The 115,343-nt window shown below is 55.1% G+C and carries 104 protein-coding genes, 1 tRNA gene, 2 rRNA genes and 1 riboswitch (2 of these 108 cut by a window edge); of the genes, 38 read left to right on the top strand and 69 right to left on the bottom strand.

Annotation, left to right across the window (positions count from 1 at the left end):
• The 5 genes from SCU88_RS00780 to btuB form a co-directional block, all read right to left on the bottom strand.
• Positions 1-1,676 (bottom strand): 23S ribosomal RNA (locus SCU88_RS00780); it reaches 1,230 nt to the left of the window's first position.
• Between the two features lie 180 nt (positions 1,677-1,856).
• A tRNA-Glu gene (locus tag SCU88_RS00775) sits at positions 1,857-1,931 on the bottom strand.
• Positions 1,932-2,019: 88 nt separating this feature from the next.
• Positions 2,020-3,561: ribosomal RNA gene (locus SCU88_RS00770) — 16S ribosomal RNA — on the bottom strand.
• The 16S and 23S rRNA genes sit together here with 1 tRNA gene alongside, the layout of an rRNA operon.
• Before the next feature lie 356 nt (positions 3,562-3,917).
• Entirely contained in the window at positions 3,918-4,769 is an 852-nt protein-coding gene (gene murI / locus SCU88_RS00765; RefSeq protein WP_138095208.1) for a glutamate racemase, read from the bottom strand.
• Entirely contained in the window at positions 4,714-6,582 is a 1,869-nt protein-coding gene (gene btuB, locus SCU88_RS00760; RefSeq protein WP_175341247.1) for a TonB-dependent vitamin B12 receptor BtuB, read from the bottom strand. Before btuB ends, murI begins: the two co-directional genes overlap by 56 nt.
• 69 nt (positions 6,583-6,651) lie before the next feature.
• Positions 6,652-6,854, bottom strand: a riboswitch (cobalamin riboswitch).
• 82 nt (positions 6,855-6,936) lie between these two features.
• On the opposite strand from btuB, the gene trmA reads away from it, so the two are divergent.
• Positions 6,937-8,037 (top strand): tRNA (uridine(54)-C5)-methyltransferase TrmA, encoded by a 1,101-nt coding sequence (trmA, locus tag SCU88_RS00755; protein ID WP_138095206.1) that lies wholly within the window; start codon positions 6,937-6,939, stop codon positions 8,035-8,037.
• Between the two features lie 48 nt (positions 8,038-8,085).
• Here trmA and SCU88_RS00750 read toward each other — a convergent pair whose 3' ends face one another.
• Positions 8,086-8,439 carry a YijD family membrane protein gene (locus tag SCU88_RS00750; protein ID WP_138095205.1) on the bottom strand — a complete coding sequence of 118 codons (354 nt, stop codon included), beginning with the start codon at positions 8,437-8,439 and terminating at the stop codon, positions 8,086-8,088.
• On the bottom strand, positions 8,439-9,095 hold the full coding sequence (gene fabR, locus SCU88_RS00745; protein WP_138099128.1) for an HTH-type transcriptional repressor FabR: 657 nt from the start codon (positions 9,093-9,095) through the stop codon (positions 8,439-8,441). Before fabR ends, SCU88_RS00750 begins: the two co-directional genes overlap by 1 nt.
• A gap of 198 nt (positions 9,096-9,293) precedes the next feature.
• Here fabR and sthA point away from each other — a divergent pair, with 198 nt between their 5' ends.
• Complete coding sequence (gene sthA / locus SCU88_RS00740; protein WP_175341248.1) at positions 9,294-10,694, top strand: Si-specific NAD(P)(+) transhydrogenase; 1,401 nt, start codon at positions 9,294-9,296, stop codon at positions 10,692-10,694.
• On the opposite strand, the gene oxyR is transcribed toward sthA, so the two are convergent.
• From oxyR to argC, 5 genes are all read right to left on the bottom strand, one after another.
• Complete coding sequence (oxyR, locus tag SCU88_RS00735) at positions 10,677-11,594, bottom strand: DNA-binding transcriptional regulator OxyR (protein ID WP_138095203.1); 918 nt, start codon at positions 11,592-11,594, stop codon at positions 10,677-10,679. The genes sthA and oxyR overlap by 18 nt on opposite strands.
• 312 nt (positions 11,595-11,906) lie before the next feature.
• Entirely contained in the window at positions 11,907-13,280 is a 1,374-nt protein-coding gene (gene argH, locus SCU88_RS00730; protein ID WP_175341249.1) for an argininosuccinate lyase, read from the bottom strand.
• Positions 13,281-13,367: 87 nt separating this feature from the next.
• The gene (locus SCU88_RS00725) at positions 13,368-14,591 is read right to left on the bottom strand and encodes an argininosuccinate synthase (protein WP_175341250.1); all 1,224 of its coding nucleotides are present in this window, start codon (positions 14,589-14,591) and stop codon (positions 13,368-13,370) included.
• A gap of 28 nt (positions 14,592-14,619) precedes the next feature.
• Positions 14,620-15,396 carry an acetylglutamate kinase gene (gene argB / locus SCU88_RS00720; RefSeq protein ID WP_138095200.1) on the bottom strand — a complete coding sequence of 259 codons (777 nt, stop codon included), beginning with the start codon at positions 15,394-15,396 and terminating at the stop codon, positions 14,620-14,622.
• A gap of 16 nt (positions 15,397-15,412) precedes the next feature.
• Positions 15,413-16,417, bottom strand: coding sequence for an N-acetyl-gamma-glutamyl-phosphate reductase (gene argC / locus SCU88_RS00715; RefSeq protein ID WP_175341251.1), 1,005 nt, complete (start codon positions 16,415-16,417; stop codon positions 15,413-15,415).
• Between the two features lie 180 nt (positions 16,418-16,597).
• On the opposite strand from argC, the gene argE reads away from it, so the two are divergent.
• Together argE and ppc are read left to right on the top strand one after the other, a co-directional pair.
• On the top strand, positions 16,598-17,749 hold the full coding sequence (gene argE / locus SCU88_RS00710; RefSeq protein WP_138095198.1) for an acetylornithine deacetylase: 1,152 nt from the start codon (positions 16,598-16,600) through the stop codon (positions 17,747-17,749).
• Positions 17,750-18,000: 251 nt separating this feature from the next.
• On the top strand, positions 18,001-20,652 hold the full coding sequence (gene ppc, locus SCU88_RS00705; protein ID WP_175341252.1) for a phosphoenolpyruvate carboxylase: 2,652 nt from the start codon (positions 18,001-18,003) through the stop codon (positions 20,650-20,652).
• A 46-nt stretch (positions 20,653-20,698) separates the two neighbouring features.
• Here ppc and SCU88_RS00700 read toward each other — a convergent pair whose 3' ends face one another.
• On the bottom strand, positions 20,699-21,478 hold the full coding sequence (locus SCU88_RS00700) for an aminoglycoside adenylyltransferase family protein (RefSeq protein ID WP_175341253.1): 780 nt from the start codon (positions 21,476-21,478) through the stop codon (positions 20,699-20,701).
• Between the two features lie 191 nt (positions 21,479-21,669).
• On the opposite strand from SCU88_RS00700, the gene SCU88_RS00695 reads away from it, so the two are divergent.
• The gene (locus SCU88_RS00695; RefSeq protein ID WP_175341254.1) at positions 21,670-23,400 is read left to right on the top strand and encodes a phosphoethanolamine transferase CptA; all 1,731 of its coding nucleotides are present in this window, start codon (positions 21,670-21,672) and stop codon (positions 23,398-23,400) included.
• 64 nt (positions 23,401-23,464) lie between these two features.
• Here the strand turns inward: SCU88_RS00695 and metF are convergent, their stop codons facing one another.
• The 3 genes from metF to metB all read right to left on the bottom strand — a co-directional run bounded on the left by metF (position 23,465) and on the right by metB (position 28,157).
• Positions 23,465-24,358, bottom strand: coding sequence for a methylenetetrahydrofolate reductase (metF, locus tag SCU88_RS00690; RefSeq protein WP_175341255.1), 894 nt, complete (start codon positions 24,356-24,358; stop codon positions 23,465-23,467).
• 203 nt (positions 24,359-24,561) lie between these two features.
• Positions 24,562-26,994 carry a bifunctional aspartate kinase/homoserine dehydrogenase II gene (locus tag SCU88_RS00685; RefSeq protein ID WP_175341256.1) on the bottom strand — a complete coding sequence of 811 codons (2,433 nt, stop codon included), beginning with the start codon at positions 26,992-26,994 and terminating at the stop codon, positions 24,562-24,564.
• Between the two features lie 2 nt (positions 26,995-26,996).
• Positions 26,997-28,157 carry a cystathionine gamma-synthase gene (metB, locus tag SCU88_RS00680; RefSeq protein WP_138095185.1) on the bottom strand — a complete coding sequence of 387 codons (1,161 nt, stop codon included), beginning with the start codon at positions 28,155-28,157 and terminating at the stop codon, positions 26,997-26,999.
• A 253-nt stretch (positions 28,158-28,410) separates the two neighbouring features.
• Between metB and metJ the strand changes: the two genes are divergently transcribed.
• Positions 28,411-28,728 (top strand): met regulon transcriptional regulator MetJ, encoded by a 318-nt coding sequence (gene metJ / locus SCU88_RS00675; protein WP_138095184.1) that lies wholly within the window; start codon positions 28,411-28,413, stop codon positions 28,726-28,728.
• Positions 28,729-28,777: 49 nt separating this feature from the next.
• Here metJ and rpmE read toward each other — a convergent pair whose 3' ends face one another.
• Positions 28,778-28,990, bottom strand: coding sequence for a 50S ribosomal protein L31 (gene rpmE / locus SCU88_RS00670; RefSeq protein WP_138095183.1), 213 nt, complete (start codon positions 28,988-28,990; stop codon positions 28,778-28,780).
• 210 nt (positions 28,991-29,200) lie between these two features.
• Here rpmE and priA point away from each other — a divergent pair, with 210 nt between their 5' ends.
• From priA to rraA, 7 genes are all read left to right on the top strand, one after another.
• A complete protein-coding gene (gene priA / locus SCU88_RS00665) occupies positions 29,201-31,396 on the top strand; it encodes a primosomal protein N' (protein ID WP_175341257.1) in 2,196 nt (731 codons plus the stop codon).
• 153 nt (positions 31,397-31,549) lie between these two features.
• Positions 31,550-32,572, top strand: coding sequence for a DNA-binding transcriptional regulator CytR (cytR, locus tag SCU88_RS00660; protein ID WP_138095181.1), 1,023 nt, complete (start codon positions 31,550-31,552; stop codon positions 32,570-32,572).
• A gap of 97 nt (positions 32,573-32,669) precedes the next feature.
• Positions 32,670-33,581: a cell division protein FtsN gene (gene ftsN / locus SCU88_RS00655; protein ID WP_138095180.1), complete on the top strand. Its 912-nt coding sequence runs from the start codon at positions 32,670-32,672 to the stop codon at positions 33,579-33,581.
• Between the two features lie 91 nt (positions 33,582-33,672).
• Positions 33,673-34,206, top strand: a complete 534-nt coding sequence (gene hslV / locus SCU88_RS00650; protein ID WP_138095179.1) for an ATP-dependent protease subunit HslV — start codon at positions 33,673-33,675, stop codon at positions 34,204-34,206.
• 9 nt (positions 34,207-34,215) lie between these two features.
• A complete protein-coding gene (hslU, locus tag SCU88_RS00645; protein WP_138095178.1) occupies positions 34,216-35,547 on the top strand; it encodes an HslU--HslV peptidase ATPase subunit in 1,332 nt (443 codons plus the stop codon).
• 73 nt (positions 35,548-35,620) lie between these two features.
• On the top strand, positions 35,621-36,556 hold the full coding sequence (gene menA / locus SCU88_RS00640) for a 1,4-dihydroxy-2-naphthoate polyprenyltransferase (protein ID WP_175341258.1): 936 nt from the start codon (positions 35,621-35,623) through the stop codon (positions 36,554-36,556).
• A 69-nt stretch (positions 36,557-36,625) separates the two neighbouring features.
• Positions 36,626-37,111: a ribonuclease E activity regulator RraA gene (gene rraA / locus SCU88_RS00635; RefSeq protein ID WP_138095176.1), complete on the top strand. Its 486-nt coding sequence runs from the start codon at positions 36,626-36,628 to the stop codon at positions 37,109-37,111.
• 45 nt (positions 37,112-37,156) lie between these two features.
• Here rraA and zapB read toward each other — a convergent pair whose 3' ends face one another.
• Entirely contained in the window at positions 37,157-37,405 is a 249-nt protein-coding gene (gene zapB / locus SCU88_RS00630) for a septal ring assembly protein ZapB (RefSeq protein WP_168198769.1), read from the bottom strand.
• Positions 37,406-37,840: 435 nt separating this feature from the next.
• Between zapB and SCU88_RS00625 the strand changes: the two genes are divergently transcribed.
• From SCU88_RS00625 to fpr, 4 genes are all read left to right on the top strand, one after another.
• On the top strand, positions 37,841-38,692 hold the full coding sequence (locus SCU88_RS00625; RefSeq protein ID WP_138095174.1) for an MIP/aquaporin family protein: 852 nt from the start codon (positions 37,841-37,843) through the stop codon (positions 38,690-38,692).
• Between the two features lie 21 nt (positions 38,693-38,713).
• Complete coding sequence (glpK, locus tag SCU88_RS00620) at positions 38,714-40,222, top strand: glycerol kinase GlpK (RefSeq protein ID WP_138095173.1); 1,509 nt, start codon at positions 38,714-38,716, stop codon at positions 40,220-40,222.
• A gap of 103 nt (positions 40,223-40,325) precedes the next feature.
• A complete protein-coding gene (glpX, locus tag SCU88_RS00615; RefSeq protein WP_138095172.1) occupies positions 40,326-41,336 on the top strand; it encodes a class II fructose-bisphosphatase in 1,011 nt (336 codons plus the stop codon).
• A 103-nt stretch (positions 41,337-41,439) separates the two neighbouring features.
• Positions 41,440-42,186, top strand: coding sequence for a ferredoxin--NADP(+) reductase (gene fpr / locus SCU88_RS00610; RefSeq protein WP_175341259.1), 747 nt, complete (start codon positions 41,440-41,442; stop codon positions 42,184-42,186).
• A gap of 2 nt (positions 42,187-42,188) precedes the next feature.
• Here the strand turns inward: fpr and SCU88_RS00605 are convergent, their stop codons facing one another.
• A complete protein-coding gene (locus SCU88_RS00605) occupies positions 42,189-42,608 on the bottom strand; it encodes a DUF805 domain-containing protein (RefSeq protein WP_175341359.1) in 420 nt (139 codons plus the stop codon).
• Positions 42,609-42,716: 108 nt separating this feature from the next.
• Between SCU88_RS00605 and SCU88_RS00600 the strand changes: the two genes are divergently transcribed.
• Together SCU88_RS00600 and tpiA are read left to right on the top strand one after the other, a co-directional pair.
• Positions 42,717-43,310, top strand: coding sequence for a DUF1454 family protein (locus SCU88_RS00600; RefSeq protein WP_431810074.1), 594 nt, complete (start codon positions 42,717-42,719; stop codon positions 43,308-43,310).
• Positions 43,311-43,413: 103 nt separating this feature from the next.
• Positions 43,414-44,181 carry a triose-phosphate isomerase gene (tpiA, locus tag SCU88_RS00595; RefSeq protein WP_175341260.1) on the top strand — a complete coding sequence of 256 codons (768 nt, stop codon included), beginning with the start codon at positions 43,414-43,416 and terminating at the stop codon, positions 44,179-44,181.
• Between the two features lie 45 nt (positions 44,182-44,226).
• Here the strand turns inward: tpiA and SCU88_RS00590 are convergent, their stop codons facing one another.
• The 10 genes from SCU88_RS00590 to cpxP form a co-directional block, all read right to left on the bottom strand.
• Positions 44,227-45,531, bottom strand: a complete 1,305-nt coding sequence (locus tag SCU88_RS00590; RefSeq protein WP_175341261.1) for an SLC13 family permease — start codon at positions 45,529-45,531, stop codon at positions 44,227-44,229.
• A gap of 39 nt (positions 45,532-45,570) precedes the next feature.
• Positions 45,571-46,293, bottom strand: coding sequence for a GntR family transcriptional regulator (locus SCU88_RS00585; RefSeq protein ID WP_138095167.1), 723 nt, complete (start codon positions 46,291-46,293; stop codon positions 45,571-45,573).
• A 62-nt stretch (positions 46,294-46,355) separates the two neighbouring features.
• On the bottom strand, positions 46,356-47,396 hold the full coding sequence (locus SCU88_RS00580) for an ADP-ribosylglycohydrolase family protein (RefSeq protein ID WP_138095166.1): 1,041 nt from the start codon (positions 47,394-47,396) through the stop codon (positions 46,356-46,358).
• 23 nt (positions 47,397-47,419) lie between these two features.
• Entirely contained in the window at positions 47,420-48,346 is a 927-nt protein-coding gene (locus tag SCU88_RS00575) for an aminoimidazole riboside kinase (RefSeq protein WP_175341262.1), read from the bottom strand.
• A 9-nt stretch (positions 48,347-48,355) separates the two neighbouring features.
• Complete coding sequence (locus tag SCU88_RS00570) at positions 48,356-49,690, bottom strand: glycoside-pentoside-hexuronide (GPH):cation symporter (RefSeq protein ID WP_175341361.1); 1,335 nt, start codon at positions 49,688-49,690, stop codon at positions 48,356-48,358.
• A gap of 222 nt (positions 49,691-49,912) precedes the next feature.
• Positions 49,913-50,656, bottom strand: a complete 744-nt coding sequence (locus SCU88_RS00565) for a CDP-diacylglycerol diphosphatase (RefSeq protein WP_175341263.1) — start codon at positions 50,654-50,656, stop codon at positions 49,913-49,915.
• 77 nt (positions 50,657-50,733) lie between these two features.
• Positions 50,734-51,723, bottom strand: coding sequence for a sulfate ABC transporter substrate-binding protein (locus SCU88_RS00560; protein WP_175341362.1), 990 nt, complete (start codon positions 51,721-51,723; stop codon positions 50,734-50,736).
• 148 nt (positions 51,724-51,871) lie between these two features.
• Complete coding sequence (pfkA, locus tag SCU88_RS00555) at positions 51,872-52,834, bottom strand: 6-phosphofructokinase (protein WP_138095163.1); 963 nt, start codon at positions 52,832-52,834, stop codon at positions 51,872-51,874.
• Between the two features lie 173 nt (positions 52,835-53,007).
• Positions 53,008-53,901 (bottom strand): CDF family cation-efflux transporter FieF, encoded by an 894-nt coding sequence (gene fieF, locus SCU88_RS00550; RefSeq protein ID WP_175341264.1) that lies wholly within the window; start codon positions 53,899-53,901, stop codon positions 53,008-53,010.
• 283 nt (positions 53,902-54,184) lie between these two features.
• Positions 54,185-54,694: a cell-envelope stress modulator CpxP gene (gene cpxP / locus SCU88_RS00545; protein WP_138095161.1), complete on the bottom strand. Its 510-nt coding sequence runs from the start codon at positions 54,692-54,694 to the stop codon at positions 54,185-54,187.
• A 146-nt stretch (positions 54,695-54,840) separates the two neighbouring features.
• Here cpxP and cpxR point away from each other — a divergent pair, with 146 nt between their 5' ends.
• The 3 genes from cpxR (at position 54,841) to trmL (ending at position 57,469) form a co-directional block, all read left to right on the top strand.
• On the top strand, positions 54,841-55,539 hold the full coding sequence (gene cpxR, locus SCU88_RS00540; RefSeq protein WP_138095160.1) for an envelope stress response regulator transcription factor CpxR: 699 nt from the start codon (positions 54,841-54,843) through the stop codon (positions 55,537-55,539).
• The gene (cpxA, locus tag SCU88_RS00535; protein WP_175341265.1) at positions 55,536-56,909 is read left to right on the top strand and encodes an envelope stress sensor histidine kinase CpxA; all 1,374 of its coding nucleotides are present in this window, start codon (positions 55,536-55,538) and stop codon (positions 56,907-56,909) included. Before cpxR ends, cpxA begins: the two co-directional genes overlap by 4 nt.
• 80 nt (positions 56,910-56,989) lie before the next feature.
• Positions 56,990-57,469, top strand: a complete 480-nt coding sequence (gene trmL, locus SCU88_RS00530) for a tRNA (uridine(34)/cytosine(34)/5-carboxymethylaminomethyluridine(34)-2'-O)-methyltransferase TrmL (RefSeq protein WP_175341266.1) — start codon at positions 56,990-56,992, stop codon at positions 57,467-57,469.
• Between the two features lie 19 nt (positions 57,470-57,488).
• Here the strand turns inward: trmL and cysE are convergent, their stop codons facing one another.
• The 5 genes from cysE to SCU88_RS00505 all read right to left on the bottom strand — a co-directional run bounded on the left by cysE (position 57,489) and on the right by SCU88_RS00505 (position 60,710).
• On the bottom strand, positions 57,489-58,310 hold the full coding sequence (gene cysE, locus SCU88_RS00525; RefSeq protein ID WP_175341267.1) for a serine O-acetyltransferase: 822 nt from the start codon (positions 58,308-58,310) through the stop codon (positions 57,489-57,491).
• Positions 58,311-58,390: 80 nt separating this feature from the next.
• Positions 58,391-59,404, bottom strand: a complete 1,014-nt coding sequence (gene gpsA / locus SCU88_RS00520; protein ID WP_138095156.1) for an NAD(P)H-dependent glycerol-3-phosphate dehydrogenase — start codon at positions 59,402-59,404, stop codon at positions 58,391-58,393.
• Entirely contained in the window at positions 59,404-59,874 is a 471-nt protein-coding gene (gene secB, locus SCU88_RS00515; RefSeq protein WP_175341268.1) for a protein-export chaperone SecB, read from the bottom strand. Before secB ends, gpsA begins: the two co-directional genes overlap by 1 nt.
• 124 nt (positions 59,875-59,998) lie before the next feature.
• Complete coding sequence (gene grxC, locus SCU88_RS00510; protein WP_138095154.1) at positions 59,999-60,250, bottom strand: glutaredoxin 3; 252 nt, start codon at positions 60,248-60,250, stop codon at positions 59,999-60,001.
• Positions 60,251-60,272: 22 nt separating this feature from the next.
• Positions 60,273-60,710 (bottom strand): rhodanese-like domain-containing protein, encoded by a 438-nt coding sequence (locus tag SCU88_RS00505; protein ID WP_138095153.1) that lies wholly within the window; start codon positions 60,708-60,710, stop codon positions 60,273-60,275.
• 251 nt (positions 60,711-60,961) lie between these two features.
• Between SCU88_RS00505 and gpmM the strand changes: the two genes are divergently transcribed.
• Genes gpmM through SCU88_RS00490 form a run of 3 tightly spaced genes read left to right on the top strand, consistent with a single transcriptional unit; the run spans position 60,962 to position 64,795 of the window.
• Complete coding sequence (gpmM, locus tag SCU88_RS00500; protein WP_138095152.1) at positions 60,962-62,509, top strand: 2,3-bisphosphoglycerate-independent phosphoglycerate mutase; 1,548 nt, start codon at positions 60,962-60,964, stop codon at positions 62,507-62,509.
• Positions 62,510-62,518: 9 nt separating this feature from the next.
• Entirely contained in the window at positions 62,519-63,805 is a 1,287-nt protein-coding gene (envC, locus tag SCU88_RS00495) for a murein hydrolase activator EnvC (RefSeq protein WP_138095151.1), read from the top strand.
• A gap of 3 nt (positions 63,806-63,808) precedes the next feature.
• On the top strand, positions 63,809-64,795 hold the full coding sequence (locus SCU88_RS00490; protein ID WP_175341269.1) for a divergent polysaccharide deacetylase family protein: 987 nt from the start codon (positions 63,809-63,811) through the stop codon (positions 64,793-64,795).
• Here SCU88_RS00490 and SCU88_RS00485 read toward each other — a convergent pair.
• The 3 genes from SCU88_RS00485 to kbl all read right to left on the bottom strand — a co-directional run bounded on the left by SCU88_RS00485 (position 64,778) and on the right by kbl (position 68,320).
• Positions 64,778-65,815 carry a glycosyltransferase gene (locus tag SCU88_RS00485; RefSeq protein ID WP_175341270.1) on the bottom strand — a complete coding sequence of 346 codons (1,038 nt, stop codon included), beginning with the start codon at positions 65,813-65,815 and terminating at the stop codon, positions 64,778-64,780. The two genes, SCU88_RS00490 and SCU88_RS00485, sit on opposite strands and share 18 nt — an antisense overlap.
• Before the next feature lie 266 nt (positions 65,816-66,081).
• A complete protein-coding gene (gene tdh / locus SCU88_RS00480) occupies positions 66,082-67,107 on the bottom strand; it encodes an L-threonine 3-dehydrogenase (RefSeq protein WP_175341271.1) in 1,026 nt (341 codons plus the stop codon).
• A 16-nt stretch (positions 67,108-67,123) separates the two neighbouring features.
• Positions 67,124-68,320, bottom strand: a complete 1,197-nt coding sequence (gene kbl / locus SCU88_RS00475; RefSeq protein ID WP_175341272.1) for a glycine C-acetyltransferase — start codon at positions 68,318-68,320, stop codon at positions 67,124-67,126.
• A gap of 229 nt (positions 68,321-68,549) precedes the next feature.
• Between kbl and rfaD the strand changes: the two genes are divergently transcribed.
• The 4 genes from rfaD (at position 68,550) to SCU88_RS00455 (ending at position 72,818) form a co-directional block, all read left to right on the top strand.
• Entirely contained in the window at positions 68,550-69,482 is a 933-nt protein-coding gene (rfaD, locus tag SCU88_RS00470) for an ADP-glyceromanno-heptose 6-epimerase (RefSeq protein WP_138095146.1), read from the top strand.
• A 15-nt stretch (positions 69,483-69,497) separates the two neighbouring features.
• Positions 69,498-70,544: an ADP-heptose--LPS heptosyltransferase RfaF gene (rfaF, locus tag SCU88_RS00465; protein ID WP_175341273.1), complete on the top strand. Its 1,047-nt coding sequence runs from the start codon at positions 69,498-69,500 to the stop codon at positions 70,542-70,544.
• A 3-nt stretch (positions 70,545-70,547) separates the two neighbouring features.
• On the top strand, positions 70,548-71,513 hold the full coding sequence (rfaC, locus tag SCU88_RS00460) for a lipopolysaccharide heptosyltransferase RfaC (RefSeq protein WP_175341274.1): 966 nt from the start codon (positions 70,548-70,550) through the stop codon (positions 71,511-71,513).
• A 141-nt stretch (positions 71,514-71,654) separates the two neighbouring features.
• Positions 71,655-72,818 (top strand): O-antigen ligase family protein, encoded by a 1,164-nt coding sequence (locus tag SCU88_RS00455; RefSeq protein WP_175341275.1) that lies wholly within the window; start codon positions 71,655-71,657, stop codon positions 72,816-72,818.
• Positions 72,819-72,830: 12 nt separating this feature from the next.
• Here the strand turns inward: SCU88_RS00455 and SCU88_RS00450 are convergent, their stop codons facing one another.
• From SCU88_RS00450 to rfaQ, 9 genes are all read right to left on the bottom strand, one after another.
• Complete coding sequence (locus SCU88_RS00450; protein WP_175341276.1) at positions 72,831-73,922, bottom strand: glycosyltransferase family 9 protein; 1,092 nt, start codon at positions 73,920-73,922, stop codon at positions 72,831-72,833.
• A 158-nt stretch (positions 73,923-74,080) separates the two neighbouring features.
• Positions 74,081-74,932 carry a 3-deoxy-D-manno-oct-2-ulosonate III transferase WaaZ gene (waaZ, locus tag SCU88_RS00445; protein WP_175341277.1) on the bottom strand — a complete coding sequence of 284 codons (852 nt, stop codon included), beginning with the start codon at positions 74,930-74,932 and terminating at the stop codon, positions 74,081-74,083.
• A 117-nt stretch (positions 74,933-75,049) separates the two neighbouring features.
• Positions 75,050-75,748 carry a lipopolysaccharide core heptose(II) kinase RfaY gene (gene rfaY, locus SCU88_RS00440; RefSeq protein ID WP_175341278.1) on the bottom strand — a complete coding sequence of 233 codons (699 nt, stop codon included), beginning with the start codon at positions 75,746-75,748 and terminating at the stop codon, positions 75,050-75,052.
• 25 nt (positions 75,749-75,773) lie between these two features.
• A complete protein-coding gene (locus SCU88_RS00435) occupies positions 75,774-76,784 on the bottom strand; it encodes a glycosyltransferase (protein ID WP_175341279.1) in 1,011 nt (336 codons plus the stop codon).
• 24 nt (positions 76,785-76,808) lie between these two features.
• Entirely contained in the window at positions 76,809-77,819 is a 1,011-nt protein-coding gene (gene waaO, locus SCU88_RS00430; RefSeq protein ID WP_175341280.1) for a lipopolysaccharide 3-alpha-galactosyltransferase, read from the bottom strand.
• Positions 77,819-78,907: a lipopolysaccharide 1,6-galactosyltransferase gene (waaB, locus tag SCU88_RS00425; RefSeq protein ID WP_175341281.1), complete on the bottom strand. Its 1,089-nt coding sequence runs from the start codon at positions 78,905-78,907 to the stop codon at positions 77,819-77,821. The genes waaO and waaB overlap by 1 nt, the downstream gene beginning before the upstream one ends.
• 28 nt (positions 78,908-78,935) lie before the next feature.
• Entirely contained in the window at positions 78,936-79,733 is a 798-nt protein-coding gene (gene rfaP, locus SCU88_RS00420) for a lipopolysaccharide core heptose(I) kinase RfaP (protein WP_175341282.1), read from the bottom strand.
• Positions 79,726-80,847 (bottom strand): glycosyltransferase, encoded by a 1,122-nt coding sequence (locus tag SCU88_RS00415; protein WP_175341283.1) that lies wholly within the window; start codon positions 80,845-80,847, stop codon positions 79,726-79,728. Before SCU88_RS00415 ends, rfaP begins: the two co-directional genes overlap by 8 nt.
• Complete coding sequence (rfaQ, locus tag SCU88_RS00410; protein ID WP_175341284.1) at positions 80,844-81,902, bottom strand: lipopolysaccharide core heptosyltransferase RfaQ; 1,059 nt, start codon at positions 81,900-81,902, stop codon at positions 80,844-80,846. Before rfaQ ends, SCU88_RS00415 begins: the two co-directional genes overlap by 4 nt.
• Before the next feature lie 410 nt (positions 81,903-82,312).
• Between rfaQ and waaA the strand changes: the two genes are divergently transcribed.
• Both waaA and coaD read left to right on the top strand, forming a co-directional pair.
• Positions 82,313-83,590, top strand: coding sequence for a lipid IV(A) 3-deoxy-D-manno-octulosonic acid transferase (waaA, locus tag SCU88_RS00405; RefSeq protein ID WP_175341285.1), 1,278 nt, complete (start codon positions 82,313-82,315; stop codon positions 83,588-83,590).
• Positions 83,591-83,599: 9 nt separating this feature from the next.
• Positions 83,600-84,082, top strand: a complete 483-nt coding sequence (gene coaD / locus SCU88_RS00400; protein WP_175341286.1) for a pantetheine-phosphate adenylyltransferase — start codon at positions 83,600-83,602, stop codon at positions 84,080-84,082.
• Here coaD and mutM read toward each other — a convergent pair.
• From mutM to radC, 4 genes are all read right to left on the bottom strand, one after another.
• A complete protein-coding gene (gene mutM, locus SCU88_RS00395) occupies positions 84,079-84,888 on the bottom strand; it encodes a bifunctional DNA-formamidopyrimidine glycosylase/DNA-(apurinic or apyrimidinic site) lyase (protein ID WP_175341287.1) in 810 nt (269 codons plus the stop codon). The two genes, coaD and mutM, sit on opposite strands and share 4 nt — an antisense overlap.
• Before the next feature lie 68 nt (positions 84,889-84,956).
• Entirely contained in the window at positions 84,957-85,124 is a 168-nt protein-coding gene (gene rpmG, locus SCU88_RS00390; RefSeq protein WP_013094893.1) for a 50S ribosomal protein L33, read from the bottom strand.
• A 13-nt stretch (positions 85,125-85,137) separates the two neighbouring features.
• Complete coding sequence (gene rpmB / locus SCU88_RS00385; RefSeq protein ID WP_000091955.1) at positions 85,138-85,374, bottom strand: 50S ribosomal protein L28; 237 nt, start codon at positions 85,372-85,374, stop codon at positions 85,138-85,140.
• A 217-nt stretch (positions 85,375-85,591) separates the two neighbouring features.
• On the bottom strand, positions 85,592-86,257 hold the full coding sequence (gene radC / locus SCU88_RS00380; RefSeq protein ID WP_175341288.1) for a RadC family protein: 666 nt from the start codon (positions 86,255-86,257) through the stop codon (positions 85,592-85,594).
• Positions 86,258-86,442: 185 nt separating this feature from the next.
• On the opposite strand from radC, the gene coaBC reads away from it, so the two are divergent.
• The 4 genes from coaBC to SCU88_RS00360 all read left to right on the top strand — a co-directional run bounded on the left by coaBC (position 86,443) and on the right by SCU88_RS00360 (position 89,972).
• The gene (gene coaBC, locus SCU88_RS00375) at positions 86,443-87,654 is read left to right on the top strand and encodes a bifunctional phosphopantothenoylcysteine decarboxylase/phosphopantothenate--cysteine ligase CoaBC (protein ID WP_175341363.1); all 1,212 of its coding nucleotides are present in this window, start codon (positions 86,443-86,445) and stop codon (positions 87,652-87,654) included.
• Complete coding sequence (gene dut, locus SCU88_RS00370) at positions 87,632-88,090, top strand: dUTP diphosphatase (RefSeq protein ID WP_168198766.1); 459 nt, start codon at positions 87,632-87,634, stop codon at positions 88,088-88,090. Before coaBC ends, dut begins: the two co-directional genes overlap by 23 nt.
• Before the next feature lie 116 nt (positions 88,091-88,206).
• Positions 88,207-88,803, top strand: a complete 597-nt coding sequence (gene slmA, locus SCU88_RS00365) for a nucleoid occlusion factor SlmA (RefSeq protein ID WP_175341289.1) — start codon at positions 88,207-88,209, stop codon at positions 88,801-88,803.
• Between the two features lie 152 nt (positions 88,804-88,955).
• A complete protein-coding gene (locus tag SCU88_RS00360) occupies positions 88,956-89,972 on the top strand; it encodes an SMP-30/gluconolactonase/LRE family protein (protein WP_175341290.1) in 1,017 nt (338 codons plus the stop codon).
• Positions 89,973-89,975: 3 nt separating this feature from the next.
• Here SCU88_RS00360 and SCU88_RS00355 read toward each other — a convergent pair whose 3' ends face one another.
• The gene (locus SCU88_RS00355; RefSeq protein WP_175341291.1) at positions 89,976-90,317 is read right to left on the bottom strand and encodes a winged helix-turn-helix transcriptional regulator; all 342 of its coding nucleotides are present in this window, start codon (positions 90,315-90,317) and stop codon (positions 89,976-89,978) included.
• 120 nt (positions 90,318-90,437) lie between these two features.
• On the opposite strand from SCU88_RS00355, the gene SCU88_RS00350 reads away from it, so the two are divergent.
• Entirely contained in the window at positions 90,438-91,424 is a 987-nt protein-coding gene (locus tag SCU88_RS00350; protein WP_175341292.1) for a zinc-binding dehydrogenase, read from the top strand.
• Positions 91,425-91,440: 16 nt separating this feature from the next.
• Here the strand turns inward: SCU88_RS00350 and pyrE are convergent, their stop codons facing one another.
• A complete protein-coding gene (gene pyrE, locus SCU88_RS00345; protein ID WP_138095127.1) occupies positions 91,441-92,082 on the bottom strand; it encodes an orotate phosphoribosyltransferase in 642 nt (213 codons plus the stop codon).
• A 93-nt stretch (positions 92,083-92,175) separates the two neighbouring features.
• Positions 92,176-92,892: a ribonuclease PH gene (gene rph, locus SCU88_RS00340; RefSeq protein ID WP_175341293.1), complete on the bottom strand. Its 717-nt coding sequence runs from the start codon at positions 92,890-92,892 to the stop codon at positions 92,176-92,178.
• A gap of 124 nt (positions 92,893-93,016) precedes the next feature.
• On the opposite strand from rph, the gene SCU88_RS00335 reads away from it, so the two are divergent.
• Positions 93,017-93,880 carry a YicC/YloC family endoribonuclease gene (locus SCU88_RS00335; RefSeq protein ID WP_175341294.1) on the top strand — a complete coding sequence of 288 codons (864 nt, stop codon included), beginning with the start codon at positions 93,017-93,019 and terminating at the stop codon, positions 93,878-93,880.
• Between the two features lie 263 nt (positions 93,881-94,143).
• On the top strand, positions 94,144-95,706 hold the full coding sequence (locus tag SCU88_RS00330) for an ATP-binding cassette domain-containing protein (protein ID WP_175341295.1): 1,563 nt from the start codon (positions 94,144-94,146) through the stop codon (positions 95,704-95,706).
• A gap of 12 nt (positions 95,707-95,718) precedes the next feature.
• Here SCU88_RS00330 and SCU88_RS00325 read toward each other — a convergent pair whose 3' ends face one another.
• From SCU88_RS00325 to tssE, 16 genes are all read right to left on the bottom strand, one after another.
• Positions 95,719-96,111, bottom strand: a complete 393-nt coding sequence (locus tag SCU88_RS00325) for a DUF4150 domain-containing protein (RefSeq protein WP_138095123.1) — start codon at positions 96,109-96,111, stop codon at positions 95,719-95,721.
• A 9-nt stretch (positions 96,112-96,120) separates the two neighbouring features.
• Positions 96,121-96,726, bottom strand: a complete 606-nt coding sequence (locus SCU88_RS00320; RefSeq protein ID WP_138095122.1) for a DUF3540 domain-containing protein — start codon at positions 96,724-96,726, stop codon at positions 96,121-96,123.
• A 10-nt stretch (positions 96,727-96,736) separates the two neighbouring features.
• Complete coding sequence (locus SCU88_RS00315; RefSeq protein ID WP_175341296.1) at positions 96,737-97,807, bottom strand: pentapeptide repeat-containing protein; 1,071 nt, start codon at positions 97,805-97,807, stop codon at positions 96,737-96,739.
• Entirely contained in the window at positions 97,804-100,344 is a 2,541-nt protein-coding gene (locus SCU88_RS00310) for a DUF2169 domain-containing protein (RefSeq protein WP_175341297.1), read from the bottom strand. Before SCU88_RS00310 ends, SCU88_RS00315 begins: the two co-directional genes overlap by 4 nt.
• A gap of 152 nt (positions 100,345-100,496) precedes the next feature.
• Complete coding sequence (locus tag SCU88_RS00305) at positions 100,497-100,883, bottom strand: DUF3592 domain-containing protein (RefSeq protein WP_175341298.1); 387 nt, start codon at positions 100,881-100,883, stop codon at positions 100,497-100,499.
• Positions 100,884-100,897: 14 nt separating this feature from the next.
• Complete coding sequence (locus SCU88_RS00300; protein ID WP_175341299.1) at positions 100,898-103,159, bottom strand: type VI secretion system tip protein TssI/VgrG; 2,262 nt, start codon at positions 103,157-103,159, stop codon at positions 100,898-100,900.
• 193 nt (positions 103,160-103,352) lie between these two features.
• Positions 103,353-103,613 carry a hypothetical protein gene (locus SCU88_RS00295; RefSeq protein ID WP_175341300.1) on the bottom strand — a complete coding sequence of 87 codons (261 nt, stop codon included), beginning with the start codon at positions 103,611-103,613 and terminating at the stop codon, positions 103,353-103,355.
• A 9-nt stretch (positions 103,614-103,622) separates the two neighbouring features.
• Complete coding sequence (locus tag SCU88_RS00290; protein WP_175341301.1) at positions 103,623-104,009, bottom strand: immunity protein Tsi6 family protein; 387 nt, start codon at positions 104,007-104,009, stop codon at positions 103,623-103,625.
• On the bottom strand, positions 104,002-105,258 hold the full coding sequence (locus tag SCU88_RS00285; RefSeq protein WP_175341302.1) for a polymorphic toxin type 46 domain-containing protein: 1,257 nt from the start codon (positions 105,256-105,258) through the stop codon (positions 104,002-104,004). Before SCU88_RS00285 ends, SCU88_RS00290 begins: the two co-directional genes overlap by 8 nt.
• 3 nt (positions 105,259-105,261) lie before the next feature.
• Entirely contained in the window at positions 105,262-106,059 is a 798-nt protein-coding gene (locus SCU88_RS00280; protein ID WP_175341303.1) for a DcrB-related protein, read from the bottom strand.
• Positions 106,060-106,064: 5 nt separating this feature from the next.
• Positions 106,065-108,002, bottom strand: a complete 1,938-nt coding sequence (locus tag SCU88_RS00275; RefSeq protein WP_175341304.1) for a type VI secretion system tip protein TssI/VgrG — start codon at positions 108,000-108,002, stop codon at positions 106,065-106,067.
• A gap of 57 nt (positions 108,003-108,059) precedes the next feature.
• Positions 108,060-109,454, bottom strand: coding sequence for a protein kinase domain-containing protein (locus SCU88_RS00270; protein WP_175341305.1), 1,395 nt, complete (start codon positions 109,452-109,454; stop codon positions 108,060-108,062).
• 27 nt (positions 109,455-109,481) lie between these two features.
• Complete coding sequence (tssH, locus tag SCU88_RS00265; RefSeq protein WP_175341306.1) at positions 109,482-112,100, bottom strand: type VI secretion system ATPase TssH; 2,619 nt, start codon at positions 112,098-112,100, stop codon at positions 109,482-109,484.
• Positions 112,101-112,160: 60 nt separating this feature from the next.
• Entirely contained in the window at positions 112,161-113,216 is a 1,056-nt protein-coding gene (gene tssG, locus SCU88_RS00260; RefSeq protein WP_175341307.1) for a type VI secretion system baseplate subunit TssG, read from the bottom strand.
• Positions 113,213-115,084: a type VI secretion system baseplate subunit TssF gene (gene tssF, locus SCU88_RS00255; RefSeq protein ID WP_175341308.1), complete on the bottom strand. Its 1,872-nt coding sequence runs from the start codon at positions 115,082-115,084 to the stop codon at positions 113,213-113,215. Before tssF ends, tssG begins: the two co-directional genes overlap by 4 nt.
• Before the next feature lie 2 nt (positions 115,085-115,086).
• Positions 115,087-115,343, bottom strand: partial view of a type VI secretion system baseplate subunit TssE gene (tssE, locus tag SCU88_RS00250; RefSeq protein WP_138095110.1) — the end only. The gene runs 313 nt beyond the window's last position; 257 of the gene's 570 nt are visible here — the last part of the coding sequence; its start codon lies off the right edge, out of view; its stop codon occupies positions 115,087-115,089.

Below are 115,343 nucleotides of genomic sequence, written 5' to 3'. Positions count from 1 at the left end.
GCCTAGTTCCTTCACCCGGGTTCTCTCAAGCGCCTTGGTATTCTCTACCTGACCACCTGTGTCGGTTTCGGGTACGATTCGTTGTTACCTGAAGCTTAGAGGCTTTTCCTGGAAGCAGGGCATTTGTCACTTCAGCACCGTAGTGCCTCGTCATCACGCCTCAGCCTTAACTTTCCGGATTTGCCTGGAAAGTCAGCCTACACGCTTAAACCGGGACGACCGTCGCCCGGATGACATAGCCTTCTCCGTTCCCCCATCGCAGTAACACCGAGTACGGGAATATTAACCCGTTTCCCATCGACTACGCCTTTCGGCCTCGCCTTAGGGGTCGACTCACCCTGCCCCGATTAACGTTGGACAGGAACCCTTGGTCTTCCGGCGAGCGGGCTTTTCACCCGCTTTATCGTTACTCATGTCAGCATTCGCACTTCTGATACCTCCAGCATGCCTCACAGCACACCTTCGCAGGCTTACAGAACGCTCCCCTACCCAACAACACTTAAGTGTCGCTGCCGCAGCTTCGGTGCATGGTTTAGCCCCGTTACATCTTCCGCGCAGGCCGACTCGACCAGTGAGCTATTACGCTTTCTTTAAATGATGGCTGCTTCTAAGCCAACATCCTGGCTGTCTGGGCCTTCCCACATCGTTTCCCACTTAACCATGACTTTGGGACCTTAGCTGGCGGTCTGGGTTGTTTCCCTCTTCACGACGGACGTTAGCACCCGCCGTGTGTCTCCCGTGATAACATTCTCCGGTATTCGTAGTTTGCATCGGGTTGGTAAGCCGGGATGGCCCCCTAGCCGAAACAGTGCTCTACCCCCGGAGATGAATTCACGAGGCGCTACCTAAATAGCTTTCGGGGAGAACCAGCTATCTCCCGGTTTGATTGGCCTTTCACCCCCAGCCACAGGTCATCCGCTAATTTTTCAACATTAGTCGGTTCGGTCCTCCAGTTAGTGTTACCCAACCTTCAACCTGCCCATGGCTAGATCACCGGGTTTCGGGTCTATACCCTGCAACTTAACGCCCGGTTAAGACTCGGTTTCCCTTCGGCTCCCCTATTCGGTTAACCTTGCTACAGAATATAAGTCGCTGACCCATTATACAAAAGGTACGCAGTCACACCCATAAAGAGTGCTCCCACTGCTTGTACGTACACGGTTTCAGGTTCTGTTTCACTCCCCTCGCCGGGGTTCTTTTCGCCTTTCCCTCACGGTACTGGTTCACTATCGGTCAGTCAGGAGTATTTAGCCTTGGAGGATGGTCCCCCCATATTCAGACAGGATAACACGTGTCCCGCCCTACTCATCGAGCTCACAGCATGTGCATTTTCGTGTACGGGGCTGTCACCCTGTATCGCCGGACTTTCCAGACCGTTCCACTAACACACACGCTGATTCAGACTCTGGGCTCTTCCCCGTTCGCTCGCCGCTACTCAGGGAATCTCGGTTGATTTCTTTTCCTCGGGGTACTTAGATGTTTCAGTTCTCCCGGTTCGCCTCATTAACCTATGGATTCAGTTAATGATAGTGTGACGAATCACACTGGGTTTCCCCATTCGGACATCGTCGGTTATAACGCCTCATATCAGCTTACCGACGCTTTTCGCAGATTAGCACGTCCTTCATCGCCTCTGACTGCCAGGGCATCCACCGTGTACGCTTATTCGCTTAACCTCACAACCCGAAGATGTCTTCGTGTTGCAAGCTTGAGAGACCCATTAAACGGTTGTCCCGTTTATGGATTATCAATTTTCAGCTTGTTCCGGATTGTTAAAGAGCAAATATCTCAAACATGACTCACTGAGCCAGTTTTGAGATATCGGGGGTAACATCTTTCACCTGTCACCGAGCAAGTGGCGTCCCCTAGGGGATTCGAACCCCTGTTGCCGCCGTGAAAGGGCGGAGTCCTAACCGCTAGACGAAGGGGACACGAAAAGTGTCACGACTTCGTAGCCGTCTTGCTTCTTTACTTTCATCAGACAATCTGTGTGGACACTGCGAATACTGTATCCAAAGGTAAGGAGGTGATCCAACCGCAGGTTCCCCTACGGTTACCTTGTTACGACTTCACCCCAGTCATGAATCACAAAGTGGTAAGCGCCCTCCCGAAGGTTAAGCTACCTACTTCTTTTGCAACCCACTCCCATGGTGTGACGGGCGGTGTGTACAAGGCCCGGGAACGTATTCACCGTGACATTCTGATTCACGATTACTAGCGATTCCGACTTCATGGAGTCGAGTTGCAGACTCCAATCCGGACTACGACGCACTTTATGAGGTCCGCTTGCTCTCGCGAGGTCGCTTCTCTTTGTATGCGCCATTGTAGCACGTGTGTAGCCCTGGTCGTAAGGGCCATGATGACTTGACGTCATCCCCACCTTCCTCCGGTTTATCACCGGCAGTCTCCTTTGAGTTCCCGACCGAATCGCTGGCAACAAAGGATAAGGGTTGCGCTCGTTGCGGGACTTAACCCAACATTTCACAACACGAGCTGACGACAGCCATGCAGCACCTGTCTCACGGTTCCCGAAGGCACAGTCTCATCTCTGAGACCTTCCGTGGATGTCAAGACCAGGTAAGGTTCTTCGCGTTGCATCGAATTAAACCACATGCTCCACCGCTTGTGCGGGCCCCCGTCAATTCATTTGAGTTTTAACCTTGCGGCCGTACTCCCCAGGCGGTCGACTTAACGCGTTAGCTCCGGAAGCCACGAGTCAAGCTCACAGCCTCCAAGTCGACATCGTTTACGGCGTGGACTACCAGGGTATCTAATCCTGTTTGCTCCCCACGCTTTCGCACCTGAGCGTCAGTCTTCGTCCAGGAGGCCGCCTTCGCCACCGGTATTCCTCCAGATCTCTACGCATTTCACCGCTACACCTGGAATTCTACCTCCCTCTACGAGACTCCAGCTGGCCAGTTTCAAATGCAGTTCCCGGGTTGAGCCCGGGGATTTCACATCTGACTTAACCAACCGCCTGCGTGCGCTTTACGCCCAGTAATTCCGATTAACGCTTGCACCCTCCGTATTACCGCGGCTGCTGGCACGGAGTTAGCCGGTGCTTCTTCTGTCAGTAACGTCAATGCATGAGCGTATTAAGCTCACACCCTTCCTCCTGACTGAAAGTACTTTACAACCCGAAGGCCTTCTTCATACACGCGGCATGGCTGCATCAGGCTTGCGCCCATTGTGCAATATTCCCCACTGCTGCCTCCCGTAGGAGTCTGGACCGTGTCTCAGTTCCAGTGTGGCTGGTCATCCTCTCAGACCAGCTAGGGATCGTCGCTTTGGTGAGCCGTTACCTCACCAACTGGCTAATCCCATCTGGGTTCATCTGATGGCGTGAGGCCCGAAGGTCCCCCACTTTGCTCTTTCGAGATTATGCGGTATTAGCCACCGTTTCCAGTGGTTATCCCCCTCCATCAGGCAGATCCCCAGACATTACTCACCCGTCCGCCGCTCGCCGGCAAGGAAGCAAGCTTCCTTCCGCTGCCGCTCGACTTGCATGTGTTAGGCCTGCCGCCAGCGTTCAATCTGAGCCATGATCAAACTCTTCAATTAAAGTTTGATGCTCAAAGAATTAAACTTCGTAATGAATTACGTGTTCACTCTTGAGACTTGATATTCATTTAGCGTCTTTCGACGTTCAGGATATCAGTGCTTTCGAGTGCCCACACAGATTGTCTGATAAATTGTTAAAGAGCAGTGCGCGCTGTTTTGTCAGCGGCGCGGGCTGCGTATATTACGCTTTCCCGCTTGAGAGTCAAGCGTTTATTTTCGCTTTCGTCCCGCTGACCCGGTGTGCCGTAAGGCGTTGTTCCGTGTCAGTGGTGGCGCATTATAGGGCCTGAATTCGTGCTGGCAAGACCCATTCCTAAAAAAAATTCCCAACCGTCTCTTTTTTGCACAAATGCCGTTTAAATCGTCAGTTTTTCCAGTGAGTTAAAGCCATAACGTTGTAAAACCGGCGTAAGTCGTAATGCTTCCGGCGTCAGCGCCATACAAAATGCTTTATTCTGTCCGGCTGAGCCCACCTGAGGAGATTCATGCTCAAGTAACCACGCCGTACGCCTGGCAATCGCAGCCCCGGAATCCACCAGCCGGGTACCGGACGGCAGAATCTGCATCAGTTCATCTTTCAACAGCGGAAAGTGAGTACAGCCCAGAACAACGGTATCCGGCGGTTCCGGCATACGCAGCCAGGGGCGCAAAATTTTGCGCAGTGCCTCCAGCGGAATCGCATCGCCATGCAATTTGGCTTCCGCCAACTCGACCAGCTCCGCGGATCCGATCATTTCGATACGACACTCATTAGCAAAGCGCGAAATAAGCTCCAGGGTATAAGGACGACGTACCGTCGCCCTGGTTGCCAGCAGACCAACAATCCCATTCGCGGTCAGCCGTGCCGCTGGCTTAATGGCGGGAACGACACCAACAACAGGAAACTGGAATTTCTCACGTAGCGCAGGTAGGGAAACCGTGCTCGCGGTGTTACAGGCAATAACCGCCATCGATAACGGGTAACGGGCCTGCACGGCGGTCACAATCTCAACCACTCGCTGCACGATAAACGCCTCTTCTTTCTCTCCATAAGGAAAAGCGACGTTATCGAAAGCATAGATATAGTGAAGGTCAGGCAGAAGTTTGCGGAGCTCATCGTAAACAGAAAGCCCACCGACACCGGAATCGAACACCAGTACGGTGGGCCTGATGTCAGAAGGAGTAGCTGCCAGACAAGGTGTATTCTCGTCCTGCAGTGTGGTAACCATATACTGTCTCGTAATCTTTATCGAACAGGTTGGCTATTCTACCACGAACGGTTAACTGAGAGGTGAGCGGATACGACAGTGCGACATCCCACAGACTGACACCGCCCATTTTTACCAGCTGATTGCCGGTAGCATTATAGTTCCGGTCATAGCGCTCGCCCAGATAACGATAGGTCACTGACCAGCCCAGCGTTTCAACCTGGCCGCTAAGCTCGTATTTCACCTGCTGCTTTGCACGTCGTAACAACACTTCATCCGTCCGGGCATTGCGCGGATCAACGTAGTCGTAAGCAATCTGGTGACTCACCGGACCCGTATCGAAAGAGGCCGTAGCTTCCACCCCTTTGATCCTCGCCTTACCAATGTTGTAGTAACGGTACGTCACCGGGTCTGAATCGATCAGATTGTCGATGTCGTTACGATACCCGGAAACGCGCCAGCTTACCGGCCCGGTCAACCCTTCAATGCCAGCTTCCCACTGCTTGCTCTCTTCAGGATTCAACCGGGTATTGCCATAAAAGTCGCTATAAAGCTGGCCCAGGTTAGGCGCCTTAAAAGCGGTTCCATAAGATCCAATCAATCGATATCCATCGATAAACTCCCAGGCTGCGCTGGTTTGCCAGGTAGTATGCCAGCCAAACTCAGAGTGATCGTCACCGCGAATAGCGCCTTCCAGCGTCACCGGTCCAATAAGCTGCTGAACCGTCGCGTAGACGCCGGTATTGCGCATTTCATGGCCCTGGCTGAGATATGCCGTACCCGGCTCAGTGGTCTGCTTCTGCCAGTCCACTCCGGCACTAACCGTCCCCTGCCCGACCTGCAGCGTATTGCCCCATTGCAGGTTGTACTGTTTTGTATCATCGAGCGTCGCGCTGGCGTCGTAACGTCCTTTATGCGGATCGTAGTTATAGTCCTTACTGCGGCTGTAACCTGCCACTAACTGCGACGCATAATCGCCTTCACGAAAGCGCAACCCGGCATCCCATCCCTGACTGTAGAGCTGACGGGTATCCGGCAGCCCGGCCACATTATAATTGTCGTCATAAGCCAGCATGCCGTCGTAGTCGGTACGGTTGTCATAGCCATAGCCACGCACAAAACCGGAGACCCGATCGTTAAACTGGTGGTCGACGGCGCCATACAGCGACTTACTCATAAAACCGTCGTGGTCGGGTTGTCGGGGATCGCCATAGTTGTCTGGAAGGTTAGCTACGACATCAAACCCTTTGGTATAGGTGTAGTTACCCGCAAACGTCACCCTGGTCGCTCCAAACTGCTGCTGAGTAGAGGCGTCGTAGTTCTGATAGCCGTGGGACCCCATCCCCGCGCTCAGGGTGGTTCCCGGTTTATCCCGACCAGTGATGATATTCACCACACCGCCAATGGCGTCGGAACCATAAACCGCAGAGCGCGGCCCGCGGATATATTCAATACGCTGAATCAGCGATAGCGGGATCTGGCTGAGATCGGAACTCCCGCTGATCCCAGCGCCGTTCATGCGAATACCATCAATCAACAGAAGAACATGACGGCTTTCCGTGCCGCGAATAAATAGCGAATTGATCTGCCCCAGGCCGCCGTTTTGCGCGATATCCACGCCGGGAAGACGCGACAGAATGTCGGCAACGCTTGTCGCCTGCCATCTGTTGATATCTTCCCGGGTGACCACCGAGGTAGGGGCCAGCACTGAAGAAACAGGTTGAGGGAAACGACTGGCGCTAACCACCAGTGTATCGTCGGTATTACCCTGCGCGCAGACGGAAAAAGCCGTGACGGGTAACACCGTTAACAGCGATATTTTTCTTATCATCATTGTAAATTAAGCATCCAGCTCCAAATCAGGATGCCGCAGGCGCCATCGATAGAACGCGATGATAGCGCCGGAGGCGACGTGTTACCGGCAGGTCTTCGGGCTTGGTGGCGTATCTGGATGAGGACTTCCCACTTTCAGTGAAAGCAGTGTTTGCTTGATGCGTTCATCCCGCCATTCTATACCGCTGCGCGTCAGCTCCAGATTCACACTGGATTCCCTTTTAACTCGGGAGAGGCCGGCCTGCGCATGCTACCGTCGTGACATATAGATGTCCAGACTTCCATAACAACGCTGGACATCATGTGGCTATCCCCTACAATCCCCCGCGTGATTTTGACCCAACTGGAGCGAACCATGACGCCCGAACATCTCCCTACCGATCAGTACGACGTGCAGCTGGCCGAAAAGGTGGTACGTCTGCAAAGTATGATGGCCCCATTTTGTACACTGGTGCCGGAGGTGTTCCGTTCGCCCCTTAGCCACTACCGTATGCGTGCGGAGTTCCGCATCTGGCATGACGGAGACGATCTCTACCACATCATCTTCGAAAGGCAGACCCGCCAGCGGATCCGGGTTGATAGCTTCCCGGCCGCCAGCGATCTGATCAACCAGCTGATGCCGGAGATCCTGAACGGCGTGCGCGACAATCCGGTCCTGCGCAGAAAGCTGTTCCAGGTGGATTATCTGACCACCCTGAGCAATCAGGCGGTGGTTTCCCTGCTCTATCACCGCCCGCTGGATGATGAGTGGAAGCAGCAGGCCATCGCCCTGCGCGACGCGCTGCGCGCCCGCGGCTTTAACCTGCATCTGATCGGTCGGGCCACCAAAACCAAGATCGCTCTGGACCAGGACTATGTCGATGAGCGGATGCCGGTAGGTGGCCGGGAGATGATCTCCCGCCAGGTGGAGAATAGCTTTACTCAGCCGAACGCGGCGATGAATATTCAGATGCTGGAGTGGGCGCTGGAGGTCACCGAAGGGTCACGTGGCGATCTGCTGGAGCTATACTGCGGTAACGGTAACTTTTCCCTGGCGCTGGCTCGTAATTTCCGCCGTGTGCTGGCCACCGAAATAGCCAAGCCGTCGGTTGCCGCGGCACAGTACAATATCGCCGCCAACCATATCGATAACGTGCAGATTATCCGTATGTCTGCAGAAGAATTCACCCAGGCGATGACCGGCGTCCGCGCCTTTAATCGTCTGAAAGGCATCGATTTACAGAGTTACCAGTGCGAGACGATTTTTGTCGATCCACCACGCAGTGGTCTGGATCCGGAAACGGAGAAAATGGTGCAGGGCTATCCACGCATTCTCTATATCTCATGTAATCCGGAAACCCTGTGCAAAAATCTGGAAACGCTGTCGCAGACGCATCAGGTTGAACGGCTGGCCCTGTTCGATCAGTTCCCTTATACCCACCATATGGAGTGCGGCGTGCTGCTGACCCGTCGCTAATAAAAAAGCCGCATAATGCGGCTTTTTTATTTACGCCAGGCGCATGACTTAATGCAATTGCTGGCGCAGACGAAGCTTATAGCCAATCCAGAACAGCAGGATTACCGACAGTACTGAAGGCAGGAAGTTGGAGCCCAAATCGGGATATTCCGCACGCACTACCGAACTGTATATCAACACCCCCAGCACAAAACAGGCGGCGGCAATGCCGGGCAACCCCACTGGCATAGTACGATTCTGGTAGCGCTGATGCAGGCAGTAAACCGTCAGCCCCAGCGTCAGGATGGGGAAAATTGAAAAGGGCACCACGGAGCTGAACAGGGCGGAGCAGGTGCCGTTAATCGACAGCCCGGCCACCAGCGCCAGCAGCAGCGTGCCTTTTTCCTGAATCGACTCTTTCATCACTCTTCCTTCACTTGTAAAGCATGTTGTGCAGCAATCACCGTTTTTTCTTGCTCACGGCGATACCAGTAATAAGCTCCTTTTGAGATCATACGCAGTTGCAGCACCAGTCGCTCTTCGAGCTGAAGGCGCTGCTCTGCGTCGACGTCCAGTGCCTCCGCACCAGCGTTAAAGACAATAGTGACCATCGCTTCCGCCTGGGCTTCCGTGAAGCTGCGCGGCATACGATTTTCCAGCTCCAGATAGTCGGCCAGTTCTGCAATAAAATGCTGAATTTCACGGGCGACGGCGGCACGAAATGCCGCCGAGGTGCCGGAACGTTCACGTAGCAGCAGCCGAAAGGCATTGGGATTATTACCAATAAATTCCATAAAGGTGGCGACCGACGTCCGGATAACGCTCCCCCCTTTGGCGATACGCTGGCGCGCCTGACGCATCAGTTGACGCAGCATCAGACCGCTTTCGTCCACCATGGTTAGCCCCAGTTCATCCACGTCACGAAAATGCCGGTAAAAAGAGGTAGGCGCGATTCCGGCCTCACGGGCAACCTCACGCAGACTGAGGCTGGCAAAACTCCGCTCGGCACTTAACTGGCTGAACGCGGCCTCAATCAATGAACGCCGGGTTCTCTCTTTCTGTTGCGCTCTTACACCCATCACGATGCCTGAATCCTTCCAACTTATTACGGGCACTATATCAGAGTTTAAAACTACCCGGTCTATAAAGGATTGTGAATGATTGTTTACGCGAGCAACATCAGGTAAGACAGGAAAACGCACAATTAGAATTGGGGCATTTACCCGTTGATGTTACCATTCTGTTGATTTTATGTATAAGAACAGGTGAATCTTACCATGCCACATTCCTGGGATTATGACGCAATAGTAATAGGTTCCGGCCCGGGCGGCGAAGGCGCCGCGATGGGGCTGGTGAAACAGGGAGCCCGAGTCGCCGTCATAGAGCGCTATCATAACGTCGGCGGCGGCTGTACCCACTGGGGCACCATCCCCTCTAAAGCACTGCGTCAGGCCGTTAGCCGGATTATCGAATTTAACCAGAACCCTCTTTACAGCGACCACACCCGACTCCTCCGTTCCTCTTTTGCCGACATTCTTCGCCACACCGAAAGCGTTATCAGTCAGCAGACCAACCTGCGTCAGGGCTTTTACGAGCGTAACCACTGCGAGATCCTGCAGGGCAATGCCCGCTTTACCGATGAGCACACCATTGCACTGGAGTGCCCGGACGGCAGCGTGGAAACCATTACCGCCGAGAAATTTGTTATCGCCTGCGGTTCACGCCCCTACCGTCCGACGGACGTCGATTTTAACCACCCGCGTATTTACGACAGCGACTCCATTCTCAGCCTGCATCATGAACCGCGCCACGTTATTATCTACGGCGCCGGGGTTATTGGCTGTGAATATGCGTCTATCTTCCGGGGAATGAGTGTCAAAGTTGACCTTATCAACACCCGCGATCGCCTGCTGGCCTTCCTGGATCAGGAGATGTCCGATTCGCTCTCATACCACTTCTGGAACAGCGGCGTGGTCATTCGTCACCACGAAGAGTATGAGCAGATCGAAGGGGTTGAGGATGGGGTCATCGTCCATCTGAAATCCGGTAAGAAAGTGAAGGCCGACTGTCTGCTGTATGCCAACGGCCGTACCGGTAATACGGACAGCCTGGATCTGGATAAGATTGGGCTGAAGGCGGACAGCCGCGGCCAGCTGAAGGTCAACAGCATGTATCAGACAGCGCTGCCGCACATCTGGGCCGTGGGCGACGTGATCGGCTACCCAAGCCTGGCCTCCGCCGCCTACGATCAGGGACGTATCGCTGCTCAGGCGATGGCTAAGGGCGAAGCGGCTGCCCATCTGGTGGATGATATCCCGACCGGAATCTACACCATTCCGGAAATCAGCTCTGTCGGCAAAACCGAACAACAGCTTACGGCAATGAAAGTGCCGTACGAGGTGGGTCGCGCCCAGTTTAAACACCTGGCGCGGGCGCAGATCGTCGGTATGAACGTGGGCACACTCAAGATCCTGTTCCATCGCGAAACCAAAGAGATCCTGGGCATCCACTGCTTTGGCGAGCGGGCAGCCGAGATTATCCACATCGGCCAGGCGATCATGGAGCAGAAAGGTGGCGGTAACAACATCGAGTACTTCGTTAACACCACCTTCAACTACCCGACCATGGCGGAAGCCTATCGGGTAGCGGCGCTGAACGGCTTAAACCGCCTTTTTTAAGGCGTTGTCGAAGTGGCCATCCATCTGAGTACGGATGGCCTCAGCCAGTTGCTCATAGCGGCTGCGCAGCGGTGAGCCCGGACGATACACCAGACCTATAGTGCGTTTGGGCTCAGGTTTGTAGCACGGCAGATAAACCACACCATCACGCTTACGCTCCTGAGGCACTGCCAGCGCCGGCAACAGCGTAATACCGCTCCCCGCAGCCACCATATTGCGCAGCGTCTCCAGGCTGGTAGCACGAAAATGAGTGTCTTCATCGGCGCCCGCTTCAAAGCAAAAACCCATGGCCTGATCGCGCAGGCAGTGGCCGTCTTCCAGCATTAGCAGTTTCTCGCCGGACAGGTCGGACATCGGCACCCGATCGCGTCCCACCCACGGGTGATCCTCGTACACCGCCAGCAGCATCGGCTCATCGAACAGCGGCACCTCAATAAAGGACTCACTCTCTTTTACCAGCGCCAGAATCGCACAGTCGAGCTTACCGCTGTCGAGCTGGGCCAGCAGCTGATGGGTCTGAGCTTCGTGCAGGTACATCTCCAGCTTAGGAAATTCCTGATGCAACTGCGGCACAATATGCGGCAACAGGTAAGGCCCGACCGTGGGGATCAGCCCGATATGCAGCGGGCCGGACATGGTCTCGCCCTGCTGGCTCGCCATTTCGCGCAGCACCTTAACTTCACGCAGCACCGTACGCGCCTGATCTACCAGCAGCAGGCCGGCCTGGGTGAAGAGCACCTTGCGGCTGGTTCGTTCCAGCAGCATGACGCCCAGTTCGTCCTCCAGCTTGCGAATCTGCCCGCTGAGGGTCGGTTGGCTAACGTGGCAGGAATCTGCCGCACGACGAAAATGGCGATGCTCGGCTAACGCCACCAGGTATTCAAGATCACGAATATTCATTATTCATCCTCCGCCACCATGATAGTCCATGGCGATAGATAGCATAGCAACCAACGATTATCCCTATCAAGTATTCTGGTGAATAATCATATCCAACAAAGGGAGACTTTCCGCACTTCCGGAATTTCCCTCTGTAGAGAACCCTCTCTGACCTGTCTGATGACAGCGCCTGGTCTTCAGGGCTTATCCCCCCTGAATCCAGGCATCACAGCCAACGTGAACTTTGACGTTTTTTAGCGGACGCCACGTCCGCTTTTTTTTTGCATAAAAAACCCGGCGCGATGGCCGGGTCTGTGATGGCATCAGAGGTGGCTAACCAAGGCGCTTGTCCGCAGCTTCCAGCGCCAGAGCGACCTGCTGGGGCGATACCCCCCCTTTCGCGGCACGCTTATCCAGGCAGGATTGCAGACTCAGAATCTCATAGACATCCTCATCAATCGTGGCGCTGAATTTCTGAAGGTCAGCCAGAGCCAGATCTTCCAGAGGCTTGCTTTGATGGATAGCTTCGACCACCGCTTCACCCACGATATGGTGCGCTTCACGGAACGGAACGCCTTTAGCGACCAGATAGTCCGCCAGCTCGGTGGCATTGGCATACCCCTGCTGGGCGGCCTCCTGGCAGCGTGGGCGCTTCACCTGAATGCCGTCCAGCACCAGCGTCGCCATATGCAGGCTATCCAGCCAGGTATCGAGCGCGTCGAACAACCCTTCTTTGTCTTCCTGCATATCTTTGTTGTAGGCCAGCGGTAGCCCTTTCAGGGTCATCATCATGCCGGTCAGGGCTCCCTGAACCCGGCCGCACTTACCGCGCAGCAGTTCCAGGGCATCAGGGTTCTTCTTCTGCGGCATCAGCGAAGAGCCCGAAGTCACACGATCGGAAAGTTCGATAAAGCCCGCTTCGCCGGAGTTAAAGAAGATCAGGTCTTCGGCATAGCGCGACAGATGCACCATGCCGATAGCCGCCGCAGAGAGCAGTTCCAGCACATGATCGCGATCGGATACGCTGTCCAGACTGTTACGGGTGGCAGAGGCAAAACCCAGCCAGCCCGCCAGTTGTTCACGATCGATCTCATAGGCGGTGCCCGCCAGCGCCCCGCTGCCCAGCGGGCTGACATCCAGCCGCTTCAGGGCATCTTCCAGTCGGCTTTCATCACGGGCCAGCATCTCAACATAGGCCAGGCACCAGTGAGCGAAAGTCACCGGTTGGGCGCGTTGCAGGTGGGTATAACCCGGCATCACCGCATCCTGATTGTCCCGGGCAGTGGCGACCAGCGCCTTCTGGAATTCACGATTCGCTTCCAGCAGTGCCGCTACCTGAGCCTTGCACCACAGTTTCAGATCGGTGGCGACCTGATCATTACGGCTACGCCCGGTGTGCAGCTTTTTACCCAACTGCCCGACTTTGTCGATCAGTTTCCCTTCCACCCAGCTATGAATATCTTCGGCATCGCTGGTCAGAATCTGCTGCGGGTCGGCCTGAACCTCTTTGAGCAGGGTATTCAGCGCCGCTTCGAGCTGTTGTTGCTCTTCCCCGGTCAGAACCCCCACCGTCACCAGCGCTTTGGACCAGGCGACGGAGCCGACAATGTCCTGCTCTGCCAGACGGTAATCGAAGCGCAGAGAATCATTAAACTGTTTGAACCGCTGGTCCGCCGCCTGAGAAAAACGCCCGCCCCAAAGTGCCATAGTTATACTCCGTATCTTATCTGTCTGTTGCCATCAGTCGTTGTTATACAGGCACCGGGGAAAAATCCGCCCGGTGCCTCAGGGTTATCAGCCCTGCTGTTTCTTTTCGTTCAGCGCACGGATCCTTGAAGAGAGCGAGAACAGGCGGATAAAGCCGCCAGCGTGGCTGTGGTCGTAGACTTCGTCTTCGCCAAAGGTGGCGAACTCTTCGCTGTACAGGCTGTTCGGCGAACGTTTCTGCAGCGCAGTCACCTGACCTTTGTAAAGCCGCAGTACCACTTCGCCGTTCACCTCTTCCGCCAGAGATTCCGCAGCGGCCTGCAGGGACTGACGCAGCGGTGCGAACCAGCGTCCGTCATACACCACGTAGGACATTTCCAGACCTACCTGCTGACGCCACTTGTAGCTGTCGCGATCCAGAACCAATTGCTCAACGCCACGCAGCGCCGCCATCATGATGGTGCCCCCGGGAGTTTCATAGCAGCCGCGGGACTTGATACCCACCAGACGGTTTTCCACGATGTCTACCCGGCCCACGCCGTGTTTCGCACCCAGGGCATTCAGTTTCTCAAGGCACTGGAAGGGGCTCAGCGCTTCACCATTAACGGCAACAACTTTGCCTTTTTCCACGCTGATGGTCACCAGCTCCGGTTTATCCGGGGCTTCCAGCGGATCCACCGTCCAGACCCAGCAGTCTTTATTCGGCGCGTTCCACGGGCTTTCCAGCACGCCACCTTCGGTGGAGATGTGCCAGGCGTTCTCATCACGGCTGTAGATTTTCTCAAGCGTGGCTGTGGTTGGAATATCACGCTCTTTCAGGTAAGCCAGCAGCGCTTCACGGGAACGCAGGTTCCACTCACGCCACGGGGCGATAACTTTCAGTTCCGGCGCCAGAGCCGCCCAGGCGGACTCAAAACGCACCTGATCGTTACCTTTACCGGTAGCACCATGGCACAGCGCATCCGCGCCCACTTTTTTCGCCACATCGACCAGCGCTTTCGCAATCAGCGGACGCGCCATGGAAGTCCCCAGTAAATAGGTCTCTTCATACAGCGCGCCAGTCTGCAGCACCGGATAGACATAATCACGGATGAACTCTTCACGCAGATCCACCACATGACACTCAATGGCGCCTGAACGCAGCGCTTTCTGCTCTACGCCCTGCAGATCGTCACGATCCTGGCCGATATCCACCACGCAGGCGACCACTTCGCACCCTTCATAGGTTTCTTTCAGCCAGGGAATAATCGCTGAGGTATCCAGTCCGCCGGAGTAGGCGAGAACCACTTTTTTGATGCCGTGATTTTGCATTGTTTTTTTCCTTCAAGAACGCTGTAACTTACGCAATGATCCGGGTGCCAATGGCCACGCCGCTAAATAAAGAGGGAAGCTGTTCCGCATGACGCCATGAGGCGATATCCACCGGGCGACGCAGAGTACGGGCCGCGTCCAGCGCGGCATTGACCTTCACCACCATGCCGTCGGTAATAATGCCCTGCGCGATCAGCTCATCGGCGCGGGCGGCGGTCATTTCATTAATGCGCTGCCCTTTGCCGTCCAGAATGCCGCTCACGTCCGACAGCAGAACCAGGTCCGCTCCCAGGGTAGCCGCCAGCGCTGTGGCGGCCTGATCGGCATTCACATTCATTAACTGTCCGTCTTCAGTCACGCCGATGGAGCTCACCACCGGCAGGAACCCGGCGTCGAACAGGCCGGAAATCAGTCTGGCAGAGCCGGGCTGTGCCTTACCAACATGCCCCAGTTCTTCATCAAGCTGGGTCACTTTCACGCTGTCACCGTCTCCCAGACACAGGCCAACCGCGTCTATCTGGCTGCGCTTCGCCCAGGCCAGCAGCGTCTTATTTGCGGTTCCCGCCAGGGCGCCGGTAATAATGCCAATTTGATCGGCAGGGGTGACCCGCAAACCATTTTTCTTCACCACCGGCAGGGAGAGCTGCTTCATCAGCTCATCCACCAGGCAGCCGCCACCGTGCACAATGGCAATCGGGCGGTGACTCGCCTGACGATACTCCGCAAGGGCGCTAAACAGGCGCGCCATCGCCTCTTCGCTATCCAGTAATACGCCGCCTAACTTAATAATTAACGGATTCATCATCGCCCCTGACAGTCGGTTAAATAAGGGATTCGGTTTCATTAAAGCCAAAACGGATATTGGCGCACTGTACGGCCTGCGCCGCCGCCCCCTTCAGCAGGTTATCTTCGGCGGCCACCACAATCAGATGCTCCCCCTGAACGGCAAAGCCAATATCGCAGAACGGCAGGCCAACCACGTTTTTCAACGCCGGTACGCCATTTTCATAGAGCCGCACCAGCGGTTTATCGCCATACGCCTGCGCATAACATTCAGCCACCTGGGTCTGACTCACGCCAGGGCGCAGACGACAGGTAATGGTTTCCAGAATGCCCCGCGGGAAATTGCCCAGGTGCGGGGTAAAGATCACCTCGGCCCCCAGATGGGTGGCAATTTCCGGACGATGGCGATGAGTAAAGACGCCATAGGGTTGCAGACTCACTTCGCAGAAACTGTTAGCGAGACCCGCCTTACGCCCGGCGCCGCTCACGCCGCTGGTCGCGTTGATCACCGGCCACTGGTTAAGATCCAGCAGCCCGCCGTCGATCAGCGGTTTAAGAGACAACTGGGCTGCCGTAGGGTAACAACCCGGCACCGCCACCAGTTTCGCCTCTTTCAGTTTGTCGCCCTGCCACTCAGCCAGACCGTAAACCGCCTGTTCCAGCAAAGCCGGGTACTGATGAGTAAAACCGTAATACTGTTGATAAAAGTCAGGATCGTTAACCCGCCAGGCGCCGGAAAGGTCGAACACCACGCAACCCGCGTCCAGAAACTGAGGCGCCAGGTCATGACTCACCTCATGGGCAGTCGCCAGAAACACCACATCCACGCCTTTGGCGAATGCGCTGATGTCATCCATCGGCTGTAACGGGAGATCGACCCGCCCCTTCAGCTGTGGGTGCAGATCGGAAATCAACTTTCCGGCATCCGCACTTTGCGCCGAAACCGTCAAAGCGGTTATGGTCATGTGTGGATGGCGATGGATGTAGGCCGCAAGCTCTGCGCCGGTATACCCACTGGCTCCGACAATCAGCGTATTCAACATCGGGGCTAAAACCTTCTTATCACGTCATTTAATCCCAGGACACCGGTCATCCGGAATGCCCGCGAGGCGAGTGCAGGAACCACCACAGTACGGCAAGGTTCATTCACACATGCAATAATGGATTTTTATTCATTATTACTGCATGATTATCTATACTCTTGAGACCTGAGGCTGTCAACCGTGAAGACGAAATTACCGCCCTTTATTGAGATTTATCGTGAGCTGATCGCTACCCCCTCCATCAGTGCAACCGAAGCGGCGCTGGACCAAAGTAATGAGGCTTTAATCAATTTGCTGGCAGGCTGGCTGGAAACGATCGGTTTCCAGGTAGAAATCCAACCCGTTCCTGAAACACGCAATAAATTCAACCTGTTGGCAACGGCTGGACAGGGTGAAGGCGGTCTGATGCTGGCCGGACATACCGATACGGTGCCTTTCGACGACGGGCGCTGGACCCGGGATCCCTTCACGCTGACGGAGCATGACAACAAGCTCTACGGGCTGGGTACCGCCGATATGAAAGGCTTCTTTGCCTTTATCGTCGATGCGCTACGTGACATGGATGTGAAAACGCTTAAAAAACCGCTTTATATTCTGGCTACCGCCGATGAAGAGACTTCCATGGCGGGGGCGCGCTATTTTTCCCAAAGCAGTACCCTGCGCCCCGACTGTGCCATTATCGGCGAGCCGACCTCCCTGCAACCGGTACGCGCCCATAAGGGCCATATGTCCGATGCGATACGTATTCTGGGCCAGTCCGGTCATTCCAGCGATCCGGCGCGCGGTGTGAATGCTATTGAGCTGATGCATGAAGCCATTGGTCATATTCTGACGCTGCGTGACGAGCTGAAAGAGCGCTACCACCATGATGCCTTCACCATCCCTTATCCCACGCTGAACCTGGGTCACATTCACGGCGGCGATGCCTCCAACCGCATCTGCGCCTGCTGCGAAATGCATATGGACATCCGCCCTCTGCCCGGCATGACGCTGGGCGATCTCAACGGCCTGCTGAATGACGCGCTGGCGCCCGTAAGCGAACGCTGGCCGGGGCGACTGACGATTTCTGAACTGCATCCACCGATTCCGGGTTACGAATGTCCACCGGACCACCGACTGGTAACAGTGGTGGAAAAGCTGCTCGGTACCCGAGCGGATGTGGTGAACTACTGCACCGAAGCTCCTTTCATCCAGGAACTGTGCCCGACACTGGTACTCGGTCCCGGCTCCATCAATCAGGCCCACCAGCCGGACGAGTATCTGGAAACGCGTTTTATTAAGCCTACCCGCGAACTCATCACTCAGGTAGTCCAGCACTTCTGCCAGCTCTGAGCAACGCCATTACGTGCGCGCGCCGCCCCTCTCACCGATGAAATTATCGACGAAGAGAGGTGGCGGCTTTATAAGTGAAACTTATGTCGCATCCGGTGAGTTAAGTCGTGCGAATTTTTCCCGATATCACGTTGGCTGAACCGATTTCGCTACATTTGACGAACGGGATCTTACGTGGCTTTATAAAAGACGGTGTTGAGCCCGCAAGGGCGAAAATTGACTAAAAAATCAAGATGGGTGTCTGGGATCATATGAACGAACAATATTCTGCTTTGCGAAGCAATGTCAGTATGCTCGGCAAACTGCTTGGGGATACTATCCGGGATGCGCTGGGAGAGAACATCCTTGACCGGGTGGAAACCATCCGCAAATTATCAAAGTCATCCCGGGCAGGTAATGAAGCCGACCGCCAGGAGTTGCTCAGCACGTTGCAGAATCTCTCTAACGATGAGTTACTCCCCGTTGCCCGCGCATTCAGTCAGTTCCTGAATCTGGCCAACACCGCGGAGCAGTTCCACAGCATCTCCGCCAGAGGTGAGGACGCCAGTAACCCGGAAATACTGGCCCGAACCCTGCGTAAGCTGAAATCCCAGCCCGAACTGAACGACGCCGGTATCAAGCGCGCCATTGAAAGCCTTTCCCTGGAGCTGGTACTGACCGCCCACCCCACCGAAATCACACGCCGTACCCTGATTCACAAAATGGTTGAGGTTAACAACTGCCTCAAGCAGCTCGATCATAAAGATCTGGCCGACTACGAGCGCAACCAGATTATGCGCCGTCTCCGCCAGTTGATTGCCCAGTCCTGGCATACCGATGAGATCCGCAAACATCGTCCTACCCCGGTGGATGAAGCCAAATGGGGCTTCGCGGTGGTGGAAAACAGCCTGTGGGAAGGGGTGCCAAACTACCTGCGCGAGCTGAACGAACAGTTGGAAACCCACTTCGACTACCAGCTTCCGGTCGACTGTGTGCCGGTTCGCTTCACCTCCTGGATGGGCGGCGATCGCGACGGCAACCCGAACGTCACCGCGGATATCACCCGCCACGTCCTGTTACTGAGCCGCTGGAAGGCCACCGACCTGTTCCTTAAAGATATTCAGGTGCTGGTCTCAGAGCTTTCGATGGTGGAGTGCACCGATGAGCTGCGCGCCCTTGCCGGCGCCGAAGGCGAACAGGAGCCGTATCGCTTTATCATGAAGGGACTGCGCTCGCGCCTGATGGCGACCCAGGCCTGGCTGGAAGCGCGCCTGAAGGGACAAAAGCTGCCGAAACCTGAAGGGCTGCTGACTCATAATGCCGAGTTGTGGGAACCGCTCTACGCCTGCTACCAGTCGCTGGTCGCCTGCGGCATGGGCATTATCGCTAACGGCGATCTGCTCGATACCCTGCGTCGTGTAAAAACGTTCGGCGTGCCGCTGGTTCGCATCGATATTCGCCAGGAGAGCACCCGTCATACCGAAGCGCTGGGTGAAATGACCCGCTATCTGGGCATCGGCGACTACGAAAGCTGGTCAGAAGCCGACAAACAGGCCTTCCTGATCCGCGAACTGAATTCCAAGCGTCCTCTGCTGCCGCACCAGTGGGATCCAAGCCCGGAAACCCGTGAAGTGCTGGATACCTGCAAAGTGATCGCCGAAGCGCCCCAGGGATCGATCGCCGCTTACGTGATCTCCATGGCCAAAACGCCGTCCGACGTACTGGCGGTCCATCTGCTGCTGAAAGAGGCGGGTATTGGCTTTGCGCTGCCGGTGGCACCGCTGTTCGAAACTCTGGAAGATCTGAATAACGCCAACGACGTGATGACCCAGTTGCTGAATATCGACTGGTATCGCGGCTTTATTCAGGGCAAGCAGATGGTGATGATCGGCTATTCCGACTCGGCGAAGGATGCCGGGGTAATGGCCGCCTCTTGGGCTCAGTACCAGGCGCAGGATGCATTAATCAAAACCTGTGAAAAAGCGGGCATTGAGCTGACGCTGTTCCACGGTCGCGGTGGCTCCATCGGTCGCGGCGGCGCCCCTGCGCACGCAGCGTTGCTTTCCCAACCGCCGGGCAGCCTGAAGGGCGGCCTGCGCGTGACCGAACAAGGCGAAATGATCCGCTTTAAATATGGCCTGCCGGAAATCACTATCAGCAGCCTGTCGCTCTATACCGGGGCGATTCTGGAAGCCAACCTGCTGCCGCCACCGGAGCCGAAACAGGCCTGGCGTCATATCATGGATGAGCTGTCGGTACTTTCGTGCAACATGTATCGCGGCTATGTGCGTGAAAATCAGGACTTCGTGCCCTATTTCCGCTCCGCTACCCCGGAAGTGGAACTGGGCAAACTGCCGCTGGGCTCGCGCCCGGCCAAACGTCGCCCCACCGGTGGTGTGGAGTCGCTACGCGCTATTCCGTGGATTTTCGCCTGGACCCAGAACCGCCTGATGCTGCCGGCCTGGCTTGGCGCCGGCGCCGCACTACAGAAAGTGGTGGATGACGGAAAGCAGAGCGAACTGGAAGTGATGTGCCGCAACTGGCCGTTCTTCTCCACCCGTCTGGGTATGCTGGAGATGGTGTTCTCCAAAGCAGACCTGTGGCTGGCGGAATATTACGACCAGCGTCTGGTGGATTCGTCGCTGTGGCCGCTGGGTAAGGAATTGCGTAAGCAACTGGCGGCGGATATTGAACTGGTGCTGGCTATCGCCAACGATTCTCATCTGATGGCGGATCAGCCGTGGATTGCCGAATCCATCGCGCTGCGTAATATCTACACCGATCCGCTGAACGTACTGCAGGCCGAACTTCTGCACCGTTCCCGCGAAGCGGAAACCCAGGATAAAGAGCCGGATCCGCGCGTCGAACTGGCTCTGATGGTCACCATCGCCGGTATCGCCGCCGGGATGCGTAACACCGGCTAAACGCCCCTGTTGATAATAATCGCCCCGCTATATGCGGGGCGATTTTTTATGTCAGGCAGGCCACGATTTTATCGCTCAGCAGACGTACCAGCGTCGCTACCTGCGAGTCATTATTTCGCCAGTTGTCCTGTACCTCGCCAAGATAACCAAGGCGGGCCAGTGCCAATAAATCCCCCTGCTCCGGCGTCAGCCGCTGTACCGCCCAGGCGGCAGCAACATCCTTAGGCGCAATCTCCCCGGTATCCAGCGTCAGCCACATCCGCGCCAGGGTAAGCAGTACGTTACGCTCGTCGCCTTCGACACCCGCCAGTAATGTGGGAAGCGCATCGCCAATCGCGCGCCGCATATCGCTCAGAGGAACGGGGGGAATTACCCAATCGGCATTATCCCCCCACAGCGTCAGGCTACACTGCCTGATCTGATGCAGCACAATCGCCAGGTCAGGCTCGGCCGCTGGCCCGGCGATTGTGCCCCGCAAAAAATCCTGCCTCAGCCACTCGCCGTAAACCAGTTCGCTCACGGGCGGATAACGCCAGGGTATCAGGTTAGCGCGCTGTACTATCGTCAGTTCCAGGGGGCGCAGCCCCTGGTCATTGCCCGGCTCGCCTGACAGAGTCAGTAGTCTGGCAACAATGGCCCGCCGCGCCTCTTCGCTAAGGGGCTCATCAACCACCACCAGCACATCCACATCGCTATCCGGCCTTAAGCCGCCATTCACCGCCGATCCGAACAGCCAACCCGCGCTCGCCCCTTCAGCCAGAAGTTGCACAAGCCGCCCGGCCTCACGGGCTATCTCTGGCACAATAACGCCTCTTTTTAGCTCCACGGACCCTCCCTCTTCGCTTGTGGTGATACCTTCATTCTGGACCAGCTACCGAATATGTTGTTCAGGGGTTATCTGAAAGTGAAAATTCGGAAATTACCGCCAGGCGATCCGCCACCCGACTAATTAAGGTTAGATTAAGGTTAAACCGATAGCGTACACCTGCATTTTTGTTTTTTTGACGGACAAAATATATGGTTTCCTCGCATAAACCCGCTACCGGCTCTTTTAGCTGGCGAGCACTGCTGTGGGTTCTGGTCTTTTTCTGGTTTTTCTCCAGTGTATTACAGATTGTTATTTTATATTCCGGCTATAGCGGCACTAACGGGCTGCGCGACTCACTGCTCTACAGCTCGTTATGGCTGGTTCCGGTATTTCTTTTTCCGGGTAAAACACGGCTTGTTGCCGGTATTATTGGCCTTGTTCTTTGGCTTGCATCGGTGTGCGCTCTGGCTTATTACGTCATATATGGCCAGGAATTCTCGCAAAGTGTTTTATTTGTGATGTTTGAATCCAATGCTAATGAAGCCAGTGAATTTTTCAGTCAGTATTTTAGTCTGAAATTATTAGCTGTCGTATTAATTTACACCGCCGTGGCTCTTTTTTTATGGACCCGCCTGCGCCCGGTATGGATACCCACACCCTGGCGTTATGGCGTTGCCCTGGCCATTTTCTACGGATTAATTCTCCATCCATTGGTCAGCGATATGGTCTTTAAAGGGAAAAATGCGGAATCGGCATTTAACCGGCTCTCTTCGCGCATGGAGCCTGCGGCCCCCTGGCAGTTACTGATTAGCTATACGGAGTATCGCGATCAACTGGGCAATCTGGAAAAGCTACTATCAAAAAACCACGCCCTGCCGCCGCTGAAAAATATGAAGGACAGTTCTGGCGATCAACCCCGCACCCTGGTTCTGGTGATTGGCGAGTCTACCCAACGCGACCGGATGAGTCTGTACGGTTATCCGCGCAAAACCACACCAGAGTTGGATGCCCTGCGTGCCAGCGATCCAAACCTGACCGTTTTTAATGACGTAGTAACTTCACGTCCTTACACCATCGAAATCCTGCAACAGGCGCTGACCTTCGCCGACGAGAAGAATCCGGATCTTTATCTGACCAAACCTTCGCTGATGAACATGATGAAACAGGCGGGCTATAAGACGTTCTGGATCACCAACCAGCAGACCATGACCGAACGTAACACCATGCTCACGGTCTTCTCGCGTCAGACGGATAAACAGTTCTATATGAACCAGCAGCGTACCCAGAGCGCCCGCGAATACGATACCAACGTACTGGCACCGTTTAAGCAGGTACTGGACGACCCCGCACCGAAGAAGTTTATTGTGGTGCATCTGCTGGGTACCCATATCAAATACAAGTACCGCTATCCTGACAACTGGGGCAAATTCGACGGCGATACCCAAAACGTACCGCCGGGACTCTCTTCCGACCGTCTGGAGTCTTATAACGATTACGACAATGCCAACCTCTATAATGACCATGTGCTGGCCAGCCTGATCAACGACTATAAAGCGACGGATCCTAACGGTTTCCTGCTTTATTTCTCCGATCACGGCGAAGAGGTTTACGATACGCCGCCGCACAATATTCAGGGGCGCAACGAATCACAACCGACCCGCCATATGTATAACGTGCCCTTTATTCTCTGGCGTTCTGAAAAATGGCAGGCCGCGCACCCCCGGGACTTGAGCGGAGACGTTAATCGCAAGTACAGCAGTTCTGAACTCATTCATACCTGGTCCGATCTGGCCGGTCTGAGTTACGAAGGTTACGATCCGACCCGTTCCCTGGTCAGCCCACAGTTCGTTCCCACCACTCGCTGGATAGGCAACCCCTACCAGAAAGACGGACTGCATGACTACGATAAACTGCCATACGGGAAAACAGCGGCGCAGTAGTAACCAAGCTAAAAATGCAAAAAGGAGGCATCAGCCTCCTTTTTTGTTGCCTGATAATGGGATATCAGGCCGCTACGGGACGCACGCCCAGCGTGTGGCAGATGGCGTAACTCATTTCAGCGCGATTCAGAGTATAGAAGTGAAAATCTTTCACACCTTCACGGCTCAGGATCTTCACCATATCCATTGCAATATTAGCGCCTACCAGCTTGCGGGTTTCGGGATCGTTATCCAGCCCGTCAAACATGCTGTCCATCCACTTCGGCACTCGTACGTTGGTCATAGTGGCAAATTTCTGTAGCTGCTTGTAGTTACTGACCGGCAGAATCCCTGGCACAATCTCCACATCAATGCCCGTCGCGACGCAGCGGTCACGAAAACGCAGGTAGCTTTCAACGTCAAAAAAGAACTGGGTAATCGCGCGGCTAGCGCCTGCGTCAATTTTGCGCTTCAGGTTAATCAGATCGGCCTGGGCGCTCTTCGCTTCCGGATGCACTTCTGGATAAGCAGCAACAGAAATATCAAAGTCCGCCACCTCTTTCAGCAGCGCCACCAGGTCGGAGGCATACATCTCCGGTCGGCCACTGCCTTCCGGCAGGTCACCGCGCAGCGCCACAATATGACGAATCCCGTTTTCCCAGTAATCCCGGGCAATGGTGCGCAATTCGTCGCGACTGGCATCGATGCAGGTCAGGTGCGGCACCGCTTCAAGACCAGTACGATCTTTAATGCCTTTGATAATACTATGCGTACGATCGCGCTCACCGGAGTTAGCGCCATAGGTGACGGAGACAAACTTAGGCTTCAGGCTGCTCAGACGATCGATGGAGTTCCACAGGGTCTGCTCCATTTCACTGGTACGCGGCGGGAAAAATTCAAAAGAAACATTAATCTGCCCGTGGAGCTCCGCCAGGCTCTGATTCAGGGCTTCCCGCTGGTTGGCGTGAAAAAAGCTCATACCTTACCTCATCAATCGTATGTATTGTTGTGTTTGTTTACTTCTATACGTTTAGACGTCCAGATGTAAAAATGAAGGAAAAGCCGGATGGCGTCAACTGAAAAATCACCACTGACAGGGAGTTCTTTTCAGGTCAGATGAAAAACATTCACGTTGGGAGGGGGAATAGCAAAAACCCTCCCCGAACGGGGAGGGCCTGAGGATTACAGCAACTGTGCCAGGCGGTTGATATCGGACTGAATCGCTCCTGCGGTAACGTCACGTCCGGCGCCAGGGCCGCGAATCACCAGCGGGTTATCGCGATACCAGCGGCTTTCAATAGCAAAGACGTTGTCGCAGGGCAGTAGCGAAGCCAGCGGATGTTCCGGGCGAACCGCTTCCACCCCAACCCTGGCCTTGCCGTTGGCGTCAAAACGTGCCACATAGCGCAGCACCAACCCCATCTCACGGGCCGCCTCCAGTCGCTGCACCATCTGGGCATTCAGCTCATCGCCGTTTTCAAAGAAGTGATCTACCGAACCCGACTCACAGCCTTCCGGCACCAGCGACTCCACGCGCACCTGATCGGGTTCAATGTCGTAACCGGCTTCGCGGGCCAGTATCACCAGTTTGCGCATTACGTCCTTACCCGACAGGTCAACCCGCGGATCTGGCTCGGTCAGCCCCTGCTGCCAGGCCTGGTCCACCAGCTCGGTAAAGGGTACCGAGCCGTCAAACTGCAGGAACAGCCAGGAAAGCGTACCAGAGAAAATCCCGCTAATAGAGAGGATGCTGTCGCCGCTCTCACGCAGATCGCGCACCGTGTGATTCACCGGCAGCCCGGCACCAACCGTGGCGTTATAGAGCCAGTGACGACCGGTTTTAGCAAAGGCGTCACGCACCTGGCGATAGCTGTTGCTGCAGGAAGCACCTGCCACCTTGTTTGCGCTAATAACGTGGAAACCGTAGCTGGCAAAATCCAGATACTGCGCGGCCAGGCCCTCACTGGCGGTCACATCCAGCACCACAAGATCGTCCCACGGATGAGAACGCATCCACAGGAACAGCGACTCTTCATCCTGCTCCTGCGCTTCATCATTAAAGAAGGCCAGCGCCCGGCTGGCATCCAGACCATCGTAACTCAGCAGGCTGCGACGACTGTCCACTACCCCTGCCAGCACAAACTCAAACCCGGTGCGGGCAGAAAGCGTCTCCTTTTCGCGGGCGAACAGCTCCAGCCAGCGTGAGCCGATATTGCCTTTGCCGAACAGAATCAAACCGATGCGTTTCTCAGCCCGGAACAGCGTCTGGTGCAGGCCCTGGATCAAACTTTCCGTCGGCCCCACCCGCAGCACCGCCACCAGGCTGATACCCTCTTCAGACTGCCAGATAAACTCTACCGGCTGATCTTTTAACTGCTGCCAAAAACGGTGGCTGTGCAGCGGGTTACGACACACGCCAGCTCCCACCATCGCCACCAGCGCCAGTCCCTCGCGCAGGCGCAACTCGCCCGGCAGCCCCGCTTCTTCCAACAGATCAAGCGCACTGCTCACCACTTCCTGGGTGTAACAGAGCTGAATCAGATTGCGATCGGGATGAATACCCATCGCCAGCGGCCGTAACTGGGCGCGCTTAAGTAACTGATCGATATCAAGCCGGGCCTGACGGAAATCCTGCTGTGGCGCTATGCGCAATTCAATCAGGCAGACGTCATCATGGCTGGTCACAATACGCGCGCCAGTGCCGGAAGCCAGCACCCGCTCAATGCGGGTGGAGCCCTGCTCCGGGTTGTAGCTACAGCGTAATTGCAGATCGATATCGCTGGCGGAGACTGGCTGAAGGGTACGAGCGTGCAGTACCGGCGCCGCCAGACGGGCCAGCTCGCTGGCTTCATCCAGCCGCAGCAGCGGCAGCAGACAGGCATCCTTCACCTTACGAGGGTCCGCGCTGTACACCCCGGCCACATCGCTCCAGATGGTGACCCGGGAAACACCGGCCAGCGCCCCGATCTGGGTGGCGGAATAGTCGGAGCCGTTGCGTCCCAACAGCACCGTTTCCCCCGCGCCATTGCGCGAGATAAAGCCAGTGACCACCAGGCGCTTACCTGGGTACCGGGCCAGCAACGTCTGCAACTGCGGATAAGAGAGCGCCTCGTCGACCTGAGGCTGTGCGGCACGCTCGGCGCGCAAAAATTCCCGGGCATCCAGCGCTACCGCATCGATATCCTGAAGGTTAAGTAGCGCGGCCATCAGTCGTGCCGACCAAATCTCCCCGTGCCCCACCACTTCGGCATAGACCGCGTCGGTGACTTTATCGTCCAGTAGCGCCGCCAACCGTTCCAGATCCTGGATAAATTCGGCCGTCAGGCCGTCAGCCTGTTCCGGCGGCAGCAGATCGCTGATTAATTCACTCTGATAACGGCGCAGCGACTGCTGTACCTGATGCGCGGCAAGACGATCGCTCTGGCTCAATTTTAGCCAGTTTATCAACTGGTTGGTGGTACTGCCCGCAGCGGAAACCACCATCATATCTCCGGGCCGGGAATAGTCGGTTATGATCCCGGCGACGCGCAAATAACACTTCGAATCAGCCAGGCTACTGCCGCCAAATTTATGCAATTGACGTTCTGCCGTCCCTACCGGCACTGAAACACTCATGGTTACCCCTCGGCGGCGATCCGGAAGCCATTTTCCAGATCGGCGATTAAATCTTCACTATCTTCAATGCCCGTTGAGATACGCAGCAGCGTATCCGAAATACCGGCGGCAGTGCGTGCTTCCGGCGCCATGCCCGCATGAGTCATAGTGGCAGCGTGAGAGATCAGGCTTTCCACCCCGCCCAGCGACTCCGCCAGCGTAAACAGCGACAGGCCGCTCAGGAAGCGCCGTAATTGTGCTTCATCTCCAGCCAGTTCAAAACTGAGCATGGCGCCCGGCCCTTTCTGCTGTCGGACGGCAATCTCATAGCCCTGGTTTTCCGGCAGCGAGGGATGATACAGCTTTTTCACCAGCGGCTGGGTCTTCAGATACTCAACTATCGCCAGCGCATTGCGTTGCGCGGCTTCCATACGCGGCGCCAGCGTCCGCAGACCGCGCAGCAACAGGTAACTGTCGAAGGCGCTACCGGTAACGCCAATATTATTCGCCCACCAGGCCAGCTCGGTGACCGTTTCCGGCTCCCGGGCGATGACCGCTCCCGCCACGACATCGGAGTGGCCATTCAGATATTTGGTGCAGGAGTGGAGCACCAGATCGGCGCCCAACGCCAGCGGGCTCTGCAGCGCGGGGCTCATAAAAGTGTTATCCACCACGCTGACTGCGCCTGCTTCCCGCGCCAGCTGGCAAATCTTCTCAATGTCTACCACTCTCAGTAGCGGATTGCTGGGGCTTTCCACCAGCACCAGTTTCGGTTTCTGCGCCAGTGCAGCGCGTAGCGCCGCCTCATCGCCCTGATCGACAAATTCAACACGGTAGCAGCCACGTTTCGCCAGGCTATCAAACAGGCGGTAACTGCCGCCGTAGCAGTCATGAGGCGCCACCAGCAGATCCCCGGGCTTCAGGAAGACGGTAGTCACCAGATGAATAGCCGACATTCCGGTATTGGTCATCACAGCGCCCGCCCCGCCTTCCAGCTCGGCCAGCGCTCGCTGTACCACGTCGCGCGTCGGGTTGCCGCGTCGCGAATAGTCATGGGCGCGTGGTTCATTGAAGCCGGTAAAATTGTAGGTACTGGAGAGATGAATAGGCGGGACAACGCAGCCGTACTGCTCGTCGTCATTCAAACCGCTACGTACTGCGATGGTGGCCTGTTTACGCGTCATAGTGTCGGTCCTGGCTTGCGAATAAAAGTCAGCCACAGGGTAAACACTGCGGCAATGGACGTCAATACATCTGGACATCTAAACTTCTTTGCGTATAGATTGAGCAAAAGCATAATTGCCGCTAAAATTATGGGTTTTAGCGAACAGCCACAGTAATCTGCCGGAAAGAACGGTATATTATACAAAGGCAAAAAAGGTCGGGCGACGGTTCCGGCGTTGATTACACAGATTTGAGAGGATTAAAAGGTATCCCATGGCTGAATGGAGCGGCGAATATATCAGCCCCTACGCTGAGCACGGTAAGAAGAGTGAGCAAGTAAAGAAAATTACGGTATCCATTCCTCTGAAGGTGTTAAAAATCCTCACTGACGAACGCACGCGTCGTCAGGTGAATAACCTGCGTCACGCCACCAACAGCGAACTGCTGTGCGAAGCGTTCCTGCATGCATTTACCGGCCAGCCCCTGCCGAATGATGAAGACCTGCGTAAAGAGCGCGGTGATGAGATCCCGGAAGCGGCCAAAGAGATTATGCGTGAACTGGGTATCGATCCGGATACGTGGGAATACTAGCAACAAAAAAGCCGCCAGAAAGGCGGCTTTTTTTCGTTCCGAACCGGACTTATTTGCTGCCCGGAATGCTGAAACGCTTGTTGAAGCGATCTACGCGGCCGCCGGTCGCAACTTCACGCTGCTTACCAGTGTAGAACGGGTGGCATTTGCCACATACGTCCAGGTTCAGATCGTGGCCCGCGGTGGAACCAATTTTGATCACGTTACCGCAAGAACAGGTTGCAGTAATTTCGCCGTAATTCGGGTGAATACCTTTTTTCATGGGAAACCTCAGTCTAAGGCCGCGTCGCTCTTCCGGCCCCAACGCCAGACACCACGCGATGTTAATAAAATAGGTTCTTTCGAAGACGTAATTCACGCTTCAAAGGCGGCGAATCATACAGAATCGCATCAGGCAATGCAATTCTTATCCTCACAATGAACAGCACACAGTGTACACTATCCCGTCATTTTCCTCAGCCTGGATGCTCGCATGCTCGTTGCACATATCGCTCTGCCGGTACCGCTGGCCCGCACCTTTGACTATCTCATTCCCGATGGCATGACGATAGCTGCGGGGTGTCGCGCCAGTGTCCCGTTCGGCAGACGCCAGATGGTGGGAATAGTCCTTGCCGTTAGCGAACACAGCGAACTCCCCCATAACGAGCTGAAGAGCGTCAGCGAAGCGCTGGACAGTCAGCCGCTGTTCCCGGCGCCGCTATGGCGCCTGCTGCTCTGGGCTAAAGACTATTACCACCATCCGGTGGGCGAGGTGCTCTTTCATGCCCTGCCCGTGCTGTTGCGCCAGGGTAAGCCGGATCATCCGGCGCCGCTCTGGTACTGGCGCGCCAGCGAAGAAGGTCATTCCATTGATATTAACAGCCTGAAGCGGGCGGCGAAGCAGCAGCAGGCACTGGCGATGCTGCGTCAGCGTGATATCTGGCGTCACCAGGTGCCAGAGCTGGAAATTAGCGAGACGGCATTACAGGCGCTGCGTAAGAAAGGGCTGTGCGATATTCACAGCCAGCTGCCTGAAATCACCGACTGGCGCCCCGGCTTTACGGTCAGCGGCGATCGCCTGCGCCTGAATACCGAACAGGCGACGGCGGTGGGCGCAATCCACGGAGAGTCCGGGCAGTTCGCCGCCTGGCTGCTGGCGGGGATTACCGGCTCCGGCAAGACAGAGGTTTATCTGAGCGTTCTGGAAAACGTACTGGCTCAGGGTCGCCAGGCTCTGGTGCTGGTACCGGAGATCGGGCTAACGCCCCAGACTATCGCCCGTTTTCGCGAACGTTTTAATGCGCCGGTGGAAGTGCTGCACTCGGCCCTGAACGACAGCGAACGGCTGAGCGCCTGGCTCAAGGCGCGCAGCGGTGAGGCGGCTATCGTAATCGGTACCCGCTCCGCGCTGTTTACGCCGTTTAAAGATCTGGGTGTCATCGTGATCGACGAAGAGCACGACAGCTCTTATAAACAGCAGGAAGGCTGGCGCTACCATGCCCGGGATCTGGCGGTATTTCGCGCTCATGCCGAAAATATCCCCATCATTCTGGGTTCGGCGACACCGGCGCTGGAAACGCTGCACAACGTGCGGATCGGCAAATATCGCCAGCTTAAACTGACCCGCCGGGCCGGTAATGCCCGCCCCGCCACCCAGCACGTACTGGATCTGAAAGGCCAGGCGCTCCAGGCGGGACTGGCGCCCCAGCTTATCGCCCGTATGCGTCAACATCTACAGGCCGATAATCAGGTGATTCTGTTCCTGAACCGACGCGGTTTCGCCCCTGCACTTTTGTGCCACGACTGCGGCTGGATTGCCGAATGCCCGCGCTGCGATCACTACTACACACTGCATCAGGCCCAGCGCCATCTACGCTGCCACCACTGCGATAGCCAGCGCCCGCTACCGCCCCAGTGCCCCCAGTGCGGCTCCACGCATATGGTTCCGGTCGGTCTGGGGACAGAGCAGCTCGAACAGTTGCTGGCACCACTATTTCCGGGGGTACCGATCTCACGTATTGACCGCGATACCACCAGCCGTAAGGGCGCCCTGGAACAGCAACTGGCAGATGTGCACCGCGGCGGCGCCCGTGTCCTGATCGGTACCCAGATGTTGGCCAAAGGGCACCACTTCCCGGATGTGACTCTGGTGTCGTTACTGGACGTTGACGGCGCGCTCTTTTCCGCCGATTTCCGGGCTGCCGAGCGTTTCGCCCAGTTGTATACCCAGGTTTCCGGCCGGGCCGGGCGCGCTGGTAAGCAGGGAGAAGTGGTGCTGCAGACCCATCACCCCGATCATCCGCTGCTGCAGACCCTACTGCATCAGGGCTATGACGCCTTTGCCGACCAGGCGCTGGCGGAACGCCAGACTATGATGCTACCTCCCTGGAGCAGCCATATCCTGATTCGTGCCGAAGATCACAATAACCAGCAGGCGCCGGTGTTTCTTCAGCAGTTTCGCAATCTTCTGCAAAGCAGCCCGCTGGCGGATCAGCAGCTCTGGCTGATAGGCCCGGTTCCCGCGCTTCAACCCAAACGCGGCGGACGTTTCCGCTGGCAGTTGCTACTACAGCACGGCTCACGCGCCCGTCTGCAGCGACTGCTCAGCGACAGCCTGAAACTGGTGAATACCCTTCCGGAAGCGCGACGGGTGAAATGGGTGCTGGATGTCGACCCCATCGAGAGCTAGTAAGGGAATGCGAGGCGGATCTAAGAATTTAACTTCAGTCACAATTCGGATGAAATTTTTGTAACAGCTGTCTCTGATAATCTGTTAAGAATGTGGAATCCGACAGCTAACCGGATGTTGCTGTCCCGGCGGAAGCGCATGAGGTAGAAGAAGTTGAAGACCAGGAAGCAGGTTGCAGGTGCAACCATGAAAGATGTCGCCCGTCAGGCACAGGTCTCCACGGCGACGGTATCCAGGGCCCTGACCAATCCGGAGAAGGTCTCCCAGACTACCCGCAGCCGGGTGGAACAGGCCGCCATCGAGGTGGGCTACCTGCCCCACACACTGGGGCGCAGCATCCGACGCAGCGACTCACGTACCATTATGGTTATCGTCCCCGATATCTGCGATCCCTTCTTCAGTGAAATTATTCGCGGCATTGAAGTGACCGCCGCCAGCCACGGCTACCTGGTTTTGATAGGCGACTGCGCTCACCAGAATCAGCAGGAAAAAACGCTGATCGACTTAGTCATTCCCCGCCAGATCGACGGTATGTTGCTGCTGGGTTCACGCCTGCCGTTCGATGCCGGCAAAGAAGAACAACGTAATCTGCCGCCCATGGTGATGGCGAACGAATTCGCCGCCGAGCTGGAGTTGCCCACAGTTCATATAGACAACCTGACCTCCGCCTTTAATGCCGTGAACTATCTTCACGAACTGGGGCACCGTCGTATCGCCTGCATCGCCGGGCCTGAAGAGATGCCTCAGTGCCACTACCGCCTGCAGGGCTATATTCAGGCGCTGCGCCGCAACGGCCTGAACGTGGATCCCCACTACATCACCCGTGGAGATTTCAGCTACGAGGCCGGCGCGCGGGCGATGGGACAACTGCTGGATCTGCCTCAGCCGCCGGAAGCGGTGTTCTGCCACAGCGACATCATGGCGCTGGGCGCGCTTTCACTGATTAAACGCCGCCATCTGCGCGTACCTCAGGATATCTCCCTGATCGGGTTTGACGATATCGCCCTGACCCAATATTGCGATCCGCCGCTAACCACCGTGGCTCAGCCGCGCTTCGAGATCGGCCAACAGTCGATGTTACTGTTACTTGAGCAATTACAAGGACATAGCGTTAATAACGGTTCCCGGTTGCTGGACTGTCAGCTGGTGGTACGCGAATCCACCCGGGCGCGTTAAGCCTTCAATGCTGGCTTTCAGATTTACAAACTGGTCAAAGAGCCATCCCTTAAGTAACATGGCGGACTAAATCACGAATGAAAACAGCGAAACGATAGTGGCACAACGAGATTATGTTCGTCGCGGACAACCCTCTTCTGCGCGGCGTAAAAAAGGGAACTCCCGTAAGAAACAGCGTAACAGCATGCCCGCCGTCTCCCCGATGATGGTGGCGATTGCCGCTGCCGTTCTGGTGGCCTTTATCGGCGGGCTGTGGTTCATTACTCACCATAAGAAAGAAGAATCAGAGACCATGCCGGGTCAGAAAGTCACCGGTAACGGTCTGCCGCCCAAGCCGGAAGAGCGCTGGCGCTATATCAAAGAGCTGGAGAGCCGCCAACCGCAAATCACCCAACCCACCGAGCCTTCGGCGGGTGGCCAGCCTCTGAATAAAAACCAGCTGACCAATGAGCAACGCCAGTTGCTGGAGCAGATGCAGGCCGACATGCGCCAGCAGCCAACTCAGCTTAACGAAGTACCGTGGGACGAGCAGACACCGGCGCAGCGCCAGCAAACGCTACAGCGCCAGCAGCAGCAGCGCTATCTGCAGGAACAGCAACAGCAGATGCGGAGTCAGCAGCAGGCCACCCAGCAGCGCCAGCAACAGCAGCAGCGTGCGGTTCAAAGCCAGACCCAGCCTTATCAGGAGCCGGCCCGCCCCCAAACGCAGGCGCCTAAACAGCAGAGCGCGCCGGTGACCAATGAAACTCAGGCGCCTAAGCAAACCGCAGCCAGCGGTGATTCGCGTCAGTGGATGGTACAGTGCGGCTCGTTCCGCGGCGCCGAGCAGGCGGAAAGTGTCCGTGCCCAGCTGGCGTTTGAAGGCTTTGCTTCCCACATCACCACTAATAACGGCTGGAACCGGGTAGTTATCGGCCCGATTAAAGGCAAACAGAGCGTGGACAACACCCTCAGCCGCCTGAAGTCGGCCGGTCACGCAAACTGCATTCGTCTCGCCGTCAGGGGTTGAAACCCCTGAAATCCCCCCCATCTATAGTTCATTCGACCCTGTACGCCAGCGTGCAGGGTCCCCTATTCAGCTCTAAAAAAGGGGTCTGCTCGTGACAACAATAGTAAGTGTGCGCCGCAACGGCCAGGTGGTAATTGGTGGCGATGGTCAGGCCACGTTAGGCAACACCGTAATGAAAGGCAACGTGAAGAAAGTGCGCCGCCTGTATAACGATCAGGTCATCGCAGGCTTCGCGGGCGGAACCGCGGATGCCTTTACGCTGTTTGAACTTTTCGAGCGCAAACTGGAAATGCACCAGGGGCATCTGGTTAAAGCCGCAGTCGAGCTGGCCAAAGACTGGCGTACCGACCGCATGCTGCGACGTCTGGAAGCCCTGCTGGCGGTAGCAGACGAAAATGCTTCGCTGATCATCACCGGTAACGGTGATGTGGTTCAGCCGGAAAACGATCTGATCGCCATTGGCTCCGGCGGCCCCTACGCTCAGTCTGCCGCCCGCGCGCTGCTGGAAAATACCGAACTGAGCGCCCGTGAAATTGTGGAAAAGTCGTTGGGGATCGCCGGTGATATCTGCATCTACACCAACCACTTCCTGACCATCGAAGAACTCCCGTCTAAAGAAGCGTAAGGATCTCCCATGTCTGAAATGACCCCACGCGAAATCGTCAGCGAACTGAACAAACATATTATCGGCCAGGACGCCGCCAAGCGTTCCGTCGCTATTGCGCTGCGTAACCGCTGGCGCCGCATGCAGCTTGATGAAGAGCTGCGTCATGAAGTCACACCGAAAAATATTCTGATGATCGGCCCGACCGGTGTCGGTAAAACTGAAATTGCTCGTCGTCTGGCGAAGCTGGCTAATGCGCCGTTCATCAAGGTTGAAGCGACAAAATTCACTGAAGTTGGCTATGTCGGTAAGGAAGTGGACTCAATTATCCGCGATCTGACCGATTCAGCGATGAAACTGGTACGCATGCAGTCCATCGAAAAAAATCGCTATCGCGCCGAAGAGCTGGCCGAAGAGCGCATTCTCGATGTACTGATTCCGCCGGCGAAGAATAACTGGGGCCAGGCAGAAGCTGCTCAGGAGCCCTCCGCTGCGCGCCAGTCGTTCCGCAAAAAACTGCGCGAAGGCCAGTTGGACGACAAAGAGATCGAGATCGAACTTTCCGCTTCATCCATGGGCGTAGAGATTATGGCTCCCCCTGGAATGGAGGAGATGACCAGCCAGCTACAGTCTATGTTCCAGAACCTGGGCGGTCAGAAGCAGAAACCGCGCAAGCTGAAAATCAAAGATGCAATGAAGCTGCTGATTGAAGAAGAAGCCGCCAAACTGGTGAATCCGGAAGAGCTGAAGCAGCAGGCTATCGACGCCGTTGAACAACACGGCATCGTGTTTGTCGATGAGATCGATAAAATCTGTAAGCGCGGCAACGCTTCCGGCCCGGATGTCTCCCGTGAAGGGGTACAGCGCGACCTGCTACCGCTGGTGGAAGGCTGCACCGTTTCGACCAAGCACGGTATGGTGAAAACCGACCACATCCTGTTCATCGCCTCCGGCGCTTTCCAGGTCGCCAGTCCTTCCGATCTGATTCCGGAACTTCAGGGCCGTCTGCCGATTCGCGTTGAACTGCAGGCGCTGACCACCGATGACTTCGAGCGCATTCTGACCGAACCAAGTGCCTCAATTACCGTGCAGTACAAGGCGCTGATGGAGACCGAAGGGGTGAATATCGAATTTACCGAAGATGGCATCCGCCATATTGCGAAGGCCGCCTGGCAGGTTAACGAGAGCGCGGAAAACATCGGCGCCCGTCGCCTGCATACAGTACTGGAACGCCTGGTGGAGGATATCTCCTTTGAAGCCAGCGATCTCAACGGTCAGACTATCACCATCGATGCGGAATATGTCAGCAAACACCTCGATGAGTTGGTGGCAGATGAAGATCTGAGCCGTTTTATCCTATAATCCCGCTCAGAGCATTTTCATCACACTTGATGGGGGCTATATCAGCCCCCATTTTTTATTGCCGACGAGAATCATGACCGAACCTCAACCGATAAGCCGTACCCGCGCCTGGCTGGAAAGTCTGCGCCCGCGCACTCTTCCCCTGGCCTTCGCCTCTATTGTCGTGGGCGCCTCCCTGGCCTGGTGGCAGGGCGTTTTCGATCCTGCCGTGACCCTGCTGGCGCTACTGACCGCAGGGCTGCTGCAGATCCTTTCCAACCTTGCTAACGATTATGGCGACGCGGAAAAAGGCAGCGACAAACCGGATCGTATCGGGCCGCTGCGCGGTATGCAAAAAGGCGTTATCACCCAGCAGCAGATGAAAGTCGCGCTAATCATTACCGTAGTGCTGATCTGTCTGTCAGGTCTGGCGCTGGTAAGCGTGGCCTGCCACAGTCTGGCGGACGTGCTGGGCTTCCTGTTGTTGGGTCTGTTGTCGATTATCGCCGCCATTACCTACACTGTAGGCACCCGACCCTATGGCTATATGGGGCTGGGCGATATTTCGGTGCTGATTTTCTTTGGCTGGCTGAGCGTAGTGGGAAGCTGGTATCTGCAGTCCCACTCGCTGACCTTCTCTGTCTTCCTGCCCGCCACAGCCAGCGGCCTGTTGGCAACCGCGGTGCTCAATATCAATAATCTGCGCGATATCGACAGCGATCGGGAAAATGGTAAGAACACCCTGGCCGTCAGGCTGGGGCCGGTACTGGCGCGTCGTTACCACGCCGGGCTACTGATGGGCGCCCTGCTCTGCCTGGCGCTGTTCAATCTGCTGTGGCTGCACAGCCTGTGGGGCTGGCTGTTCGTGCTGGCGGCGCCGCTACTTATCCGTCAGGCGCGCTATGTTATCCGCGAGCGGGATCCGGTGGCTATTCGCCCGATGCTGGAGCGCACGGTGAAAGGTGCGCTGTTAACAAATCTGCTGTTTGCGCTTGGTGTGGTACTGAGCCAGGTCCCGGCTCTCCATTGATGATTTTGCCAACAGTGAACGTTAAGGGATATACTGACAACTCCGCCAGCAACGAAAAATAGTCAGCCTATGAAATACGATACTTCCGAGCTTTGCGACATCTACCAGGAAGATGTCAACGTCGTTGAACCCCTGTTCTCCAATTTTGGTGGGCGGGCGTCGTTTGGCGGACAGATCATCACGGTAAAATGTTTTGAAGACAATGGGCTGCTGTACGACCTGCTCGAAGAAAACGGTCGTGGCCGCGTGCTGGTTATTGACGGCGGCGGCTCAGTACGTCGTGCGCTGATTGATGCCGATCTGGCGCGTCTGGCGGTTCAAAACGAGTGGGAAGGTATTGTTTGCTACGGCGCGGTACGCCAGGTAGACGATCTGGAAGAGCTGGATATCGGTATCCAGGCCATGGCGGCTATTCCGGTCGGCGCCGCAGGTGAAGGCACTGGCGAAAGCGATCTGCGCGTCAATTTTGGCGGAGTAACCTTCTTTTCTGGCGACCACCTCTATGCCGATAACACCGGCATCATCCTTTCGGAAGATCCGCTGGATATCGAATAAGCCAGCGGTCACGCAGAAGCGCCCTGACGGGCGCTACCTGTTCTCTCAGTTCACTTCTTCCATTTTGCCCAGCAGCGACTGCAGGCGGTCCTGCCAGACGGTCTGCTGTTCTTTCAGCTGCGCGTTTTCCTGTTCCAGCGCTTCACGGTTGCCCTGAGCCTGCTGAACTTCCTGAGAAAGGCTGCTGTTTTTCTCTTTCAGCTCTTCGATTTCCATTTGCAGCAGGGTGATGGTATCAATCGCCTGCTGAACCTTCGCTTCCAGTTTCTCAAACACTTCAAATGACATCGTCAAATCTCTCCTGAATTTGCAAGGCGTTGATGGATAGCCATATCCGCTCCCGAATACCGGCGACGCCTTAATTAACACGTGCGCACTACGCGATAGTCCGATTGTATGGAGCGCGGCAGGCGGTGTCCAGCAGCGCGCCATGCAGTTTACGCTTTGCGACACTTTTCAGTTTATGCCGAAAGCCTTCGCGGCTCCGCCAGGGTAGTTTGTTAACAAATATGGACGGTGTTTTGCGCACATCTGCTTCGTGAAGGCGCGTTTTTATCCACAAAATGGCGCGTAAACGCTCATTTTTTTGACGCAACACACATATTTCAATTTCGAAATTTCTCGTTTCTGTTCGTTAACGATAAATTAACAGTACGAGAGGCGTACTGACGGAGCAGACGCGCTTCTGACGATAACAAGTATCTTCTCTTTGTCTTCAGGACCCTGCTTATGAGTCAAACATCTACCTTAAAAGGCCAGTGCATCGCGGAGTTTCTGGGCACCGGGCTGCTTATCTTCTTCGGCGTAGGCTGCGTCGCCGGGCTTAAAATCGCCGGCGCCAGCTTCGGCCAGTGGGAAATCAGCATCATCTGGGGTCTGGGCGTGGCGATGGCCATCTACCTGACCGCCGGCGTTTCCGGTGCCCATCTGAACCCTGCGGTCACTATTGCCCTGTGTCTGTTCGCCGGTTTCGACAGCCGTAAGGTTGTCCCCTACATTATTGCCCAGTTCCTCGGCGCATTCTGTGCCGCCGCCCTGGTTTACGGGCTCTACTACAACCTGTTTTTCGATTACGAGCAGACGCACCAAATGGTGCGCGGCAGTGTCCAGAGTCTGGAACTGGCCGGTATTTTCTCGACATACCCGAACTCCCATATTAACTTCTGGCAGGCCTTCGCCGTAGAGGTGACCATTACCGCCGTGTTGATGGGGCTGATTCTGGCGCTGAATGACGATGACAACGGTCTGCCGCGCGGCCCGCTGGCGCCGTTATTAATTGGCCTGTTGATCGCCCTACTCGGCGCCTCGATGGGGCCGCTGACCGGCTTCGCCATGAACCCGGCCCGTGATATCGGTCCAAAGGCGCTGGCCTGGCTGGCAGGCTGGGGTGACGTCGCCTTTACCGGCGGGTTGTCCATCCCCTACTTCCTGGTGCCGCTTTTAGCGCCTGTGGTTGGGGCACTGCTGGGCGCATTTGTCTATCGTAAAGGTGTGGCAAACTATCTGCCGGCGAATATGAAGCCCCAGACCGGGACCAAACGCGCCGCGGACGTCACTAAGCACCACAATGCACCGCTGTAACTTGATTTTCAGGACCGCACTATGACTAAAAAATATATCGTTGCCCTTGACCAGGGGACCACCAGCTCACGGACCGTTATCCTGGATCACGATGCCAATATCATCAGCGCGTCCCAGCGCGAGTTCCAGCAAATCTACCCCAAAGCAGGCTGGGTGGAGCACGACCCGATGGAGATCTGGGCCAGCCAGAGCTCCACGCTGACCGAAGCACTCTCCCGGGCGGATATCAATTCTGACCAGATAGCCGCCATCGGCATCACCAACCAGCGCGAAACCGTGGTGGTCTGGGATAGGGAAACCGGCAAGCCCATCTATAACGCTATCGTCTGGCAGTGCCGCCGCACCGCGGAAATCTGCGAGCAGCTTAAGCGTGATGGTATGGCAGAATACGTACGCCACACCACGGGTCTTATCATCGACCCTTACTTTTCCGGCACCAAGGTGAAGTGGATCCTCGATCATGTGGAAGGCGCCCGTGACCGCGCCCGCCGTGGCGAGCTGCTATTCGGCACCATTGATACCTGGCTTATCTGGAAGATGACCCAGGGGCGGGTCCACGTCACGGATTACACCAACGCTTCCCGCACCATGATGTTCAACATCCACGAGCTGGACTGGGACGATCGCATGCTGGAAGCGCTGGATATTCCGCGCGCCATGCTGCCCCAGGTACGTAAATCTTCGGAAGTCTATGGTCAGACCAACATCGGCGGTAAAGGCGGTACCCGTATTCCTATCGCCGGCATCGCCGGAGACCAGCAGGCCGCGCTGTTCGGTCAACTGTGTGTGAAAAGCGGTATGGCGAAGAACACCTACGGCACTGGCTGCTTTATGCTGATGAATACCGGCGAGCAGGCCGTTACCTCTGAGCACGGATTGCTGACCACCATCGCCTGCGGACCAAAGGGCGAGGTCAACTACGCACTGGAAGGAGCTGTCTTTATGGCTGGCGCCTCCATTCAGTGGCTGCGCGACGAAATGAAGCTGATTGGCGACGCCGCCGATTCCGAATATTTCGCCACCAAGGTCGACGACACCAACGGCGTCTATGTGGTGCCGGCCTTTACCGGTCTGGGCGCCCCTTACTGGGACCCTTACGCCCGTGGCGCCATCCTGGGGCTGACCCGCGGTGTTAACGCCAACCACATTATCCGCGCCACTCTGGAGTCCATCGCCTTCCAGACCCGGGACGTGCTGGAAGCGATGCAGGCCGACGCGGGTACCCGTCTGCGCTCGCTGCGTGTCGACGGCGGCGCGGTGGCCAACAACTTCCTGATGCAGTTCCAGGCCGATATTCTGGGTACCCCGGTAGAGCGCCCGGAAGTGCGCGAGGTGACCGCCCTGGGCGCTGCCTACCTGGCCGGGCTGGCTGTGGGCTACTGGCAGAATCTGGATGAACTGCATGAAAAAGCCACCATAGAGCGCGAATTCCGCCCCGGCCTGGAAACCGTAGAGCGTAACTACCACTATGCAGGCTGGAAGAAGGCCGTACAGCGCTCGCTGGACTGGGAAGACCACGAGAAACGCTAACCCCCTGCCGGGCGGAGGCTTCCGCCCGGTTAATCTCCCTCAATAACGCCCCTCTCCCCCCTGTGCTAAACTCGAGCGCACCTAAACCCGTTATGAGTCAGCAATGAGACGAGAACTTGCCATCGAATTTTCCCGCGTGACCGAAGCCGCCGCTCTGGCCGGCTACAAGTGGCTGGGTCGCGGCGATAAAAACACCGCGGACGGCGCAGCGGTCAATGCCATGCGCATTATGCTCAACCAGGTCAATATCAACGGCACTATCGTGATCGGCGAAGGCGAGATCGATGAAGCCCCCATGCTCTACATCGGCGAGCAGGTCGGTACCGGTCAGGGCGATGCGGTGGATATCGCCGTGGATCCTATCGAAGGCACCCGCATGACCGCTATGGGGCAGGCTAACGCGCTGGCCGTACTGGCGGTAGGCGACGAAGGCTGCTTCCTGAACGCGCCGGATATGTACATGGAAAAGCTGATCGTCGGACCGGGGGCCCACGGCGCCATCGATCTGAATCTGCCGCTGACGGAAAACCTGAAGCGTATCGCCGCCGCTCTCGATAAACCGCTGTCGGAACTGACCGTCACTATTCTAGCCAAACCGCGCCATGACGCGGCCATCAAAGCATTACAGGAACTGGGTGTGCGGGTCTTCGCGATTCCGGACGGCGACGTGGCGGCCTCTATTCTGACCTGTATGCCGGATAGCGAAGTGGACGTGCTTTACGGCATTGGCGGCGCGCCGGAAGGGGTGGTTTCCGCTGCCGTGATCCGAGCGCTGGATGGCGATATGCAGGGACGCCTGCTGGCCCGTCATGAGGTCAAAGGCGACAGCGAAGAGAACCGCCGTATCGGCGAACAGGAAATAGCCCGCTGTCAGCAAATGGGCATTACGCCCGGTAAAGTGCTGAAGCTGGATGAAATGGCACGCAGCGATAACGTCATCTTCTCCGCCACCGGCATTACCAAAGGCGATCTGCTGGACGGCATCACCCGCAAGGGCAATATGGCCACCACAGAAACCCTGCTGATCCGCGGTAAATCCCGCACCATTCGCCGCATAAAATCCATCCACTATCTGGACCGCAAAGACCCCGGCGTGCAGGAACATATCCTGTAATGGCCGCGTTTGTCCGATAGAGCTTTCCAGCCCCCACGGGCTGGAAAAGCGTTATCGATCCCTGCGAAGATAACCACAGCAGAATCAGTAACAGGAGCGCACAATGGCAGATTGGATTACCGGTAAGGTCACAAAAATCCAGCACTGGACGGACGCGCTTTTCAGCCTGACCGTCCATGCCCCCATCGCCCCCTTTACCGCGGGGCAGTTCACCAAGCTGGGACTGGAAATTGACGGCGAGCGGGTGCAGCGCGCCTACTCATACGTGAATGCGCCCGCCAGCCCGGATCTGGAATTTTACCTGGTGGAAGTGCCGGAAGGTAAGCTGAGCCCACGCCTGCACGCGATGAAGCCCGGCGATGAGATCCTGCTGGTGAAGGACGGCGCGGGATTCTTCGTGCTGGAGGAGGTGCCCGACTGTCAAACCCTGTGGATGCTCTCAACGGGCACCGCTATCGGCCCCTATCTTTCCATTCTGCAACAGGGCGACAATCTGGCGCGCTTCCAGGAGATCGTGCTGGTACACGCCGTGCGTTACGAGGACGATCTCAGCTATCTGCCACTGATGCAGGAACTGGAGGCGCGCTATGAAGGCAAACTGCGTATCCAGACGGTCGTCAGCCGCGAAACCGTCCCCGGGGCCCTCCACGGCCGTATTCCAGCATTGATTGATAGCGGCGAGCTGGAAGCCAGCGTTAGCCTTAGCATGACGCCTGAGACCAGCCACGTCATGCTGTGCGGAAACCCGCAAATGGTGCGCGACACCACCCAGCTTCTGAAAGAGACGCGCCAGATGACCAAACATCTGCGTCGCCGTCCCGGCCATATCACCGCCGAACTCTACTGGTAGCCTTAGCGAAACTTTACCGGGCGGGCTTCATCGCCGTACTTATTCTCGCCCGGTTTTCCCACAAATGCCCCCAGTTCGATAAGCATCATTACCATAATCAGCGTAGGCATAAAGCGCCCCAGCGCCCACTGCCAGATACCGGCCAGCATCTCCCAGTTCCCGGCCATCAGCATCCAGGACAGAATCAGCAGCAGCGCCCAGGCGCCGGATTTCCCGCGATCGTGCAAACGTTTCACCACCACGGCAGCAGTAGGCCACAGCAGACAAACCAGAATAAAGGCGGCACTCTGCAGGCTGAGCCAGTCGCTGCCTGCCAGCGTAAACAGCAGCGCCATGGCGCACAGCCATATCGCCATCCAGATCCAGAACTCCCGGCGCCCAATACGCCCCTTAACAGAAAACAGCCACTGCTGTATGGTCATCATCACTTCCCAGGTCATTGCTTCAGCCGTTAGTTTAACCTGTAATGGCTTTTGACAAGATGCTCCGATACCGATTTAATCCCGGTAATGGGACAAGATAAAAACAATATGATGAACATCCGTACCTTCACCTTTCTGCTTATAGCCCTGCTTCCGGCCGTCAGCCTGGCTGACGAGCCTGCGGCTTCTCCCGGACCGGTCGCCCCTTATCTACTGCCGGGCGCCCCCGCGTTCGAACTGAATATCACCCAGTTCCGGGAAAAATTTAATCAGGAAAACCCCTCGCTTAAGATCAACGAGTTCCGCGCTATCGACAGCGCGCCAGATGCCGCCCGGGTGACCCGGGCCGCCAGTAAGATCAACGAAAATCTCTATGCCTCCAGCGCCCTGGAGCGAGGTACCCTGAAAATCAAAAGTATGCAGATTACCTGGCTACCCATTCAGGGCCCCGAACAAAAGGCAGCAAAAGAGAAGGCAAAGGTCTGGATGAGCGCGGTGTTGCGGGTCTTTACCCCTGGTATTACTCCACAGCAGAGCCGGGCTCGTCTGGACAGGCTGCTCAAAGAAGGGAAAGACAAAATCTACTATGCATGGAGTGAAGGCGCCGTGCGCTATGTTGTCGCGGACAACGGCGAAAAAGGGCTAACTTTCGCCGTTGAACCGATTAAGCTTACGCTATCCGGTGAGACAATCGCGCAATAATGATAAAAAGCCAGGCCTTTCCGGCCCAGAGTCTCTATACTGTTTCTCAACCTGGGCTGCCTGCCCGGCAGCCTGTCTTATCTTTATTACCTGGAGAATAAAAATGCGACATCCATTAGTGATGGGTAACTGGAAACTGAACGGCAGCCGCCACATGGTTAACGAGCTGATCACCAACCTGCGCAAAGAGCTGTCGGCCGTAGACGGTTGCGGCGTTGCCATCGCGCCGCCGGATCTGTATCTGGATATGGCCCGCAATGTCGCTGGCGGCAGCCACATTCAGCTCGGCGCCCAGAACGTCGACGTTAACCTCTCCGGCGCCTTCACCGGTGAAACCTCCGCCGAAATGCTGAAAGATGTCGGCGCGAAGTACATCATTATCGGCCACTCCGAGCGTCGTACTTATCACAAAGAATCCGATGAGTTTATCGCCAAAAAATTTGCGGTACTGAAAGAACAGGGTCTGACCCCGGTTCTGTGCATCGGCGAAACCGAAGCAGAAAATGAAGCGGGTAAAACTGAAGAAGTCTGCGCTCGCCAGATCGACGCCGTGCTGAAAACCCAGGGCGCCGCTGCCTTTGAAGGCGTGGTTATCGCTTATGAGCCGGTATGGGCCATCGGCACCGGCAAATCCGCTACCCCGGCTCAGGCTCAGGCGGTACACAAATTTATTCGCGATCACATCGCGAAAGCCGACGCGAAAGTGGCCGAGCAGGTCATCATTCAGTACGGCGGTTCCGTTAACGATAAGAACGCCGCAGAACTGTTCAGCCAGCCGGATATCGACGGCGCGCTGGTCGGCGGTGCTTCTCTGAAAGCCGACGCTTTCGCGACCATCGTTAAAGCCGCGGCAGCAGCGAAAAAAGCCTGATTGCTCGCTGACTGAACGATAAAAACCCGTCGCTGACGGGTTTTTTTATAGCTGGTGCAACACCAGAAACCAGCCGTAATTGAGCGGCAGCAGTACAAAGAAAGTCACCAGCGCCAGCGCCAGACAAAGCTTGATGCCCTGACGCGCCGGGACTCTGCCCAGCGCCATCGCCACCACAATGGGCGATGCCTGATACGGCAGCAGCGGCGTGGAATAACCCAGCACCTGAATCATAATCACCGACAGCAGCGGAAAGCCGGTTGCGCCGGAAAAGCTCTGGGCAAGCGTAGTGTACAGCGCCGGTACACCGTTGGCGGTCATAATAAAATTCAGCGCCGTGGTGATCCCGGTTAGCGCCGCGAAGCTGGTAAAGGGCCGCTCAGGATCCAGCGGCATCACCTCCATCAACCAGGCACCAACCGCATCTCCCAGTCCGCTTTGCGTTACCGCCGCCGCCAGCCCCAGAATGCCCGCCACGTAGATGCAGGTGCGCATATTCACGCCTTTGGCAAACTCCTCACCGTTAATAAAACCTACCCGTGGTAGCAGGGTCACACAGGCGGCAGCCAGCCCAACCCATGCCGGGCCGATGCCGTGCCAGCTTTCGCTCACCCATAGTCCCAGAACTATCGCCAGCAGCACGGCTAAGCGCTTTTCCGCCATGCTAAAGGGCTCTGACTGCATCGGTTCACGGGGAAGCTGCGGTGTGCCTGGAAACAGCCAGCTAATCAGGGCGATTAATACGATCCCCTTCAGGATGCCCAACACCGGGGTGTGCAGCAACAGATAAGGCAGATAGTTCAGATGGATGCCGTAGGCGCCTTCCGTCGCCCCGCTCATCACCAGGTTGGGCACATTGGCAGGCAAGATGGTGGCGGAAAGTTGGAAAGTACCAAACCCCACCGCCAGCGCCAGACCAAACCAGCCGCGACTGCCTTCCATAATCCCTACCCGCTTCGCCATAGCGCCCACCACCGGCATCAGCAGCGCGATACGCCCCATATTGGAAGGCATCACAAAAGCCAGCGCATAACTCAGCAATACCACGCTCGCCACCAGTTGCCACCAGCTACCGGTCAGGCGCGCCGAAATCACGGCGGCGGCCCGGTCGGCCAGCCCGGTCTTGCGAATGGCGACCCCCAGTACAAATCCGCTAAACACCAGCCAGAACGCAGAGGAGGCAAAACCGCTAAACAGCGTTTGCGCAGGCACGATATGACCCATCATAGCGACGGCAAAAAATAGCAGCGCCGTCAGGAACTCCGGCAGCGCCGACGTTGCCCACAGAATCAACGTAACGGTAATCACCAGGGTCGGCCAGAACAGCGGATGGGTCAGTAATTCAGACATGCCTGTCTCCAGCAAGGGGTCATTGTTGTTATTGGAAACTCAGTGGTAATAGATTTCGCCAAAATAGTCTGACAGTACGTAGTAGCGGCAATACTCAAAGGGGCGCTCCTGCCCGGCCTGAAAGGTCTGGCGCGCCACCGACAGCAGCGGCTTCTGCGCCGAAATCCCCAGGCTGTCACACAGCGCGGCCGTGGGCAGAATGGCATCCACTTTTTCGATAGCCGAATCGCTATGCACGCCAAGCAACGCATACAGCGACTCGTGCCGCAGATCGTCAGCATTGAGCGTTAGCTGCGGGAAAAAGGTCGTATCAAGATAGATATGCTCATGATTGAACGGCCGCCCTTTCAGACTGCGCACCCGGGAAATATAGAGGAACTGATGATGGGGAGGCAGGCTCAGTCCGTGTGCCAGCGCATCACGCGCATGGCGAGGTGATATCTCCAGAATCTGGTTTTCCACCGGGATATTGGCATCCTGGAGGTCGCGGGTAATCCCCCGGAAGGTATGACCATAGCTCACTCCGTCCGGCACCGCGCTCACCACCGAGCCGCTGCCGCGTTGGGAGGTAATAAAACCGGCGCTGACCAGCTCATTCCACGCCTGCTTAACGACAATCAGCGAAACATTGTAAAGGCGGGCAATCTCTTTTTGAGTCGGAAGCTGCTGACCCAGCGCCCAGGTCCCGCTCTGGATTTGCTGGCAGATAATGTAAAACAACTGCTTGTAGAGTGGCGTGAAACTTTCCTTATCAACCTGCACCGGGTTACCTCACTGGATTGCGGGGGATGGCCACACCATCCCCGGCAGGGTAACCGCTTCACTTACCCTGCAATCTTCCTGGCAAGCGTAGCCAGATCGAAGTGGTTCATGCTGTCGACGGTAGTCAGATAATGGGCGGGAAGTGCTCCCGCGCCGTGAAATGCGCCGGAAATGGCCCCCACCATCGTGGCTACCGTATCGGTATCATTGCCAATATTAACGGCCGAAATAATAGCATCAACGGCAGAATCCGGACAGCAGGCGAACAGCCCAAACGCGGCAGGAACCGCTTCGCTGACGTGCAGGCCGCTACCGATAATATCATTCAGCTCTACGATGGCCGTTTCCCAGTGACGATGACGCCTGCCAATTTGCACTGCCAGATCAATGCGGCGTGCCACAGAAGGCCCGGCAACGGTCATTGCCCCCTGCTCTTGCGCCAGTCGGTAACCCCGGGTTGCGCCATAGACGCCAGCGGCGATGATGGCATCGGCGCTGGTCACCGGACGCAGAGCTTCGCTTATCGCAGCCGCGACGGCGGCAGCACCAGACATCGCCAACAGGTTATTATGGGTAAAGCGGCAAACATCCAGCGCGCAGGCAATGGCCGCGTCAGTATCGCCAGGATGAAGCAATGCCGCGGGCCAGATCTTCATTGCCGAGCCGTTGGTTGCCTCGGCGTTGCCGTTATTAATAATCTGTACCGACTGCTTTTCGCCCTCCAGCTCTCCCTGAAGCGAGGGGCGCTCGTCATTAAAAATCGCCTTCATGGCCGCACGCGTGGTCGGGCCGGTAAAATTAGCGTAGTAAGGATAAGCCAGCCAGCGAGAGAATGCCTCGCGCATCGCAGCATCACTCACCTGGCGCTGGTGGTTCAGCAGCGACTCCATGATGTAATAACCCTGCAGAAAATCATCGGTACACATCCCGGCCTCATTACAACGACCAAAGGTGTCGGCAGGCGGTTTGCGAAAGTCGGTGACCCAACCGCCGAAGTAATCCTGAATCTGCTGCTGAGTGCGAACTTCGGTTGCCGCGCCCATGGCATCGGCCGCCGCGGCCCCCACCAGGCATCCCAGAACCTTATCTGAATCCACTTGCATGATTTTGCTCCTGTCATTGGTTATTAAAGCGATGTTCCGGCTTTTCGGGCCAGGAACTGGTGTAACTGTGCGAGGTTGGGCAGCGCGGTAATGGCGCCTTTCGCGGTGACTGCCAGGGCGCCGCAGGCATTGGCATTATTGACCGCCGCCGCCAGAGAGGCGCTCTCACAGGAAAGGGTGTAAAGCAGTCCCCCCACGAAGGCATCTCCGGCACCGGTGGTATCCCGCACCTGAGCCGGAAAGCCGCTAAAATGGCGTTCTCCCTCAGGCGAAATCACCCAGGCGCCTTCATCGCCCAATGAGATCACCGTGATCGGGCAGCCGCGATCGCGCAGGTAGAAACGCGCTTCCCGCCAGTGATGCGTGCCACTCAGGCGACAGAGTTCATCTGCCGATACCTTGCCAATGGATGCAAAACCAATGGCCTGCTCGATCACCCGGGAAATTGCCTGAGGCTCAGGCCACATCGCCTCGCGCAGATTGACGTCAAACATAACGCTGCCACCTGCGTGGCGCATTCGACGGGCAGCCTCCAGGCAGGCCGTGCGGGCCGGTTCGTCGGTCAGGCCGATCGAGCTAAAGCACAGCCATTCCCCAGGCTGGAACACCGGTAAATCCTGCGCGGTCACGAAGGTATCGGCGCTCGGCCGCACCAGATAGGTGAAGCTGCGTTCCCCGCAGGGGTCCAGGCTGACGATTAACACGGCGCTGGTTAGCGCCGCATCCGGGCGCAGATGCGCGACATCCACGCCTTCACGCATAAAGACATGACGCAGGAAGGCGCCCGTATCATCCTGCCCCAGACGACCAATAAAGCCGCAGTCCCCTCCCAGTCGTGCCACGCACACCGCCACATTTAGCGCGGCGCCACCGGGGCACTTAAGGTAGTGCGTCTCATCATCCGGCATCAGATCGACAGAGGCATCACCCATTACCCAGACTCTGCTCATCGCCCCTCCTTACGCCTGGCGACGTGCCAGCTCACCGCGAATTTCGCGGTAATAGTCGTTATTAATGCGGTAGCGTTTCATCAGCAGGCCGATAGCCAGATGGAACAGCGCGGGGATCAGCGTCATCATCAGCGCAATACCCGCCAGCGAGCTCGCGCTCTGGGCGGTATCGGCCTGATAACCGAACGCATTAAGCAGGAAACCCAGCATGCCGCCAGCAATGCCCATTCCAAATTTCTGGAAAAACAGGATGCCGCCAAATGCCAGGCCGGAAACACGCTGGCCGTTCTTCTTTTCACCGTAATCTACAGCTTCGGCGATGGAGGACCAGAACACCGGCATCTGCATGTCGCAGAAGAAATTGATCAGGAAGTAGAAAACAAACGCCAGCACCACATCCTGCTGACCCACCAGCAGATACATGGCAATGCTCAGCGCGAAGGTAATAAGCTGGGTATAGCGAAACAGTTTAATTTTGTCGTAAAACCGGGTCAGCCAGGTGGTGCTGACCATCGCCAGAATCGAAGCCACCACCCCCACCGTCAGGAATGGCGAAATCAGTGCATCGCCGCCGCCTAAAAAATATTTAGCGTAATAGGCCGCCACCGAGCCGCGAATCACGTAGCCGCACATCAGCAGTAAAATCACGATACCCAGGATAATCCACTGATCGTTACGCAACATGCAGGCAAACTGCTGCTTCAACGGTAGGGTGGGAATTTCCGGTTTCAGTCGTTCACGGGTGGTAAAGAAACAGAACAGAAACAGCAGCGTCCCCATCGCACCCATCAACCCCATCGCAAACTGATACCCCAACGCTTTGTTCCCCTGCCCCAACCAGACTGCCAGCATCGGCACCACAATGGTCACCAGGAAAGCGGCGATTTTGGTCATGACAAACCGGTAGCCATTCGCGCTCAGACGCTCCACCGGATCGTCAGTAATCACGCCTATCAGGGAGATATAAGGAATGGTGATCGCCGTGTAGACCAGGGTCATCAGAATGTAAGAGAAATAGGCCCAGGCGAGCCTGGTGGTATAGGCCAGATCCGGGGTAATAAACATCAGATACACGGCAAAGCCAAACGGAATGGCGAACCAGATAATCCAGGGGCGATAACGCCCCCAGCGGGTATTTATTTTATCGGTGAGGATCCCCATGGCTGGGTCGATAATGGCATCGATCATCCGCACCACGATCAGTAAGACCCCCACATCAGCCGGGCGCAGCCCATAAATATCCGTATAGAAGTAAGCGAGTAGCAATTGCATGGCGACAATCACCACGTTGACGGCCATATCCCCAGCGCCAAAGCCTATTTTTTCCACAACAGAGAGCTTCATCATCAGTACCCCTCTCAGGGCCTTCGGCAGTCACCGAAGGTGGATTTAAATTAATGGCATGAAAAATAATGTCTTTTTTATTAAATTCCCGAACAATACGGCAGACTTCACGGGTTGGTGTGGCAGGTACAGTCTAAGATTTAATCAAAAGACATAAAGGTATACTGTTATATCTTTTGATCGCTGTCACATACCTTTTACTTTTGGGAAGGGAGCCGGAGGTTAGCTGTCGTGGAGGATCGCACAGTCGTGATCCTGAATTTCCTCGGACGAGGCCAGATTCAGGCGCAGCAGATGACGTTCGATGGCCAGCAGGACGAAATCTCCGTCGGGAAGCAATGCCAGCGCCAGTCCATAGCGCCCCATATGCGCACGGGCACCGGGCACCTCGTTCGCCAGCAGACGGAACGGGCTCTGCCTGCTGAGCGCATCGGCGCTGACCCGACGCATCAGATAGCGATGACCGCTAATGCTGCCATCAAGAGGTTGCCAGCGAAGGCCTACTCCGGCAGCGCTGCGGTTAAGCTGTGCTCTCACCTCAGGACGCAGGCAGGAGATATGAATATGCAGGTGATTCTGGGTACGACCCATCCGGGAATTCACCGTCAGCGCAATGGCCGTATCCGGCACCGGCGCGCCGCGTTTCACGCCCAGCAGATCCCGTGCCTGCCAGGCCAGCCAGAAATAGTTGGGAGTTTCAGCATCCAGCAGCATCGGGCTTTCAATGCCGTTAATTCTGATGACCGGAAGGAGCAGATACTGCAAAGGGCCGTTCCGATCCTTAAGAAGAGCGGCATCTTGCGTGACCCGGGTACAGGGAGCAGGGTTGCCATGCTGCCAGCCCGGCAGACACTGTTTCAGTACGATATGGCGCAAAGCATCCGGATGTCCCGCCAGATGAAGATAACCGGCCCCGGCCAGCAGCAGCGTCAAAGGGATGAGCAGAATCAGTAACAGACGTCGCACGCGTTTCTCCCGGCGTTGGAAGCAGGCAGCGTAGCGCAATCTGCGGAAATAAAAAACGGCCCCGCAGGGCCGCTCTGTTAGCGCCGGCTTATTTGATCGAAGATGCCGCCGCTGGCGAAGTGCGTTTTCTGGGCTTCAGCCCAGCCGCCCGCCAGCTCATCCACGGTATACAGCTTCAGCTTCGGGAACTGCGCGGCGTACTTCTGTGCCACTTTCGCATCCCTCGGTCGGTAGAAGTTTTGCGCTGCTATCTCCTGCCCCTGAGGCGAGTAGAGATACTTCAGATAAGCTTCCGCCACCGGGCGGGTTTCTTTCTTATCCACCACCCGATCCACTACCGAAACGGAAGGCTCCGCCAGAATAGATTCGCTCGGAGTGACAATTTCAAACTTACCTTTGCCCAGTTTTTCGGTTGCCAGCAGCGCTTCATTTTCCCAGGCAATCAGCACATCGCCAATACCCCGCTCCACGAAGGTATTGGTGGCACCGCGAGCACCGGAATCGAGCACTTCCACATTCTTGTACAACGCTTTCACGAACTCCTGCGCCTTCGCTTTATCGTTGTTATTGTGGTGCAGCGCATAGCCCCAGGCGGCCAGATAGTTCCAGCGCGCACCGCCGGAGCTCTTCGGATTCGGGGTGATGACAGAAACGCCAGGCTTCGCCAGGTCGTTCCAGTCGTGAATCTGTTTCGGGTTACCTTTGCGTACCAGAAAGACGATGGTCGAGGTATAGGGTGCAGAGTTATCCGGCAGGCGCTTCATCCAGGCTTTGTCGATACGCCCGCGCTGGGCAATGGCATCCACATCGTAGGCCAGCGCCAGGGTCACCACATCGGCTTCAATACCGTTGATTACCGAAGTTGCCTGCTTACCGGATCCACCATGAGACTGGCGAATCACCACGTTATCGCCCGTTTCCTTTTTCCAGTGAGCAGTGAAGGCTTTGTTGTAGGCTTCATACAGTTCGCGGGTGGGATCGTAAGAGACGTTCAACAGTTGAACATCTTTCGCCAGCGCGCCCATTGATGCCAGTAACAGCGTGAATCCGACACCCCATTTATTCATCATTCGCTCTCTCTGTCTTTATTCGGGTAATAACAGGAGCCTGCCAGAAAGCGACTGATTGATTAAAGAATAAAAAAAGATTGGCTATAACTTTGGAGCATAAAAAAGCCGGGTAACCCCGGCTTTCTGCTGTCTCATAAAGAGCAAATCAGTACAGCTTCTTGGCGCAATCCATCCAGTCGCTTTTGAACGGACGCTTCATATTTTCGATGGCGTCGATAATGTCGTGGTGCACCAGCTTCTCGTTCTGAATACCCACACAGCGACCGCCAAAGCCCTGTAGCAGCAGCTCGATAGAGTATGCTCCCATACGCGAGGCCAGAATACGGTCATAAGGGCACGGAGAACCACCGCGCTGAATGTGGCCCAGAACGGTCGCGCGAGTTTCACGCTTCGTTTCGTCCTCAATGTACTTCGCCAGCTCATCAACATCGCAGATGTGCTCAGTAATCGCTACGATGGCGTGTTTTTTGCCTTTGGCGATACCGGCTTTGATTTCCGCGACCAGATCTTCACGCTTAAATTCCACTTCCGGAACGACGATAAACTCGCAGCCGCCGGCAATGGCCGCCGCCAGAGTCAGGTCACCACAGTAGCGGCCCATCACTTCGACGATAGAGATACGCTGGTGGGAAGAAGAGGTATCACGCAGACGGTCAATCGCTTCAACAACAGTCCCCAGCGCGGTAAAGAAACCAATGGTGTAGTCGGTGCCTTTAATATCGTTATCGATGGTGCCCGGCAGGCCGATGCAGGGGAACCCCATTTCGGTCAGACGCTTGGCGCCCATGTATGAACCGTCGCCCCCAATCACCACCAGCGCATCCAGGCCGCGTTTTTTCATGTTTTCGATAGCGACATTGCGAACGTGCTCTTCGCGGAATTCAGGGAAGCGGGCGGAGCCAAGGAAGGTGCCGCCGCGGTTAATCATGTCGGAAACGCTGTAGCGGTCCAGATTGATCATCCGGTCTTCGTACAGGCCAAGATAGCCATCATAAACGCCAAAGACTTCGAGCCCTTCCGTCAGCGCGGCACGTACCACGCCACGAATCGCAGCGTTCATGCCAGGCGCGTCACCGCCGCTCGTCAATACACCGATTTTCTTAATCATGACTACCTCTGAACTTAGAATGCTAATTAATCCCGTTGCCGGAGACCGTACGGTAACCCCGCAATGATCAACCACGATGCTACAGATAGTATACCAGTCGTCTGTTGCTGAATTGATTCAGGTCAGGCCATATGGCGGTAATTTATACGAAAAAACGCCTTTATGAACCTTTTTTAAATCTTTCGTTGTGGCTCTGGCACTACCGAGCAGGGATCCTGATGAATAATCACATCGGATCCCGGAAAACGCTGCAAAATCGCCTGCTCCACGCGATCGGCAAGCCGATGCGCCTCTACGAGCGGTAAACGATCGTCCATTTCCAGATGGAGCTGAATAAAGCGGGTCGGCCCTGACTGCCGCGTTCTGAAATCATGTGCGCCACGAATACCCGGACAGCCGTGAACAATCTCTTCGATCGCCTGCAGCTCTTCTTCCGGCAGCGCACGGTCAAGCAACGACTGTACCGCTTCATAACCCATGCGCAGGGCGCTATACAAAATATAGATGCCAATTCCCAGAGCAAACAGGGAATCTGCCCGATGCCACCCAAACCAGGCCAGGCCCAGTGCAATCAGAATGGCGCCGTTCATCATGACATCGGACTGATAATGAAGCATATCAGCGCGTACCGCCTGACTACCGGTACGACGAACCACCCAGCGCTGGAAGGTGACCAGCATCAGGGTACTGACCAGTGCAACGACGGTCACAATAATGCCCACCTGCGGCTGATTCATCGGTACCGGCTGCGCCAGGTGCTGAATACCGGTCAGCACCAAAAATAACGCTGAACCACAGATAAACATGCTTTGCGCCAGCGCTGCCAGCGACTCCGCCTTTCCATGACCAAAAGTGTGCTCTTCATCGGCTGGCTGAAGCGAATAACGCACGACCAGCAGATTAGTCAGCGATGCACCGATATCCACCAGAGAGTCCACCAGCGATGCCAGAATACTGACCGAGCCGGTATACCACCAGGCGAAAATTTTAATCAGCAGCAACAGCGATGCCATCACCGTCGCCGCCACCGCTGCCCGACTTACCAGCCGCCCATACTGTTGATTCATAACCCTTCCTCTGCGTAATTGCGGCTAGTATAGCGAACAGGCCCATAGCAGGGAGTGAAAATTTCATTTACGGGTCAGCGTTCGAAAGCGGCCTTATACCACAAACTTTTTCCGCACCAGTACGCGATAAAACGGTAAAAACAGACCATTATTAACCTTTAGCTATTTTTTTATGGTTTCCATAACTTTTTCAGGCGACAGACGACGAAAAAAAGGATAAAAAAAACCCCGCTAAAAGCGGGGGAAGACAGGGATGGTGTCTATGGCAAGGAAAACAGGTTTGTTACTGGTGACGCTGATTACCGCTGCTACTAAGCCGTAATCCGGAACTCGGTTTCATCTCCGCCAGGTCGCGCATTTGCTCCATACGCTGACGGTGCTTGTTGTTTAAAATCATCTGCTGCTCTGGCGTTAACAGGTGGAACATCTGGTTGCGAACTTTGGCCATTTCGACCTGGCGCTTAACCTGTTCCTGAGCCATTTTTTCGGCCTGAGCGCGCACGGCGCTTTCGTCAAATTTTTCTGCCGTGACCAGCTTATGCATGGTCTCGATTTCGCTAACATTAACAGGAGACTGCTCGTGTCTGGCCTGTTGCATGAGATCGCGCAACTGTTGGCGCTGATGTTCGGTTAAACTAATGCCATCAAACATATGGCCCTGAACACTGCTGCCTTGAGACTCCAGGTCTTTAGCGGAATGCCAGTCGCCACTCTTGACGGCTTCAGCAGCCTGGCCGGTTAAGGCCGTTAGAGCCAGCGTAGAGGCCATGACGGCAGTAGTAACAATGCGCATCACTTGCTCCCAAAATACTGTGCTGCGATTCAACGAGGGCCAGTCTACGATTCTCGCTGCAAACAAGCGTCAGGGGGTGTAAAACAACGTAAAGTCATGGATTAGCCGTGCTGGATGACGTAATTTCTGCCTCGGAGGTATTAAAAATGAATAAAATCCTGTTAGTCGATGATGATAAAGAGCTGACTTCCCTGCTAAAGGAATTGCTCGACATGGAAGGCTTCAACGTGCTTGTTGCTCACGATGGTGAACAGGCTCTCGACCTCCTTGATGATAGCATCGACCTGCTTTTGCTCGACGTGATGATGCCCAAGAAGAACGGTATCGACACCCTTAAAGAGCTACGACAAACACATCAAACGCCGGTGATTATGTTGACCGCGCGCGGTAGCGAGCTGGATCGCGTTCTCGGCCTTGAACTGGGTGCGGACGACTATCTGCCGAAACCATTCAACGATCGTGAACTGGTGGCCCGTATTCGCGCAATCCTGCGCCGCTCCCACTGGAGCGAGCAGCAGAGCAGCGAAGTTAGCGGTTCCCCAACCCTGGAAGTAGACGCTCTGAGCCTTAACCCCGGCCGCCAGGAGGCCAACTTTGAAGGCCAGACCCTGGAGCTGACAGGCACCGAATTTACGCTGCTGTACCTGCTGGCACAGCATCTGGGCCAGGTGGTCTCTCGCGAGCACCTGAGCCAGGAAGTACTGGGCAAGCGCCTGACGCCGTTTGATCGCGCAATCGATATGCACATATCGAACCTGCGCCGCAAACTGCCGGAGCGTAAGGACGGCCAACCGTGGTTTAAAACCTTGCGCGGCCGGGGCTACCTGATGGTGTCCGCTTCATGATAAGTAGTCTTACAGCGCGTATTTTTGCCATATTCTGGTTAACGCTCGCGCTGGTTTTAATGCTGGTACTGATGTTGCCCAAGCTGGACTCCCGTCAAATGACAGAGCTGATGGAGAGCGAGCATCGCCAGGGCATTATGATTGAACAGCACGTGGAAGCGGAGCTGGCAAACGATCCCCCCAATGATCTGATGTGGTGGCGTCGTCTGTTCCGCGCCATCGATAAGTGGGCCCCACCGGGGCAGCGTCTGCTGCTGGTCACAAGCGAAGGGCGCGTCATCGGCGCCCAGCGCAACGAAATGCAGATTATCCGCAACTTTATTGGTCAGGCGGACAACGCCGATCACCCGCAGAAGAAAAAATATGGCCGCGTTGAACTGGTCGGCCCTTTCTCGGTTCGCGACGGTGAAGATAACTATCAGCTCTACCTGATCCGCCCGGCCAGTAGTTCGCAATCCGATTTTATTAACCTGTTGTTCGATCGCCCGTTACTGCTACTTATCGTCACCATGCTGGTCAGCGCACCATTGCTGCTCTGGCTTGCCTGGAGTCTGGCGAAACCCGCCCGTAAGCTGAAGAACGCCGCCGATGAAGTCGCACAGGGTAACCTGCGCCAACATCCGGAACTGGAAGCGGGTCCCCAGGAGTTCCTGGCCGCTGGCGCCAGCTTTAACCAGATGGTGACGGCGCTGGAGCGCATGATGACCAGCCAGCAGCGGCTACTGTCGGATATCTCCCACGAGCTGCGCACTCCCCTAACCCGCCTGCAGTTGGGTACGGCCCTGCTACGTCGCCGCAGCGGCGAAAGCAAAGAACTGGAGCGGATAGAGACTGAAGCACAGCGTCTGGACAGCATGATCAACGATCTACTGGTCATGTCCCGCAGTCAGCAGAAAAATGCGCTGGTCAGCGAAACGCTCAAGGCCAATCAGCTGTGGGCAGAGATGCTGGATAACGCCGCCTTCGAAGCCGAGCAGAAAGGAAAATCCTTCGAAATTACCTATCCGCCTGGCCCGTGGCAGATTTACGGCAACCGAAATGCACTGGAAAGCGCGCTGGAGAATATCGTCCGTAATGCGCTGCGTTACTCGCATACCCAAATCGCCGTTAACTTCTCGGTGGATAACCAGGGAATTACCGTGACGGTAGACGACGACGGTCCGGGAGTGAGTCCCGAAGACCGCGAACAGATCTTCCGTCCCTTCTTCCGTACCGATGAAGCCCGGGATCGGGAATCGGGTGGTACCGGCCTGGGGCTGGCCATTGTTGAGACCGCCGTACAACAGCATCGCGGTTGGGTTAAGGCCGACGACAGCCCGTTGGGCGGCCTGCGCCTGACGCTCTGGCTACCGCTGTATCAGCGCACCTGATATCTGCCCCTCTCTACCCGGAGAGGGGCAGACAGCGTAAAAACCTGCTATCCTTGCCCCCCTTCCAGAAGGGGGCGTCCATGCTGAATATCGTATTATTTGAACCTGAAATCCCACCTAACACCGGGAATATCATCCGACTATGCGCTAATACCGGCTTCCGGCTGCATATTATTGAGCCAACCGGCTTTACCTGGGACGATAAACGCCTGCGTCGCGCAGGGCTGGATTATCACGAATTTACCGCGGTCACCCGCCATCGCGACTACCCTACCTTTCTTGAGAATGAACGCCCGCAACGACTGTTTGCCCTGACGACCAAAGGGACGCCAGCGCACAGCGCCGTGAAGTATCAGAAAGGAGATTACTTGCTGTTCGGCCCCGAAACCCGCGGCCTTCCCGCCACCATTCTGGATGCGCTCCCCCCACAGCAGAAGATTCGCATACCGATGGTGCCGGACAGCCGCAGCATGAATCTGTCGAATGCCGTCTCAGTTGTGGTCTATGAGGCCTGGCGCCAGTTAGGGTATCCCGGCACCGTATTGCGGGATCCGGTCTGATCCGGAATTGCTATCGGGATCAGATCCCGTCGCCGTATTCGAAGCCGTTCCAGTTACCGTTAAAGTGCTGATCCATATCCATCGACGGCTTCTCGCTGCCGGGTTTCCCGACGATGCGTGCCGGCACGCCCGCCGCGGTGGTATGAGGCGGCACCGGCTGAAGTACAACGGAACCCGCACCAATCTTGGCACCGCGCCCCACTTCGATATTGCCAAGCACTTTAGCACCCGCGCCAATCATCACGCCTTCGCGAATCTTGGGATGGCGATCGCCGCTGGTTTTGCCAGTACCGCCCAGGGTCACCGACTGCAGAATGGAGACATCGTTTTCAATCACCGCGGTTTCACCCACCACAATGCCCGTCGCATGGTCGAGCATGATGCCGCGACCGATTTTCGCCGCCGGGTGAATATCGACCTGGAAGGAAACCGAAACCTGATTTTGCAGGAAAATCGCCAGCGCCCTGCGCCCCTGGTTCCACAACCAGTGACCGATACGATGCGCCTGCAGCGCATGGAACCCTTTCAGATACAGCAACGGCGTGGAGTACTTATCCACCGCCGGATCGCGGGTACGTACCGCCTGAATGTCATAGGCGGCGGAGGCGATCATCTGCGGGTCGGCCGCGTAGGCCTCTTCCACCATCTCACGAATGGCGATGGCAGGCATAATCGGTGATGCCAGCTTATTCGCCAGCATATAACTCAGCGCGCTGCCGAGGCTTTCGTGTTTTAGCAGCGTTGCGTGATAAAAACTGGCCAGCATCGGCTCACAATCGGCCAGTGCCCGGGCTTCGGCTTTGATGTTATTCCAGACCAGTTCGACTTCTTCACACAACATTGCTCTCTCCAGACAAAAACAGCGGCGCTGACGATCCCATCGTAATCGCCCGGCCGCATGATTATATGATTTGCGCTCCGTTAGTGACTCTCGTCCTTACGCGCACGACCCAGTAGCGTTAATGCTGCCTCGCGCGCATTTTTTCCGCAATACAATACCTGATAAATTTCCTCGGTTATTGGCATTTCGACGCCACAGCGGGCCGCCAGCTCGCGAACCTCTTTGGTATTGCGATAGCCTTCCACCACCTGGCCAATCTGCTGCTGGGCGCTGTCGACATCCGCCCCCTGCCCCAGTTGCATGCCAAAACGTCGATTACGCGACTGGTTATCGGTACAGGTCAGCACCAGATCGCCCAACCCGGCCATCCCCATAAAGGTGGCAGGATCGGCCCCCAGGGCGCTTCCAAGACGCGACATTTCTGCCAGGCCACGGGTAATTAACGCCGTGCGGGCATTCGCCCCAAAGCCGATGCCGTCAGACATCCCGGCGCCAATGGCAATAACGTTCTTCACCGCGCCGCCCAACTGCACGCCGATAAAGTCGTGGTTACGATAGACGCGAAAGCTCTTGCCGCAGTGCAGCAACGTCTGGAGATCGCTGGCAAAGACGTCATCGGTCGCCGCAACGGCAATCGCCGTCGGCAGCCCGGCGGCCAGCTCTTTAGCAAAGGTCGGCCCGGAAATTACCGCCAGCGGGATCCGATCTCCCAGGACTTCACGCGCCACATCCTGCAGCAGACGACCGGTTTCGGCTTCCAGCCCTTTGGTTGCCCAGACCAGACGGGCATCGTCGCGCAACAGCGGACGAATACTCCCTAACACCTGACCAAAGACGTGACTCGGCACCACGACCAGAATGTCACGACTGGCGGCCAGCGCCGTAGCGAGGTCGCTTTCAAGGTGCAGGGTATCGGGAAAGGGGACATCGGGAAGAAAGGCAGCATTACAGCGATCGTGCTGCAGCGTAGCGATATGGTTGGGATCGTGCCCCCACAAAACGACATCGTGGCCGTTTCTTGCGAGGGTGATGGCGAGAGCGGTGCCGTAAGAGCCGGCACCGATCACTGTCATTGACGCATTAATGGTGTTCATCAGGCATCCTGATGTTCTTGCTCACCTGCTTCGCCAGACTGCTGCTGTAAGTAGTTCATAAACAGCGCATCAAAGTTTACCGGCGCGAGGTTCAGCTGCGGGAAGGTGCCGCGGGAAACCAGGCTCGTGATGCATTCACGGGCGTACGGGAACAGAATATTCGGGCAGTATGCGCCCAGGCAGTGAGCCATCTGAGTCCCTTCGATACCGCCGATAGAGAAGATACCCGCCTGCTGAACTTCGCACAGGAATGCGGTCTCTTCGCCCAGTGAAGCGGTCACGGTTACGCGCAGAACCACTTCATAGACATCATCCGCCAGCTGGCTGGAGGCGGTATCCAGATCCAGTTTCACCTCCGGCTCCCACTCTTTCTGGAAGGTCTGAGGTGCATTCGGCGCTTCGAAAGAGATATCCTTCGTGTAAACGCGCTGAATCTGGAAAGTCATTTCGGTGTTGTTTTGCTCTGACATAATTAACCCTTTACAGTAATGTCCTTAATATCCTCGTCATACCTCAGGCCACACTCCTGGCGCCCGCCTATTGCCGCCGCCGTGTGCACCCCAACGTTTCAGAGTGAAGTTCCTGGTGGCCGCATCAGCGCAGCAGAGGGTCCAGCCCGCCGCTCGCATCCAGTGCGTATAAATCATCGCAGCCGCCAATATGCTGCTGATCAATAAAAATCTGCGGTACCGTGGTACGGCCGCTGCGTTCAATCATCTCTTCACGCTTTGCCGCATCACCGTCGATGGGCAGTTCGTCAAAAGCGGCACCTTTGCTTTCCAGCAGCGCTTTGGCGCGGTGGCAAAACGGACAGGTGGCTTTGGTGTAGATCTCAATATGAGCCATGATCACCCCTAAATAACTGGTCTTATTTCCCTTTGCCGCGTACCAGAGGCAGGTTTTCCCCGCTCCAGCCAGCGATCCCCTCTTTCAGCACGAAGACACGCTCGAAACCGGCTTTGTTCAGCAGAGCGCCAGGCTCCTGCGCATTCACGCCGTTAGCATCAACAATAATGATGGGGCTGGATTTGTGTTTTTCCAGCTCACCGAAGTTATTGTTTTTGATCTCGGCGGTTTGCAGGTTCAGCGCGCTGGGGATATGCCCTTTGCGGAACTCATCGCGGGTACGCAGATCGACCACAACGGCCTCTTCTTTATTGATCAGGCGCGTCGCCTCGCCACGGGTAATGACCTTCACTTTCGAGGTCAGCCCTTTAAATGTGGTGTATAGCACGGCCGCCAGCAGCGCAATCCACGCGATACTAAGTATGGGGTGGCGGCCAACGAATTGCATAATCTCTTGCATGGGGGGTAACAACTCCCGACTGATGATGTAGATAAAAAAACCCGTTGGGGAGTATACCTGTGCACTGTGTCAAATACAGCCAGGGAGCGGGAGGTAATCGCGTTTCTGCGGCCTGTTACGTAAAAAAACCATCATCCGCCGAGGAATCCCCGCCATTCCGGCCCCTTTCTTTGATCTTCTGCGGCTATTTTTGCGCCGCTTCTGTAGTAAAGTTACGCCAATTTTTTATCTCTGACGTATGAGGTTTTTCAATGTCGGCTTCAAAAAAACCCATGGTGCTGGTGATTCTGGATGGCTACGGCTATCGCGAAGATCAGCAGGATAACGCAATCACCCAGGCCCGCACGCCGGTCATGGATAGTCTGTGGGCCAGCCGCCCCCATACGCTGATCGATGCTTCCGGGCTGGAAGTGGGGCTGCCTGACCGCCAGATGGGTAACTCCGAAGTGGGTCACGTCAACCTGGGGGCTGGTCGCGTTGTTTACCAGGATCTCACCCGCCTGGATGTGGAAATTAAAGATCGTGCTTTCTTTGCCAACCCGGCGCTGACTGGCGCGGTTGACCGCGCCGTTTCCGCAGGCAAGGCCGTGCACATCATGGGCCTGCTCTCTGCTGGCGGCGTACACAGCCACGAAGACCATATTATGGCAATGGTTGAACTGGCAGCCGAACGCGGAGCGGAAAAAATCTATCTGCACGCCTTCCTGGATGGCCGAGATACCCCGCCGCGTAGCGCAGAATCTTCCCTGAAGCGTTTCTCCGACAAGTTTGCCGAACTGGGCAAAGGCCGTATAGCGACCCTAATCGGCCGCTACTACGCCATGGACCGCGACAACCGTTGGGATCGCGTAGCGCTGGCCTATGACCTGCTGACTCTGGGCGAAGGCGAGTTCCAGTCGGACAACGCCGTTGCCGGTCTGCAGGCCGCCTATGCCCGCGACGAAAACGACGAATTCGTGAAGCCCACCGTGATTCGCGCCGCTGGCGAAGAAGCCGTAGCGATGGAAGACGGCGACGCGCTGATCTTTATGAACTTCCGTGCCGACCGTGCCCGCCAGATCGCTCGCGCCTTTGTGAATGCCGACTTCGACGGCTTTGCCCGCAAAAAAGTGGTTAAGTTCTGCGATTTCGTAATGCTGACCGAATATGCAGCTGACATCAAAACCGCCTGCGCTTATCCCCCCACCGCGTTGCTCAACACCTTCGGCGAGTGGATGGCGAAACACGATAAAACCCAGTTGCGTATTTCCGAAACGGAAAAATATGCTCACGTTACTTTTTTCTTTAACGGCGGCGTTGAATCACCTTTCGCTGGCGAAGATCGCATCCTGATCAACTCGCCGCAGGTGGCCACCTACGACCTGCAGCCGGAAATGAGCTCTGCGGAACTGACCGAAAAACTGACCGACGCCATTGCCAGCGGTAAGTACGACACTATCATCTGTAACTACCCGAACGGTGATATGGTCGGTCATACCGGCGTGTTCGACGCGGCAGTGAAAGCGGTGGAAACTCTGGATCAGTGCATCGATAAAGTGGTGAAGGCCGTTGAAGCCGCAGGCGGCCAGTTGTTGATTACCGCCGACCACGGTAACGCCGAACAGATGCGCGACCCGTCCACCGGACAGGCCCATACAGCGCACACTAACCTGCCGGTACCGCTGATTTATGTCGGCGATCGGGCGGTGGATGCCATTGCGGGCGGTAAACTTTCAGACATCGCGCCGACCATGCTCAGCCTGATGGGAATGGAAATCCCGCAAGAGATGACTGGTAAGCCGCTGTTCATCGTGGAATAATCTTTCCCCATGAGGGGAAAGACGATTTTAAGTATCATCAGGGGCTGTCAGCCGGGACGACGATTCTCTGCCAGGTCCCTCAGTTACGCCAGTGCGATCTGCGCTGGCGTATTGCTATGTCTTTCGCCCGCCCACGCCAACGATCGCGATAGGCTTAATGCCATCCAGCAGGATATCGCCGCCAAAGAGCGTGCGGTACGCCAGCAGCAGCAGCAGCGCGCCAGGCTGCTCGAACAGCTTCAGGCTCAGGAAAAGGCGATAGCCACCGCAGCCCGTAAGCTGCGCGAGACCCAAAAAGTGCTGGACTCCCTCAACAGCCAGATCGACGAAATGAACGCCTCTATTGCCCGACTGGAAAAGCAGCGTAAGGAGCAGGAACGCAATCTTGCGGCCCAGCTCGACGCCGCGTTTCGCCAGGGGCAGCATACCGGCATTCAACTGATCCTTAGCGGCGAAGAGAGCCAACGCGGCCAGCGCCTGCAGGCCTATTTCGGCTACCTGAATAAGGCTCGTCAGGAGACCATCGCCAGTCTGCAGCAGACCCGCGCTGAGGTCGCCGCCCAGAGAAGCGAACTGGAAGAGAAGCAGTCCCGTCAACAGACGCTGCTGTATGAACAGCGCGCCCAGCAGCGTCGCCTGGAAGCAGCCCGCAACGAGCGTAAGAAAACCGTCGACAGCCTGGAGTCTTCGATTCACAAAGGCCAGCAACAGCTGAGCGAACTGCGCCAGAACGAATCGCGCATGCGTGACCGTATCGCACGCGCCGCCGCTGCGGCAAAGGCCAAAGCCGAACGGGAAGCCCGGGAAGCGCAGAAAGTACGCGATCGCCAAAAAGAGGCATCGAGCAAAGGCAGCACCTACAAACCGACCGAAAGCGAACGCTCTCTGATGGCGCGTACCGGCGGCCTTGGCTCACCGCGCGGCCAGGCCCGTTGGCCGGTACGCGGTTCCCTGCTGCACCGCTTTGGCGAACAGCTACAGGGAGAGCTGCGCTGGAAGGGAGTCGTCATCGGCGCTTCTGAAGGTACCGAGGTAAAAGCCATCGCCGATGGCCGGGTGATCCTCGCCGACTGGCTGCAGGGCTACGGCCTGGTGGTTGTCGTGGAGCACGGTAAAGGTGATATGAGCCTTTACGGTTATAATCAGAGCGCGCTGGTCAATGTCGGCACCCAGGTGCGCGCAGGCCAGCCTATCGCGCTGGTAGGTAACAGCGGTGGTCAGGGCAGACCCTCGCTCTATTTCGAAATCCGTCGCCAGGGTCAGGCCGTTAATCCACTACCATGGCTGGGAAGATAAGTTTTGTCTCAATTTCGCCGCGTCATGCTCGCCCTTACCGCCGCGCTCTCGCTGGCGGCCCCCGTCCACGCCGGTAAGCTGGCAATCGTTATCGATGACTTCGGTTATCGACCACACCAGGAAAATCAGGTTATTGCTCTACCAGCTCAGGTATCGGTTGCAGTACTCCCCAACGCGCCCCATGCCCGGGAGATGGCGCTGAAAGCGCATCAGGCCGGACACGAAGTGCTTATCCATCTGCCGATGGCGCCCATCAGTAAACAGCCGCTGGAGAAAGATACGCTGCGCCCGGATATGAGCAGTGCCGAAATTGAGCGCATCATCCGCAGCGCCGTGCAAAAGGTGCCCGGTGCGGTCGGCATGAATAACCATATGGGCAGCGCTATGACCTCCAGCCTGTTTGGCATGCAGAAAGTGATGCAGACCCTGGAAAATTATAACCTGCTCTATTTCCTGGACAGCGTCACTATCGGTAGTACCCAGGCGACGCGCGCCGCCGCCGGAACCGGCATTAAGGTCGTCAGGCGTAATATCTTCCTGGATGATAAGCAGGACGAAGCCGAGGTGCGCCATCAGTTCGATCGCGCAATTGCCTTTGCCCGGCGCCACGGTCACGCTATTGCTATCGGTCATCCGCATCCGGTCACCGTTCGCGTACTCCAGCAGCAGCTCTACCGTTTACCGCCGGATATTCAACTGGTGCGGCCCAGCGACCTGCTGAATGAGCCACAGCTGGGTACTGCAGCGCCGGGAACGGCGCCGCCTCCGGCCACCACGCCGCGCAACCCGTTCCGCGGCGGCGCGAAGCTCTGCAGCAGTAAACAACCGCTGCAGCCGGTGCCGGTAACCCGTTTCTTTGAGGTGTTGAGCGATAGCTTCAGCCAGAGTTCGCTGGTGAGCTACTTCCAGAATCAGTGGAGGGGCTGGGGACGCGCCCTGAACAACGCCCCCCGGCAATCGGAAAGCCAGACGTTACCAAAAAGAAGCTAGCCTGCGGCGCATCGCCCGTGTCATAGCGCGTCGGCCGCCCTGACGCATACGCCAGAGCCGCGTCAGCCACAGTGCAGCCTGGTAACCCACCTGTGGGCTACGTACATTACGCAGCATCCGCAGGTGGGTGCCGCTATCGATAATTTCCCGAATCATCGCCTGACGTGCGCTGGGTGAAGGCTCCTTACGCACTGCATGGCATACCCGTAACGCCTCGCGGGTAATTTGCTGATGAAACTCCGGATACAGGGTAATTTTCCCGGCATAGTCACGGTTCATTTTTTCCAGCAACTGCGTGATTTTTATATAGTGACGCTGATAGGCGACATTTTTTCCGCCGCGTCGTTTCAACCGACTTATCGACTGATCGTGCAGGAAATATTTATATAATGGCTGCTCAGTATAACGCGCGCGTTTGGCGTTATACATAAATTCGGTACTCCAGATAATATCCTGGTGATGCAGCCCGGGAATAAATTGTAATTTCAGCTGATTAATTAATTCCCGACGATACACGCCCATCCAGACAACATGTGTCCAGCGCTTTGAGGCCAGCGCCTGACGCAACCACTGGGGTCCGCTCAGTACACCGGTGGAGCTCAAGCGGTCGGTAGGAATCGACAGCCAGGTATGGCCGGTACGGCGATCGCACCAGTCGGCATTACACTGAGCTACATCCAGGTCATCTTCTAGCGCCATATTCATCAGCGTTTCGTACATGGTGGGATAGACGATGTCGTCGGCATCCACAAAGGCCACGTAGTCGCCGCTGGCGACGGCCATCCCACGGTTACGCGCAACGGACGCCCCGGCATTAGTCTGATGAATCAGGTGGATATGCGCATGTGCATCGGCATAGCGCTGCGCCAGTTCGCCCGAATTATCGGTCGAACCATCGTTAACAATAATAATCTCCAGGTCGCGCCAGGTTTGCGCCAGCAGTGAATCCATACAGGCGATGAAGTCATTACCGGCATTATATAACGGCATAATAATGCTCAGTTTTTGGCTATCATTCATTAAATTATAATCCTGGTGGTCTGTGAATGTACGCTTAGTAATATCGCAGTTTTATTAAAGAAATATTAAGCACAACCATTTCCAGAATAATCGCATAAAAACTGCCATTTATTAAGAAACCTTAATTTAATCGACCAACCAGGAATAAAGATATCAGAGCAAAGCAGGCTTACGTATACTTTATTAGGATGACAAAAACTGACAAATTAATATTTCATTTGAGATTTATCGCAAAGAAAAAGCCGGGAGTCCCGGCTTTTTCTTATTTAATCCCAGCTTAGAATCACTTTTCCTGATTGCCCCGAACGCATCGCGTCAAAGCCTTTCTGGAAGTCATCGATAGAGAAGCGATGGGTGATAATGGGCGAGAGATCGAGCCCGGATTGAATGAGTGCTGCCATCTTATACCAGGTTTCAAACATCTCACGACCGTAGATACCTTTAATAAACAGCCCTTTAAAGATAACTTTATTCCAGTCGATAGCCATCTCCGACGGCGGAATCCCCAGCATCGCGATGCGGCCGCCGTGGTTCATGGTATCCAGCATGGTGCGAAAAGCCGCAGGCGCGCCAGACATCTCCAGCCCGACGTCAAAGCCTTCGCTCATACCCAGCTCTGCCATCACATCCTGCAGGCTCTGCTGGCTGACATTAACCGCCCGGGTTACCCCCATATCGCGCGCCAGCGCCAGACGGTATTCATTGACGTCGGTGATCACCACGTTTCGGGCACCGACGTGTTTCGCTACAGCCGCCGCCATAATACCGATGGGACCCGCACCGGAAACCAGCACATCTTCCCCGACCAGGTCGAACGACAGCGCGGTGTGGACCGCATTACCGAAGGGATCAAAGATAGAGGCCAAATCGTCAGAGATATTGTCCGGGATTTTGAATGCGTTAAAGGCAGGAATCACCAGATATTCCGCAAAACAGCCCGGGCGGTTCACACCGACGCCGATGGTATTACGGCACAGGTGGGTGCGACCGGCACGGCAGTTGCGGCAGTGGCCGCAAGTGATATGTCCTTCCCCGGAAACCCGGTCGCCAATGCTGAAACCTTTGACCTCCTGACCAACACCAACCACTTCACCCACATATTCATGACCCACCACCATCGGCACCGGAATGGTTTTCTGGGACCACTCATCCCAGTTGTAGATATGAACATCGGTACCACAAATCGCGGTCTTACGAATTTTGATCAGCAGGTCGTTATGACCTACCTCCGGCTCAGGGACATCAGTCATCCAGATGCCCTGTTCCGCTTTTAGTTTCGATAATGCTTTCATTGCGACATCCTCGGACTCAGGCGATTACGCCCAGCTTCTTACCGATACGGGTAAATGCGTCAATCGCGCGCTCAATCTGTGCCGGAGTATGGGCCGCCGACATCTGGGTACGGATACGCGCCTGGCCTTTCGGCACCACTGGATAGAAGAAGCCGGTCACGTAAATCCCCTCTTTCTGAAGCTCGCGGGCGAAATCCTGGGCCACAACCGCATCGCCCAGCATCACCGGAATAATGGCGTGATCGGCCCCCGCCAGCGTAAAGCCTGCGGCGGTCATTTTCTCGCGGAACAGACGCGCGTTGGCCCACAGCCGCTCGCGCAGTTCATCGCCGGACGACAGCATCTTCAGCACTTTCATTGAGGCCGAAACGATAGCCGGCGCCAGGGAGTTAGAGAACAGATAAGGACGCGAGCGCTGACGCAACCACTCCACGACCTCTTTACGCGCCGCGGTATAACCGCCGGAAGCGCCGCCCAACGCCTTACCCAGGGTGCCGGTAATGATATCTACCCGGCCCATCACGTCGCAGTATTCGTGGGTGCCGCGACCGTTGGCGCCGACAAAACCTACCGCATGGGAATCATCCACCATCACCAGCGCATCATACTGGTCCGCCAGATCGCAAACGCCCTTCAGATTGGCGATAACGCCATCCATAGAGAACACGCCATCGGTGGCGATCATCACGTGACGCGCCCCGGCCGCGCGGGCCTCTTTCAGGCGCGCTTCCAGTTCCTGCATATCGTTATTGGCATAGCGATAACGCTTCGCCTTACACAGGCGCACGCCGTCGATAATAGAAGCGTGGTTAAGGGCATCGGAAATAATGGCGTCTTCCGGCCCCAGCAGGGTTTCGAACAAACCGCCGTTGGCATCGAAGCAGGAGGAATACAGAATGGCATCATCCATACCCAGGAATGCCGCCAGCTGCTGCTCCAGCGCCTTATGGCTGTCCTGAGTACCGCAGATAAAACGCACCGACGCCATACCAAAGCCGTGGCTATCCATACCCGCTTTCGCTGCTTCAATCAGCGCCGGATGATTGGCCAGCCCCAGATAATTGTTGGCGCAGAAGTTAATGACATGACTACCATCCGCCACCGTAATATCTGCCTGCTGCGCGGAGGTGATGATACGCTCCTCCTTGAACAGCCCCTCTGCGCGTGCCGTATCCAGATCGGCCGCTAACTGTTGATAAAAATCCCCTCGCATTGCGATTCTCCATACATGGCATACTGTGGCACATCTTACTCAAAGCTATACCCTGATACGAGATGACGCTTCAGGGATTATGCTTTTTGCAGCATAAATCACGACTAACAGATCAAAGTTACCACCATCATCTCTTCCGGCGGCTGTCGGGTAATCGATGAGATGATATGATAAGAGACATTAGCGTCGGGAACTGTTCCCCGGCCCCACTTCTTAAAGGTTAACGCTTATGATCATTGTAACCGGCGGCGCCGGCTTTATCGGCAGCAACATTGTTAAGGCTCTGAACGACCTTGGACACAGTGATATTCTGGTGGTCGATAACCTGAAAGACGGCACCAAGTTCGTCAATCTGGTCGACCTGAACATCGCCGACTACATGGATAAAGAAGATTTTCTGATCCAGATTATGGCGGGTGAAGAGTTTGGTGATATCGAAGCCATCTTCCACGAAGGCGCCTGTTCCTCCACCACCGAGTGGGACGGCAAGTACATGATGGATAACAACTATCAGTACTCCAAAGAGCTGTTGCACTACTGCCTGGAACGCGAGATCCCATTCCTTTACGCCTCCTCCGCCGCCACCTACGGCGGGCGTACCAGTGACTTTATCGAGTCACGCGAATACGAACAGCCGCTGAACGTCTACGGATACTCTAAGTTTCTGTTCGACGAATATGTGCGCAGCATTCTTCCTGAAGCTCAGTCGCAGATCGTGGGTTTCCGCTATTTCAACGTCTATGGACCGCGAGAAGGGCACAAGGGAAGCATGGCGAGCGTGGCTTTCCACCTCAATACCCAGTTGAATAACGGTGAAAGCCCGAAACTGTTTGAAGGCAGCGATGGCTTCAAACGCGACTTTATCTACGTGGGCGATGTGGCAGCGGTTAACCTCTGGTTCATGGAAAATGGCGTCTCTGGCATCTTTAACTGCGGTACCGGTCGCGCAGAATCCTTCCAGGCCGTGGCGGACGCAACCCTGGCGTTCCATAAGAAGGGAAGCATCGAATACATTCCGTTCCCCGACAAGCTTAAGGGCCGCTATCAGGCCTTTACTCAGGCCGATCTGACCAACCTACGCGCCGCTGGCTATGACAAACCCTTCAAGACCGTTGCCGAAGGGGTTACGGAGTATATGACCTGGCTAAACCGTGACGCTTAACGGGTAACCTGGTCTATGAAAATACTGGTGATCGGCCCGTCATGGGTGGGCGACATGATGATGTCGCAAAGTCTCTACCGCACGCTCAGGGCCCGCTATCCCCAGGCGGTAATCGATGTGATGGCACCCGCGTGGTGCCGTCCTCTGTTATCCCGTATGCCCGAGGTCCATGAAGCGATTCCGATGCCTCTGGGCCATGGCGCCCTGGCTATTGGCGAACGCCGTCGTCTCGGTATCAGCCTGCGCGAGCGTCGCTACGATCGGGCATTTGTGTTGCCCAATTCCCTGAAATCCGCTCTCGTCCCCTGGTTTGCCAACATCCCCCAACGAACCGGCTGGCGAGGAGAAATGCGCTATGGCCTGCTAAACGATGTGCGGACGCTGGATAAACAGGCCTGGCCGCTAATGGTGGAGCGCTACGTCGCGCTGGCTTTTGATAAAGGCGTGATGCAATCCGCACGGGATCTGCCCCAACCGCTGCTGTGGCCTCAACTCCAGGTTAGCGAAGCAGAGAAGCGTCAGACGCGTGCTACGTTTTCGCTGTCTGACGCGCGCCCGCTTATCGGTTTTTGCCCCGGCGCCGAATTTGGCCCGGCCAAGCGCTGGCCACACTACCACTACGCCAGTCTGGCCGAATCGCTGATTGGCGAAGGCTTCCAGGTAGCGCTGTTTGGCTCGGCGAAAGACAGGGAAGCAGGCGATCAAATCTGTTCCGCCCTACCCCGGGAACAGCAGTCGTGGTGCCATAACCTGGCGGGCGATACCGAGCTGGAGCAGGCCGTCATACTCATTGCCTCCTGCCGGGCCGTGGTCACCAACGATTCGGGTTTGATGCATGTTGCTGCCGCGCTCGATCGCCCGCTGGTGGCGCTCTATGGTCCCAGTAGCCCGGACTTTACGCCACCGCTGTCCCACAAGGCGCGGGTCATTCGCCTGATCAGCGGCTACCATCGGGTGCGTAAAGGCGATGCCGAAGAGGGTTATCATCAAAGTCTGATCGATATCCAGCCGGAGAAGGTACTGGCAGAACTTCATGAACTGATGCAGGACGAGGAACAGTAACGGATGCGGGTACTGATTGTAAAAACCTCGTCGATGGGCGATGTACTGCATACCTTACCAGCACTAACGGATGCTGCTCAGGCGATTGAAGGGATTCGTTTTGACTGGGTCGTGGAGGATGGTTTTGCCCAGATACCGGGCTGGCACGATGCGGTAGACAACGTTATCCCGGTCGCGCTGCGCCGCTGGCGCAAAGCCTGGTTTTCTGCACCAATAAAGGCTGAACGCCAGGTATTTCGCACCAGATTACAGGCGACTCACTACGACGCTGTGATCGATGCCCAGGGACTATTGAAAAGTGCCGCACTGGTGACTCGTCTGGCCCACGGAACCAAACACGGCATGGACTGGCATAGTGCCCGCGAACCGCTGGCCAGCCTGTTCTACAATCGACGCCACCAGATCCCTAAACCACAGCATGCGGTCGAGCGCACCCGGGAGCTGTTCGCCAAAAGCCTTGGCTACGACAAACCCATAACCCAGGGTGATTATGCCATCGCCCGCCACTTCCTTAACCATCTGAATCCGGATGCCGGTCACTACGCCGTGTTCCTGCATGCCACCACGCGCGACGATAAGCACTGGCCGGAATCACACTGGCGTGAACTGATCGCCCTGATGGCCGATAGCGGCTTGCGCATCAAATTGCCATGGGGGGCCCCTCATGAGGAAGAAAGAGCCAGACGACTGGCAGAAGGTTTTGACTACGTAGAGGTACTACCGCGGATGAGTCTTGAAGAGGTCGCCAGAGAGCTGGCCGGCGCCCGCTTTGTGGTCTCTGTCGATACCGGGCTGAGCCATCTGACCGCCGCGCTCGACCGCCCTAATATCACGCTATATGGCCCTACCGATCCTGGGTTGATCGGCGGCTATGGGAAGAATCAGGTGGCGTGTTGTGGGGAGGGGGGGACGCTGAATAATCTGACCAGCACATCAGTGATGCAGCAATTGCAATCGCTTATCATCTGATGGTCCTATGAATAACTATAATGTTTTATAAGGAATATTACATTGATGAGGCAGGAAAAGTTATCGGCGATCAGATCGCCGGGCTACCATAGAACGGTCAACCTGGTTGAGACTATTGTCTACTTATTGTGCGGTACGACAATGATGACAGCTCTGGTTTATAATAACCTGAGTATGAAGCTTTATACTATAACAGCGATACTGGCACTATTCACTTTACTGGCCAGAAGCCATTTAACCAGCTTCCGACAATCCCCGCTGTGGTTACCCATAGCATTTCTGCTGATAGGTCTAATCGATCTTATCTGGTATTCCACTTTTAAAAGTAGCGATTCCCCTTTTCGGGCGACTTATCATAACTACCTGAACACGGCTAAAGTTTTTAGTTTTGGCAGTATTGTCATGCTACTGGCAGTAACATCACGTATCCGAATCACTAAAGAACTGATTCTCTACATTTTATATTCATTGGCTTTTATTATTATGGGGGCGACCCTGTATCTTAAATTCGGTACTGATATGACACGTATCGATTTTGGTATAGGAACAGCGACCGGCGCCGCATACTCGATCTCATTTATCGGGATCCTAAGTAGTAGTGCGATCCTCTGCACTCGCCAAAATCATCCTATTCTCTACGTAATAAATGTATTGGCCACCTGTGTTGCACTCGTCATGACCGAGACCCGTGCAGCCATACTGGTATTTCCCGTCATTAGCGCTTTCACACTCATCCTCTTTTACTGCAAAAGCATTAAGCAATTTGTTAGTATTCTGGGGACCTTCCTGGCTGTATTGATTGCCGTGGGATTCTTCTTTAAAACTCCGTTAACAGCGCGTTATGATGAAGCAGTACGAGATATAACAGCCTATAGCAACGATAATAGCCAAACATCCATTGGTGCTCGCCTGGCAATGCAGCACGCGGGCATGGCCACTTTTCTGGAGCACCCCCTTACGGGACAATCAGCGGATAGCAGGGCTGCAGAAATTAAACAGCTGGTAACAACTGACGCCTCTCTTTCGGGCGCAATTCCATATCTGAATGTCCATCTGCATAATGAAGTGATAGAAGCTGCATCGCTAAAAGGTATTGCCGGAACCCTGTCTACATTATTTTTATATTTTTCACTCTTTATAACAGCCTGGCGTTACCGATCGTTTGCCTTATTCGGATTTGCATTAGCCCTGGCTGGATTAGGGCTCAGTGACGTACTGATATGGGCACGTAGCATCCCTATTATTTTTACCATGGGCCTGGCAGTAATATTACTTTATGGAAATAGCAGGAAAAAAGAAGGATAAAAAATGGTGGGTTTATCCCACCGCTTTTTTAGACTTATCAGACAGAAAATGGGCTGTTGTCTGGTTTATTTCTTCCAGAGAAATATCTGAAACCCTACAATCGGGGGCGATAACCTGGACAGCAAGCTCATTATTAGGAGCCCAAACCAGCGGAGAGGGATATTTATCCGTACGGGCCTTAGGATAAAAGGCCAGCGTAGGCACGTTGAAGGCCGAAGCAATATGCACTAATGCCGTATCGACGGAAATAAGATAATCGGCATATTTCGTTAGTGCAACTGTATGAATAAAGTCTTTGAAGGGGCAGAGCTCAGCGCCTTCTATTTTAATCAGCGGGAGATCAGCGGGATGCCCTGTAAAAATAACACGAAAATCAGGAAGTCGCTCAGTGACACAGTGATAGATTTCAGAGATCTGTTGAGGTGATAAACGACAGATCTTCTTAGCACCAAACGGGTTAATCAGCACAACAGGTTTGACGCCAACAAATGCTTTTGCGGTTTCTTCAACGTGTTCCGGCAGAGGGATATCATAACAAGTATTATAATTAGTGAGCGCATGCCCCGTCAGGAAAGCCATAATCTCACGGGCACGTGATGCCATATGCTCTGACAGGTTCTCGTCATGAGGATTATAAGTACAATAATATCGTCGATACCAGCGATCAAAGCCCAGCGTATGTCGCGCTTTGATACCGGCCAAAACAATAGCATGGCGATAGTTTGGTAGAGTCTCAAAGGGGTCAATTAATAGATCGTAACTAAGCTCACCAACCTGTTTTAAAACAGAGGTGATGTCACGCAAGCTATCAGATTTTTTAACAAAAATACCGGATATTTTGTTATTCCCTTGCAAAAAAGCATAGCCTGCCGGGTCGGTTAGAATATAGAGTTTTATCCCCAGCTTATGCAATTCCCGATACAGAGAGCTTAGTACAATGAGATCGCCTAACTTTTTGTTATTATGAACGATAATGCAACTTTTTATGCTGTCCCCAGGTTTCCAGACCTCCTTCTCCTTATGGGAAAAGAAAAAAGAGACCGCATTTATCTTGAGGCGGTTAAGAAATGCTCTTTTTTTCTTGTGGAAATGACCAAGTCGCATAGTTACTTACCAATCATTAAGGCTAATATCTTGATTATAGAGTGAAAAAAAAAACTCAGAGGAACTATTTTACTCTCAAACTCATGCCACGCCCTGCCAGAGATCAAAGTATACAGGTATAAAAAGAGTGGCCAGTACAACATTCTGAATATTCTCCATTACCCAGCAAGCGTATCTAAAGGGGGTTTAAGCTTCACCACATTACTGTTTAATGCCTCATCAGACTTTCCCAGCAGCACTTCAGAACTCATATAAGGAATAATCTTATAATCGATAGCCGTATCATCGGATAAATTAAAGATTGCGATATCTTTAACATTCTCACGCATAAAACGAAAAAATGGTAAAATTTTAAACAGATCTTTGCTTAACTCAGAAGGCATCGGATTATTGCTCTCATCATAAAAACGGCGGCAATCGCCAGTCAAATCCAGCCCGGAGCAGATTATTCGCTGGTACTTCAGAGAGTATGCAATCTGAATAGCTGTATAAGCGATGGTATGACACGAACAATACCCAAGGCTGATATCACGACTAAAACCAACCAAACGTTTTTTACGCGACGCAGGAACCTTAATCAACAATTCCCGATGTAAAACTGAAAACGTTGACAGTTTTAACTTCTTCCATGCCCCTCCCTTCTCCCGTTTGTAAAATGAGCGGAGGATAAAACAGTTTTCGCGGATATATTTTTGATCTTCAGCAGAAGCCTCCTCATAAACATCAAGGTTGACTATTGTAAAACGGCTATTGCGTGAGAAGTAATAGAAGTCCTCGCGTCTTTGATGTAAAAAGCGAGCATCAGTTAGAGTGTAAATAAAAGGTGAAATACCGTTATCCAGTAAATAACTGGCCGAACCATTTACTGTGATCACATCATTTCTGTGTAAAATCTCGAGTGGAGTATTACGCGATGTTGGCCCAGAGAGAAAAATGATCACATCATTCGTTTTCTTGCTCTTGATGATATGCTTAAGCTCATCTTGGGTTATAAATTTCAAATCGGCCATGTGAAAATCCGGTACTAGTAGGTGAAAAACAATGCAGTCTGATTATCGGGGATTGTATGTATAACCTTTAATAATCTATCTTTTTGAAGACTTTCCCCGTCACGGTGCTACCAGGCATTAGCGGACCTCTTTCCCTTTTAACTTTCGGATAAAGTTCCTTAATTTTTTCTTGTAAATCAAGATATAAAAACCTAAGTCTTTTGTTTTATTATAAATTCCAAAGTGGCGTTCCAGATCTATTCTATCCTTAGCCCGTCTTCCTGCAGTGCAACGCTTTCCTGAAAGATCTATAATTCTAACTTCATTATTTGCAACAATAAAATTACCTTTGTGTGGGTCACCCGACACCATACCATGCTGATGTAATTCTATTATCGATGTATTAATTTTTGATTTAAGTTCATCATCGATAGGATTTATATCAGCCAACTCAATACCATCAATATATTCAATGAGCATAATATAATGATGAACAAATCTTAATGTTTTCTTTTCAGCAAGAAGATAAAAATCGTTGACGGAATGAACACCTTCATTTCTTACTCGCTCTGTCTGCCTAAATAGATTTTCGTAGTAATCACCTTTAAGCATAGACTTCGCAAAACGCTCTTTCTGTTTCATCTTTGGTGCAAAAAACTTCAGAATGAATTTTCCATACTTAGTAGAAATCAGAAGAACCTTGGTATCTTCGATGTTGCGAAAGACTTTTATGATAGATATGTTATACTTGAATATATCACGAAGTATTTCCTCATACCGTCCATCAGAGTCTTTAGTTAAAACATAATAATTATTTATATTTAATGAGTGAACCATAACTTAACCAGGAATTTTTATATAATTAACGTCGCAGATATTTTCGGTAGCCATACTCAATACCACAAATAATCCCCTTAAGATACCGTCCCTGAATAAGCATATGCTTATATTGCTTCTTAAACTCCATCATACTGGTCGCCGATTTCCGTGGTAGATCCTTCCATGGCGATTCTCGCAATGCATAGTCATAAAACCGAACCGAAGGGTAGCAAGCCCATTGATGCCAGGGTTTGGTAACTCCGGTGTAGTGAATCAGAATCGTTTCATCGTTGATAAGACTGCTGTAATCCTGGTGAGTACGATCCTTCAGCTCGCTCTTGAGTGTATAAATAGTATTAAACTTACGAGGTAAATAATGGAGTTTCCCAGAAAGCAGTACATTTAGGACATCCTGATCGGGGTATTTATAAGAGGTGTTACATAGTATATCAAGAGCCTTCTGAGTCAACCTATCCTGCTTCCATACAGATAAATTAGCCAACACTACACCCGAGTTAAAATAATATCCCTGATATTTTTTGTCATGTAATCGCTCAACTGCTTTATCCTGCATTGACTCCACATCAGGTACTACTGCTGCCGCATAGCTATTCAAATCCAGGGTAACTAATTCCTTCAGCGAACCTTTACAAATAACATCTGCATCCAGATAAAGTAACCTGTCAAATCGATTACTAAAGGCATCAAATGCAAATAACCGAAAATACATAGCATGCGACCATATTTTAGTACTGGGCAGCACCTTAAGCTTTTCAGACTCTATTTTGTACATAGATATCTTTGCATTATATTTTACGGCAAGTTTTTTTATTTTATCAGGATAGTTTTCATCATATTCATCAGCAATAATATGAAAACTAAAGTTAATGCTCTTATTATTAATAAGAAGAGAAGTTATTGACACCCCAACACCAACCAGATAATTCTTATCAACCCCATACGCAACGTTCAGGCATTCTTCTTCCTGACATTTAACCTGACGTTCATCAAAGCTTAAATAATCCGTTATTGTTACACAAGGAAATGTATCCACTGCGTCACCTTCTATAACTATCTGTTATTTCAGCACTTTCTTTTTAAAGTAGCGCAAATAAAGAGAAACTCCCTTCAGGTATCTTCCCTGATGGTACATATGCTTAGCACAATAGCGAAGCTGGTTACTACTGGTTGGCTTCAGCAATGAAACATCCGACCACGGAGAAGCTTTCCTTGCATCAAGAAAGCGTCGTGATACGGGATAATCGGCCCAGCAATGCCATGGTTTGGTGGGTCCAATATAATGAATGATAACTGTCTCATCATTTACTGGATTCAATGCATCCTTTTTTAATTCATAATTAATACTGTACCGCGTATTAAACTTAACATCAATAAATCTGACCTTACCGGCCAGAAGAACATTCAGTACATCCTGATCCAGATGAGTAATTCGGGCTACCATCTCTGGATCGTTAAGCATCTCAATTGCCCTGGATGAAATACTGGCAGCATTCCAAAGCGGAATATTGATAAGAAGGAAGCCCGCATTAAAATAACCGTCCACTAAAGCGGGGGCATTTAACCGCTCAGCTCTCTGATGCCACCATTCACGATCGCCTTCAGATACCACCGCAGCGATTTCATCATCAAAAGTCAGATCGATTAGCTGTTGCAAACTTCCCTGGCAGGCGATGTCTGCATCAATATACAGAACTCTTTCCGACTTTCCCGTAAAATAATCGGCAATAATAAACCGGAAGTAAGTCGCATACGTCCAGTTTTTGGTACTCGGTAACGACTTTAATCGTTCGCAATCGATCAAGTAGACGACAATCCTGGAATGATATTGTTTCGCCAGTGCTTCAAATTTAGCTTTATCGTCGTCATCAAGGAAGTCAGTGAAAACATGGAATGAAAAATCAATCTGTGGGTTCGCAAGTAGCACTGAAGCTATAGATACGCCGCAACCAAACAGAAAATTCTTGTCAATTCCATAAGCAATATCGAAAGATGATGAACTTCCGGAGCGATAATTAAAATCCATTACCGAACGGATAACTTCCTCTTCTTTAAAGTAAGTAGGGTTCATTAAACGGTATTCTCTGTATGGTTCACAATTATCTGTTTCAACTTTTCGAAATAAACCCTGTCATAAAAACGATGTATAGAGGCTTTGATCATTTCACGATCAACCTCAATGCCTTCCTTGCTAACTCGATGTAAAACAGCGACTAATTTATCTAAATCTCCGGGGGGATAGAGCCATCCATTCCTCCCGTTCTGAATAATATCTTCCGGGCCAGAGACACACTGACTACTGACACAGGGAATACCAAATGACATGGCTTCCAGTAGCGTCATCGGGAAACCTTCAAAGGCAGACGTCAGTAATAACGCAGTCACTGCTTTGATATCCTGCCGTACCAGCTTCCAGGGATCGAGCTGCCAGCCATACCAGCAAATTCGCTCATCAATATTCAGCGTCTTTGCATATTCCCTGCATCTGGCATAATCGGAACCATCACCGATCACGTGCAGTTTCCATGGCGACTCAAAACGCGCCAGCCCATCAAGCAGATCCTTAATCCGCTTTTGCCCTTCAAACTTCATACGTCCAATATAAAGAAAGGTAGGAACGTCAGATGACCCCGGTGCTGGAATAACCGTCTGTTGCTCCGACACAGGGTTATAAATCAGATAGGTTTTCTGTTGTGGTACACCCCTGGCCATGAGTTGCTTCTGAATACCGCTACTAATAGCCAGATGCAAATCGGCATGGATCACGCAATCCGCATGTTTTTTATGATCTAAAGAAAAATGCGGCCATGAAAAGAGAGGAAAATGCATACCAGCCCGCAGGCGAGCCCGATTCACCAGCAGACAGGCAATCATATCAATACAGATCACCACATCAGGCCGTTCTTTACGTAACCAACTGGCAAAAGTACGAATATGCCTGATTCTACGCAGTGCGCTGATTTTAATGGAAGAGTATGAGTAACTGACTCCAGCCCCCTCGACCAGCCACTGCTTATCCATACTGTCATTACGGCAGAAGAAAAACATCCGGCAATCAATCGACGGCGTCTCCTCCATGAACGTCTTAATGACCTTACGGATAACTGTTTCCATGCCGCCAAAACCTGATACGGCTTCTCCGACAAAAGCTATCTTCATTAATAAAACCCACGTGCGATTATAGTCGTTAGAGTGATTTCCGCAGCGTACGTTCACGGATGCGTTCAGCTTTCGCATCCGATTTTTTGATTAACTCCGCTTCATCAATCAGCACTTCACGTAAAGGCCGATCGAAATAGATTTCCATAAAGCGGTAAACGTCCCTGCGAGTTAGTCCAATATTTTGAGAAGAGAAATAAAGCCCAATCAGATCCTTATCGCGCCAGCGTTGTGGTACCTGCCGCCGAATTTGAGCGCGGTGCAAATCGATAACGGAAAGCTTCATATCCTCTTCGGTTCCGTTAAACGGCTGACGCAATAAAAAATGGCACAGATAGCAGTCCCGATGATTCACCCCTCCCAGATGCATCTTGCGTACCATGGTCGCCAGGCGGCGAATCAGCATCTGCTTAATAGCCCGTGCAGGAGGATTTACAACCCAGTCGGCACAATAATCCTCAAGGCTAACGGCGGGTGATAAATCTTCAGTGATAATAAATGAGGTGCGCCGTAGCGGATTACTTCCTTTCTGACCAAATGCAGCGCCTTCCATCGTATCAACGCCAAGGGCCTTCAGACGATGAATGGCATTCCATTCCCTGTCGGCCCCCAATACCGGCAGCCGTAAAGAGATCAGGTTTTTTACCACCTCTTTGAGCGTGGTGCCCTGGTGCCATTTCAGAAAATAGCTGGCGTTATTCACTTCGAAGCGTATCGTCCGCCGGCTTTCCAGTTCGCGAAACACATCGCCCTGCAGCCGCGACGCTTCAACAAAGGCATCTTTCCCCTGCCAGAGAGTGTCGAAAGGCGCTTTTAATTCAACCATGCTTACCTACTATGATGTCAGCCGCCTTTTCCGGCAGGCTGTATAAGTCCTGCGTGTCGGCATAATGGCGAGCTGCCTCCGCCCAGGTTTTACGAACCTCTTCATTCTGTAGCCCTTCGAGCAACCGCACATTCAACTGGGATTGCTCGAATGGCTCCGAAATCACAGCGCCACACTGGCCATCAGCAATATAGTGAGCATAACCGCACACCGAGGTGACCAGCACCGGCAAACCTGCGGCCACGGCTTCCAGCAGCACGATGCCCGCGGCTTCCTGATAAGCGGGATGAATTAGCAGATCGGCCGCCGCCATCAGTTCCGCGACATCATTACGACCAGTGAAGAAGCTGACCTGGTCAGCCACAGAGAGCTGTTCCGCCAGTTGCGCAAAGCGTCCGGGCTTGTCCTGCCCCACAACCATCAGGCGCGTGCGCAGGCGAATTTCCTCTGGAAGAGACGCTACAGCTCGAATACTGCGATCGACACCCTTACGTTTAAAATCGGAGCCCACCTGCAGTACCAGATAGTCATCCTGAGCAATTCCATTTTTCTCACGCGCCGCGTTGCGGGCACCCGCGGGTTGATTGCTGTATTTGCGATCCGGGTAGATACCCGGCGGCAGAATATGAAAACGCTCCGGCTCGGTATGATAATGGCGACGGAAATCGGCAATCTGCTTATCCGTTAACATCAACAGCGCGGTCTTTGCCCCCTGGCGGAAGGTGGCCCGCTCAAACGCCATATAGTGCCTGTAGCGCCCGGTCAGGCGATAGAAAAAACCTTTCTCTCGTTCCACTTTTTCGGCGTAGCAGACATCGGCAGCATAGTAGACATCCAGCCCAGGCATTTTATTGAAGCCAACTACCCGATCTGCGGGATGCTGCTGCAAATGCGCCTGCACCCACTCATAGTATTGTGTATTGCGCCCATGATTGGTGCGGGACGCCACCGGTACCTGAATAATCTCAAGCGCTTCCGGCTTCTCGCCACTCCAGGACTGAACGTAAACCCGAACCTTGTGGCCGCGTGCCGCTACCGTGTTAGCAATACGCAGAAAGTCGCGCTGTAAGCCCCCAAAGGGAAAATATTTATAGAGACAGAAGGCGACAATCATGATGTTGCCTCTTGCGGCATATCGGCCAGCAGTTTATCCGCTGCGGCAATGACATCCTGGGCCGGAATAACGGAAAGATATTTTTTGTTACGCTCCCGATCCTTACGTTCCGGCATAGGTTGATAATCTCCCGCCCAAAGTTGGATCGCATTATCCGACCAGGGGCGCCAGAACACATGGTCGGTGGCGCCAAACAGACAGACGATCGGCGTTTTTACCGCCGCGGCAATATGCATCGGGGCAGAATCGACACCAATAAAGAGCGCGGCATGATCGATTAGCGCAGCCAGTTCCGGGAATCGCGTTTTACCCGCCAGCGCCGTCACAGGCTTATGCTGGCATCCTTCGGCGATGCGTCTGACACAAGCTAAATCCTCTTCCCCGGGCCCGCAGGTCAGCACCACAGCATAACCACGCTGTTGCAACGCATCGACTACTTCAGAAAATTTCTCGTCATCCCAGCATTTAAACAGCTGTCTGGCTGTCGGCTGGATCACCACATATTGCCCGGTGATGTCCTGCTCTGTCAGTTGAGCACGAAGTTTTTCCCAGTGTTCAGATCGATAACTCATCGTGGTATCAAGGCAAACATCGCTGATGCCCAATGGCGCCAGTACAGAAAGGTTACGCTCCACCACATGCTGACCGCTAAATGGCGCCAGATACGTAAAGCTCTTCTTCCAGAAAGAAGACTGGCGATGGGAGTAGTTCTGCGAAATTTTCACAGGGGCAGGCAATAACCGCACCAGTAACGAAACCATCCACTGATCGGTCAAATTCACGATCAGATCATAACGTCGGGCACGCAGTGTCTTAACCAGGCTCAGGAAATTACTTATTTTCTCTTTGGTACCTGACCCTTTTTTCGCCATGCCATACAGGGCATGGATCTCCAGGTTTTCTGAAAGAATCGGGATGGTATCCTGGTAGAGCAGAACATCTATTTGCGCATCGGGGTAACGCCGCTTAAGCGTGCTGATAACCGGCGTGGTTAGCAGCATATCCCCATGAAAACGCATTTTGATGATGAGAATTCTGTTAAATGACTTTTCCACAAGCATCTCTTTAGCTAATCAGACACTGCCAGTCGCAACAAAAGGGCACGCTACCGCCCCAGGCTTTACAGCTACCTGTTCACTGACCCGCTTCTTAAATTTAGTTCGCTAGTGTACCACTTCCTCTGCATTAAGCCGAGTTGAATGTTTTTTGCGCGAATAAATTAATTTTCCCTTTATTTCAATGATATGAAGAATTTTCTGTCACGACACTGAAGAGTACCAAAAAGAGACAGGCAAACGGTTTTATGCGCTTTCTATTGGGCCGGAATACCCCCAACAAAAATCTTTTAAAACAAAGCGTTAATTAATAAATCTTCCAGCCTAATTCCCGGATGCCGCGAAAGTAATGGCAATGGCGGAGTGAAATACATAGAATCCCCTGCAAGTTCCCAGCACAAGAATGTACTATGCTCCAATTGCTTTACACGACGCTGCTTTACCTAATCCAACCGCTAATCTGGATTCGGCTTTGGCTGCGTGGTCGTAAGGCACCAGCCTATCGCAAGCGCTGGGGAGAACGTTACGGCTTCTATAATAAAGAGCTGAAAGGCGGCGGGATTATGCTGCATTCGGTCTCGGTTGGCGAAACTCTGGCGGCAATTCCGCTGGTTCGCGCCCTGCGCCATAGCCACCCCTCCTTGCCGATTACCGTCACAACAATGACTCCCACCGGCTCTGAACGCGTGCTTTCCGCTTTCGGCGACGACGTCCAGCACGTCTATCTGCCCTACGATCTGCCAGATGCATTAAACCGCTTTCTCGATCGGGTCGATCCCCGGCTGGTGCTGATTATGGAAACCGAGCTGTGGCCAAATCTGATTTCTGCACTGCATCGTCGTCAGATCCCACTGGTTATTGCTAACGCTCGTCTTTCTGAACGCTCGGCAAAAGGTTATGCCAAACTGGGGCGCTTTGTGCGTACGCTAATGCGTCGAATCACGCTTATCGCCGCCCAGAACGAAGAAGACGGTGAACGTTTTATTCAACTTGGCGCCAAACGTTCACAGCTTGCCATCACCGGCAGTCTGAAGTTTGATATCTCCGTCACGCCGCAGATGGCCGCCAGATCCGTTACCTTACGCCGCCAGTGGGCTCCACATCGTCCGGTCTGGATCGCCGCCAGCACCCACGAAGGTGAAGAAAGCATTATCGTGGCGGCTCATCAGCAGTTGCTTAAGCAATACCCCAATCTGCTGCTTATCCTGGTACCGCGCCATCCGGAACGCTTCCCCGATGCCATTGATCTGGTACGAGAAGCGGGTCTGAGCTTTATTACCCGTTCTTCTGGTGAAGTGCCATCCGGCAGTACCCAGGTGGTGATTGGCGATAGCATGGGCGAGCTGATGTTGCTCTATGGCATTGCAGATATGGCTTTTGTCGGCGGCTCTCTGGTTGAGCGCGGCGGTCATAATCCTCTGGAGCCTGCTGCCCACGCCATTCCGGTACTAATGGGGCCCCATATTTTCAACTTTAAGGATATCTGCGCGCGTCTTGAGCAGGCAAACGGGCTAATCACCGTTACCGACACCACATCGCTGGTGAAGGAGATGAGTTCCCTGCTCTCTGATGAGGATTACCGCAGTTACTATGGCCGCCATGCCGTCGAGGTGCTATACCAGAATCAGGGCGCGCTACAGCGGCTTCTGCAGTTACTGGATCCTTACTTACCCACCAGGATGCATTAAGGGGCTATCATGCAACAACGCGCTATCTATCCCGGAACCTTCGATCCCATCACCAATGGCCACATCGATATTGTCTGCCGTGCCGCGAAGATGTTCGACAGCGTGATTCTTGCCATTGCTGCCAGCCCGCATAAAAAGACGATTTTCACCCTTGCCGAGCGCGTCGACCTGGCAAAGCAGGCGCTGTCGCACCTGGATAACGTTGAAGTGGTGGGGTTTAGCGATCTGATGGCCAACTTCGCCCGCACGCAACAGGCCAATATTCTGGTGCGGGGTTTGCGTGCCGTTGCCGACTTCGAATATGAAATACAGTTGGCGAACATGAATCGCCACCTGATGCCAGAGCTGGAGAGCGTCTTCCTGATGCCTGCTCCGGAATGGTCTTTTGTTTCCTCTTCACTGGTGAAAGAGGTCGCGCGCCACCATGGCGATGTGGCGCATTTCCTACCTGAACATGTCCGTACCGCCCTGCTGAAAAAGCTGCACGGCTAGTGCTGGCAGCGCCTGCACCAGTACGTACGGCGTTGCCCGTGCTTCCCGGCCGCAACCGGCGTTCCACAGTTGCGGCACGGTTCTCCTTCCCGCCCATAAACCTGTAGCTCCTGAGCGAAATACCCCGGCTTGCCATCGCTTTGCAAAAAGTCGCGCAGCGTAGTGCCGCCCTGCTCTATCGAACGTTGCAGCACGGCTTTAATCGCCTGTGACAGCCGCTCGCACTCCGCAACAGAGAGCGAACTCGCCAGCCGATCGGGATGGATCCCGGCGGCAAATAGCGATTCGCTGGCATAGATATTTCCCACGCCGACGACCAGCTTGTTATCCATCAGCCACGGTTTAATCGCAATTTTCTTACGCGCGCTCTTTTCATGCAGCCAGGCGCCGTTAAAGGCCTCACTAAGCGGCTCCGGCCCCAGATGCGCCAGTACGCTATGCTGCAAAGGCTCCTTTGCCCATAGCCAGGCCCCAAAGCGGCGCGGATCGGTATAGCGCAGTACCTTACCGTTACTCAGTACCAGATCGACGTGATCATGTTTACCCGGGGGGAGTTCAGCAGGTAGGATACGCAAACTGCCCGACATCCCCAGGTGAATAATAATCCAGCCTTCCGCCAGTTCCAGTAGCAGGTATTTCGCCCGCCGCTGCACGCTCAGCACCGGCCGATCGCTGAGTCTGTAAATCTCTTCAGAGACTGGCCAACGCAGGCGCCCATTGCGGACGACGGCGTGGAGAATAGTCTCTCCCACCAGGTGCGGCTCAATACCGCGACGACTGGTTTCCACCTCCGGTAATTCCGGCATGCTCTCCTCCCATACCCCGGAAACAAAAAAACCCGGCCGAAGCCGGGTTTTCGTACAATCCACTAAAATTATTTGATTTTAGCTTCTTTGTACATAACGTGCTGACGAACAACCGGATCGAATTTCTTCAGTTCCAGTTTTTCCGGCTTAGTACGTTTGTTCTTAGTGGTCGTGTAGAAGTGACCAGTACCGGCAGAAGAAACCAGCTTGATCTTCTCGCGAATACCTTTAGCCATGATTCAGTTCCTCTTAGTACTTCTCGCCGCGGGCACGCAGTTCCGCCAGAACGGTGTCGATGCCTTTTTTATCGATAACACGCATACCTTTAGCAGATACACGCAGGGTGACGAAACGCTTCTCGCTCTCAACCCAGAAACGGTGAGAGTGCAGATTCGGCAGGAAACGGCGCTTAGTCGCGTTCAGTGCGTGGGAACGGTTATTACCGGTCACCGGACGCTTGCCAGTAACTTGGCAGACTCGGGACATGTCTATTCTCCAAAAATCAAATTAGCTCGAGCTTCGTATAGGGTATTGGCAGCCTCGTCAGGCCTGCTGTTGGCCTGGTCCTGCAGTTCATTTGAACCGCGTATGCCAGGCCCAAATGCCAAACCCGAGATTCTCAAAGGTGGCGTAGTATACGCTGTGTCAGGGATGTGCTCAAGTCCCGAACAGATAAAGATCCCGAAGGATCGCGCGATCTGCTCTAAATCCACCCGCGTTCGGCAAAAGAGATGCTCTCTCCGCGGCCGATAACCAGGTGATCCAGCACCCGAATCTCCATCAAATTACAGCTCCTGACGATGTTTTCCGTCAGTAGCCGGTCGGCGCGGCTGGGTTCCGCTTTGCCCGAAGGGTGATTATGGGCCAGAATCACCGCCGCCGCATTATGTTTCAACGCCTCGCGGACAATTTCCCGCGGATGAACCTCCACATGGCTTAGCGTGCCGGAAAATAGCCGACCGTGGCTGATAACCCGATTACGATTATCCATAAACAGCACCATAAAAATCTCCCGCTCTTCATCCGCCAGCTGGCCCTGCAAAAAATGGCGCACCATTTCAGGGTTAAGTAACGGTTTCTCCTCTTCCATCTGAGACGCATGATAGCGTCGCGCCAGCTCCGCAATAGCCCGAAGTTGCGCATATTTTGCCACCCCAATACCGCCAATCGCTTTAAAATCATCCAGTTCGGCGGTCAGCAGCCGACGCAGCGAGCGAAAGTGCCTTAATAACCGGTTCGATAGCACCAGTACATGCATTCCCGGCCAGCCAGTGCGAAGAAAAATCGCCAGCAGTTCAACATCCGTCAGCGCGCTGGCGCCATAGCGCAACAGCTTTTCCCGTGGCAGAAGCGTTAATTCGCCATCCATAACTGTCCCCTCCCTCAATTACTGTATATAATCACAGTCATATTGCCGCAAGGGGTTGCATCACGTCGAGCAAAAAACCAGCAGATTGCGGCACATCTCGCAATGCACACGCCGATCACGACGCCAGGGTTATGGTAAAATGAGGCCATTACCCTGACTGAAAATGACTACAGGAACCAATGATGATGGGGCTTTCCGGCAAGAAAATCGTTCTGGGAATTAGCGGCGGCATCGCCGCCTATAAAGCGCCCGAGCTGGTACGTCGTCTGCGGGAGCACGGCGCTGAGGTACGTGTGGCCATGACCGATGCGGCCAAAGCCTTTATTACGCCGATGAGCCTGCAGGCCGTATCCGGCTACCCGGTATCCGATAGCCTGCTGGATCCCGCAGCAGAAGCGGCTATGGGACATATCGAGCTGGGTAAATGGGCCGATCTGGTGATTCTGGCCCCCGCCACTGCCGACCTCATCGCCCGGATTGCCGCAGGTATGGCCAACGATCTGGTCTCTACCCTCTGCCTGGCGACGCCTGCGCCAGTTGCGGTCGTGCCTGCCATGAACCAACAGATGTATCGCGCCGCCGCCACCCAGCATAATCTTGGGGTTCTGGCCGACCGTGAACTGTTAATCTGGGGGCCAGACAGCGGCAGCCAGGCCTGCGGCGACATCGGTCCCGGGCGCATGCTCGATCCGCTCACCATCGTCGATATGGCAGAGCATCACTTCGCGCCAGCGAAAGACCTCCAGCATCTGAATATCATGATTACCGCCGGCCCAACCCGCGAACCGCTGGATCCGGTGCGCTATATCACCAATCACAGCTCAGGTAAGATGGGGTTCGCCATTGCCGCCGCCGCCGCTGCGCGTGGCGCGAATGTCACCCTGGTGGCCGGGCCGGTTTCCCTGGCCACGCCGCCCTGGGTAAAACGTATCGACGTCACTTCCGCCCTTGAGATGGAAGCCGCAGTACAGCAGCACGCAGCGCAACAGCATATTTTTATCGGCTGCGCCGCAGTGGCCGACTACCGCGCTGCCGCAATCGCTGATGAGAAAATCAAAAAGCAAGGCGATGAATTAACAATAAAAATGGTCAAAAACCCGGATATTGTCGCCGGGGTAGCCGCCTTAAAAACCAGACGACCCTACGTTGTTGGGTTTGCCGCAGAAACAAATAATGTGGAAGAATATGCCCGGCAAAAACGCGAGAGGAAAAACCTCGATCTGATTTGCGCTAACGATGTTTCCCAGTCTGATCAGGGATTTAATAGCGATAGCAATGCGCTGCATCTTTTCTGGCAGGGGGGAGATAAGATCCTGCCGCATGGGCGGAAGTCTCTCCTTGGCCATCAGTTACTCGACGAGATTGTTACCCGTTATGATGAAAAAAATCGACGTTAAGATTCTGGACCCGCGCGTTGGTCAGCAGTTTCCGCTACCAACTTATGCCACCTCTGGCTCCGCCGGACTTGACCTGCGTGCCTGTCTGGACGACGCCGTAGAACTGGCGCCGGGTGCAACCACGCTTCTGCCGACCGGTCTGGCCATTCATATCGCCGACCCAAGCCTTGCCGCCGTGATTCTTCCGCGCTCCGGGCTGGGCCACAAGCACGGCGTTGTACTGGGTAACCTGGTAGGGCTTATCGATTCCGACTATCAGGGTCAGCTCATGGTCTCCGTATGGAATCGCGGTCAGGATAGCTTTACTATCGAGCCGGGCGAACGCATCGCCCAGATGGTATTTGTTCCGGTTGTTCAGGCGGAATTTAACCTGGTTGAATCCTTCGACGTCACCGACCGTGGCGAAGGCGGCTTTGGCCATTCCGGCCGTCAGTAAATCAGTCCGGAATTCAGACGCGCCCGCAGCGTTAATAACGTAAAAATATCTCCGCAGGTAAAATGCCTGCGGATTCTGCGTGGCCGCTCGTGTTCATTTCAGGGGTATTTTAAAACATGGCAGAAAAACAGACTGCGAAAAGGAATCGTCGCGAAGAAATACTTCAGTCTCTGGCACAGATGCTTGAATCCAGCGATGGAAGCCAGCGCATTACCACAGCAAAGCTGGCCGCGTCCGTAGGCGTCTCTGAAGCTGCACTTTATCGCCATTTTCCCAGCAAAACCCGGATGTTTGACAGCCTGATCGAGTTTATTGAAGACAGCCTGATCACCCGTATTAATTTAATTCTGAAAGATGAGAAAGAGACCAGCGCCCGCCTGCGTTTGATTGTGCTGCTGATTCTGGGTTTCGGCGAGCGTAACCCGGGGCTGACCCGCATTATGACCGGTCATGCGCTGATGTTTGAACAGGACCGTCTCCAGGGCCGTATTAACCAGCTATTCGAACGCATTGAAGCCCAGCTGCGCCAGGTGTTGCGCGAACGCAAAATGCGTGAAGGTGAAGGCTATGTAACCGACGAAACGCTGCTGGCCAGCCAACTGCTGGCTTTCTGCGAAGGCATGCTGTCACGCTTCGTGCGCAGCGAATTCCGCTACCGCCCCACCGACGATTTCGAAGCGCGCTGGCCGCTGGTCGCCGCACAGCTACAGTAGCCTCATCTTGCTGGCGGCCCCCGGGCCGCACTCTTTAGTTCCTGGTGAATTGCCCGAATCTCTTCGGGGAATTGCCAGATGCCCGTCATCGCACGTTTCTCTACTCTGAACCTGACCATAACAAAAACACCCTACAGGACAGGAGAAACACAATGCCTTCATCTCGTCGCGATCTGCTCAAGCTGGGCGGCGCCGTCGCTGCCTCTGCGCTACTCACCCGTAACAGTTTCGCCAGTTGGGCGCCCTCCCAGCGCTATCCCGACCCCGCTATCGTCGCGCTGGACCCCGGTTTCAGTAAACTCATCCTGCCCAGCGCGAAGATCGAGCGTATCGCCACCGGCTGCCGCTGGGCCGAAGGCCCGATCTGGTTCGGCGACGCCCGCATGCTGCTGTGGAGCGATATTCCCAACAATGCGGTTATGCGCTGGGATGAAGTCACCGGCCAGGTCAGCGCTTTTCGTAAGCCCTCTAATAACAGCAACGGCCACGCTCGCGACCGCCAGGGGCGGCTCTTGAGCTGTGAACACGATACCCGCCGGGTAACCCGCACCGAATATGACGGCACCCTGACCGTTCTGGCCGACAGCTATCAGGGGAAGCGCCTTAACTCCCCGAACGATATCGCAGTCAGTGCGGATGGCAGTATCTGGTTTAGCGATCCGCCGTTCGGCATCGCCGGTTTCTATGAAGGTCACCACGCCGAACCGGAGCTGCCGGAAAATCTTTACCGGATAGCGCCCGATAGTGGAGAACTTACCATTGCAATGGAAGGCATTAGAGGCCCTAACGGTCTGTGCTTTTCGCCGGACGGTAAGATTTTGTATGTGGTGGAAAGCCGGGCGAAACCCAATCGCCTGATTCTGGCCTGGGACGTAGTGGACAATCAGTTGAAAAATAAGCGGATACACATCGACTGCGGCAACGGCACCGCAGACGGTATCGCCTGCGACAGTGCCGGCAACCTTTGGTGCGGCTGGGGCATGGGTAGTCCGGAACTGGACGGCGTACGGGTCTTTAATCCCCAGGGAAAGGCCATCGGCATGATCCATCTACCAGAGCGCTGCGCCAATCTTTGCTTCGGCAGCGAACAGCGCAACCGACTGTTTATGGCAGCCAGTACCTCAATCTATTCGCTGTTCATTAATGCACAGGGCGCGATTCTGGTGTAAGAATCACCGCGGAACGGCTGACTGCTGTTCCGCTTCCTGCCGCGCCAGGTACGCCTCCCCCCATTCACGCATCGCCACCAGCGTGGGGGCCAACGTCCTGCCCTGCTCAGTCAGAGAATATTCCACCCGGGGCGGCACTTCAGCATACACCACCCGATTCACCATTCCGTGGCTTTCCAGCTCGCGCAGTTGCAGGGTCAGGGAACGTTGCGTCACGCCGCCAATCAGGCGTTGCAGTTCACCAAAACGCTTAGTGCCGGATAGCAGGTAGTGGATAATCAGCGGTTTCCACTTCCCTCCCGCCACCTCAATCGTCACCTCGACAGCACAGCGATACGCTTTCATATTAAGAGCCCCTAAGTATACTTTTTATCCTTAAGTATAATAATTGTGCGTACTTGTCAAAATTAAACAAAAGAAAAATACTGGGGTTCATAAAATTTACTGCCGACAAGAGAGACACCAATGAAGGCTGCCTGGTATGAAAAACAGGGCCCCGCAAATAAAGTGCTACAGGTCACAGAAGTCGCCACTCCGAAGCCAGGACCAGGAGAAGTGCTGGTCAGAGTCCACAGTTCCGGCCTGAACCCCACCGATCTTAAAGCCCGCAGCGCCTTTTCCAGCACTATGAAATTTCCGCGCATCATCCCTCATCAGGATGGCGCAGGTGTGATTGAGGCCGTTGGCGAAGACGTTAGCGCCGGGCGACTACACCAGCGGGTCTGGCTCTACGAAGCCCAGTACGGCCGGGCGTGGGGCACCGCTGCGCAATATATTGCGCTACCGGCGCAAAATGCCGTAGTCCTTCCGGAAAACATCGACTTCGACACCGGTGCCGCACTGGGCATTCCGGCGCTGACGGCGCACCGCTGTCTGTTTGCCGACGGATCCCCGCGTGGATTGCGGGTACTTATTCACGGCGGCGCGGGAGCCGTGGGTTCGGCGGCCATTATGCTGGCTAAATGGGCTGGCGCCTGGGTCGCCGCCACGGTCAGAAGCCCCGCCCAGGCAGAGGCTGCGCTGGCATATGGCGCAGATCGGGTGCTGTATCAGGGAAAGGACGATATCGTGCAGCAGATTGCCGCCGAAACTGAAGGCCAGGGTGTGGATCGCATTATCGATGTGAACCTGATGGAAAACCTGAGCGTTGATCTCGCCTGCCTGGCCCGGGACGGCGTTATCTGCGCCTATGCCACACCGGATGCCACTGCCGCCGTTCCCGTGCCGCTGCTCAACGCCATGATGCAGGGCTGCGTACTGCGCTTTGTCTATATTTACCACGCGCCGCAGTCAGCCAAACAGCAAGCCATCGCGGATATCACCCGCTGCCTGCAACAGGGTAACTACCACCCACGGATTGCCGCACAGTTTATGCTGGAGGATATCGCCGACGCTCACCAGATGCTGGAAGCAGGCGGCGTCACTGGCAAGATAGTGCTTCACCCGGCGTAACGCCGGGTGCAAAGGCTTACACGCCGTACTGTTCGCGGTAAGCGCGCACTGCCGCCAGGTGCTCGGCCATCTCGGGTTTTTCCGCCAGATAGTCGATCAGATCGTTCAGGGTAATGATAGAAATGACCTTACAGCCGTAGTCACGCTCCACTTCCTGGATGGCCGAGATCTCGCCACGCCCGCGCTCGCGGCGGTCCAGCGAAATCAGCACGCCAGCCAGGGTGGCGTCATGTGACTGGATAATTTCCATCGATTCACGAATGGCGGTGCCCGCAGTAATCACATCGTCCACCAGCATCACTCGCCCGGTCAGCGGGCTACCTACCAGGCTACCGCCTTCGCCGTGATCCTTCGCCTCTTTACGGTTAAAGCAGTAAGGCAGATCGCGCTCATGATGCTCCGCCAGCGCCACAGCCGTGGTGGTGGCGATGGGAATGCCCTTATAGGCCGGACCAAACAGCAGGTCGAAGTCGATACCGGAATCCACCAGCGCTTCGGCGTAAAAGCGACCCAGTAACGCCAAATCGCGACCGGTATTAAACAGCCCGGCGTTGAAGAAATAGGGGCTGATGCGCCCGGATTTCAGCGTAAACTCGCCGAACTTCAGTACCTGCTTGCTAAGCGCGAATTCAATAAACTGGCGCTGATACGGTTTCATGGATCCACTCCTAAGATGTTGACTAATACACTGCACGACTTAAACGACCGCATCCGGTCATAAAAAAGGCGACTCTCTGGTCGCCTGAAAAAATTACTCTGCCAGCGCCGCCTTCTGCGACGCGACGATCGATTCAATACCCCCGCGGGCCAGTGCCAGCAGCGAAAGCAGCTCCTCGTGGCTGAAAGGCTCGCCCTCTGCGGTGCCCTGCACCTCAATCATGCGACCATCTTCCATCATCACCACGTTCATATCGGTTTCCGCCGCGGAGTCTTCAACGTACTCCAGGTCGCACACCGCCTGACCGTCCACGATCCCCACGGATACTGCCGCGACCATCCCTTTCATCGGATTGCTCTTCAGCTTGCCGCTTGCTACCAGGCCATTCAGGGCATCGGCCAGCGCCACGCAGGCACCGGTGATAGACGCGGTACGAGTACCGCCATCCGCCTGCAGCACGTCGCAGTCCAGAGTGATGGTGAATTCGCCCAGCGCCTTGAGATCGACGGCAGCGCGCAGCGCCCGGGCAATCAGGCGCTGAATTTCCATGGTACGGCCGCTCTGCTTGCCGCGTGCGGCTTCACGACCATTACGGGTATGGGTAGAACGCGGTAACATGCCGTATTCGGCAGTAATCCAGCCCTGCCCCTGGCCTTTCAGGAAGCGCGGAACGCTCTCTTCCACGCTTGCGGTGCACAGAACTTTGGTTTCGCCAAACTCGACCAGCACGGAGCCTTCAGCGTGTTTAGTGTAATGACGGGTCAGGGTGACGGGGCGCACCTGTTCGGCGCTACGACCTGATGGACGCATAGGGCAAACTCCTGCTTGAAACGAGTGTGGCTGCGCATTATACGGACTTCACTCGCTTATTCCTATCCTGCCAGGGTCGTGCTGGCTATAATCCCCTCATCCACCTCAAAAAATGGGTATTACTATGATCCGCAGTATGACAGCCTACGCCCGGCGGGAAATTAAGGGTGAATGGGGCAGCGCCACCTGGGAGTTGCGCTCGGTAAACCAACGCTACCTGGAAACTTATTTCCGGATGCCGGAGCAATTCCGTAGCCTGGAGCCCGTCGTTCGTGAGCGGATCCGCAGCCGTCTGACGCGTGGTAAGGTCGAATGCCACCTGCGCTTTGAGCCAGACGCCAGCGCCCAGAGCGAACTTATCCTCAATGAAACCCTGGCAAAGCAACTGGTGCAGGCCGCCAACTGGGTAAAAATGCAGAGTGACGAAGGGGAGATAAACCCGGTAGACATCCTGCGCTGGCCAGGCGTAATGTCGGCGAAAGATCAGGATCTGGACGCCATCACCGCGGAACTGCTGACCGCACTGAACGGTGCGCTGGATGATTTCGTCGTAGCACGCGAAACCGAAGGCCAGGCCCTGAAGAGCCTGATCGAACAGCGTCTGGAAGCCGTAAGCGCCGAAGTGGCGAAAGTTCGTGCCCATATGCCGGAAATTATGAAATGGCAGCGCGATCGCCTGGTCGCGAAACTGGAAGACGCCGAAGTACAACTGGAAAACAATCGCCTGGAACAGGAACTGGTGCTGATGGCCCAGCGCCTGGACGTGGCGGAAGAGCTGGACCGCCTGGAAGCCCACATCAAAGAAACCTACAACATCCTGAAAAAGAAAGAGGCAGTGGGCCGCCGTCTGGACTTTATGATGCAGGAATTCAACCGTGAGTCGAATACCCTGGCGTCCAAGTCCATCAATGCCGATGTCACTAACTCCGCCATTGAGTTGAAGGTGTTGATCGAACAGATGCGCGAGCAGATCCAGAATATCGAGTAAATCCCGGACCCCCGGCGAACCGCCGGGGCTCTATGCCACGCTTTACCTGCAACACTACCGCCGGTTATAATTTCACCTCCCCTCTTCCATGGAGTCTTCGCCGACATGAATGATTAATCCCTTACACCAGTCGCTTTATTTTTATTTATCAGGCAACTGGCAGGGTTTAGTCGGCGTGGTTCCGTCTTCATAAATTTCTTTGGCTATCTTTAGCCCGTTGCTGACCGCTATCCGCGCACGCCACCCTGCCCCAGGGAGGTTATATGCACGCTTTTCATGCACAACAAATTTCATTACGCACCGAAACAGGCGATACGCTGTTCCAGGATCTGAGCTGTCAGCCGACCGTCAGGCTGACCGGACTCACCGGACGTAACGGCATCGGCAAAACGCTGCTGGGCGAGGTACTTAGCGGCAAGCGCCTACCCACTTCCGGTATGCTCAGGCTCAATGCCCCGTGCGGCATCTATCGTCAGCATAATGCAACGCAGCAGAGCCGCAGTCTGGCGGCCTGTCTTGGGCTCGAGGATGTCCTGAAGGCGCTGATGCATATTGAACAGGGCAGTGTCGACGAACGCTGGTTCGATATGCTGAACGAACGCTGGGATTGCCGCCAGCGCTTTGCGCAATGCTGCCAGGAACTGGCGCTGCCGCCAGTACCCGACAGGCCGTTTAGCGCCCTGAGCGGCGGCCAGCAGGCTCGCATCACCCTGTGGAACCTGTTCCAGCAGACCGATAGCTGGTTACTGCTCGACGAACCTTCCAACCACCTGGATATCGCAGGTAAGCACTGGCTACTGGCACAAATTCAGCAGTTCCCGGGCCCCATACTGCTGATCAGCCACGATCGCTTCCTGCTACGAGCCATGGAAGAAATTTGGGAACTGAATGAACACGGACTTCAGCGCTACGGCGGTAATTACGACACTTTCGCTACCCTGAAGCATCAACAGCAGGCTGCACTCGACAGGCAGCTTACCAGTGCCAGCAAAGCGCTACAGTTGGCCCGCCGTCAGGCGCAGCTCAGTAAAGAAAAAGCCGAGCGTCGCGCCGCCCAGGGTAACAGACTGGCGCGCAGCGGCAGCCAGGCAAAGATTTTGCTCGACGGTAAAAAGGAACAGGCAGGCGCTGCTGCTGCTGCCAGGGTAACCCGCACCGAAAATCAGCAGCGCCAGTTACAATCACGGCTCGCCGAACTCAAAGCGCGCCAGGTAGCAACGCCCGCGCTGGAAATCACACCGGGAGAAGCGGAAACCGGGAAGCACACGCTGGTACAAATGAGTGAAGGGATACTGCCTTTCGGGCAACAATCGCCCCTGAGTTTTTCCCTACGACAGGGGGAGAAGCTGCGTCTGCGCGGCAATAACGGCTGCGGTAAATCAACGCTGTTAAGAGTGTTAAGGCAGGAGATATCGTTACAGGCGGGAAGGCTGTGGCTGGGCGGGGGGTGTAGCTATCTGGATCAGCATTACCAGCTACTGAATCCACAACTCAGCCTGCTGGAAGCCTTGTCAGAAGGAATGATAAAGGCAGAGAGCCTGCGACGGACGCTGCTGGCCCAGGCGGGCTTTCGTCGTGAACAGGTCCAACAAAAAGTCACGGAGCTGAGCGGCGGTGAAAAAATGAAACTGGCGATGCTTATCGTCAGCCATCAGCCCGACACGCCGCTACTGCTACTGGATGAGCCGGATAATCATCTCGATCTCGATGCCAGAGCCGCTCTGGCTCAGGCGCTTGCCTCCTGGCCCGGCGCACTGATTCTGGTCACCCACGATGATGACTTTGCCAGGGAATGCCAACTGACGGGGGAAATTGTGCTGGCGTAAGTTGCTGGCGCCTCAAGGTGCCAGCATCAACACTTTAAACTGGCTGGGAACAATACGCATCCCCACCGCATTGGTGGAATTCTGTAAGGAGACACTGGTCAGGCGGGTCGCTGGCGTGCCTTTTAGCAGCACGGTAAAAGCGCCGGTCAGATGTCGCGAAGGCCCCATCACGGTGCCGGACGCCACCCCGGTAGCGACCCCGGGGTTATCACCGTTGGTCAGCGGCGTTACCGTGGCCATATTGTGAGCCGGCATGCCCATAAACAGAATATTCAGAGCGTTGGGGATCGCGGTCGGGCCCAGCGCAATATCCGGATAGGGTATCGGCGTTGGGGCAGGTGTGGGAGTCAGGCAGACATCAGGGAAAGCCAGGTCCATACCGCTCAGTTGACAGTTAGCAAACATAACGGCTCCTTAGCCCATATGGATCTGTTCAGAATCGACTTTGGTGATCGCCTTAGAGGTAATCACCGTATTGTGCGCATGCAGGCGGGCATAATCATCGGCCCGGATATCCACCTGCCCGGCCCGAACCTGCTCGGTATTACGGGTATGGCGGAACAGGTTGTGGCTGATTTGGGTCACCGTCTGCCACACCGATTCAACGCGTTTGCCTACCAGCCGGGTCAGGCTGACCCAGGCGGAAAGCTTATCGCCACTGTAGTTCATCTCGCCAATATGACAGTCCCCCTGCTGCGCATCCACCTTCAGGGTGGCGCCGCTCAGGCTCAGCTCTCCGGCGCTGCGGATATGCAGATCCCCCGGCAACGACAGTTCGGCGCTGCTTTCATCGGCCCGTTCCAGTACCGCCAACAGCCATGCCTGATCCGCCGCGCTGGCAATCAGCACGCTGTCCCCCGTGGCCGGAGCAATCAGGCAGCTCGCCGCCCGACGACAGTGCCAGCCGCGCCCTTCACTTTCCACCATCAGGCTGCCATCGGCAAAACAGTGGGTCACCCGACCCGCGGCCTGTAGCGGCGGCAGCGCGGCCTGAGCCAGTTTATGATTGATATTGTTCATCACCTCTCCTTTAACCGCGGCTCTGGCGCTGTGCGCTCCAGGCTTCGGCGGCCAGTAATTCTTCATCGTATTCCAGCATCCCTCTGCGATTCGGGATGTGCGCGCCTTCCTGGCGGGCACGGTGAAAGCGGGTCCGGGAGAACCGGACGTCGGTAAAATCCGCCTGGCGCAGATCGGCGCCGGAAAAATCGCTGTAAGTCAAATCACAGCGCCGGAAGCAGGCTCCCGCAGCGACCGCCTGCTGCAAAATGGTCTGAAACAGCCGGCTCTGACTGAAATCGGCACCGTTAAGCACCGCGCCAACCATCATGGCCTGATCGAACACCCCACTCTGGCACTGCGCACCGCTCAGATCGGCTTCCATAAACAGCGCCTGGCGGGCGTCGACCTGGCGCAGGTTCGCCCGCTGTAGCGAAGCGCCTTTAAAGTTGCACTGAGTCAGTTGCGCGCCACTGAAATCCGCCTCGTCGAGGCGGTTTTCGGTAAACTGGCAGCCGGTAAAATGCTGGCGGGCATAGCTTTTATTGCGCTGATCGCATTCGAAGAACACTACCCGTTCGAAGGTGGCAGCGCTGAAATCCACACGACGCAGGTCGATACCATAAAAGGTGGTCAGCAGCAGACGACATTGCGCAAACTGCGCCTCATCGAGCGGCGTTTCAAAAAAGGTGCTGCGATCCAGCTCGCTATGGCTAAAGCGGCTGCGTTGCAGTTCGCAGCGCATAAACTGGGTTTTATCCAACTTGCTGTCAGAAAAGTCGCTGCCCGCCAGCCCACATTCGTTAAAGACACTTTCGCACAGCGCCGTATTGTCAGCCCGTAGGTTCGCCATTACACACTGGTTAAACACGGTCTGCGTCAGCGTTGCCCCACTGACCTGAATATCGTTCAGTTCGCACTCGGTAAATACCGCTTCATGCAGGTTAGCCCCCCGCAGATCGGCACCGTTTAGCGTGACTTCCTGAAAGATACCGCCGGAAAGATCGCAGTTGCGCAGATCCAGACCATCCAGCGCCAGCTCGCTAATCGTTTCACCGCTTTTCACCCGCTGCTGTAGATCTGTAGCGCTAAGGGAGGTCATACCGTTTCTCCATCACGACCGGGCAGGGTTTTAATCCGTTTGGTCCAGGCGCCGTCCAGGCTGGTTTCAGTATCAGTCACGGCCTGAGAAAGGTCGGCCCGGAACAGGTTGGCACCGCGAAAACAAGCGCCGCCCAGCAAACTCTTTTGCAAAATAGCGCCCATCAAATTGGCATCACTAAAATCAACCTGACGGAAATCGCTGCGCATGAACAGACTACCTACCAGATTCGCTCGCCGGAAATCGGCACCCTGGCAACAGGCTTCACTGAGATCGCTATTTTCCAGCAATGCCAGCGTGAACCGGGAACCACGCAGCGACGTCTGACGCAGGTTGCACTGCTTCAGGGTAGCGTTGCTGAAATCGGCACCGTCTAACACACACTCCGATGCCGCCGCGCAGGTTACCAGGGTAGCGCCGTCAAAACACGCCTGCTCCGCGTGACTTTCCACCCAGGAACAGCTTTCCAGGCTGGCACCACTGAAGCTAACCGCTTCCAGCGTGGTTTTCAGGAAAGTGGTTTTATGCAGACGGGCCGAACTGAAATCAAGCGCCGGTAGCGTCAGCTCCATAAACACGCAGCCATCCAGCCGCGCCTGTCGGAACCGGCAGCGGGTCATCCAGGTTTCACGCAGCAGCAAACCATCCAGAACAGCATCGTCAAAGAGGCAGTCATCGAACAGTGTTTCCTGAAGCTGGGTCTCTTTAAAGCGCGCGCCGCTAAAGTCACTGTGGCAACACTGGGCCAGCGCCAGGCTGGCGCCTTCCAGACTGCATTCCCGTAGCGAGCTGTGATGAAGTTCGCAGCGCGCCAGCATCGCCTCGTGAAAGTTAGCGCCATCCAGTTGACAGTGGCTGAGATCGGCGCACTCCAGCAGCGCACGACTGAAGTTAGCGCCGCGTAAATCCATACCGGAAAAATCAGCGCCGGTCAGATCCATTCCGCTAAAATCGCCTCCCTGCGCCAGGGTTCGCTGAGCACGGTCGCGAATGATCTGCGCCAGATCACCCTTCAGGCGTCGGGCCGGAGGCTGACTTTGTACCGACAGCAGATACATCTGGTGCAATGCCGCCTGACTCTGGGCCAGCTTCTTCTCACTCAGGGCATCCTTATTCTGATGCAGCATCTCCTGCATACGCTGCATCGACTCCGGCCCCCGGGGCCGGTTTTCATCATCTGCCGCGTCCGGGAAGCGAGCCTCCATCTCACGCTTACGCGCTTCGGCTTCAAGGCGCTGTTCTTCCGCCTGCTGCTCCAGTTTGTCGATAAATTCCGGCAGTTCATCCAGCTGCGGGATTTCCGGCTCTTCAAACGCTGGCAATAACTCATCTACGCTACCGCCCTGAGCTTCCAGCCGTACCCGATGCTGTTCGCGTAACAGATTCGCGCGATTTTTCATGTTATCGCGCATCGGGCTCTCGCCCTGCTCTACCTCGCTATCAATCCAGGGGCCAATAGCCGTTTCCGGCACCAGGTCTTTTTCCCGAAAGGCAAACAGCGCGCCGCGCTCTTTATCCATACGCTGGCTCAGCACTTTACGATAGTGGCTGGTCGAACGGGGGGCGCCGAAATTTTCCAGTGCCGGCATCAGTTGCAACACATCGGCAGCATCATCTTCATTGATGCGGATATTACCCTGCCAGATCAGGATCATCTGTTGCAGGTGGGGGAAGAACCAGACGGTGGTGGCACGCAGCACGACTTCTTCAAACAGCGTCTCATCACCGCGTTGTCGGTTGATAAAACAGCGGGCCTGCCACGGTGGTAGCGTCCCTTCCTGAAGCGGCTGTTCCGGATGCATATTCCAGATACGCCAGCGAGCCTGGGGCGGCAGCGCATCGCGGTCATGCCACCACTGATCGGGAGAGGCCGCGTTAAACACCCGCCAGTCGATATCCCGGGCGAAGCCGGGGAAGTCCTGCTTTAACCAGCGGGCATCATATTTTTTACCCATCCGCTTAAAACGCCGTGGCCACAGCAGATCCAGCGCACCAAAACCCGCTGGCTCCGGATGCTGATTCACAGCTGTCATACGTTCGCGCGGCGACTCAATATTGGGTAGCGGACGCAACTGGTAGCCGCCCACAGCCACAGGATGGCGGCCAATACCGTGAGGGTTTTCTTCATCGCCTTCGCCGCCCCAGGCGCGGCTCCAGTCAAGGCGCATCTGCTCAAAGGGCTGCGGCAGCGTTGGCTTATCCCCCGCCCAGAAGCGATCGCCGTACACTTCCAGAGTTTTGCTCAGGCCTTCGATATCAATACGCGCTGCAACGGCAGTTTTGTCCGGCTGGTGGTGGCTGTATGCATATCCCGTGGCTAAAAATTCCGCCCGGGATTTGGGAATAGCCATATCGATCACCCCACCGCTGGTCTGCAACTCATCGGCAGCCAACTGCCACAGCTCGACCTCTGGTCGCAGTTGTGGCGCATCGCCCATATCCGCCAGCGCCATCACCGACACGCCCAGGTGATTATGGCCCTGCCAGCGATAAGGACGATTTAATACGCTAAGGCGCAGGGGTTTTATGATTTTCATATTCTCCCCCCAAGAAAGACGGCATAAATAAAATCATTAATAAATGACACCAAAAACGAATAAAACCTAGAATCATTATTGGCATCACTATTATGAATCTTATTTCATCAAAAATGTCCATCAACACTTGAGTTTTCACAACAAAATATACCCTAATCACCCAAGATTAATGGTTTATCATACAATGCAATTTTATTTGGATTGTTAGGATCATATTTTATTGCTGTCACAGCCCCCTCTTTAAGATTATCAATCTCTTTAAAGGTCAATGCTTTCATTATTGTCGATTCAACAACATCATTATCTTTTGTTTCAAACCGAAATGTAAGCTTATAAATAGGCTTATTACCACTCCAACTACTTGTTTGGTATGTATTAATTATTTCCGCACTGGCAGTTATTCCATTTTTTAAAACAGAATCCTGTACAAACCCATCCTTTAAATATGGATAAACATTTGTGTAGAGAAATCTTACCATAGGGAAAGCACCAAATATGAGAGCGATTACCACCATTGTTATAATAAATGCATTACTCATTTTATTTCCTGTCTTCATAAAAACAAAGTCAATAACTTAGATGACATAGACAAAGCACCAGATGTTATAACTGACTTTATCTGAGTTAACTCCATGGCTTTATTGCTGTACCCAAATGTATTATGAGAAACTGAAATGTTACTATGTGAAAGAGAAACACCTGTTCGCGAACCAGACATACCAGTAATACTTTCTGACACTCCAGTCATACTAAAAGAATTACCTGTAAAACTTTCATTAAATGCTGTTGCTGAAATACTGTGAAGTTTTGGTTCAAATTTAGCCTTTGGAGATTTCATGTTAATAGCCTTGCCACTAACGATATTTATTTCTTCAGGACTATATATAGTTATCTTTCCCTTATTTATATTCTGCGTCCAGTCACCACCATTAACATTAACCGTTAACCCACCGGCAGTAATGGTCTCTTCCTTCCCGCCTTTCTCAATATTGACAACCTGCCCACTATCAAAATTCTGGGTGATTTTTCCGGTCACATGATGCAACTCTTCACCGGTAATAGTGGTATCACGCTTATCCTTAACCTTAACGATATCATCACCGCTAATATCCAGCTCACGCCCTTCGGTAATCGTCGTTTTCTCACCGCCTTTAAAGGTTTTGGTTTCTTTCTTCACCACCGTCGTTGTACGGGTATCAAGATAATCAAAGGTCGCCGCCTTCGTCACCTCATCCTTCTGCTCTTTCAGAATAGTGGTGGTACGGTTGCCATCAATCGCCACATTCTGGTCGTTCTCGACAGTCACCCGCATATCCTTTTCCGAATGCATCGACAGCATTTCGGCTCCGGGGCTGTCTTCAAAGTAGAGATGGCTGGCATTATCGATATGTCCGTCCTTGCTGCGGGTCATAAAACCCATCTGGGTGGCCGCCGCCGGTAGCGCCCACGGCGGCATACTGGCTTCGTTATAGACCCGGCCTGTGACGATGGGACGATCCGGGTCACCGTTGATAAAGTCGATCACCACCTCGTCACCGACCCGCGGGATCTGCACCCCGCCGAATCCCTGGCCCGCCCAGGCGCTGGAAACCCGCACCCAGCCTGAACTGGTGTCGTCCCCTTTCGCCTGACGGTCCCAGTGGAATTTCACTTTTATCCGTCCGTATTTGTCGGTCCAGATCGACTCCCCTTTTGGCCCCACCACTTTCGCGGTCTGGGGGCCATAGGTGCGCGGCCACGCCGTGACCTGCGCCGGGCGGAACACCACCGACGACGGGATCACCATAAAGTCCAGCCGGTGGATGGTTTCTCCGCCGTCCCCGCTGGCGTAACGGTTCTCTTCAAACTGGTAGTGCACCGCCGTGGTCAGGTATTCACCGTTATCACTGAAGAACGGCGCGTTCAGCAGCGCGAAGGTATACCCCGGCGCCAGCCCGATGGCAGTGCCGGTGCCCTGAATCTGCTGGTGGTCCACCTGCCAGCGCTCCTGGCGGATGCGGGCGTAGAATTCGCCGTGGCCGTGCTCCACGTAGCGCCCCGGCCAGTCGTAGACGTCGATGCTGCCCGGTGACGGTGATGCCGGGTTCTGACGCGCCTGGAACAGCCAGGCATTGGGCTTGCGGAAGTCGTAGTCGTCCAGGCTATAAATACCCGGCGTCACGCTGTCTTCCAGCGCCCACTGGCTGATGCCCTCTTCATCGGTACTGCCACCGGAAGGGCTGACGTGATAGGGAATGCTTTCGTAACCGCTGAACGGCTGGTGCTGCTGGGGGGCATCGGTCAGCACCAGGGTGTGTTTATTCGCCTCGTGGACGAAGTGGTAGGCAATGCCTTCCAGCTCCATCAGGCGGCTGATAAACGCCAGGCTGCTCTCCTGGTACTGCACGCAGTACTCCCAGGGGCGGTAGCTGCCCGTCAGCCTGTCTTCCACGTTCACCTGGTTTTCACCCAGCAGCGCCTTCACTATCTGCGGTACTGTCTGGCTCTGGAAAATACGCAGATTCCGGTCACGCTTCATTGGCCACAGGTCCGGCTCCATGGTCAGCCGGTACTCCGCATAGCGGGTGCCACCCAGCTCCACCGCGCTTACCGCCACCCGGGTCACCTTACCGTTCAGGTAACGCTTACCCATCAGGGACCGGGTCGGGATGGTTACCGTGACAGGCTGGCCCAGCAGGCTGCTGCGGTCAATACGCGCATCGCTGCCCAGCAGCGTGACGCTCAGTTCAAACGGCTCCGAGAGCGCCTCGCGCCCGGAAAGTTTCCAGAAAAGCAGCCCGGGAACGGGTAACTGGACGGTAATACGCTCTAACATAACGTCGATCCTTTTTAAGGCGGCGATGATGGATAGCGAAAGAACCCCAGTTGTCAGCGTAGACCGCATCTGACAAATCAGATCCAGGAATTGTATGAATTAGTGATGCGGGTAGATGAAACTCTTTGGCCGATCTTTAATGTTGTTTGAACGGCGATGCTGACTTCATTTTAAAGGTAAAAAATATCATTATTTATTTTACAATTTTAATATCCTTCACCTCTCTGTAAGAAAATTTAGTCCAATCCTTTCTGATTTCTTCAGCAAGCTGTATTAAATAATCAATATCATCTTTATGTTGAACATCATTAGAATTTAAAACAAAATCCTTACTAACATCAAAGTGCGAATTAGGATAAAAATTTGGAATTAGAACACCAATATACCATTTATCTTCTGATTGCATTAAAACAAAACTGCCTCTATGCGAGACAATTACTTTAGCTTCAATCATCGGATATAATCACAACCCATAATCATCAGGGTAAAGTTTTTTCAGCCTGTCTTCATTCTTATAGTAGTTCGTATCGACCTCATGAGGAAGTTTAACTTTCAAACCATTACGGGTTTGATCAGCAATATAAAATGCTTTCATTAATCGATCAGCAAAAATTTCATCAGAAGCTTCGAGTTCTTTTGCTGCATACATCCCAAAAGTGAGCTCCCAAAGCTTCGAACGATCAGACTCGGTCCCTGAAAGGACATTGGATAAATAAACAAGCTGATTCACGATAGAATTATACATTGGTTCCAGCTTGCCGAGTGACGGCGTCAACTTTATCTTATTATATCGTTTTTTAGCCAGCTTAAGAGCTTGTTCTACATATTCAAACTTAGTAAGATCACTCATACGGAATCCAATTGTTTTTGTCTGTAGAGAACCATTGTATATCACCGCCCTCTGTCTGGAAAGGCTTATTTGGTACAGACCAGGTATCCAATGCAGGTGTAGCGGTACTACGTAACATTTCAGTTTTACTTTGAGCCTGATATGCTTTTATCTCTTTGAGTACCACATCATCAGTACCTCTTATTTGTCCTTCAGGGTTAATTCCTAATCTCGTTGGAGGAGTCGTTTTATCAAGAGAGTACCAATTCCCTTGCCAATTTCCAGGGGATTGAGTTTGATATGCTATTTTCCCTCTATTTAACGTTTCAACAGAGACTCGCTCACTTAAATCAACCCCAGAACGATATGCACCAATTTTATCTTCTGAAACACCCTGTCTCCGCATAAAATCATCAACAACCTTACGATTCATCCTAATGTTAATATCTTTATTTAAATCGCCTGTACGGCCAAATTTTTTATTTAAGTAATCCCGCCGTTCACTTAAAGCAGAAAGCTGTGCATTCTCTAATCGCCCAGCCCGCCAGGCATCAAATCTGACCCCGCCTTTAGCTCCCCGGGCCCCTCCGACGATCCCTCCGGCCAGCATACTCCATTTCTGACCATCGCTTCCTTCACCGAAAATAGCGCCGCCGAGATAATTACCCGCCGTCCCCCCGGCCAAACCACCCAGCGTGCCTAGTACGGCGATAGCGGGGCTGGCCAGTACCGCCAGTGCCCCGGCACCTGCCGCCATCATCGTCCAGTTCACCCAGTCGGGAATTTCCGGGCTAATCTCATCTGTTTGTTGTCTGGCTCCGCCGATGAAGACGTTTGGTGATCCAGAGGTAATCTCAGCGCTACAGGTAAGCCGATCGCCTGTTCGTGCAGCAGGAAGATCATTGATAAAAACGTTAGATGAACCTTCGGCCACTTTTTGCAGCGAACCACTATGCTCACCGCACTCCCCGGCAGAAAGGTGTGCCCTGATAGCCGGTCGACTATTAATAAAAACATCAGGGGACCCCACCACCAGCTTGCCTGTCACATGGCGAGGAGCCCAGGACATACTACCTAAAACCTCTCCCAGTCCTCCGGCCGCAGTTGCCCCGGCAACGACGGCAGAAACGGCAATCAGGGCGGTTCCCCCCGTGACCACCGCAGCAGCGGCCCCCAGCACGGCTCCACCTATAAGACCTGCTATCATCCACCCTTTAGATGCAGTATGGGAAACGTCATCACTCAATCTGGCGGCCTGAGGTTCGGACATCCGTTATCCCTCTTGCGCACTTTTCAGGAATGCTCTGACTTTATCTTCGGAATCGAGTTGACTGAGCCCCAGGAAAGAACGACATACGCTAAGCTGCGCATTCAGCGATGCCATGTTACCGGAAGAAACGGTCCAAAGTGCGTAGCGTGTTGGATGACTATCGGGGATAGCACTCACTCGCAATGGACTTCCAGCCTGAGAATAGAACAGATACTGCCCGTTTAATGCTCTCTGTAGATTCAGGCTCTGATAGAGCGCATTAAGCCCTGCAAAGGATTCCAGACATCTGCTGGCGCAATCCAGGACAAAAAATGTTTCCAAACTTTGAGCTGAAATCATCTGCTCCGGTTTATCATTATCGCTATTATGATGAAATTTAATGCTTTTAATAATTTCACCATATTGTTTTTTATAATAGCCAGTAAATTCTCCTGGACAGGTTCCGGTATAACAAACAATTTTCTTACCCACAGGGGCATCATTTAACAGAACGACGGTTTGCCGCTGAATAACCTGAGTATTATCACTAAAAAACTGATAACAAATCTCAACCGCAGGCTCGCCGCTGACCTCTCTTTTATTTAAGGAGATCAATTTAAACTTAGGGACCGTTGTTTCCAGTTCATTGATAATTCTTGCAGCGACATTATCTACCGTATCCTGTATCTCTGCCGTTGCTCGTGAGACGACGAAGGTAAAGTCACTAGCACCATTCTCATTCAGGGTAAAAAGATTCATGGTGCGATCTTTAAAAATATCAGGAAGTGAAAGCGTTGCCTCCTGTAAAATATAATCAGCCATTCACCTTACCCTTTGGGAGAAGAATTAAATATAAAGAAGCTATCAACATCGGCCTGAATTTCCTGATCATAAGTATCGCTCGGTGGCAGAACACCGATCGTCTTATCAGAGCTGTTCAAATTGAGCGGGCCACTCATGGTATTGATTTCACCCGACTCCGTTGCAGTGAAATTAAAGGTCTTGCCGATAATATTCACGGTGCCACCTTTGGTTAGTTCAATGGCGCATTCGCCACATTCCAGCCGCAGTGAATCTCCGGCACCAAGAACAAAGTTTTTCACCACTTTATCGGTACGATCGCCCCCGGTTAACGATGTGGCATCTTCCTTCACCCCGGTTTCCTGCTTCTTCGCCACCCTGCGCACTTCGTTTTCTCCCACGAAGTGGGTGTAGTTTTTCTCAACGCTATGGGTTTCGTCGTTTTTAACGTTGGTGTCCATATTGCGCTCGGCCTGGATCCAGACCTGCTCTTCCCCCGCTTTATCCTCAAAGCGCAGGGCGTTGGCGGTATCGGCCGAGCCGTCTTTACTGCGGCTCAGGAAGCCCATCTGGGTGGCCGCCGCCGGTAGCGCCCAGGGCGGCATACTGGCTTCGTTATAGACCCTGCCTGTGACGATGGGACGATCCGGGTCGCCGTTGATAAAGTCGATCACCACCTCGTCGCCAACCCGCGGGATCTGCACTCCGCCAAACCCCTGACCCGCCCAGGCGCTGGAAACCCGCACCCAGCCTGAACTGGTGTCGTCCCCTTTCGCCTGACGGTCCCAGTGGAATTTCACCTTTATCCGGCCATATTTGTCGGTCCAGATCGATTCCCCTTTTGGCCCCACCACTTTCGCGGTCTGCGGGCCGTAGGTGCGCGGCCACGCGGTGACCTGCGCCGGGCGGAATACCACCGACGACGGGATCACCATAAAGTCCAGCCGGTGGATGGTTTCACCGCCGTCACCGCTGGCGTAGCGGTTCTCTTCAAACTGGTAGTGCACCGCCGTGGTCAGGTATTCACCGTTATCGCTGAAGAACGGCGCGTTCAGTAGGGCGAAGGTGTACCCCGGCGCCAGCCCGATAGCCGTGCCGGTGCCCTGAATCTGCTGGTGGTCCACCTGCCAGCGCTCCTGGCGGATGCGGGCGTAGAATTCCCCGTGACCGTGCTCCACATAGCGCCCCGGCCAGTCGTACACGTCGATGCTGCCCGGCGACGGTGACGCCGGGTTCTGACGCGCCTGGAACAGCCAGGCGTTGGGCTTGCGGAAGTCGTAGTCGTCCAGGCTATAAATACCCGGCGTCACGCTGTCTTCCAGCGCCCACTGGCTGATGCCCTCTTCGTCGGTGCTGCCACCGGAAGGGCTGACGTGATAGGGAATGCTTTCGTAGCCGCTGAACGGCTGGTGCTGCTGGGGGGCATCGGTCAGCACCAGGGTGTGTTTATTCGCCTCGTGGACGAAGTGGTAGGCAATGCCTTCCAGCTCCATCAGGCGGCTGATAAACGCCAGGCTGCTCTCCTGGTACTGCACGCAGTACTCCCAGGGGCGGTAGCTGCCCGTCAGCCGGTCTTCCACGTTCACCTGGTTTTCACCCAGCAGCGCCTTCACTATCTGCGGCACCGTCTGGCCCTGGAAGATGCGCAGGTTACGGTCACGCTTCATTGGCCACAGGTCCGGCTCCATGGTCAGCCGGTACTCCGCATAGCGGGTGCCGCCCAGCTCCACCGCACTTACCGCCACCCGGGTCACTTTACCGTTCAGGTAACGCTTACCCATCAGGGACCGGGTCGGGATGGTTACCGTGACAGGCTGGCCCAGCAGGCTGCTGCGGTCAATACGTGCATCGCTGCCCAGCAGCGTGACGCTCAGTTCAAACGGCTCCGAGAGCGCCTCGCGCCCGGAAAGTTTCCAGAAAAGCAGCCCCGGTACGGGCAACTGGACGGTAATGCGATCTAGCATAGAAGCGAGTCCCGAATAGAAAAGAGGCGCGCGGCAACAGGGCCGCGCGTCAGAAAATTAACCCTTAAGATTAACCAGCCAGGTGCCCGGTTGGTCGATATTCAACGTCTGGCTTTGGCTTCCCAGACTGAGTCGATACTGGCCTGGCGGCAGATCCAGCGCGGCGATTCCTTCGCTGACCTGCACTTTGCGCGGCTTATCGTTGACCCGCAGCTCATCCCCTTTCGCCATTCGTACCAGCACCCTGGCGACAGGGTCAGTGGACGGCGCGGCGGCAGGTTTATCGGCCTTCGCCACCGGAGGCGGCGGCGCGGACTGCGTAGCGGCCATGTCGGGTTCGACGGTGCTCTCTTGTGGCGCATCGCTACCGCCGAACATCAGGCCGCCCACCAGCAGCCCCACCAGTACACCTGCGGCCACCATGCCCGGCAGCTTGTAACGCTGCCACAGGGGATACCATGCCGGGCGCACCTCCTCTTCGGGCTCTTCTTCCTCTTCGACCACCGCCAGCATCGTATTCGTGGGCTTGACGCTGGCGACCTCTTCAACATCCGCCACCGTCATATCGATAAGCGCGGCAAATTCATCCACCGAACGGGGGCGATCCTCAATATGCAGCGCCAGCGCACGGTCCACCGCCTGCAGCAGCGGCAGTGAGTAGCCTTCGGGGCGCAGTTCCGCCAGCGGCTGATAGCTGTCCTGGATGCTGCGCACCACGCTGACTGGCGGCGGCGCGCCGACGATCAGGGTATGAAGCACCGCTCCCAGCGCATAAATATCGGTCCAGGGCCCCTGTTCGCTTTCGTTATCATCGGTGTACTGTTCAATCGGCGCAAAGCCCGGTCGCAGCATGGTTTCAGTTTCGTCCGAGACGTTACCGATACTGCGGCGCGCCGAGCCAAAGTCGAGCAGCACCGGCAGACCATTGTCCTGAATCTGGATGTTATCCAGCGAGATATCGCGATGCAGGCATCCTTCATCGTGGATGGTTTTCACCGCACCCAGCAGCATCGGCAGGGTTCGGCGGATCCAGGCTTCGTCAATCTGTTCCGGATGCTGTTCCCGCAGGCGCGAAAGCGTGGTTCCGCTGTAAAACACCGTGCCCATATAGGCGGTATCGTTCTGTACCCAGAAACGCAGCACATGCAGCAGGTTCGGGTGGTTAAAGCGCGCCAGCAGCCGCGCCTCCTGTATAAAGCTGTTCAACCCGGCCTGAAAGGCCTTGCCAAAGCGCTGACTGCGCAGCACCAGTCGCATATCCTCGCCGCGCATCGCGAGGGTGGCTGGCATAAATTCCTTAATGGCGATGGTGCGTTCAAGCTGGTGATCCTTTGCGCGATAGACAATGCCAAAGCCGCCTCCGCCAATCACCTCTTCGATTTCAAACTCGTTGAAGCGATATCCGGGCGGCAGCGCGCCAGGCACGCTGCGCTTGTTGTCACGATCCGGCATAGTGGAAAACTCTCCTGATGATGGCGATTACGCCGAAAACTGATACTGAAAATCACCCTGTTCGAAGGTAATGCGCAGGCGTTGGTATTTTTCTGCCCGGGCGCTGGCGGTCAGCAGCATTTTGCTTATCTGCGGCAGCAGGGTGTTGGTAAGAATGGCGTCGACCATACGACCGCCGGACTCCACTTCGGTGCAGCGCTGAACCACCTGGGCCATTACGCTGTCGTCTACCTCGGTTTCGATGCCGTGATTTTCCTGCAGGCGGCGCTGAATACGGCCCAGTTGCAGGCGCACAATCTCCGCCAGCATGGCATCGCTCAGTGGGTAGTAAGGCACCACCAGCAGACGCCCCAATAGCGCCGGTGGGAAGACCTGCAGCAGCGGCTGGCGCAGAGCGCCGGTCAGCGCCTCCGGCTCCGGCATCAGTTCCGGATCGGCGCACATGGCGCTAATCAGATCGGTGCCGACATTGGAGGTCAGAATAATAATGGTGTTACGGAAATCGATGTGGCGGCCTTCGCCGTCCTCCATCCAGCCTTTATCGAAGACCTGGAAGAAGATTTCATGCACGTCCGGATGCGCCTTTTCGATCTCATCCAGCAGTACCACGCTGTAGGGCCGACGCCGTACCGCTTCGGTCAGCACGCCGCCTTCGCCGTAACCGACGTAACCCGGAGGCGCCCCCTTCAGAGTAGAGACGGTGTGCGCCTCCTGGAATTCACTCATATTGATGGTGATAACGTTCTGCTCGCCGCCGTACAGCGACTCCGCCAGCGCCAGGGCGGTTTCGGTTTTACCCACGCCGGACGGTCCGCACAGCATAAAGACCCCCACCGGCTTATTGGGATCGTCAAGCCGCGCCCGGGCAGTACGCACCCGGCGGGCTATCTGCTCCAGGCCGTGACGCTGGCCAATCACCCGCTGATTCAGGGTATCGGCCAGATTTAGCACCGAGTCGATCTCATTTTTGACCATGCGGCCCAGCGGAATGCCGGTCCAGTCGGAAACCACTGCCGCCACAACGCTTGCGTCCACGGCGGCAAACAGCAGCGGCGCTTCGCCCTGCAGTTCGTTCAGCGCCTGCTGACGCGCATCCAGCGTGGCGCGAATCTCTGCCTGCGCTTCGTCTTCTTCTTCGGCCTGCTGTAATTCCCCACGCAGCGCGATAATTTCGTCCACCAGCACGCGCTCCTGCTGCCAGCGCTGGGTCAGCGCCTCATTTTGCACCTGCTCGTCCGCAAGCTTTGCCTCCAGAGCCTTGATCCGGTCTGGATCGCCTACACCAACCTTCGCCTCACGACCGGCAATCTCTTTTTCCACCTCCAGGGCAGCAATACGCTGCTGGCAGGCTTCCAGTTGCGACGGCGGTGCGCTCTGGCTAACCGCAACGCGGGCGCAGGCAGTGTCGAGCAGCGCCACGGCTTTATCCGGTAACTGGCGCGCCGGAATATAGCGGTGCGAAAGTTTCACGGCGGCGCTTACCGCTTCATCCAGCAGTAGCACCCGGTGATGTTTTTCCAGCGCCGGAACGGTACTGCGCAGCATCAGCGCCGCTTTATCTTCATCCGGCTCCGCTACCTGTATGGTCTGGAAGCGGCGGGTCAGCGCCGGGTCTTTTTCAATATATTTTTTGTACTCGGCCCAGGTGGTAGCGCCGATGGTACGCAGTTGACCGCGGGCCAGCGCCGGTTTCAGCAGGTTAGCGGCATCGCCGGTCCCCTGCTGGCCACCGGCCCCAATCAGGGTGTGGATTTCGTCGATAAACAGCACCACCGGCGTGGGGCTGGACTGTACCTCGTTGATAAGCGATTGCAGTCGGGCTTCGAACTCGCCTTTCATCCCGGCCCCGGCCTGCAACATGCCGATATCCAGCAGCCATAGCTGAATATCGCGCAGCGATTCGGGCACATCCCCGGCGGCAATACGGCGCGCCAGCCCTTCCACCACCGCGGTTTTCCCTACCCCGGCTTCGCCGGTCAGCAGCGGGTTGTTCTGACGGCGGCGCATCAGGATATCCACCATCTGGCGAATCTCTTCATCGCGCCCCACCACCGGGTCGATTTTGCCGTCCCGCGCCCGGGCAGTCAGGTCCTGACCGTACTGCGCCAGCGCCCCTTTCCCTGCGGCAGGTGCTGCCTCTTCTGCGCCAGCCGACGTCGCCTGCTGTTCCTCTTTACTGCCGGCAAATACTTCGTCGAAGTTGTCGATCAACGCATCGGCGCTCAGCCGCTCAAACTGCGGCGAAATACCGCGCAGTACGCTGGCCAGGCTCCAGGTTTTCAGAATGCCGATCAGCAGGTGACCACCGCGAATGCGGTTGACGCCGAACTTCAGCGAACCGTAAATCCAGGCGCGCTCCACGGCGTTATCGATATGTTCAGAAAGATCGGACACCGAGCTGGCGCCGCGCGGTAACTGGTCCAGCGCCGCCACGATATCGCGAGCCAGCGCCTCTTCGTCCAGAGAAAGATGCTGAATAAGCTGCTGCAGGTCGCCCTGCTGTTGCTGCATCAGTTGATGCAGCCAGTGCGCCAGCTCCACATAAGGGTTGCCGCGCAGCTTACAGAAGGCGGTGGCGCTCTCAAGCGCGGTAAATAACAGCGTATCCAGTTTGCCGAACAGTACGGCGCGGCTGATTTCTGACATGTGAAGTTCCATTAATCATCAATAGGTGACGGAAGGGGGCCCTCACCCGGAGGGAGAGGGTTAGGGTGAGAGGGCTCCTTCCGGACTAAACTGCAAATCCCCGCGCGGTTCGGGGGTGGGCTGATGCCCCAGCCAGGCGCTGTAGCCCAGGCGGCCTTCGCCTCCCAGCGCCGCTCCCTGAACCTCTTCCGCACGCAGGATCAGGCGCGTTTCCCACTGGTACTCAATGCCCAGGTACTGACGCACCCAGTCGCGCAGCGCCGTGACGTCCGGTTCGCCCGGTAGCAAGCGGCGATACTGTTCCAGAGAGAGCGGGCCGATTTCGATGCGGAATTTATGCTGAACGTCGCGCACCGCTTCTCCCAGGAAGGCAGATTCCCCCAGGCGGGGAGAGTGGCGACCAGCCCCCAGGCGCGCCTGCTCGCGGCGCGACAGCGGCATCCACTGGGGAACGTTTTCCACCAGCCGTACCGGCACGCCAAAATAGTGGCGCAGGATTTTTTGCAGCCCTTCGGCATCGCGCCCGTGGCGGGTCAGGTGACCGGCCAGGGTATAGCGGGCGTGCTGGCTCAGACTGCCCTTTTCCATCTGCCCCGGTTGCCCCATACCGATCAGGCAGGACAGATAGCGTTCGAAGCGTTTGTTATCGCCGCGATCCAGCGACACCGTAGGCTGGGCATCCGCCCATGCCCGGTAAAACAGCAGGGTCAGGCGATGGTGGAACAGATCGGCAAAGGCGCTCAGGGTGTCGTCCTGGTGATGCCAGATACGTTCGCGGACATATTCGGTCAGATGGACCGGTAGCGGACCGTTGGGGCCGAACAGCCCAAAGCTTAAGATGGAAACATCATAGAGAGACGAGCCTTCACGTTTGCTGGCATCCGCCAGCGTGGAAGGCGCAAAGGCCATTGAGGGTTTCTGACCAATACGCAGCGGCTCGAAGCGCGGCAGCGGCGCCCGACCCAGCGGGTAACGCTGGCCGCCCTGAGCATCCAGACGGCGCAGTAGCTGGAACAGGTCATAACGCCAGGGCGCGGCCGTTACCTGATGCCAGAAACCCTCCGGTAGCCGGGTCAGGCTCTGAATGGGGGCGGCGCCAGTGGTGGCTTCACTCATATCAGCGCCCTTTTCCCCATCCGCGGCCCCCAGTAGCCGACTTCGCCGCGCTGCTGACTGTTCAGCGTGAATTCCGTAAAACTGTTCATCGCCACCAGCCGCGAGAACAGACGTTCCAGCACGCTACCAAACAGCCAGGGGCTGGAGCCGGAAAAAGCCTGTTCATCTACCGTTATCTCAATGCCAGTGCCGCGGGCAAAGACAATCGGACCCGGCTCTGGCACCCGGCGGTGCACCGGGCTTAACCGGCAGTGGCGAATGCCCTCAATCTGCCGGGCGACGGGCGCTTCCGCCAGTCGGGCATAGAGCCCCAGCAACTGGCGCAGCGAGGCGGCGCCTTCGCCATCCTGGCTGTCCACCAGGCTCAGGTAGTTCATCTGTAGCTGACTAATCAGCCGCCAGCTACTCAGCCCTTCCGCCAGGCCCGGGCGCGGCGGCGTTGGGCCACGGCGCATGGTCAGGCCGCGTACCGGCATGGAGTCCGGCAGCACAAACTGGCCGATATCCTGCTGGAGCATCAGCGGCAGATCGCGGCTGGTGCACAGTACCTCTGCGGTGATGTAACGCAGCTCATCGCGCCACGGCGTATGGCTTTCATCCACCAGCGAGACGAAAACTTCTGAACCGATATAGCCGGTACGGGTGCCATAGCGCTGAGCCTGTTCGGAAAGCGCGCGCTGTTCGCGACGCAAGGAAAAATAGGCGCCGTAGTCACCGTCGTCCCGACTCCAGGTGCTCCAGAAGGGGCGGAAGATTTGCTCTTCGCGCCGCCCCTCTTCGCTGGCCCAGATCTTATTAACGGCAAAGATCTCATAATCAAGGGGGCGAATATTATCCACCACCAGGTGGCACTCGCTGCGCGAATCATCCACCTTCTGGCGCGCCGCCAGTTTGGGGAACAGGTTAATCACCGGCGTGCAGTGCAGGGCCAGGTGAGTACGATCCACTACCCGCTCAAGGGGGCCCTCGCTCTTATCCAGCAGGATAACAATCTCAAAGGCCCGGGCTTCGGTACAGCGCTTCAGCAGGCCGCGTAGCTGGCTGATGCTGATGAACTGAAAGCGCGCCGGGAAGGCGAAATATTCCTGCAACAGCCGGTAGCCGTCGAAGTTGCGCAGATCGTCCGGCAGCATAGCCTGGTCGGCGTCGAAACCTTCCTGACGCAGGGCATCGTCACCCAGCACAATGCGCTGCGGCGTTTTCTCCACGCTCTGGCAAAAGATGCCCACCTGATGCTGCATCAGCAGCTCCAGCAGTTTCAGCGCCTGGATATCCGGGCCGCTCAGGAACAGGTCGAGGCGGTCAAAGTCCAGATGGGTCAGCAACATCGGGCCGTCACAGGCAATGCGGATACGCAGGGCACTGGCGGCGCCGCGCTGGTTAAGTCCCAACTGGCTGAGGGGCGCGTCGGCGGGTACGCCGCCCAGCTCTATCTGTTCGATGCGCAGCGGCAGCAGATTCACGTCGTGGGCGGTGGTATAGCTACAAGTGACACCATTCTTCTTCAGGGTCTGGCTGTCCATCATGGTGCCGCGCGGCACCACAAAGCCGTTGCTCAGATCTCCTTTGCCGATATCCGGTTGCAGTTCGGCAATGGCCATCGAAGGGGTCGGCGCCAGATAATTCGGTGCGATCATCTCCAGCAGACGCTGGGAAAAGCGCGGGAATTCGGCATCCATCTTGAGCTGCACGCGGGAGGTCAGGAAGGCGAAACCTTCCATCAGACGCTCGACGTAAGGGTCCGCGACCTCGATACCGCGCATACCGAGTCTGCCAGCCACTTTGGGGTAGCGTTCGGCGAACTCCGCCCCCATTTCGCGCAGCCAGGCCAGTTCGCGGTTGTAGTAGTCAAGCAGTTTACTGTCCACGCTTACCCCACATCTTTCAGTTCAAAGTGGCCATTCTCCAGGTCCACATCGGTACGAAACAGAAACTCCAGCGGCCAGGGCACGCACCACAGACGGCCTTTGATTTCGATCGACAGCACGTTATGCAGATCGAGCGAGTGCGGATCGGAGATGCAGCGGACCTGTAGTCCCTGGGGCAGGATCCGCGGTTCGAAATTCAGGATCGCCTCGGTCAGTTTGCGCTGAATGTCAGACCATTCGATATCCGACATCCGTCTGC

Source organism: Jejuibacter sp. L23 (assembly GCF_050815825.1).
GTDB lineage: Bacteria > Pseudomonadota > Gammaproteobacteria > Enterobacterales > Enterobacteriaceae > Jejubacter > Jejubacter calystegiae.
Note: the sequence above shows the minus strand (reverse complement) of the source record. Positions and strands in the feature narration are given on the sequence as shown.

Excerpts from the sequence above, each read along its gene's own strand:
- murI (WP_138095208.1), bottom strand. The coding sequence starts at position 4,769 with ATGGTTACCACACTGCAGGACGAGAATACACCTTGTCTGGCAGCTACT.
- btuB (WP_175341247.1), bottom strand. The coding sequence starts at position 6,582 with ATGATGATAAGAAAAATATCGCTGTTAACGGTGTTACCCGTCACGGCT.
- trmA (WP_138095206.1), top strand. The coding sequence starts at position 6,937 with ATGACGCCCGAACATCTCCCTACCGATCAGTACGACGTGCAGCTGGCC.
- SCU88_RS00750 (WP_138095205.1), bottom strand. The coding sequence starts at position 8,439 with ATGAAAGAGTCGATTCAGGAAAAAGGCACGCTGCTGCTGGCGCTGGTG.
- fabR (WP_138099128.1), bottom strand. The coding sequence starts at position 9,095 with ATGGGTGTAAGAGCGCAACAGAAAGAGAGAACCCGGCGTTCATTGATT.
- sthA (WP_175341248.1), top strand. The coding sequence starts at position 9,294 with ATGCCACATTCCTGGGATTATGACGCAATAGTAATAGGTTCCGGCCCG.
- oxyR (WP_138095203.1), bottom strand. The coding sequence starts at position 11,594 with ATGAATATTCGTGATCTTGAATACCTGGTGGCGTTAGCCGAGCATCGC.
- argH (WP_175341249.1), bottom strand. The coding sequence starts at position 13,280 with ATGGCACTTTGGGGCGGGCGTTTTTCTCAGGCGGCGGACCAGCGGTTC.
- SCU88_RS00725 (WP_175341250.1), bottom strand. The coding sequence starts at position 14,591 with ATGCAAAATCACGGCATCAAAAAAGTGGTTCTCGCCTACTCCGGCGGA.
- argB (WP_138095200.1), bottom strand. The coding sequence starts at position 15,396 with ATGATGAATCCGTTAATTATTAAGTTAGGCGGCGTATTACTGGATAGC.
- argC (WP_175341251.1), bottom strand. The coding sequence starts at position 16,417 with ATGTTGAATACGCTGATTGTCGGAGCCAGTGGGTATACCGGCGCAGAG.
- ppc (WP_175341252.1), top strand. The coding sequence starts at position 18,001 with ATGAACGAACAATATTCTGCTTTGCGAAGCAATGTCAGTATGCTCGGC.
- SCU88_RS00695 (WP_175341254.1), top strand. The coding sequence starts at position 21,670 with ATGGTTTCCTCGCATAAACCCGCTACCGGCTCTTTTAGCTGGCGAGCA.
- metF (WP_175341255.1), bottom strand. The coding sequence starts at position 24,358 with ATGAGCTTTTTTCACGCCAACCAGCGGGAAGCCCTGAATCAGAGCCTG.
- SCU88_RS00685 (WP_175341256.1), bottom strand. The coding sequence starts at position 26,994 with ATGAGTGTTTCAGTGCCGGTAGGGACGGCAGAACGTCAATTGCATAAA.
- metB (WP_138095185.1), bottom strand. The coding sequence starts at position 28,157 with ATGACGCGTAAACAGGCCACCATCGCAGTACGTAGCGGTTTGAATGAC.
- metJ (WP_138095184.1), top strand. The coding sequence starts at position 28,411 with ATGGCTGAATGGAGCGGCGAATATATCAGCCCCTACGCTGAGCACGGT.
- rpmE (WP_138095183.1), bottom strand. The coding sequence starts at position 28,990 with ATGAAAAAAGGTATTCACCCGAATTACGGCGAAATTACTGCAACCTGT.
- priA (WP_175341257.1), top strand. The coding sequence starts at position 29,201 with ATGCTCGTTGCACATATCGCTCTGCCGGTACCGCTGGCCCGCACCTTT.
- hslU (WP_138095178.1), top strand. The coding sequence starts at position 34,216 with ATGTCTGAAATGACCCCACGCGAAATCGTCAGCGAACTGAACAAACAT.
- menA (WP_175341258.1), top strand. The coding sequence starts at position 35,621 with ATGACCGAACCTCAACCGATAAGCCGTACCCGCGCCTGGCTGGAAAGT.
- rraA (WP_138095176.1), top strand. The coding sequence starts at position 36,626 with ATGAAATACGATACTTCCGAGCTTTGCGACATCTACCAGGAAGATGTC.
- SCU88_RS00625 (WP_138095174.1), top strand. The coding sequence starts at position 37,841 with ATGAGTCAAACATCTACCTTAAAAGGCCAGTGCATCGCGGAGTTTCTG.
- glpK (WP_138095173.1), top strand. The coding sequence starts at position 38,714 with ATGACTAAAAAATATATCGTTGCCCTTGACCAGGGGACCACCAGCTCA.
- glpX (WP_138095172.1), top strand. The coding sequence starts at position 40,326 with ATGAGACGAGAACTTGCCATCGAATTTTCCCGCGTGACCGAAGCCGCC.
- fpr (WP_175341259.1), top strand. The coding sequence starts at position 41,440 with ATGGCAGATTGGATTACCGGTAAGGTCACAAAAATCCAGCACTGGACG.
- SCU88_RS00605 (WP_175341359.1), bottom strand. The coding sequence starts at position 42,608 with ATGACCATACAGCAGTGGCTGTTTTCTGTTAAGGGGCGTATTGGGCGC.
- SCU88_RS00600 (WP_431810074.1), top strand. The coding sequence starts at position 42,717 with ATGATGAACATCCGTACCTTCACCTTTCTGCTTATAGCCCTGCTTCCG.
- tpiA (WP_175341260.1), top strand. The coding sequence starts at position 43,414 with ATGCGACATCCATTAGTGATGGGTAACTGGAAACTGAACGGCAGCCGC.
- SCU88_RS00590 (WP_175341261.1), bottom strand. The coding sequence starts at position 45,531 with ATGTCTGAATTACTGACCCATCCGCTGTTCTGGCCGACCCTGGTGATT.
- SCU88_RS00580 (WP_138095166.1), bottom strand. The coding sequence starts at position 47,396 with ATGCAAGTGGATTCAGATAAGGTTCTGGGATGCCTGGTGGGGGCCGCG.
- SCU88_RS00575 (WP_175341262.1), bottom strand. The coding sequence starts at position 48,346 with ATGAGCAGAGTCTGGGTAATGGGTGATGCCTCTGTCGATCTGATGCCG.
- SCU88_RS00570 (WP_175341361.1), bottom strand. The coding sequence starts at position 49,690 with ATGAAGCTCTCTGTTGTGGAAAAAATAGGCTTTGGCGCTGGGGATATG.
- SCU88_RS00560 (WP_175341362.1), bottom strand. The coding sequence starts at position 51,723 with ATGAATAAATGGGGTGTCGGATTCACGCTGTTACTGGCATCAATGGGC.
- pfkA (WP_138095163.1), bottom strand. The coding sequence starts at position 52,834 with ATGATTAAGAAAATCGGTGTATTGACGAGCGGCGGTGACGCGCCTGGC.
- fieF (WP_175341264.1), bottom strand. The coding sequence starts at position 53,901 with ATGAATCAACAGTATGGGCGGCTGGTAAGTCGGGCAGCGGTGGCGGCG.
- cpxP (WP_138095161.1), bottom strand. The coding sequence starts at position 54,694 with ATGCGCATTGTTACTACTGCCGTCATGGCCTCTACGCTGGCTCTAACG.
- cpxR (WP_138095160.1), top strand. The coding sequence starts at position 54,841 with ATGAATAAAATCCTGTTAGTCGATGATGATAAAGAGCTGACTTCCCTG.
- cpxA (WP_175341265.1), top strand. The coding sequence starts at position 55,536 with ATGATAAGTAGTCTTACAGCGCGTATTTTTGCCATATTCTGGTTAACG.
- trmL (WP_175341266.1), top strand. The coding sequence starts at position 56,990 with ATGCTGAATATCGTATTATTTGAACCTGAAATCCCACCTAACACCGGG.
- cysE (WP_175341267.1), bottom strand. The coding sequence starts at position 58,310 with ATGTTGTGTGAAGAAGTCGAACTGGTCTGGAATAACATCAAAGCCGAA.
- gpsA (WP_138095156.1), bottom strand. The coding sequence starts at position 59,404 with ATGAACACCATTAATGCGTCAATGACAGTGATCGGTGCCGGCTCTTAC.
- secB (WP_175341268.1), bottom strand. The coding sequence starts at position 59,874 with ATGTCAGAGCAAAACAACACCGAAATGACTTTCCAGATTCAGCGCGTT.
- grxC (WP_138095154.1), bottom strand. The coding sequence starts at position 60,250 with ATGGCTCATATTGAGATCTACACCAAAGCCACCTGTCCGTTTTGCCAC.
- SCU88_RS00505 (WP_138095153.1), bottom strand. The coding sequence starts at position 60,710 with ATGCAAGAGATTATGCAATTCGTTGGCCGCCACCCCATACTTAGTATC.
- gpmM (WP_138095152.1), top strand. The coding sequence starts at position 60,962 with ATGTCGGCTTCAAAAAAACCCATGGTGCTGGTGATTCTGGATGGCTAC.
- envC (WP_138095151.1), top strand. The coding sequence starts at position 62,519 with ATGAGGGGAAAGACGATTTTAAGTATCATCAGGGGCTGTCAGCCGGGA.
- SCU88_RS00485 (WP_175341270.1), bottom strand. The coding sequence starts at position 65,815 with ATGAATGATAGCCAAAAACTGAGCATTATTATGCCGTTATATAATGCC.
- tdh (WP_175341271.1), bottom strand. The coding sequence starts at position 67,107 with ATGAAAGCATTATCGAAACTAAAAGCGGAACAGGGCATCTGGATGACT.
- kbl (WP_175341272.1), bottom strand. The coding sequence starts at position 68,320 with ATGCGAGGGGATTTTTATCAACAGTTAGCGGCCGATCTGGATACGGCA.
- rfaD (WP_138095146.1), top strand. The coding sequence starts at position 68,550 with ATGATCATTGTAACCGGCGGCGCCGGCTTTATCGGCAGCAACATTGTT.
- rfaF (WP_175341273.1), top strand. The coding sequence starts at position 69,498 with ATGAAAATACTGGTGATCGGCCCGTCATGGGTGGGCGACATGATGATG.
- rfaC (WP_175341274.1), top strand. The coding sequence starts at position 70,548 with ATGCGGGTACTGATTGTAAAAACCTCGTCGATGGGCGATGTACTGCAT.
- SCU88_RS00455 (WP_175341275.1), top strand. The coding sequence starts at position 71,655 with ATGATGACAGCTCTGGTTTATAATAACCTGAGTATGAAGCTTTATACT.
- SCU88_RS00450 (WP_175341276.1), bottom strand. The coding sequence starts at position 73,922 with ATGCGACTTGGTCATTTCCACAAGAAAAAAAGAGCATTTCTTAACCGC.
- waaZ (WP_175341277.1), bottom strand. The coding sequence starts at position 74,932 with ATGGCCGATTTGAAATTTATAACCCAAGATGAGCTTAAGCATATCATC.
- rfaY (WP_175341278.1), bottom strand. The coding sequence starts at position 75,748 with ATGGTTCACTCATTAAATATAAATAATTATTATGTTTTAACTAAAGAC.
- waaO (WP_175341280.1), bottom strand. The coding sequence starts at position 77,819 with ATGAACCCTACTTACTTTAAAGAAGAGGAAGTTATCCGTTCGGTAATG.
- waaB (WP_175341281.1), bottom strand. The coding sequence starts at position 78,907 with ATGAAGATAGCTTTTGTCGGAGAAGCCGTATCAGGTTTTGGCGGCATG.
- rfaP (WP_175341282.1), bottom strand. The coding sequence starts at position 79,733 with ATGGTTGAATTAAAAGCGCCTTTCGACACTCTCTGGCAGGGGAAAGAT.
- SCU88_RS00415 (WP_175341283.1), bottom strand. The coding sequence starts at position 80,847 with ATGATTGTCGCCTTCTGTCTCTATAAATATTTTCCCTTTGGGGGCTTA.
- waaA (WP_175341285.1), top strand. The coding sequence starts at position 82,313 with ATGCTCCAATTGCTTTACACGACGCTGCTTTACCTAATCCAACCGCTA.
- coaD (WP_175341286.1), top strand. The coding sequence starts at position 83,600 with ATGCAACAACGCGCTATCTATCCCGGAACCTTCGATCCCATCACCAAT.
- mutM (WP_175341287.1), bottom strand. The coding sequence starts at position 84,888 with ATGCCGGAATTACCGGAGGTGGAAACCAGTCGTCGCGGTATTGAGCCG.
- rpmG (WP_013094893.1), bottom strand. The coding sequence starts at position 85,124 with ATGGCTAAAGGTATTCGCGAGAAGATCAAGCTGGTTTCTTCTGCCGGT.
- rpmB (WP_000091955.1), bottom strand. The coding sequence starts at position 85,374 with ATGTCCCGAGTCTGCCAAGTTACTGGCAAGCGTCCGGTGACCGGTAAT.
- radC (WP_175341288.1), bottom strand. The coding sequence starts at position 86,257 with ATGGATGGCGAATTAACGCTTCTGCCACGGGAAAAGCTGTTGCGCTAT.
- coaBC (WP_175341363.1), top strand. The coding sequence starts at position 86,443 with ATGGGGCTTTCCGGCAAGAAAATCGTTCTGGGAATTAGCGGCGGCATC.
- dut (WP_168198766.1), top strand. The coding sequence starts at position 87,632 with ATGATGAAAAAAATCGACGTTAAGATTCTGGACCCGCGCGTTGGTCAG.
- slmA (WP_175341289.1), top strand. The coding sequence starts at position 88,207 with ATGGCAGAAAAACAGACTGCGAAAAGGAATCGTCGCGAAGAAATACTT.
- SCU88_RS00360 (WP_175341290.1), top strand. The coding sequence starts at position 88,956 with ATGCCTTCATCTCGTCGCGATCTGCTCAAGCTGGGCGGCGCCGTCGCT.
- SCU88_RS00355 (WP_175341291.1), bottom strand. The coding sequence starts at position 90,317 with ATGAAAGCGTATCGCTGTGCTGTCGAGGTGACGATTGAGGTGGCGGGA.
- SCU88_RS00350 (WP_175341292.1), top strand. The coding sequence starts at position 90,438 with ATGAAGGCTGCCTGGTATGAAAAACAGGGCCCCGCAAATAAAGTGCTA.
- pyrE (WP_138095127.1), bottom strand. The coding sequence starts at position 92,082 with ATGAAACCGTATCAGCGCCAGTTTATTGAATTCGCGCTTAGCAAGCAG.
- rph (WP_175341293.1), bottom strand. The coding sequence starts at position 92,892 with ATGCGTCCATCAGGTCGTAGCGCCGAACAGGTGCGCCCCGTCACCCTG.
- SCU88_RS00335 (WP_175341294.1), top strand. The coding sequence starts at position 93,017 with ATGATCCGCAGTATGACAGCCTACGCCCGGCGGGAAATTAAGGGTGAA.
- SCU88_RS00330 (WP_175341295.1), top strand. The coding sequence starts at position 94,144 with ATGCACGCTTTTCATGCACAACAAATTTCATTACGCACCGAAACAGGC.
- SCU88_RS00325 (WP_138095123.1), bottom strand. The coding sequence starts at position 96,111 with ATGTTTGCTAACTGTCAACTGAGCGGTATGGACCTGGCTTTCCCTGAT.
- SCU88_RS00320 (WP_138095122.1), bottom strand. The coding sequence starts at position 96,726 with ATGAACAATATCAATCATAAACTGGCTCAGGCCGCGCTGCCGCCGCTA.
- SCU88_RS00315 (WP_175341296.1), bottom strand. The coding sequence starts at position 97,807 with ATGACCTCCCTTAGCGCTACAGATCTACAGCAGCGGGTGAAAAGCGGT.
- SCU88_RS00310 (WP_175341297.1), bottom strand. The coding sequence starts at position 100,344 with ATGAAAATCATAAAACCCCTGCGCCTTAGCGTATTAAATCGTCCTTAT.
- SCU88_RS00305 (WP_175341298.1), bottom strand. The coding sequence starts at position 100,883 with ATGAGTAATGCATTTATTATAACAATGGTGGTAATCGCTCTCATATTT.
- SCU88_RS00300 (WP_175341299.1), bottom strand. The coding sequence starts at position 103,159 with ATGTTAGAGCGTATTACCGTCCAGTTACCCGTTCCCGGGCTGCTTTTC.
- SCU88_RS00295 (WP_175341300.1), bottom strand. The coding sequence starts at position 103,613 with ATGATTGAAGCTAAAGTAATTGTCTCGCATAGAGGCAGTTTTGTTTTA.
- SCU88_RS00290 (WP_175341301.1), bottom strand. The coding sequence starts at position 104,009 with ATGAGTGATCTTACTAAGTTTGAATATGTAGAACAAGCTCTTAAGCTG.
- SCU88_RS00285 (WP_175341302.1), bottom strand. The coding sequence starts at position 105,258 with ATGTCCGAACCTCAGGCCGCCAGATTGAGTGATGACGTTTCCCATACT.
- SCU88_RS00280 (WP_175341303.1), bottom strand. The coding sequence starts at position 106,059 with ATGGCTGATTATATTTTACAGGAGGCAACGCTTTCACTTCCTGATATT.
- SCU88_RS00275 (WP_175341304.1), bottom strand. The coding sequence starts at position 108,002 with ATGCTAGATCGCATTACCGTCCAGTTGCCCGTACCGGGGCTGCTTTTC.
- SCU88_RS00270 (WP_175341305.1), bottom strand. The coding sequence starts at position 109,454 with ATGCCGGATCGTGACAACAAGCGCAGCGTGCCTGGCGCGCTGCCGCCC.
- tssH (WP_175341306.1), bottom strand. The coding sequence starts at position 112,100 with ATGTCAGAAATCAGCCGCGCCGTACTGTTCGGCAAACTGGATACGCTG.
- tssG (WP_175341307.1), bottom strand. The coding sequence starts at position 113,216 with ATGAGTGAAGCCACCACTGGCGCCGCCCCCATTCAGAGCCTGACCCGG.